This is a genomic window from Stenotrophomonas sp. STEN020, assembly GCF_056760195.1.
Window position 1 is genome coordinate 1 of sequence record NZ_JBRREI010000017.1, and the last position, 84,505, is coordinate 84,505.

The window sequence follows — 84,505 nt, forward strand, 5'->3', positions numbered from 1 at the left end:
TTTTCTTTTGTTTGTTCGTTTCTTTTTTTTTTTGGTTGTTTTTTTGGTTCCTTCTTGCGGCGTGGCGCCGCCCCCAAATACAGACGGCAAGAGCCCCCTCCCCAACCCTCCCCTTGCCTGCGGCAAAGGGAGGGGGCAATGCATCAGGCGCTCAGCGCTGCCAGCGACTCAGCCTGCAGGCGTTCGTAGATCGCGAACTCGTCGCTGACCGGCGCGCCCAGGGCCTGCTCGAAAGCATCGCGGTTGGCACGCGCGGCATAGGCCCGCTGCTCACCACCACCAAGATTGGACTGGAAAATACCCGCCGCGCTCACCGGCAGGAAATCCTCATAGATGATCGGATCAGCACTGGCCAGGCCGCGCTCGATCAACACTTCCGCCGGCAAGGCACGGGTTTCCGCATCAGCGGCAAGGCCCGCATCGGTCAGGCCGTAGCGGTAATAACCCAGGCCTTCGCGGCGCAGCGTTGCATGGTCATCAGGGAACGCGGCGAACGCGCTCTGCAGGCGCTGCATGTAGTCACCACCGGCACTGCCTTCGCCGCCGCGTGCCTGCGCAAGCAGGGCGTCATACAGGTCACGGCCCTTCGGCGTCAGCGCGAGGCCGCGCTGTTCGATTTCACCAAAGCGCGCGGTATGAGTACCGGCGTCGTTGTCCGCGCCGGAGGGGAAATGCACCAGTTCCTCCAGCGCCTTGAAGCTGGTCTGGCGCAACAGGATGGCGCAGTCGCGGCGCGGCGGGCCTTCGATCACAGCCTTTGCCGCCAGACCACGCGCATGCATCGCCGCCTGCGCGGCATCGATGTCCAGCGTGCGCGGGGTGAGGTGGTTGATATGCGGCCCACGGAAGCTGACCACGTCGGCGACCAGACGATGCGCGCCATGCAGGGCGTGATAGGTCTCCAGCGACACGGTGGCTTCGTTGTGCCAGCGGAAGGTCTCCAGCGACTCAACGACGAAGCGCCAGGCATCGTCTTCGCTCAAGCCACCATCGCGCTCGCACTGCTCGATCAGCTGCAGCGCGCCAGCGGTGAAGATGTTGCGGCGGGCCAGGATCTCGGCGGCCTGCTCGCGCAGTGCGGCGTCTTCGATCAGCTCCAGCCGCAGCAGCGAGGTGAACACGCGGAAGGGGTTGCGGTTCAAGGACTCGCCATCCACCGGCCGGAAGGCAGTGGAATGCACCGGCACGCCGGCCACCGACAGATCGTAATAACCCACCGGCTGCATGCCCATCACCGCGAACAGGCGGCCAAGCGTGGCCAGCTCCTGCGCGGTGCCGACGCGGATCGCGCCATGGCGCTCCACGTCCAGGCGCTCGCGCTCGCCGCTGCGCTGCATCTGCGCAGCCAGCTCCGGTTGCGCGGCCAGGACGTCGGCGTTGATCGCGCCAACCAGTTCCACCAACGTGCCGTACAACGGCACTTCGGTGCGGTACATATGCGACATCGCCTGCGAGAACAGGCTGCGGATGTGATCGGGCGAAACGAAACGGTCGGCGGTCATGACAAAGCGCTTTGACGCGAAATCGAAGGAACGCCATTTTCGCCCGGAATCGCCCCCTGCGCCTATCTGTACGGCAGCAAATACCGCCGCGGGTTACTCCGCAGCGCTTTTGCGCGCTGCCACCTCGCGCTGGGCGCGGTCGCCGAGCTGACGCTGCAGCAGCGGGTCCAGGGTTATCGGCCGGTCCCAGTGGTCGAAACTGGCGACGATGGCATGGCGCAGGGCGCGCCAGCGCAGGTTGTCCGGTGGCGGTTGCAGACCGGCCAGCACCTCTTTCCAGCTCGCCTCCGGCTGCTGTGCGCGGGCCTTCACCGCGGCGCGGCAGTTGCTGCCGTTGAGCTTGCCCCAGAAGCAGGCCAGATAGACATCGCCGGGCTTCCAGCCATGGTCCTGCAGCAAGGCCTGCACATAGCCCGGGCGGGCGCTGGCATAACGCGCCAGCTCGTCGACGAAGGCTTCCGGGTAACGCGCGGCATAGGCGTTGATATCGGCCAGCTGCTTGTCCACCCAGGCGTCACCGGTGGCCGGCGCGTAGGCCTCGGCCACCGCTGCCGTTGCCGGCTGTTGTGCCAGCAACGGCAGTGGCAACACGGCAGCTGCCAGCAGACCAAGTCGCAGCAGCAAGGCTGGCCGACGCAGGTGTTGCCGGGAGCTGGCCGCGCTCACCTCAGTTGCCTTGCGCCGCTGCGGCCTGCGCGGCGACAGCGCGCACCGCTTCCGGCCACTGGTGAGCGGTATCGGCGTGATGCAGGCGCGGTTCTTCCGCGGAGACACCATGCTCGGCCTCGTGTGCCCAGGTCATCGCGTACGGGGTGTGGATGCCCCAGCCGCCCAGACCCAGCACCGGCTCGATATCCGAGCGCAGCGAGTTGCCGATCATCACGAAACGCTCGGCTGGCATGTTGAACTCGGCCAATACCTTGGCGTAGGTCGACTGGTCCTTCTCAGAGATGATCTCGATGCGCGGGAACAGATCCAGCAGGCCGGAACGCTCGATCTTCTGCTCCTGGTGGAACATGCGCGTCTTGTATGTTACTGATTGTGCGATCATTTTATAGTACAGTTCCGTAATCGGGGCAAATCAAGGGCAATCTCGTGGCACGTCCTTCCAAGGCCGTTATGGCCGCCAGGGCCAAGTCCAAGGCGCTACTGGCCCAGGACTGGCAGTCATCCGTTCCCGGCGTGTTCTTTATAGCCGTTGGCGAGCCTCGATGGGCTGCGCGTATCCGGTGGCAGAAGGACAATGCCGTTTATCGCGACAAGACCCACGTCTGGAAGCTGTCCATCAGCCCCAAGACCGGGGGCTACACCGAGAAAGATCTGCTCCATTGGCAGAGGCAGGCGGAAGCCTGGGCCGAAGCCGAATGGCTTGCGTTGGACAAGTCCGGCAAGCAGTTCTCACGAAGCGCCCAGGCCAGCTCATGGACGCTGAAAGCCCTGCTGACGAAGTACCTGGAAGGCCTGGACGACGGCTCGATCAAGTATCGCTCATGCGCCTCGGATCGCTCTCGCGTGCGAGTCCTGCTGGGTATCGCCGAGAAAGGCGCCAACGCCCGCAACAAAGCGTTCGCTCCCGTGCTGGGCAAGACGATGGACGAACTGGTGCCCACTGACTTCTATACGGAGCACCCACGATCCCATCCCCGGTCCATCCTGCTCCACTACAAGGGCCGCAACGGACAGCCACCCAAGAACAACGCCTGCATCAAGCTCATCCAGACCATCCGCACGGTGATGGGCCATGCCATCCGTGAGTGGGGGCTGGACCTGGAACTGACCAAGGTGCCATTGCCGCCAATCACCAAGGATCCCGGTCGGGACGAGACCCTGACCGATGAAGAGTTCGGCTGGATCATGGACGAGATGAAAGAATGCGATCAGGCCACGCGGGACGTGGTGGTGATGAACCGCTACTCGGCCATGCGTCGTAGTGAGGCGGTCAAGCTGGACTGGGAGCGGGTGACTTCGGACAACACTGCAGCAAAGCTCACGAACACCAAGAGCCGCCGGGTCAACGGCAAAGACCTGCCGCGGGAGCGCACCGTTCCTTTCGTCCCTGCAGTGGTCGAGATGCTGGCGCGTCGCCGCGAAGCCAGCGATACCCAGACCGGCGCCGTGTTCCTGACTGCCGCTGGCGCCCGTATCTGGCCAGACGCCGTCACGAAGGCCTGGGAGCGCGCACGCAGGCGCGCCGCCCGAAAACACAACCGACCGGACCTGCTGAACAAGCGGCTGCACGATCTGCGGCACACCCGCATTACGGAGCTGGGCGAGGACATGCCCGTGGCCATGATCGCCAAGATGTCAGGGCACGATGACTTGGCCTCCTTCATGAGGTACTTCAACCCGAAATCGGATGCCATCCGGCGCAAGATGGCGGAAGCCGACCGCAGGCGCCTGGCTTCGGGCGGCACCGGAGGACCGTCGGCGGTAGAGACGGCAGTGGCGGTGTTGTCGGAGCTGTCGCCTGACGAAATGGCCCAGGTCATGGCTGTGTTGTTTTCCAAGAAAGTGGCCGCTTGACCTACTGCGTCCTTTCCACACTCTGATAGAGCGGCGGGCCCACCTCGCCCTCGCCGCAGGGTCTCTATGCGGCCCCACCCCCGGTTCGCCGGGGGTGTCTTGTTTGGGGTTGCCAGATCACGCGCCCCTCTTACCGTGAAGGAATGCCGACCTATTTCCGCGTTCCTTTCAACGACAAGAACCACGCCAAGGCATTAGGTGCCCGCTGGTGCCTGGATCACGAACTCTGGTATGCGCCGGATGGCTTGCCTACCGTCGATGCAGCGCTGGCCGAGCATTGGCCCCGGATCACGCCCCTGCCGCCTGTGGAAATCTTTCCGGGCGAGGATCGGGCATTCGGATCCGGCACCAAGTTGGCGGTAGACCTGATCCCCACCACTTGCTGGTATACCCATGTCCGCTCATGCGTTGAACCCAACGACTGGAAGCGGATCAGCCTGGGCGTAAAGCTGCGGGCGGGCCGCAAGTGCGAGCTGTGCGGGACGACGGCCAACCGGGAACAGGACATCCACCTGGAGGCTCACGAGCGGTTCGATTACGTGGACGGCATCCAGGTCTTGAAGCGGCTGGTCTGTGCCTGCAGCCGCTGCCACCACGCCATCCATTACGGTCGAGCCGAATCCTTGAACGAAGAACAGGCTGCCCGCGAACACCTGCGCCTTACAAACGGCTGGGACGACGTGACCCTGGACCAGCACCTGCGGGAGGCCAACACGCTGTGGAAACAGCGCTCAGGCCAGCAGTGGGCGCTGGACCTATCGATCATCGAGAACGCCGGCATTGCGGTTCGACTGCCTGACTCCGACAAGCGGGCCGAAAGGGCCGTCCACTTCAACAAGGTGCGGTCGCCCGGCTCCACGCTGGACGAGTTCCTAGCCGCACTGGGATTTCCGGAATGAGCCAGTGGGTGCGACGAACCCACTTCCAGAAGCGCACCCGCCACCTCTACGCGCTGGTCTTCGACCAGGAGCGGGCCGTGTACATCGGCCAGACCATCAACCCCAAGCAACGCGCAAGCCAACATCGGACCGCAGCCGGCGGTTGGCTGAGACCCCACCGAATGGTGGTATTGGAAGCGATCGAAGGCACCTATGCAGATGCCGAAGAGCGCGAGTACGTGTGGCGGTGGGTCGCCCACATCAAGGGCTGGAGGGTCTATATCCAGCCGCCCAACGTGATGGTGGATTTGGGTCGGCGCATGGGGCTGCTACGCCGCCTGGAAGCGTGGCGGACGCTCATTACCAAGGGTTGGAAGGTCCAGCGAACGGCGACCTCTACGGGGATGACTGCCCTACACTAGCCTCAACTCATCATATCTCGCAGCCCAATGGAAGCCAGGCTCATTCATGTTCTTAGGCTAATCCGATCTGGAACTAGCAAGTTCGAGCCCAAGGATGGCACGCCGGAGGAGATCAAGAGGTTCCAGCCCATCGCCAACGCTTTGGTGCATGCCAAGGACATGGGCTACATCCGCGATGCCATTTCAATCGTTGATGCTTGCAGCGGGCAAAGATACTTCACTGCCGTCATTACGACTGGCGGTCTGACATACCATGGCGAGGAAGCCTTGGCTGAGGAGATTGGCCCTGGAACGCTGATTGAGCAGCTTGTCGATGAGATTGCTGCAAGCGACAACAAGTCAGCCTTGCGCAACAGCTGGGACCGAGCCATTGGGCGGAGCAAGAGTGATCCCATGGGGTCGATCACGGCCGCCAACAGCTTTCTTGAGTCCGTGATGAAGTGGATCGTCGAGCAAAACGGTGAGCCCGTTCCCGAGAACCGAAAGAAGCTGTTCGAGCTCACAGTGAAGCTGGTAGGTGATGGCCTTCCAAGTGGCCAGGACTCTGCCATTCTGGCGCACTTCGATACGATCATGCGGGAGATCGGTTCTCTCCGAAGCAAGATCGGAGATGCACACGGATCTACCTCAACCGCCCGCCCTCCAACTCCGAGCCAAGCCCTGCTGAGCGTGAACATTGCCGGCTCGCTGGCCCTGTATCTGCTGGACTCATTCGAAGAGCAGAACCGCTAGTCACCATACGCTCCAGGCTACCGCTGCATCCCCTGCTGGCGACGCAACACCTGGTCGTAGTCCTGCTCCATTGTGGGCGGGCGGACGGTGGCCCGCTCCTGCCACAGCCCTTCCTGCGTGGCATTCTGCTTCAAGTGATCGACGCCCAGCTTGTTGCGGATCTGGTCCAGCTCAATCTCTGAGCCGTACATGCGGAAGCGCCCACCCTTGAGTCGGGTGAAAGCCACTAGGGCCGACTGGTTGTCCATCATCTTGGGGTTGGCGAACAGAAACACATCATCGACGCCCTGCCCCTGGGCGTCGTGGACGGTGCGGCAGTAGCCTGCCGCCAGATGGCTGTACTCAGCCGTATCGACCGCCACGGCGAAACTGGGCTGGCCGCTTCGGACCACCCTCAGGTTCAGTGCCAGAGACCCCTTCTCTGTTCGGCTAAGCCCCTCCACCGTGGCCAAGTCGCCGTTGTTCACGCCTAAGGCGCTGTCGTTCTTGGTGAAGCGCACGCGCTCGCCTAGGGCCACGCTCATGTCGAACTCGCGATCACCATGCCGCCCGAGGAACGTATGGTCTTCCCCGGCCAGCTCGTTGCGTGCGCGTAGCTCTTGGCGCACCCGGAGCGTCAACGCCTGAATGTCGGCGTGGTCGGAGGCCATCAGAAGCTTGTTGTCGAAAGCGTAGTGGCTGTTCAACCAGTCGGACACGCAAGCGTCCATGGCTTGGTCGCGGGTGTCGAACCCATCGATGCAGCCGCGGTCCTCCAGCTTCTCGTAGATCGTCCTGCTCTTCTCGAACACCTCGCCCCTGGATTTGGGCCCACGGTTGTCCAGGATGACCCGGCCGCGTTCGTCTCGGTCGTAGAGCAGGAATGCGATATCGCGGTCTTCGGCGTTCTTCTGGCGCCTGATCTCGGTCAACTCGGCCTGCCCCAGCTTCTCGGAGACCAAGGCCATGCCCGACCCGGCGCCAATGGGCTGGAGCTGCTTGGTATCGCCTTGAAGCAGGAGCTTTCCGCCTGCAGCGTCTACATAGCGCATGAGTTCGCGCACTTCCCAAGTCGGCACCATGCCGGCCTCATCGAGCACCACCACTGATTTGCTGGTGAGCGCTGGCATGCTGGCGGACAGCGGCTTGCCGCCTTCCAGCCGGGACAACAGCTGCTTGATGTTGACGCTTTCCATCCCGGACTCTTCTTGCAGCTTGCTGGCGGCCTTGTTGGACACGCACACGCCGATCAACTGCTGGCCGTTGGCCTCGAACGCCCGCTTGTAAACATCGGAAATCGTGGTCTTGCCGCTGCCTGCCACACCCGCCAGTACCGCATGCCCGCCGGAGTCCGAACACAGGTGATACAGCCCGCTGGTTTGCTCCTGGGACAGCGTGAAGCCCTTCTCCTGCTGGTAGTCGGCAATCGCCTGGTCCAGTACGGTCTTGGACACCTGCACGGTCTGGTCGTTCTTTCGCTCTTCGGCTCGCCACACCACTTCTTGCTCCCAGTCCACGACTTCGGACCATGCGAAGCGCGTCTCGGTGTAGCGCCGCGACAGGATTTCGCCCTGGTCCATGGCGTGCTGCCGCTCGGGCGCGATCTTGACCATGGTGTCTCGCAGCCGCTGCACGTCCTCCTGAATGGCTTGGGGACTGTCGCCTGCTCGCGCTCGGAAGACTTCCCACTGAATGTCCGCGTCGGTGACCACTGCTTTGCTCTCGTGGAGCTTGGCCATGATCTGCTCATCGGTGCGGCGGGGCGCCTGCACGTCGGGCCGCCCCAGGTAGTGCTGGATCTCAACCTCCACGCCTTGGCCCTTGATCGACTCCTGCCACTGGGCAAAGAGCTGTTCGGGCTCGGGTTCGTCCTTTGTCTTGCGGGTCTGGCGCCAGGCCTGGTCGTGGGACATGCCGGCGGCCATGGCCTCGTAGATCTGGCGCTGCCGTTCGGAGAACATCAGCTCGGTGTCGCGGCTCACACCAGCCACGCGCCACGACCGAATGCCGGTGTCCTGCCCTTCCTTGTTCAACTGGGCGTCTTGCTCAATGCCGAAGCCCAAGCGGCGCATGTTCTCGGCCAGATGGGACTGGTAGACAGCGTCGGCGGCCTTCTGGTGGCGGTACAGCTCGCTGCTCTCGAACGTAGCCCACTTCCCATCCTCGCCTTGGGCCACGCCGAACAGAATATTGTGGGTGTGGAGATGGAACCCGTTCTCTCGCTCGGTGGTGTGGTCGCATGACACCCAGATGGGCCCGTTCACACCGATGTAGTTCTTGCTGCCCTTTCCGCGGCGCGTTTCGATTGCGCCTGTCAGCACCTCCATGGCCTTGTCGTTCGCGTCGCGGTGCGCTGCCAAGATCGCACCGCGCATCTCTGGATCGGAGATGGCGAACATCATGGACACGGACTTTGGGGGACTGAGCTTGCAGTCGTACCCCACCTGGTGGCCACCCTCCCACTTCGTGATGGGCTGGCCGTTCTTGTCCAGGCGAGGCTGGCCGTTGCGGTCGAGCTTGACCTTCTGCTCAGGCAGCACGCCCGCGTTCTGGCACAGGGCAGTCTTCTGGCCGTCAGGGGAGTAGCCGGCGGCCAGCTCCATCATCTGTTCCTTGGTCACGGGCTTGTCGATCAGGTCGAAGTAGGCCGCTCCGTGGCCACCCCAGCGCAGAGTGTCCTTCTCCATACCTTTCTGGCCGACGTAGTAGCTGGTCAGCCGCTTGGTCTGCCACGCATAGTCAAGCATGGCGTCGCCGTACTTATTGTGGCCTTGCGAGTTCAGGTCTTTGACGTTGAGCATGGCTTTCAGTGTCTCGGGAATGCGCGGTTTGGCAACTACATCCGCCGGACTAACGCTCCAGACTGGCCGCTCGTTCGCGCCACGACAGACCCGCTCAACTGGGTGAGCCGGGCCCGGGTGTGGGAAACAAGGATGTCCAGCACCTCCGATAGGTCCTCGAAGTACCCCATGTGGTTGTCCAGGCCCAGGCTGTCTTCTGCGATCTGGCGTCGGACGGCATCCACGGGCCGATATCCTTCACGGTGGGCAAGCTCGGGATTGGCTCCGGCGGCGAGCATTGCCCGCACCACCCGATGGTGCCCGGTGACAGCGGCTAGAAACATCGGCGTTCTGCCCTGTTTATCTTGAATGTCCACAGCGCATCTCGCTTTCAACAGACAAGCTACCTTCTCGTCCACGGGCTTGTGCCAGAACGATGAGCCGCTGAACATCGCCTCATGGAGCGCTGTCCGCCCTGACTTGTTCCGGGCATTGATGTCTGCGCCGTACTCGATCAGGACACGTAGAACCTGCACAGACTGCGACGCACTCACCTCCGGGCCGATGGCGTAGTGGATAGGTCTCCGCCCTTCGATGTCGCTTCCATTGACCGCGACACCCGCATGGCACAACAGCCGCACAACGCCTTCATGACCACGTTCACACGCCAAGTGAAGCGCGTTACGGCCTTGGATATCCGCAATGGTCACGTCAGTTCTTTTATCAGCCAGCAGGGCATGCAGATGGTCGAGGTCTGACGCTTTCTGCAACACCGCTAGCAGAAGCGGAGTCCGATCGAGGAGATCCGCGGCTCGAAAGCACGCATTAGGATCTGCCCCGTCACGCAGGTGCTGACGGAACTGCGGATACGGCAATAGATGGCCGGTGGGAGTGAACAGCGACATGGAAGGCCTCGGGGAAGAAGGACCCTTCCATGGAAGCAGTCAGGCTGATTTCGGCAACCCCTGATCTTGCGAACTCAATGGTGAAACAGGTTCTCGATCTCTTCGCCCGAGTACGTCTTGCCCATGGGCTTGTCCGCCCACGTGCTCATCATCTTGTCTTCGGGGCGCTCGGGTTCCAGGCCCGCCGGCCGCTGCGTCCACCGAGCGGGCACTTGGCCAGGCCGTCGGTCTGGCAGCTTCTGTCCGGGGAAGTCCAGCATCAGCACATCGCCCCCCTGCTGGACCAGGGCGCGGATGATGAAACCCGGATCGTTTCGCTTGGCGGGGGAGAAGCGCCACCACCAGCGCTCGGTCTTGCGGAAGCCCAGTTGGTCGGTGAACTGCGAGGGGTACACCACGGGCTTGCCATCATTGGACAGGCGGGCCCCGGGGCCGTGATCCATGCGGGCCACGTTGTTGCTCCCCATCAGGCGTGATAGCTCGTCGCGCGTTTCACCCATCTGGATCTGGCAGATCACATGGGTGCCCACCATGCCTTGTAGCGCCTTGGTCAGGTGTTCACCGTACAGCGATGGCGCGCGCAGCTGCGCCAGGTCCTGGGTGGCCAGCACGCACACGCAGCCCTTGGAGCGCCCCTTGTCCACCAGTGGCTGGAAGTTGATCTTGCCAATGGACGCCAACTCATCGAGGAAGAAGCCCAGGAAGCGCCCCTCTTCGTTGTCCGGCAGCTGGGGCGAAATGATGGCAGGCACGGCCACGTTGACCATCGCTGCGATGTAGGCCGAGACCAACCCAGCGTCGGGGCCGCTTTGCAGGATGACCTTCTTCGGGCCGTCGTACCCATCCATGGCCCAGTCGGTGATTGAGAACAACCGCCGGCCCTTCAACCACGTGGCATTCCATGCGGCTTCTTCCTTCTCTCCTGGCCATGGAGTCTCGGGCGTCAGGTCCTTGCCCACCTCATAGTCCGGCCAGGCCCGCGCCAGATCGTCGATGACGCGGGTATAGCCCTGCAGGGTGGCCAGCACGTTGAAACTCGTCTGGGAAGTGGGGTCGGAAATCAGCCCATGGGCCTTGCGGTAGTTCCTGTCCAGAACTGGGGCCATGTCCTTGGCTTTCATGGACACACGCTGCGCCAGATCCGTCCAGGTCCACCTCTGGGGCTTTTCGTTTTGCAACGACAGCACCACGCCCAGCAGAATTTGTCGTGCGGCCTGCGTCCAGAACTTGCCGCTCCCGCTGTCTTCCGGGATCAGGCTGTCGGCGAACGCGGCGGCCTGCGTGGCAGTGCGGACATCGCGGGCCACCCACCACACCCGACTGCGGCGGTCGAATGGCGAGCAAATCGACGCGGGCAACCGGCTCGTCAGGTCGCCTTTGACATCGTAGATCAGGCACTTCGCCTCGTTGTGCCGGAAGACCTGCCGCAGCAGCGCCAGCAGGATTTGCGTCTTGCCGCTGCCGACTGAGCCGTACATCAGGATGTGGCGCGACAGCTGCTTCTTTGACAGCCACAGGTCGGGATGCAGATACATGCCGAACGTGTCGGCTTGGCGTTTGGCTTCGGAGGGTGAGCGTCGGCGCGCCTCGCGGACGGCCTCTTTCCCTTCCAGGAGCTTGGGGCCAGAGACTACCCACTGGTTGGCGCGCGGAATAAGCCCCGTCCACGCCAACCCACTACCCGCTGCCAGTCCTACGGCGGTGGCCACGGCCAGCGTAGACCAGTCGGACAGCCACTGCGGGTTGTCGATCTGGGAGTAGAAGGCAGGATCCAGCGTCAATGCGCGGACGGTATCGCGCATGCCCATCCCCCACCCCGCAACGGGGAAGAAACCTACCGCGCCACCCAGCAGGCCATAAGCCAAGCCCAGGTCCCAGCGTCGAACTGGAACCGATGGGTCGATGTGCTTGCCGGGTGGGCCGAAGGCGTCGTAGATGGGGGGCTTCATGCCCAACAAGATGGCGAGGACAGTCGCCCTGTCCAGCGCCAGATCGCGAACGGCTACGGCTTATCGCCGTCCCTAATCAGCTACCGCCTACTACCGGCGCGTTCGCTCCAGGGTTGCCATACACTGGATCCGCGCGGCAGTACCAAGAGCGTCATCACCGAATCGTACTCGTTTGCGCTGATCTTCATCTCGCGCAATGACAGATCCGCTGGCGCGTGCGGAAACCAGGTGCGAGCCGAAATCTCCACCCCGCCCCGCTCATGATCCACGCCCTCGTTTGCTGCTAGCGACGTGTCCGGAATAGGGACGGTCTGGCTTCGGGTTCGATAGAACGCGCCATTCTTGAGCGCTGGCGCACTTGAGTATGCCCACCGCATGAACCCATCGCGATGTACGACTAGGACCGCTTGGGTTTCTGTGTAGCGAAGCCAGCGCAATGCTGCAGCTGTCAGTGAAACGCCATAGCGGCTCGCGCATGAGCCGATTCCATCGAAGTCTGCCGAGCCCGACATCTGGTCACGAAAGTCGTTCAAAGGCATAAGCAGGGTCGATGCAAAGACATCTGCCTGTGCTTCGATCGTAGCTTCGTCACTTTCCAGGTTGACCACATCCTTCTCGGCGCAGGAGAAGGACTCTTGCTTATGCCGATGCAGGAGGTAGTGCCCGAGTTCGTGCGCCTGCGTGAAACGGATGCGACCTTCGGATCGGATCTTGTCGTTGTAGAGCAGCATCCACTCGCGACGATCTTCGCCCGGGATCAGCGCCCCCTCGAACCTCTTGATGTCCGCGGCACGCACTTCAGTGATGGGATCTTTGCCGCCGAACTGGTTGGCTGCATCTTTGGCCAGCGCAACAACATCGATCGGGAACCGCTGCGTGCCGTGATGGGCGGCGAACAAGTCCAGTACACGGGTGAACTTGTACGCCGCCTTGGACGCCGTTAGCGGATCGGTCATCAGGAACGCTTCCGGAACGATTCCACGATCATTCGAATGCGTTCCCGATCTTCCTTCTCGAGATCCTTGTAGTTGCGGAAGAAGGCCTCGTTCAGATGCTCTTCCTCTGGCACCTCTTCGTCGCTATCCAAGAAGTAGGAAACAGGGCGCCCCAGGACCTTCGCCAAGGCATCAAGCTTTTCAGCCGATGGTCGGGGCGATTCCTTGTTCTCCAGCTCCCATAGGTAGCTCTTGCTCATCCCCGCTGCCAGTGCCAAGGCATCCAAGGTCATTTGCTGCTCCTTCCGGAGCTGTCGGATTTTCTCGCCGAGACGGGTCGCCATGGAGCTGGTAATGATTCGGGAACGACGAAATACTACTACACCGAACTTTCCGTTTGACAAGTCCGAACCCCGCTGCCAGAATCACCTTGTTCGGTCTACCGGACAAAAAGACCCTGTGCGGCCAAAATGGATTAGCAATCAGCTTCAGCGAGTGCTAATCTTGTAGGAACGTGAAAAGGCCCGGCGCTGAGACCGAGCCCTAGAAGTTGTAGTTCAAGCTCTTTTACAACCTAGATCTAGTGGTCGATGTCGAAGATCGACCCTAAGACCCAAAACCACGCTTGCACGGTATTCAGCATCGTGTGGTCTTACGGGAGGAGCGACTGTCCGCCAAGACAGTCCGGAGAGTATAGCTATTGCTCTCGAAAACTGTCAACAAGACGCCCCCTCCTGTGAGTTCTCGGTTGGATACCTCCAACACGAGGGCTACGGCCATGTCGAATTCGACTCCGCCGATCTACCCCCATCGTCCAGGTTACAGGCTGATTTTCAGGCCTGTGATCACCCTGAGGAACGGCAAGAAGCTGCATGCCGCATCCAAGGGGCTGAAAGCCTGGCCGATCTGGGTACGCGAAGACACCAAGTAATCGCGTAGGTGGTTGGGCAGCAGGAATGCTGCCCAACCATTGGAAGGCGGAAATGGCTGAGCCCCATCACACCACTTACAAGGAGACACTCATGGCTACCAATCCACCGAAAGGTGACGGGCATCGCAACGGCGCTGTCCGCAACCGTTCCCAGACCCAGACGCCCTCGGGTCACTACGTCAAACGAAACGCCGACACCGGTCGTTTCATGGACGTGAAATCGGACAAGCAGCCCTTCAAGGGCGTTCGTAAGGAAAAGTAAGCCTGCGGCTTACGAGAGAGGGGGGCTTTCGCCCCCCTCTTCTTTTTTGGGCTACCACATCGCCAAGGGCCAGCGCCCGCCTGCCAAGCTGGCAAACAGGGGGGCCTCCTGGCTGAACCACACCAGGTCTGTTCGCACGGGGCAGAACCCATCAGCTTGGATGTCGAAAAGCGGGTTCAAGGCGTCGGACGCCTCCGGCTTCCATTCCGGCTCGGCGGGTAGCTTGGGTTGCCATGGCCAGCGGAAGCGGTGGCGGGCCTTGCTACCGGAGCAAGACGCGATGGCCTCCGCCAACCCGGCCTGGTCACCCTCGATCCACAACACCGCATTGTCCAGGCCACGCTCGTTCAACTGATCCATGACGGCGTACGAGACGGCAGGACACCCTTCGGAATGTCCTGCCCAGCCAGTTCGGACATAGCTGGCCGGGTGAAGCACCACCGCCCGCTCCCGGGCCGCGTCGTTGAAGCCGACCATCAGGCCGTCCAACCGACGACGGGTGCTGCCGTCCTTTGTGTTCCTGTAAGACTCAGATACGGCGTACAGCCCTACGCTGGTCATCAGTGAGCCGGGCGTGTTGGAGAAAACGGATGCCCTTCCTGAGCGGTCAGGATCAGAGCCGCGGCCGTGCGCCACTTCGGTGCGCAACACCACTTCGGACGTGCGCGGGTCGATAGCCCACAAGCGCTGGGCCGAACTGGGCAGGCGCATGTCGGCGACGATCAGAAGCGTAGGATCGCGCCCCAGCTTGCGGGAGCACTCCAATGCCTGCTGGGCATGCGCGTGCGTGGTGCGCGACATGCCTTCGATGTGCTTAGGCACCTTCGCCTGGGCGTAGCCGCCGACCATCAGCATGGCGATCAACGTGGCCCGGGCAATCATTGCTGGTACGTCCGTCGCTGGGTTTCAACTTGGGCGGGCGCCTCCTGACGCTGGCCGCGCTCCTGCTGCTGTGCCTCCTGGATCTGGGCGTGGTAAGCGTTCAAAGCCTCCACCCGGGGAGCGGCGTCTTCGCTCCTTCCTTTGCCCATGGCCTGGTGATCAGCCTCGGCCTGCTCGAACCGCTGCTTCACCTGTTCTGCGGGAAGTGCGGACATCTCCTTGTGCAAATGCGCGATACCGTCCTCGGGGGTGGCGAAGTTGGCCAGGGAAAGACGTGTGCGACGGGGAGCTTCCGCGGGGGCGGTCTGCCCTTGGGCCTCCGGTGAGGCCTGCGGCGTCGGCTGAGCCGGCGCTTCCTGCTGCGTGGACGGAGCTTGTTGCGCGGACTGCGCCTGGGCTTGGGCATCCTTCATCTTCTGCTGCTGGGCCGCCTGCCGCTGCTCAATTTCCAGTCCAGCCCGGGTCTGGAGGTAGTCCTCCTTGGCCACCACGTTGTTGCCGGCCTTGGCTGCCCAGGCCTCGTAGTCTCCGCCGTAGCGCTGCTCTGCGGCGTGGAAGAACTTCTGGGTGTTCTCGCCACGGCGCTGCTCCAACGACAGGTCGAACCACTTGTTGTTGGTCATCGCGTGCTGGCCGTAGGAGGGCTCACGGTCGATGCGCCACATGTCGGCCTGATTGGCCTCCCACATGCGCTGCTCTTTCTCGGTGGGTCGCACCAATGCGTCGTTCGGGTTGGACTTGTGGGCGTGGTAGGCCTCGCGATCGTTGCCGCGGAAGACTTCCAAACGCTTCCATTGCTGGTCGCTCTCAGGCGCCATTTCATCGAAGCGGCGCAGCTGGGTGTCGGGGTCAGCAGCAAACGCCAGGTTGTAAGCCCCTTCGTACTTCTTGTAGCGACGGCCCAGGGACAGATCGTTCTCGTGGTTGTTGGACATGGGGGTTCCTTATGCGGTTTCGGTTAGGGCGCTGGACTTGGCGGCTTGAATAGACTTCATGCGACGCCCGAACTCCTTGGTGCCGATGTATTCCATCTTGGCGAAGTCGATCCGGGGATGGCCGGCGCGGTTGATGTACAGAAGCGCGTTGCTCTCCTCCATCAGGTTGCCGGCCAAATCCGTCTTCTCGATGATCGGGCCTTCCTCATACTTGCCGCTGCTGTACACGGGGAAGTAGTTCTGCTCTTGCAGCTCTTCCACCGGGATACGTCGCGCCAGGCCCATGTAGTTCTTCAAGCCTTGGATCACGACCTGCAGCCTGGTCGAGCCACGGCGTGCCATGTCGCGGAAGCGCCAAGCCGACGGGTGGTTGCGGTCGGTGTAGGCGGACGCATAGATCATGTCCACTGTGCGGCTGGTATCCACGGTCTCCTGCACGCTGACCGTCAGCTTCCTCTTCATGGTCACGCCCGCATCCCGCTGGATGTAGTCGTAGGTCTTGGGTGAGGCCTCGAAGATGATCCGCGACCGGAAGTTGTACAAGAACGCGCCCTTGGCATCGTCGCTGGGCAGGATGGTGTCCAGGCTCTCGTAGTTCTGGGTGGCATAGACCATTTGCACACCCATTGAGCGGCCTACGGCGACCATCTTCACGTCGGCCGGCGACACCAGATCCTGGCACTCGTCCTTGATCACAACGACGTAGGACTGGCCCGTCTTCTCCGGCCACTCGTCGCCGTACCGCTCGTTGCGTTCGCGGGCCGCATCGAACACACGCTTCTCGATGAGCTTCTGGATGACCTTGGCAGTCTTGCCGTAGCGGTCTGACAGGTTCAGGCCCACCTTCTTGCCGTACAGGCACTGCAGAACGTCTTCGCCCTCTTCGGTGTGCGACCAGGCCTCGTCGCCGTGGTCCACACCCCCGATCATGCTGCCGCGCAGCTCGTCGTTTTGCATGAAGCCCTGTAAGTCTTTGTCGATGTTCATCAAGAAAGACTGGCGCTGCTCTTCGGTCTTGCCCTGGAACCAGGGCACGGTGAAGAAGTAGATCGCGTTGGACAGCACGCGGCTTTCGTCAGCCAAGTGGGGGTGGATGGACTCAGGCTCCAGCTCCACGCGCTGGTTGAACAGCGCATCGTCCTCGCCTTCCTTCTTGACCTGGAAGCCCAAGTAGTCGAACAGGGCCATGGCCTTGTCGCTGGGGCGCCAGATACCATCAGTGCCCTTCACGCCCGAGCCCAGCGTGTTGATGATCTTGCTGTATGCAGCAGGAGCCCAGCGGTAGGCGCGCCCTGCTTTGAGCTTAGCCATCAAGGTCCGGGCCAAGGTTGCCTCGGCCTTCAAGCGAGCGTTGACGACCGTGAGGTCGGACTTGCTTCGCTCCAACAGGATCTTCTGGGCGACCAACCGCTCAATGCGCAGACCGATCGCGTCAAGCTCCCGCTCGTCTGCCGCGCGGCGCACCTTCTCGTGCGCCACCAATGCTTCGAGGATGGCCGAACCGTAGCGGTGCGCCTGTCCTGCCACCTGTACCCAGATCGATCCTTCGTCCTCCATCGACGCGTTGTTTGCCTCGGCAAACGCCTGGGTGAGCGTGAGTGAAGTCAGGCCCTGGAAGGGCGCGAACTTGATGCCTGGCTCGATGATCAGGTCGTACCAGGGGCGGGTGTCGGCGACCAGAGCCCACTTGCCGTCCGCCACCAGTGCACCGATAGGCATTCCGAGCTGGGCCAGTTCCAGCATGAGTTTGCGGATGGCCTGGGTCTTGCCCTTACCAGTCTTGCCGAACAAGAACAGGTGGGTCTTCAAATCCTCCACGGTCATGCCCATGACCTGGCCGGGGTCCGGGGCCAGCGACAGGTTGTATCTCGCTTGGACGCCTAGCGCTGTACCCAGTGTCAGGAACGGGGACTTGTCGCGGAAGGCGCTTCGGATCTGCTGCATCCGGAACGAGGAAGTCTTGCCCAGCATGTTGGCCGAGCCGTGGACCGAACCAGCACCGCGCTTGGTCATCAGATCGAAGAACGCGGTCCGGGCGTTGTAATTTCCGGCGGTGTAGTACAGCGGGTAGGCACAGGCCACCACGAACCAGCTCAGCGGCTTGACCCAATTCAACGACGGGGGAAGCAGGCCCAGGGCGTAGTTCATCCCGAACAGCGTGCCCACCACCATCAATACATGGGCAACCTTGGAGAACATGGACGACACCGCTGGTGTCTTTCCGCTGGAAGCCAGAGCCTTGGCGAACGCCACAATGGCTCCGATAGTCACACCCCCGATGAGCATGGCCTTGCCGCTGACCTGGAAGGGAACATCCCCCGACAGGCCCGCAGCCATCAGCGGAACGCCACCGGACAAGGCCAGGACCTTGGCCAGGGTTCCCGCACCTTCTGCCTGGTACAAAGCGTAGGCGTGCAGGGCCAGCAGCGGTCCGGTGACTGCCAAGGCCATGCCCGGGCCCACCACGGGGAACTGGGACATGGCGTAGCCACCCGCAAACAGCACCGGGAACGCAGCCATAAGAAAGGACGTGGCCGTACTGTCGTTGCCTCGCACCAGGTCTTCGGGATGGATGTAGCCGTTGGTGGGTCGTCCATCGCGCGTCAAGTGCCAGTTCAGATCCATGGACACCAGATCGGGGGGCGCCTTGGGGAACCAGTTCTTGAATATCCAGCGCTCATCTTCCAGCAGGTTCGGCATGAAGAACTGGCCGGCCTTCTCCACGGCCCCGAGCTCGCGCAACTTCTCGTGGTGTTCCGGCTCGACATTGACCAGGGGCTCGCCCACGCGAATCGGGGCCAGGTTGATCAGGTCTTCGCCCTGTGTGATGTAGTCGAACCGCTCTTGGGCCCGGTCATAGACCCAGGAGTTGCGGCTGGTCTTACCGGCGATGGCCGACTGGCGGCGCAGGATCACATCACGGATCCCGTAGGCTAGTTTGTTGAACAGGTTCAGTGTGTCTTGGGGAATGGCAGGTGCTCGCATGGGGGAAGTCCTTATTTCAGGCGCGCTTCGAGCGCAGCGCCGTAAGTGGGGTAGCAGTGGTAGCGGAAGATCAGTTCATCGACCCAGGTGTGGGAGGCGCCGTCGGCAAGCATCTTGTTGAGCTGGACACCGGCCTTGGTGCAGTCGTCCAGCGACCAGGTCTTGGCCAGCTTCTCGATGTCGGCCCGCTTGTCAGCACACCCCTGCTGCAGGACCGTATAGCGGTCACGCTTCTGGTCGGTCTTGCGGTCCCGCAGATTCGACACCTCGTCAATGCACTTCTGGGCGGAGTAGCCGGCGCTGTCCGCAGCCCACTCCTTCATCAGCGTGTCTCGCTTGGCTGCGTATTCGCGGGCTTCCTCGGCTGCGGCTTCGGCCTTGTGCTTGGCCCACCTGGCTTCAACACCTGACGCCACTTTGTTGACGCCTGCCCCCAGCCCATACAGCACCAGGACCAGGCAGACCGAGTAGAGGAACGCCCGTACGGCAGCCCACTTCTCTTCTTCGTCCCGCAGCTGGGCTGCTTTCAGCTGGCCCACTTCCCATTTGTCCAACCGTTTCTCAGGCAGGCGATCTTCGTTGTGGTTGAACCAGGTACCCACGATCCGCTCGCGCACTTCGATGGGCGCTTGCTTGGGAAGGTCATCCACCTTGGGGCCACCGATGCACAGTCGTCCGTAGAAGGTCAGCAAGTAGGAGGCAAAGAAGTTGCCGGGCTTGCTGCGCCGCAAATGAGGAAATAGAAGTCGAAGGATCATGCGTTGGGGGAAGTTGGGGGAATGATTTCAAGCTAATGCGGAGGCCGATTTCGGCAACCCCTGAACTTGCGAGTTCATAGGCGCTTTTCTAAATCGTCCAACTTGTCCAATGCGTCGTCCTGCCACGTGGGCTTGGGCGCAGGCTGGACAGCGGGCTTCGTGCCCTGTGGCTTCTTCGCCACCGATTTCGGCACGGGTTTGGCCGGGGCGGCTGGTGTGGGCTCGGGGGCCGGTGCTGGCACTTCCTTGGTCTCTGCGATCGGCGCTACTGGCAAGACCGGGGCAGCCGGGGCTTCGACGGGTGCGGGCGCTTCCGGCTCCACCGCCAAAGGAACGACAGGTGCTTCATCGGCCACTGGTCCTGCGACCGGCGCAGGATCCGAGGTGGATACCGACTTCTTGTTACTAGAGCCGTACATCAGCCACGCCACGCTCACTGCCAACACGGCCGCGCCGCCTACCCAGTACCAACGTCGGATGGGAGCAGAACAAGAGACAGTCTCGGCTACGCCTTCAACGCGCGTCGAAGTCACCACTGGAGCTGCGGGCAACGGCACAAGCTCGGGCTCGGGCTGCAGTTCGGGTTCCGGCGCCACCTCGGGGGCAGCTTCGACCTCTACCTCCGGCTCCGGGGAAAGATCGACCGAAGCCATGACCTCTGCGTCGGTGAAGAGTTGGGACGCCTCCTCCGGTACAGCCGGCGCGTCTTCGTGCTCAACCGTGGACACCACTACCGGGTCGGACTCGGACTCAAGTACAGCCTCAGCCACCTCGTCAGCCTCGGGCTCTATGACAGGGGCCGGCCCTGGATATACCGACGGCTGGCGCGAAAGAAGGCCAGCGTTACGCAAGCCATCGGCCAGGTTCGGAACCGCCGGGCGTGCCGGCGGCTGGGGAGGAACCGGAAGGTCGTCCAGATCGGAGAACAGGTCATCCATGGAGGTTAGCGCTCCTCGCCCTCGCCACCCGCAAAGGTCGGGGCAGCGGCTACGTCGGCATAGAGAAGGTCAAGTTCCTCTGGCGTGTAGCCCTGGAACGGAGCTGGATCGGCCGGCAGTTTGACGGGCTGCTCCAAGAAGAACGCACGGATGTCTTCGGCAGTCAGATCCTCAAAGGGAGCGGGATGGGCGGTGAGTTGAATGGTGCTGCGCATGGGGAAGTCCTCGCGAAAGTGACCGGCCTCGCTGCCGAGTCCGGCCAGTGGTGGTTAGGTCAGGTCGGGCACTGGGGTGATGACCAACTGCGGCTTGCCCTGCCCGCACTTGTCGATGGCCTTGGCCGGCGGGAAGGTGTCGCGGGCCGACAGTTCGGTCAGCGGGATCTGACAGGCGTGCATGTCGCGACCTTCGGCGGCAATCGTCAGCGGCTCCTTGGAGCGCTTCGCCAGGGCCGAGATCTTGTCGAGCACGGCGACGGTCTGCGGATCGCGGGCGGACATGCTGGCCGGGTCGTAAGCGATGACCACACTGTCCAGGGCCTCGACCTTCTCGCCCGACTGAGCGGTGGCTTCCTTGGTGGCGACAGTGGCCGCCATGCCGGCGGCCTGCGCCTGGGCAGCCAGTTCGCGGACCTCATCCATCTGCTTCTTGTAAGAAGCTACCGAGCCGACGGCCGCGCCGACCGCACACGCGGCGACGGCCTTGTCCTTCTTGCCCGACAGCAGGGCGACGGCGCCACCGGCAAGGCAGCCCAGCCCACCCGCTTTGAACAGGCGCTTCTTGTCGGTCTTGGGCTTGTCGGGCGCGGCCGTTTCGGTTGGGGGTGAAGTTGCGTCCTGGGCCATGGCCGGAGCAACGGACGTTGCCAGCATGGCTACAACGGAGAGGGAGACAATCAGGTTCTTCATGTGGGCAGTTCCTTGGGGCGGGGGGGAGATGGGTCAGCCAAGCGGCGGGGGTGGACTGGATCGGTACGAGGGTTTGGCACCCATCGCTTGCATGGCTTCGGCCTGGCCGTGCTGCCGGCCGACCTCAACCGCGACTTTCACGGCGTTGATCTGCTGCGAGTTCAAGTCGTTGAGGAAGCGGTGGAACAGCCCGCGAACTTCATCTTGGCGTTCGGCGATGAGGGCGACTGCCTCGGCAACTTTGGCCGCCTCGCCTCGCAGGTCGGCGCGCAAGTCGGCGCGAAGTTCCGTGGCAAAGGCGCGCAGCGCTTCGCGTGGATCAGGTGTGTCCAGCGCTGTGTCGGCAGCGCGTTTCAGGAACGCGGGAAGCGATAGGGCGCGTTCATCGGCTGCGCTCTGGAAGCGTTCGGCCTCGTCGCCCTTTAACCACACGGAGATTGTTTTGCCTGCCACGTTCGTTCACTCACACAGTTGGATATCGACTCCATCCAAGCTATGAAGCAAATGCGGACTGGCAATACCCGACTAATGGAACTGCGAACGCAACAGCAAAGCTGTTTCGCGCTGTTTTGCGCCAGAAATCTAATGGAAGACCATTAGGCGCCGAAAGGCAGGCGGCTCAACGGATTGCATGGCCTCTCGGGGCCATTTCCGTTAGGGCCGTCAAATCCGATAGGAGCGTGTTGTCCATGCGCTGACCTCAGCTTTGCGCTCGCGTCGTCGCTCTTTCGACCGCCACGCAAACAGTCGTCAGCCGCCCGCTTCTCGCCAATAAGCTCGCGCCGTTGCTTTTCGCGATCAGTGCGCCTCACCCACTCCACGCTTGCAACCGACATGTCGTTGCTCGTGCTGCCCTTGCCAACATCGCAAGCCGCGCCACACTCAATGCAGCGCCACTCTTCCCCCAGCCAATGACGCCCGCCTGCCACACCCTGACGCTCGCCGACTTCCAGAACGCCATCGACTCACTCGATGTTCCGCACAGTGCCACCCTGCCCCTCTACGCTCGCCGCCGTGTCCTTGAAGCTGCAGGTGAACACTGCCCTCTGTGTCGCCAGCCCTACATCCACGACGTACCTCGCTCGTTCTCTGCGCCCGTCATTGCCACGTGCGTCCATCCTTTCCTGGGCGGGCCGCTGACTGCCGAGAACGCGTTCGCGTGCTGTCGCCGCTGCCAGCAGTCCCGCGCATCCTCCGACCTTCTGACCGTCCCTGAACTTCCTGAACGCCTGCGCGAGCAGCGCGCCCGCACCCTATTGCTGTCGCACAACCATCTCGTGCAACTGCCCTCGTCCGTGTCGCTGCCTACTTACCGGGAAGCACTGCAGGCCCGCCACGCGATGCCGCGCTCACGGGTCTACGCCGCCCAAGCCGACGATGGAATTTGCATGCTGGGGGTGTCCTGCCGCTACGGCGACAAGCAGTCCAAGGGGCTGGCGAACCTGCTCGCCCGGCTGGCAGGCAAGCCCCTGGCCCGCGAGAAGCGGCGGGCCGTCTACCTGCTGACCGACGACGATTTCCGACGCGTCGTGTGGCAACTCATCGACGCCAACGCCTGGGTCGTGGGAGTGGGCCGCCGCACCGAGCTACGCGACTTCCTGGACCACTGGTGGCTGACTTCGGCCAGCGTCAGTGAGCTGCGCCGGGGGAAGGCCGGCGGCGTGAGCGTGCCGCCGCCGGTGCTGGAAGCGCGCCCCGTCAAGCCCAGCACCGAGCGTATGCGGCGCATGGCCGCACGAAGGAAGGCCTCCCAGGAGCGTGCAGAGGCCGAGCGAGAGTACAAGGAAGCCAACGCCGACATGGAGGCCCTGCTGTCAGCTCGTCGCCGGCGGAAGGCCTTCCCGACTGACCCAGAGTTGGAAGCGGAAGTGCTGGCCAGGTATGGGCGGGCCAGCCGGCGGTTGAACGCAGCTCTGGGCTACTAGGCCGACTTGGCCAGCGCCGCGTCCGTGGCCACGACCAGCTGGCGGATGAAATGGATGTGGCGGCGCAGGTCATCCCGGGACACCGCATGCTTGGTCGGCGTGCCGTTGGCAGGCCGCCACGAACGATGGGCAATGTCCCCGCGCTTCTTGGCCAGCCGGTTCAACTCGTTGCGGGCAGCGGCCGGTTCCATCATGTTCCAGCGCCAGGACTCTGTGATGTCCACGCCCAGGTACTTCTGGAATAGCGGTCTGACACGGTCGGTCGATGGGGTGTGGAAGTACTTCAAGTCGTTGGCCAGGCTGTCCCGCATGAACTGCGGCAGGTGTCCGTCTCCGGTCCCGGCGATGGCATCCACGGCCTCAACCAGCCGGTCCTCGAAATAGGTTTCGAGTGCCGCCAGCGCCATGACCAAGCTGGCCCGCTTCAAGACTTCGTTCTCTGGCGGTGGCGGCTGGGAGTTCAGTTTGTCGAAGTGGTTGACCAGGTTGACCGCGTCCTGGATGGCGTGGTCGAAGGTCAGGCTGGCTCTCGATGGCATGACTGTTCAGGTTCCCCTATCGGCCCGATTGTGGCACCCAGCCAGTGGGTCGGACAAATCAGGCCGCAACCGCCAGCCGCGAGTCCTGGCGTCGTGCTTCTCGCAGGTAGCGCCCGGGCTGCATGTGCTGCTGGACGCTGGGAGGGAGCGCCGACCACCCCAAGGCTTCCAACAGGTTCTTGCCCCGGACTCGGACATACACCGCCTTGCCAGTGTTGCGGTCCACTGTGCGTCTAGGTGGGCGGCAGCCTTCGGCGTTCGCACATGCGCCCTCGGCCAGCAGCCAGCCCGCGATGTTGTTCAGCGCCACGGCAGCGTGCTTATCGCCCTTCATCACCTTCTCGCGGTAGAGCAGACAGGTAAGCATGAGCGGAGTGATGTCGTCCTCGCCTCGCACATCCACCAGGCCACAGGTCGCCATCCGGGCGACGGTGTCATAGGCCAGGTTTGAGGCCTTGGTGTGCCTCTTGAGGGTGCGCTGCCAATGGTCCTTCCGAATGGTGGCCAAGGCTTCTTCCAGTAGGGGAAGCGAGCCACGTTCGATGGCCTGCTGCAGGCGTGAAAAGTAAGTCGGGTTGAAGTTCATTTCGGTCTCCGGGGAATAAGGGCAGTGGCGAGGCGATAGGCTTCTTCCTTGAACTCGTCCACCCGCCTGACGTACCTGGGATGGTCCTTCCACTCTTCCAGGCAGTCGAACTCCTCGTAGATGGCAATGCCGGAGGTTCGCGAGACCGACCGCGTGGTGTTGACCTCTTGAATCCAGTTCGGGGAGATCGCCCGAATGAGGCGGTAGCGCAGCGTGGGCAGGGCGGTGTCGGCAACCGGGTTCACGATGACGGCATACGTGTGGCCGGAAACAGGATCGGTGTGGTGTTCAAGGATGCGCATGGGCAGCCTTACTGGAAGCGGTCGAGGATCCAGTCCCGCGGGGTCTCGAACAGCACAGAGGCAACGCCGATCCCGGCCAGGGCCCAGACCAATGCCTGGATGTTGAACGAGAAGAACGCAATGCCCGCGGCGAGTGTCGGGAACAGGACCCAGCAGACAACGGCGAAAACTAGGAGGGAGGTTTGCGTGGTATTCATGGGGAAGTCTCGATTGGGGGAGAAAGGGAAGTCTGTTGAGACGATATAGGGCAGGAATGGGTCAAGCGATTTGGAAGCCAAGATGCCCATGAGCCACCGTCAGCCGCCTGTCGTAGGGAAGACCCACGGCTCGGCAGAAGCAGGCCTGCCACAACTGCCCCAGATGGGTGTCGGATGCCTCCAGAAGGTGTACTCGAATGTTCATGTGGGCGTCTGGACAATCAGCGTCTCGTTGAACACCGTGGCGCGTGCAGAAGCGTGCTGCTGCCTTCTCAACAGCGTCTGCGTCTTCGTTTGAGAAAGGGCGGATAACTGAAATGGTCATGTGCGGTCTCCGATCAGGCGACGATGGCAGGCAGGATGGTGGCAGTCAGAACAGCCAGTCCGGTAAGGGCCATGGCGAACAAGCCATTGGTACGCAGGGCAATGAAGCTTTGTTCTTGGGAGTGCGTAATACGGTCAAAGATGCTCATGTCTGGGCTCCGGTGGTGATGGGTGGCTTTCTTTGCTTGAACCCGTTGTTTTGTGGGGTTTCATGCTTTGCGATTGCCTATATCCAGTATGTGGAGAATTCTGATTTCGGCAAGCTGTCAACCCCTAAGAACTGCGAAGCGCTACGAGCAACGCGAAAAGAAAAAGCCCCGTTCGGGGTTTCGTGCGGAGCGTTTGTGTCCGTGGGTCTTACAGCATTTACAACCCAAGTGCGGAGCAAGGGCCAAGGCCCTGGTTCCAGATCCTTGCTCTTGTCCTTGATATCGATGGATATCAGCCGATATCGCGTGCTATCACGCGCCAGCACTCCTGCCCTGATTCCAAACGGTCCAGCGCCTCTTCGATCAAGGCTTGCAGCGCTACGCTGCGATTGCCATTGACCACCCGTTCCAATCGATCATGAAGCGCCTTGGACGTACGCAGCAACATGGGCTTGGTATCCGGATCCGTGTCGGCCTCCACGTAGATCTTTGGCGGGCCTGGTTCTCGCTGGATGCGTACACCCTGGGCTTGAGTGGTGAACGAGACCTTGGCCAGGTCGTCGGCGTCGAGGTCATTCCAGCTCACGGGCTGCCTCCTCCACGGTGCGAATGGACCGGACTAGAATCACCACCAACTCCAGCTCCCGATGATCACGAATGGCCAGTGCCTGCTCTTCGGGAGTAGCAGTCCGCAGGTCGATTTCTTCCAGCTCGCCGTTCGGGCGGCAGATCAAGGCGCGAGTCATAGGATGGCTCCTTGCTGCGCGTTGTGCAGGACGCTGAACACCTGCTCCCAGGCGCGGTCGTACGCCACCGGCAGAGTGGCTTCCGCTCCAATCGGGTAGCAGACATGGATCTGTCCAGCCTCATGCGTGCAGGTGAACTGGATCTGGGCAGCGAGAAGTTGAGCGATGGTCTTCATCGCCAGCAGCGGGGAGTCGAACTTGAAGGTCTGGATCTGGTTCATATGGATGGGGTCTGTTGGGTGATTGCTGCATCCACTGCTGCCCGCAGTAGAGCGATCTCGTTCTGGGCCTTGGTCAGGTGGGGAATGCCCCGCGCGTCTACGACCGTCAGGCCTCGTCCATAGCAGGTCGGGAACACGTCCCGATCCTTCACCACGGGCCGGTCGAGAAAGTGGGCGGCTACCAGGTCGCGCTGTTGCTTGCGGTCCGATCGATATCGACAGGCCACGGGCACCACGGCCAGTCCACGCTCTTCCAGGTGGCGTAGCCCCCGGCGGTGGATCAGGAAAGATGGCGGATCCAACAGCGTCGGAACGACAGCAATGCGCGAGGGATAGGCCTCTTCCAGCCCTGGCGGGTGATCGTGGATGTACACGTCAAACCCGCTCACTCGGGCGTTGGTGGGTACGAATGACAGCTCCACCCCTGCACGCTGGGCAATCTTGCCGAACACCAGTGCAGACCCCTGTGGATCATGATCGACCAGGCACACTCGCTGTCCGTCGCGGGCGTAGGAAGCAGCCAGCTGCAGCGCCAGCATGGTCTTGCCCACTCCTCCCTTGGGAGACACGACGGACACGTGGACCATCAGTCCAGGCTCCGCATGGACTCCTGGATGTAGCTGGTCTGGTTGTCCACGCCGTGCTGGGCCAATGACCCCACGTCCACGGAAGCGGCCAGGCCGAACAGCAGGCCCAGGAAGGAGTACAGGTATAGGTTGGTGTTCGTTTTCTTGGTTCGCATGGGGAAGCTCCTTGATATCGGGTGATATCAGTGGATATCACTTGATATCCATGCAATCAGCTAAGCCGATTTCGGCAACCCCTGATGCTGCGAGCGGATACAGAGAAGCCGCCAGGTGGCGGCTTGTCGTTCAGGCGTAGGAGCTCACTTTCTGGCGTGCCACTGCTTCATGACTTCCGAACGCGTGATGATCCGGGCATTGCCTGGGCCAATAGGCTGGCCAGTGTTCAATGGCACCATGACCAGGTTGCCGCGAACGCGATCAAGCCAATGCGACTCCCACAGCGCCCACCACGTTGGCAGCGTGAACGCCCATCCTCGGTTCAGCCGTAAAGACCTATTCCGCTGCATGCGGTACAGGCCAGCGGGCGATGCCCGGTCCTCCATGATCCGGTTGCCTTGTATGCGGCCTAGCTCTTCCAACGTGCATCCATATCGCTGGCGTAGTTGCTCTTCTGTCAGCTGTAGCCGTTTCTTCCGGTTGCTTTCCGGTGGATGTTGCTGGGGCGATACGCCCCGTTCAATGAGCACTTGCCGGACTCTTTCCTTGGACAGGCCGACGCTCTCGGCAATCTCTCGAAGGGAGCGCCGCTGTCGTTTCCGCATATCGACAATCCGTCGAACAGTTCGCTCATCCATAGAAGTGCTTGCGCATGTGCGCGTCCAGCCTGGCAATCTGCTTGGGCATGTGGGCCTTGGCCAGGTCGTAAGCCGTTCCATCGACATACACGGCTTCGTCGAAGATGATGGAGCCGTTGTGCTTCTTCAAGAACGACTGCAGCTTGCGCGGCTTGCCGGAGGCAATCACTTCATGCAGCTTCTTGGTCTGTTCGCGGTCGTAGTCAGGAATGGAGAAGCGGGACATGGGCATGTTCTCGGGGAGGTTTCTACCAACCTAGGTTCATGGCCGATTTCGGCAACCCCTGGGCCTGCGAGTGAATACAGAAAAGCCGCCTTTCGGCGGCTCTGCTGTTCCTAGTTCAAGGGCACGACGCGTAGGCTTCGCCGTGCTCCAACCAATGCCACCACATCGCCCACCTGTACCGGCACATCGGCTTCTTGAACGATGGCCCAAGTCTTGCCGTTCGACTCCTGGACATAGATCTCCAAGCCACGGCGGTAGAACTTGCCCTGGATGGCGCGGCCGGTCGCCCCACCCAGCACGCTGCTGACGACACGTGCGGTACGGCGGTCGTTGATCTGGTCGGCAGCGGCATAGCCCAGCGCCGCACCCACCACGGTACCCGTGTGGGTCTTCTTGGCTTGGATACGAACCTCACGAACATGGAGGACACGCGCCACCCGGACTTGCTGGGCGGTCTGTGCTTCGTGGGCCTGGTAGGAACGAGCCGACTGCTCCCCCGCCGAAATGCTGGCGATGGGGGCGATGAGAAGCAGGGAAAGGAGGATGGCAGCGCGCATGGGAAGTCCTTCTAGTGAATATCCCAAGCTAATGGGCTTGTTCTTCCCGGCAAGCCCTGCTTCTGCGAGCCATTACAGGCCCCGGATCAATCTTCGCCGGGGTACATCAAGGTCAGCACGGGCTCGCCGTTGTCGCCACCAGACACCATCAGCCGTAAGCGAACCGTCTCGGGAACGATGCCTTCTCCTTCGACCGGCACCACCAGCACATCGAAGTCCGCCACCGACGCGCCGGCTTTGGCTGCGCCATTGGCTGCCAGTCGCGCCATCATCAGCACATCGTGGACGCGGCCTTCGGTGGACTGTCCATTGCCGGGCTTGTGGCCCACTGGCCAGTCCAGTGAGTGCCAGACGGCTTCCGTGCAAGCAAATGGGATCTTGAAGCCGTACTGCTTGGCGGTGGTGGTCAAATCCACCAGCACGCCGTCGGCCAGCGCCTGGGCGCGCGTGTAGATGGAGATGGGCTTGCCCCAGAACGCCTCCATCTGGTTTTGCGCCAGGGACGCTACTTTCTTGTCGTCTTTGCTCATAGTCGTTCAGTGCTTCGTGTTATTGCCGGCGTGCATTGCCGGATGGGTGAACCGCTGGAAGTAGCCATCGAGCCAGCAGCGGGCGGCGTGGTCGCCAGCGTCAAAGCCGATGCGGTCTGCCCAGAAGTTCACGGGCCAGTCCAAACCAAACGGCACCTGCCGGGCGTACTGCTGAGCCAGGAACCGCAGCTGCTTCATGTCTGCTGCGGTGGAGCCTGTGAAGGGCATGACGCTGCAGGCTGTGGGAGAAGTCCGGCGCACGTAGCCAGGCGAAATTGGGCCTTTCCGGTGCCTCATGGGGTCACCTGCGTGGCTTCCATACGCTTGAACCACGCCAGCCCCAGTTCCTCGATGGGGTCAGCCACCACCTGGAAGTCCAGTGCGGGTTCGACGCGGTGCATGCCGTCCACCACCATGCCATCGCCCCAGTAGCCATAGCTTTCGGGCGTCCACACAGCCCCGTCGCCGTCAGCTGCGCGCACCTGCTGGATCGCGTCGGCAATGTTGTCAGCCTCCACCTCGACGGTGGCGGTATGAGGCACGATCCGGTCCAGCCGGAGATTGAAGCGATACGTGGCCATCAGTGGCACTCCTTCGTCCAGTACCAGTAGCTCTCAACGAACCGCTCAACAGTTCGGGGCTCGACGGGGCCGCTCGCCAGCATCGTGCCGGCCACCGACTCGATCCGCAGTCGATTCCTCTTCTCGGTGATCACCACGCCCAACGTCTTGCCCTTTCGCACGATCCGGCCGTCATCGGCCAGGTGGGCGTCGTAGGCGCTCAGTGCTTCTTGCCAGTTCATTGTTGGTTCCCACACGGGGACACGCCCCCGCGATGTTCCCGAATGGGGACTGGCCGCCGGCAGGCGGCGCGCTGTCAATGGAGGAAGCACCGGCGGCTGGCGCGGCCCGCAGACGCAGTCGAGGACACGGGCCGCTGGAGCGACCATTGACAGGACAAGCGCCGGCGGAAGGCATTACCGCCGAAGAGCGTTGACCAGACTATTGGGCCAGCGACCAAGCCCGTAGGGCCGATCCTTGATCGGTTGAAAGACGATGGGCGCGATCCACAGGAGGCCCTAGGCCATTTCCATTCCTGGCACATGAATCAAGGAGGGAACCGACGCCTGTTCCAGTGCCGGGACTTCCACTGATCGAGGATCAACTTCCACTTCCGGTTCGTCCAGCAACGGCTCAAACCGAAAGCGTTCAAGCCCGACGAAGTCGCACACTTTCTCTGCCGCTGATGCAGCGGAGTACAGGAAGTTCGGATCTTCCTTCGCAATCTTGATCCAGTGATGGATGTACGCTGCGTGCTGACTCGGATCGTGCCCTATCCCCAACTCCACGCCCATGATGTGTGACGAAGTCTCTGCAACTACCTCTTCGCGTGCGTAGCTCTCCGAACCGAATGCACCTGACAGGTCACGATCCAATCGCGTGGGGTGGCCAGTTGCGTGGGCTAGTTCATGCAAAGCTGTACTGTAGAAGGCCTCTGGGCTGACGAACCGTTCTGGGAACGGCAATCCGATCTGATCTGAACGCGGCGAGTAGTGGGGCTGTGATGCCCCGTACACAACCGGAACGCCCGAGGCCTTCAGCAAGGCCTCGCACCGTTCGATCCGCTGCGCCGGAGTTGTCTCCGGGCGCGGCGGAGGCGGTGGAAGCCCCTCCACCTGGGAGGCATTGAAGACGTTGAAGAAGAACGTCTTGACCTTGTCGTTCTCGGGTCTGACAACAGATGCATTCCCGTGGTCATGAACCGGCGAAGACTTGGCCTCCTTCTCGTCGGGATAGATCGTGTAGCGCAGCTGGATCGACTTCGATCCCCTCTTCACGAACGCGCCAAGCGCCTGCGCTTGCTTGAAGGTCACCCAGCGATTGTCTTCCCAGCCATTGACCATGCTGGCGATCCACAGCATGACCCGGTTTCCGCCCCTGTACGCCTTACCCGTTGTCGGGTTGTACGGCAGGTTGTTCACGGTGCGGGGATCGCCCGGCTTCAAGAACGGCAGGAAGGGTTTTCCTTGCGCCATCAGATCAATCAGGAGTTGCGCCTGTTGCTGCGCCAGCTCCGCGTACTTCATTCGTCTTCGGAGCTTTCGTCTGTGATGACCAGATCGCCCCGCTCCAACGAGATCCGCACTTTCTCCACGGCCTGCTCGATATCCAGCAGATAGTCATCGGCCGTTCCTGGCTGGATCACCACCCCATCAGAAGTACGAACGACACGGTAGCGAAGCGCCGCGTCCAATGCGTCGCTCAGTGAGATTGCGTCTTCCATGGGAGAACTCCGAGTGAAGGAACTCCCACATTAGGCAGAGCCGTGCCATCCGGAAGCTGGCACTCCAAATAATGCGAAGAGCTGCGCAAACTACAATCGACGCTGCGGCTCGCACTGCCGCGAGCCGGATCGGACGACAGCTACGAGCTCTTCCCTACGGACCCTTGCCCGTTGGGCGCGATAGCGCTGCAAGATCGCAGCCAACTGCTCTGCGATTGCTTGCGTGGGCACAAGACTGGCGTAGTCGAATACGTCCAGTCCCGCGTCGTCGTGAACGGTATCGTCCGCCCCCAGCCCAAGCAGCTCCTCCACCAGGTCAACGGCGCCGTACTGGATGTTGAACAGCAATGGCGTCAGGCCGCTGACATCACGATGTTCCAGGTCGGCGCCAGACTCATACAGGAGTGTCGGCACGCCCGGAACGGTGGCAAAGAACAGAGGCGTGCGGCCATGGCCGCCATACCAGCGTGCATCAGGGTCGGCGCCAGCGGCCAGCAGCAGTTGGACCACGCCATGGGACACGTCTGGCTGGTGAAGGATCGTGGAGCCTTCCAGGTCTGAGCTGTCCGGGTCTACGCCCCTTACTCCCAGGACATGGGCCATGGCCCGCACATCGTCCCTGGCTCGCAGCAGCGCCGTGTAGTTGGGATGCGTGGGCCCTGTGCGTTCTTGAACGAGATCCAGAAGGGCGCGATGTGTCTTGGTCATCGAATCATTGTGAAAGGGTTGCCATTGCGGGCAACCCCGGAGGGCTGGGTTAGATCCAGCCACGCGCGGCCAACGAGGTGTAGCCTTCGGCGGAGACGACGAAGTGGTCCAGGAGACGAACGTCCACGAGGGCGAGTGCTTGCTTACAGCGAGTTGTGCATTCTCTGTCGGCGGCGCTGGGTTCCAGGGAGCCTGACGGGTGGTTGTGGGCCATGATGATGGCTGCGGCGTTCAGTTCCAGAGCGCGCTTGGCGATTTCCCGCGTGTGCACTTCCGAAGCGTCCAGGGTGCCAGCGAACATGTCTTCCACCACGATGACCTTATGTCGCGTGTTGAGGAAGGCGATCGAGAGCACTTCCCGGTCGTGGCTGGCCAGCCGATAGCGGAACATCGAGCCGGCGGTGGACGGATCGGAGAGTTGCATGCCATCGCCCCGGATACGGGAGCGCATGAGGGCTTCGGCTTGCTCGATGAGGCGGCTCTGTTCGGCCGTGAGCGGCTTGGGGACTCGCATTGCGGTTTCCTCTGGCGCGCCGGATTGGCGTGCGCAGGACCGCCGCCGGGGCCAGCAGGCCGGGCCGCACCGTAGGGCGAAACGCAGTGGAGCAGGCGCACGCCTTGCGGCCTGGACCGACCCGGCAAAGTGTCCGTAGCCCGACTGCGCGCAAAAGGAAATGCAGGTCAAGAAGACAGTGCCGAAGGACTGCCCCCCACGCGGCAAGCTGCCGAATGGGCCCTATCTCGACCCGACCGAAACCGGATTGCCGCCGGAAGCAGCCCATGCACGAGGACCCGGGAAGATCATGCGATCAGGACAGGTCGCAGGACTGCAAGCGTAGGTGCCGTGGCCACGCCTACCGTACTTTTCCAGCGTGCTGTACATCACCACCACCTCGTCGGCATAGGATGGCTGCCTCCACTGCCAACTCGACAGCCGGCTGGGGGACTCCTTGACCAACCTGCCCACCACGCAATTACGCACGTGAATCTGGCCTAGGCGGACACGGCCAACGAACTCGACGACAGGCTCCAATGCGTCTGGCGCATAGCACGACACCCGATAGGTCAGGTCCGACCGCAGGCCATGGGCATGCCAACGGCCCTTGGCGTTGGCCACATGACGCGTCGTGCGGCCCGTTTCGATGGCCTCCACGACCATGACCGCTCCGGCCACAGGCTGGCCCAAGCTATCGACAACCTGGCCCCGGAAGTCCGAAGACAGCTGCCCCGCAGAGGCCGCGAAGGGCGCAACCAAAAGAGCGAGGAAGAGGACGAGAATTTTCATTAGCGGCCCCCAATCCGCAGGCCCACGCCCACGACCGCCTTGTTGCCGCCACCGAAGGACGCACCCACTGCGATCGAGACGCGGTCGTTGAGACGACGCGACCAACCCACGGCCAGGGCGGTTTCGCCGCCCGAGAAGCCAATGCCGACGGTAACCCCACCCTCGCCGGGCGTGGCCGCCATCATCGACAAGGCGCCCATTTGCGCGCCTAGACCGTTGAGGCGACGATCAACCTCGCCAAATCGGCTGTTGATGTTCTCCCAACGGTCGTTCCACAAGGTTTCGTCGAAGTTCGAGCCACCCATTCCTTGCATGATCTCCCACAACTGGCCGCCGTTGATCGCGTCGGTCGAACCCTGGGAGATCGAACCATTGGCAACTTGCGTGACTTTGCGTCCGCCCATCGCCACTTCGTTCTCCTGCGTGGTGCGGGTGTTGGCACCGATTGCCACGGCGTTAGCGTGCGAGGCATTTGATCCATGGCCAAACGCAGACGCATTGACCGCCGACGCCTGGCTGGCCGATCCATAGGTGTTCGCGCCATCTGCGGACGCTCGCGCGTTGTTCCCCGTAGCGTTTGCCGCATAGCCAGAAGCATTCGCGGTTACGCCTGTCGCACTGGAATAGTCGCCGGAAGCGTTAGCGGCCACACCCGTCGCTGTTGCACTTTCGCCAGTGGCGTTCGCTTGGGAGCCTGTCGCCGTGGTGCTATGGCCGCTACTGTTGGCACGATATCCGGTAGAGGTGCTGTTGACGCCGCTTGCATCGGCTTCGGCACCAGTCGAAGTTGCGCCTGCTTCTGTTGCTTGTGCGTAGTTTCCTGTGGCTGTTGAGGCCTGACCTGATCCGTTGGCTTGCGCGCCTGTGGCGGTCGCTCCATCCCCGCTTGCATTGGCGAAACCACCACATGCAGTGGAAGAACTCCCAGTCGCAGACGCACCATCACAAGCATAGGCATCCAGATCGGGGGCGTAGGTTTGAGCGTTCACTGCGCCGGCCGTCAGACCAAGCGCCAAGAGAAGTGCAATCTTTTTCATGGGGAAGGGAATGTGGGGAGACCAACCCCAACCTAGAAACGATGCCGATTTCGGCAACCCCTCCCAAGCGAAGGGGCGGTCGTTCCGCCCCTCGTTCTCCCAGTTCTGCGAACCCATCCGTCAGAATGGAATGTCGTTGGATTGCTCCCTGCCCTTCTCTTTGCCCTTGGCCTGCGACCGTTCGCGCTTCGGACGTGGCTCACTGGCGGGCTTGACAGGCTGTTGCGCCATCTCCTTCCTGGGCACGCTCGCGTAGACCAGCGGCTCGATACCGACCTCCTTCAATGCCGCATAGGCGTCATCCAGGGCACGAACGACTTCCTGAGGGTGGGGCCGGTGCTCGATGAAGGGCTTCAACTCCCGGGCCAGCTCGGGTTCGACTTCCCGTGGCAGCCCTAGCCGAGCTTGCCCAGTCATGATCGCGTACTCGCGGCGCAGAGCCATTCGGGCGTTGTCCTGCACGTCCTCTTGGGCCGGGAACTTCTCGGCCATGACTTCTTTTAGGCGAGCGTTGTACTGCTCGATCGTGGGCGTCTTCTTGCGCGGCGCAATCAAGGCATCCAGCCCTGCTTGCCGCGTGGCTTGCTGCTCGGGCGTCAGACCTTTTTGCCTGGGCAGGTTCAAGCCCTTGATCTGGTCAGCGTTGAACACGGTAGCCGGCACCCGCTCGGACAGCTGGCCATCCTTGCGGATCCATTTGAGGATCTTCGTGCCGACTTCGCCCTTGCGGATATAGCCGCCGGCCGCGTTGGCCTGCTCGGTGGACAGCCAGTAGGGGCTCTGGAAGCCCTGTGCTTTGGCAGCCATGGCCAGCTGCAGGGCGTTGTCGGCTTCAAAGCAGTAGCCGGACACACCGCGAGGCTCGCCGCCGATCTGCGGCAGTGGCGTATCAGGGTCTTGCCATCGAAAGAGCGGAGGTGCCACGCCCTCCCGCAAGTTGTCGTAGAAATTCTTGGCTTGCAGCCTCTGGTATTCGTGTCGATCCATCTTTCACCTTCCACTTGATGTGTACGTCATACCCTCGCTCTAACGCGGATCTGGCGTACTTGCAGCACGTATCGATGGTCGAGTGGTGCTTGCCCGGCACGAACCATTCGTCAGCCAACTGCATACGGGTCGTGTGCTTCTCGCACACGATCTCGAAGCGGTCGGCCGCCATCAGGATTTCGTCGTCGGTAAAGTTCGGATCAGACATGGGACGGGTTCCTCTATGCCCCGTCCAGTCTGCGGCACGTTGGCGGGCACGCAAGTTGAGGAATGCGAACCGGTACGGCTTCACGCCAGTGAAGTGAGTACGGTGGCGACGCTATCGCGCCGTGGACGGCCGTCTACGGCGTCCGGTGATCTGGGAAGGGCAAGGGCCCTGGCGGCGCGGCCGCGCCGCGGCTACGCCTTGGGCTGCTGTGTGACTGCGCCATGTCCCAGGCCGAAGGCAGGCCGCCGGCCGGCGGCCAAGGTCCTGGCCCCAAGGCCAGTGGTCCGCGCCCATAGGGCGCGTTGGAATGAAGCAGACACATCCGCTCCGCAGGCCGGCGGGGCGAAGCCCCCGGCGCTGTCGCTGTTGCTCTTCGCTCTTGGCTTTTCCTCAGATCCGAAAGGATCCGTGCGCCTGGGGCGCACCCTCAACCTTTAGGTTCTAAAAGCCTAAAGCTCTAAATCCTAAAGCCTGTAGCGGATTTCAGCGGACGCTTGGCACCGATTTGTTTCGTTGAATCAGCGCGTTGCCGTGATTTAGCTAAAAATCTAGCGTCATCAATCACCGCCCCATTTGTCACTGATCACCGCCCCTCGGTGTCACTGATCACCGCCCCTGTTTTGGGAAAGTGTCACTGATCACCGCCCCATTCGTCACTGATCACCGCCCCTGGTGTCACTGATCACCGCCCCTCCTTTTGGAGACCGGTACGCAGCCTCGGCAAGCGAACTTGACGGCTGGTCGGGGAGCGTTAGTGTCGTTCATGGACACGCCCCAGCTTTCCCCCGCGAGCACTGAACTTCCCCAGACTCCTTCAAGCGAGAAGTCGAAGTTCCCCGAAACCTTCACCCAGGTACCCCTCTCGTTTCTCCGCAGCGAGCTGTTTAGCGTTGCCAAGTCCGGCATGCGACGGGACCGAAAGAACACCGAGACGACCAAGCGAATTGAGTTCGAGCGAGGCCCCTTGGGCATTGACATCGAATGTGCGGGACCACACCTCAACCAGGAGCACTTGCTGGCCTGGCAGGCGGTGATCTACCTGGGTCGCCTCCACAATGGACTGACTGGCGATACGTTCATCGTGCCTGCCAATGAAATCCTGAGATTGATGGGAAAGGACTATCGCGATCATGTTCAGCGCACGTCATTGCGACGTCTCCTTGAAGACCTACAAGGAACTCGCATTTTCTTGAAGTCGCATCGCAGCCGCTATGTAGGAAATCTGTTGGATGCTACTGGGCAAGACCATGAGACGAAGCTCATGGCCATCCGCCTGAACCCCGATCTCGCCCAGTTGTTGGACGACGAAACGCTGGACAACGACATCATGCGGATGGCAAGCCTTGGGCGGAACCTTCTTGCCATGTGGCTGCACAACTACTTCGCAAGCTGGTCCTCCTATCGGAACGTGACGGTCCAGGAGCTTCATCGGCTCTGCGGAACCAACTTGGATCTCAGGCGCTTTCGCTATCGCCTCAAGGAAGCTGGAGAAACTCTGAAAGCCTGCAAGGCCTGCGAGCGTTCCTACATCACCAACTTCCGCGTAGGCGCCGATGACGTGGTCTACGTCGAAAAGAAGCCTACCAAGGTCAAGCTCTTGAAGCCTGAGGACAAGGCCAAGTCGAATGCTGGCCACCACCACGCCCAGCACGACGCCGCACGGAAGGCAGCGGCGGCTCGTGCAGCGGTGAACCTGTAAGAGAAACGGCGCCGCAGGGCGCCGTTCCATTCCCGCTTACATCGCCCGACGCAAAGGCACTTCATCGACCTCCAACAGTCTCCGCTTCTTGTCCGCCTTCTTCGCCAGCTCGTGGCGCCTAATGCGAGCGTGCGTCAATGGCATCACTTCCTTGTGACGCTTGGCAAAGGTCCTGGCAGACCATCGACTTGGCCTTCTGTAATCGATATCAGCACCTTTGTCGATCAAGTACAGCGCATGCCTGTCGTCCTGATTACGGCAAGCGCAGATCAACGGAGTTCCATCCTCGCACTCGACATCGACGTTGGCACCGTAGCCCTCGATAAGGAACTGCTGCATCCTGCTGTCATAGCCACGATCAACTGCCACCTCCAACAACTCATCGCGCTCCCGCTGCGTCAGACATGGATGCCCTTTCGTCAGGATCGCCTCCAATAGGCTAAATCTGTCGGATGCGTCGTAGTAGGTGCGTCTAATTACATCAAGAATGATCTCGAAGGCCGGAACGCCCCCCCCATCGAGAAGATGGTTGAGAATCGTCAAACGGCCAGTCTTCACCCATTGCTCCATGGCCTCATTCGTCACCATGACGCCAGCGTCCAGCAACAGCCGTACAAACACGTGCGCTTTGGCGCACACGGCAGGCACCAGCAACTCATCAAGCCTGGCCCCCAGACCACGGTAGTGGTCAAAGAGGATCTTGGCATCCCCGGCGTCGAGCACCTGAAAGATCTTGCAGCCAATATCCTTCAGGTGTCTGGTCGCATCTGCTCTCGTCTCAGTGGTGTCCATTACCGCGTTCCTCATGCCTAGTTCCGCTGTTCATGCCGTTGCCTCAATTTATGAGCGACTCGACGGATCTGCGCCCTCGTGTTCAACCACAACCGACTATCACCATCGCAACTGGTTGCGGTGATACGGTCCACCTCCGCTCCCAATGCCACTCGAACGCACAGGTGGCCGTTGGCATGCCTTCTGATCGACTGAATTTCCATACCTGCATCTCGAACCATCGCAACAACACTTCGGGTCCACTTCCGACTACGCGACATGGCGCACCTCCGTCGGATCACCGAACTTCGCTTCCGAGATCGTGTCCTTACAGCTATCGCACCAAGGATCTTCATGGATCTCGAGCAGAATCCAACGCTCTTCCTCGGCGTCCCACTCAACTTGGCCATCGAACGAAATATCCGTGCTTCCGCAAGTCGGGCAGTAGTAGGTGTGCTTGGGATTGCACTTACGCAGCATGGCGCACCTCCTCCGTCCGCTGGTTGAACAGCTCCGTATTCACGACCTTCGGGTGATAAACCACCATCGGCGCTTTCGCTTGGTACTCCGTGATCGCATTGGCGTGCCAGACCGAGACGTGCGCGACATCAACCTGGTGGATCAGGCAGTTCCAAATAACCTGGACGGCTGTCGTCCGCGCCATGTTCACGTCCAGATCCACCGCATACACGCCTACCGACGGAAGCAACTCAGGCGCCTGTTTCCGCAGCTCATATAGAAGCGCCAAAAGAAGAGAACCCGTTCCCGAACCCGTCGGATCGGACACTTTCAGCAGTTCACCTGCGGCGGCTTTCTGCCGCAACTTCGGCAACTGACCACTCAAAGCCAACTGCACCGTGAGCAAAGCGAGATCCCGAGGCGTAAAGAACTGACCCATCGCCTCGCCACCCCGCCCCAGAAACTCGCTTGCCAGGTCGGTCAGTACGTCATGGAACGGCTCGTTGGCCTTCACCATTTCCAGGTACGCCGTCGTCATGGCAGAAATCGACTCGATTTCCTTCATGCGTTCGGGCGACTTGAAGTTGATGTAGTAGCTCTCGTCGATGGTGTGATACATCGACAAGGGGTGGCACCCCAGGATGTTGAACAGCCCCGCAATCATGGTGTTCAGTGCCTGGGCGGGCGAGCGGTCAAGCTTGGACACGCGAGCGTGATAGCGGATGGCGTCAGCCAGCGTCTTGCGGGGATTACACGGCATGGCGCACCCCAAATGCCAGGCACACGCATACGAGCCTTCCGCGCAGAAGGCTGCGCACGAAGTACCGCGTACCGATGGGAATGTGGACGATGGAAGACTTGTCGCCGACAGCAACACAGACTCGCCAATGGCGCCCTTCGGCTGCAACCCAACGCGTGGTCAGGCCTGCCTGCTGGACGAGCTGGCGAACAAGGGTTTCGGCTTCGCCGACGCTTGCGCCGGCAATGGGGGATTGAAGAGTACAAAGAGACATGAGCGCACCTAAGTCATAGACCCCCGGCAGGGGGACGTGCGACTTAGGCGGTCGCGTGGGCGGAGTTGCCCTGGGCTAATCGCCCTTGCTGGTGAACAGGCCAGCCAACCTTTAGCGCCTCATCATTAGCCGGCCTTGCGGTACCGGACGCGCCCTGCTTTACAACAGGGCCGCGGCGAAGGGTTCGTCGCACCGGGTGTGTGGCCCGGTGCCGAAAGGCTACGCCGGTTGGCGTCAGACTTTCAAGATGTGGCAAGTCCTCCGGATGGCGTTCGTGTTGCTTCTTTTTATAGGGTCCGGGAATTTTTTCGCGCACCGAAACCTGAGCGCCCTCAAGCACTTGCGCGCAAGGTAAACGAACCCTGAAAGGCCCTCTCCGGAAGACCCATTGGCATGCTGCCGGCCTCAAAAGAGGGCCAGTTGCGGCAGGGCCAAGCGGTCCTGCTCGGCCGAGAGCCACGCGATCTGGGCCCTCACCCGACCGATGTGGTTGCGCACCGCGTTCAAGGCCTGGAACAGGCCGTTCTCGGGGCCAGTCTGGCGATAAGCGATCCCAAGATCGTAGTTGGACAGGGCGTCCAGCCTGCGTTCCCGCAGGTCGTCGTAGCGACGGAAATAGCGCCGCAGCTCGTCCTGGTACTCGCCCAGCACTGCGGGGATCTGCTCGCGACGGGTGTTCTCGTTCTCGGACAGGTCTGGCCACAGCAGCGAGTTGAGGTGAGCCCATGGCTCGATGTCGTTGGCAGGGCCGTAGTAGCCCACGATCTGATCCAGCACGGCGCTATTGGCGTTAGCCCGAAGGTTTGAAACGTCTTGCTCGAAGGTCATGGTGCGTCTCCTGGGTGGGAGACCCAACAGGCTCGGGCGAGCCAGGGCGGGCGCACCGCAGGGGGAAGCGAAGCGGACCAGGCGCAAGCCTTGCGCCCGAACGCGACCGGGCCAGGGATAGAGTCAGAACCCAGAACGAACCAGGATCAGTAGGCGCGCCGATAGAACAGCGCCATGGCCAGTGCCACAAGCCAGCCAATGCCGGTCCAACCGAGGAAGACATTGAGCATTGAAATGCGGGTGCTATGTCCGGCCCCACGGTGTGCGCCAATCATCGACGGCAGGAGGTACATCCCGCCCGCCCAAGCGAGGAAAAGGCCCGCCCAGAAGTCGTTGTAGCCGGCCTTGGTGGTCAGGCCCAACAGGCCGCCCACCCAGACGAACCAGACGAGAAAGAAGTAGTAGCAGAGGAAGAAGATGTGCTTCATGGGGAAGTAGACGGTGGATGACATCACCAACATCCGTGATGGGTCATCCCCGTCAAGTCCCCAGGTGCGAACGATTACTGGGACCCGCTAAGATGGCGTCGCCACCCCAAGCCTTCGCAGCGATGACTGAACGCCACTTGGTAGATCGCCTTCCCCACTTGGCTGGTTGGGACGATATGGATGCCCAAGAACGGCTGGCAGCTGTTCTTGGAGCGGGACTGGATGACGTAATCGATATCGGCGGGTTCGACTTGGATGACCTCGCCGTGCTCGCCGTCAATGATGACTGGGCCGAAGGTGACGAAGCCACGGACGAAGAGGTGCAGTCCTATGCCAATGAATTTTTCATCACCAATCCTGACGATAAGGACAGCTTGTATTACCGGACCGAAGGACTCGAAGAAATCGAATCGACCTCGGTGAGGCAGGATCTATGCGAGTTCTTCCCTGAGCTGGAGTTGAGCTACGAGAGTTTCGACACGTGGCTTAGCGAGTCCATTGCCGAGTTGAAGCGGTCACTACTGAGCCAAGTTGCCGGCCGTGGGACAAGTACGACCGACCCCGGAAAAATGTAAGCCTTCCCTACTCTTCCGGACCGCCCTTCCCGAAGTAGGCGTGCGCCGCCTCGTAGGATGGCCGCACCAGTCGATCCATGGCCTCGGGATCCAGTGGTGACAGCGACATGGCTACGCCAAGCGCGAGTTGGGCGAACACCAAGACGTTGTCCACCGCGTGTATCAGCTCGTCCCACTCAATGGTGATGTCACCCCAAGCCTCGTGTTGGGTGTAGATCGCCAACACTTCCTTGCCACCGTGGACCAGGCCAGACAGGTCCTTGTAGTGGCTCTTGACCGTCCGCAGCAGCTTCTCTTCATCCCAGCCCAGGTGCAGGGCGGCTTCCTTCGCGACATCGGCCACGTAGATCTGGTTCTTGCCCCGATTGGGCATCTTTCCCTTGCGACGGAAGCGGGCGATCTCCCTATCACTGGCCGCCTTGGCAAAGAACGCCGCTCGCAATACGTACTCCATCTGGGCCCGCTGCATGATCAGCGCGGCCACCCAGGACTTCTCAGGCTGATTGATGAGCAAGGCGTAGATGGCCTCGGCTGTGTCCATCGAAGCGAGCACAAGGGGCAGGACGGTCGCCGTACGCTCAGAGCCGATATGGCCCATGTCAGACAGGGTGCTGCGCGTCTGGTGCAGGACCTTCAACGCATCGCTTGTGCGCTGGCGCAGGTTCTTGGAGTCGGCCATGGTTCCCCCTTTGAGGGGAGTGTGCCGCATTTATGAGACGCCTTCCGCCGCAAGCGAAGCGGCGGAAGGCGTCTGCGAGTGAACAATGCCAGACTCACTCTCCTCATCGACCGCGAAAGAACGCAGCGCCGACGAATGCCAAGGCCAACGCCCCGCAGGAGGCCGTCAGATTGTTGAAAAGGCTTTTCCGCCGTTCGGCGCGCAACCATTGCTCTTGCCGCTGACGGCGCAATTCCTCCTCAAAACCCGCCTGGCGCTTGTCGCGCTCAGTTTCGGTCTCAGCCTTGCCAGCCAACTCTGAGTAGACGCGTCCCGTTGCCTCGGCCTGTGCCTTTGCAACCCCTTCTTCCGCGGTGGCGAAATCGGACAAGGTGGCATAACCCTTGCCCAACCCGGGGTCGCCTAGGCGCGAGAACAAGGTGCCGAGAGGGTCGGTACCAGAGCGCTTATCTGCGCCACCTTGCTTGTTGTTATTCGATTTTGGCGGGCGTACGTAGTCGCCGCCATTCTTCAATGTCGTCATGAAAGTTCTCTCGTAGCCCCAACCAGGGGAACCGAGAGGTTCCATGCGACCTGGTCAGGTCAATGCAGGTTGTGGGTCAGTCGTGCCATCAATGCGTCGTGGCGACTTCGGAAACTGATCATTGCATTCACCAGTGCTTCTTTTCGGGTGGGGCTGTTATCGCGAACGGCGTGGCCCACCAACCCCGCCGACTTGAATGCCAAGTCTACACTTATGGACGTCGTCACAACAGTGTTGGTGAACTGCGGCCCCGTCCCAATCGTCGGGAGCGGTGAATCATCTGCCATGTAAAGCTTGAGTAGGATGTTCCCACCGTGCAGCAATCCGTTCAGCCCAGCCCATAACCCGTTGGGCATCCTATCTTCTCTTTCAACATACGCTGCGAGGTCTATTTCCAGGCCTTCCTCTCTAAGCTTTCCCTCTAAGGCTTGAGCGATGGCAGAAATGCTCATCGTATTTTTGAGATCCAGAAAATCGTCTAAATTTTCACCGTTGAAGGGATTACTCGATGGGACCCTTTGCCCATCCTTGTGCTTCCGACGCCGAAGTTTATCGTTGCGCAGGAACTCTGTGACTTGAGCTTCTTCGGCGTTGAAGTAGATCCATCCAGCACGTATGAAGGTCTCAATCTGGGGGCGGAGCAAGGCAGGGCCTACTGCACAGAACTCGACAGGATCATCTCTGAGGAGCTTCAGCATGGCGCGGCTGTAATCCAACGACGCATGCATGAGAACGCACATCAGGTATGGCTTGGTGTCGGCAAGCATGTATGGCGCACCCGCTATCCATCGCTTGTAGATATCCACTGTATGGAGAGCGTCATCCAGATACCGTTTGATGTCGCCGGGTGTTACGTTCCGGCTGGTCGGTTTCGACTTTGTTGTCATGCATACCCCCTGGTTGGGGACAAGTATGCATCAACAAGAAGATCGATCCGGCTTACACGTCAGACTCCATCTCCTGGCCTGGAAGCTGCTGCAGGGCGGGATGGTCTAGGATGGCTCGCGCGTACTTTGCCGTCACGGCTGAGCACTGCGTCGGTGGAAACCGCCCCGTCCTTCCTGGACGGCGAGCTTCACGGCCACACCTGACGAATGTCGGCGGTGGTTGTTCCGATCTGGCTACGCAGGCGGTATGGTCAGGATCCCCAAACACGGGGGATGTGGCCATCGGCTTGCCTCCGCGGTCCTTGTCAGAAAAGTCTTCAGGAATGCGTCAGCGTCGTGCGCTTCACCGCGCTTGCTGCTATGGCGGACGGAGACAATGTATCCCCGGCAAGAGCGGCGACCGCCAGGTCGCGGATGGGTCAAAGACCCGAGCAAACGCTTCTCATCGATAGGTTCATGAGACTGCGTGTGGTGTCGCAGGCACAGGGGTTGCCGAAATCGGCTTTGCTGCTTGCATGGGTGAACCTTCCCCGGTTCTCTATCAATGAAAGCCATTCTTGCTGCACTACTTCTGTGTTGCGTCCTGCCTGCGGGGGCCATGAAGGTCTCGCCCATGAGCCAGGCCCTTGAATCAAGCGCCGCCACGGGCTCCATCCGGATCCAGAACGACGCCAAGGGTCGTAAGCGCTACCAGATCGTCGTGGACCTCATGTCCGTCGGTCCGACGGGCGAGAAGGTCCTGACACCGTCCAACGACCTGACGTTCTTCCCCTCGTCTCTCATCGAGCTGGAGCCAGGCAAGGTCCAGACGTTGCGCTGGAAGCGGAGCAACCCTGGCTCTGCGCAAGAACAGGCCTATCAGATCCGGATTACCGAACTGCCCCTGGATAGCGCCGACGCTGTACCAGGCGGACAGGGCGTGAGCGTTCCCATCCCGCTGCGCATGATCAACACCTGGGTGTTCGCACCACCCGGGGCCCAGCCCAGCTTGAAGGTCCAGCGGGAAAACGGGTTTCTGGTGTTCCACAACGCCGGTACTGCCACAGCGCCGGTCTCCAAGGTTTCTTACGGAGGCCAGTCCGTTCCGGGTACGCACTTCGTGCTGCCGGGCGAGCGCTTGTCATTGAAGGTGGAAGCCTCGTCTGCTGGGCAAGTCAGCTTCCTTGGACGAGGTGGAGTGCCGCAAACGCTTTCCGTGGAGTAAACCATGAAGCGCTCCGCGTGGCTTCTTCTGGCGTTGCTGCTCGCCTTCCCCGCCTGGGCCGAAGAAACCATGGTGTTGGTGGTCGTGGACGGCAAGCCGGTGAGCGACGAGCCGCGGATGCTCGATCCTGCAGAGCTAGCGTTCACGCCTACCGAGTGGCAGACGTGGGGCGTGGTCGTCCCCAAGACTTTGCGTTCGCGCGATCAGGTGTTAGCGCAGGAGCTGGGCGTAGTCGTGGAGTACGACGCCCTGGCGGCCGAAGTCCGAATAGTCATCCCCGCCTCCCTGCGCCCCGGCAAGAAGCTGGGCTACGCGCCCCAACTTCCCGAAGCCGTGTCACCCGCCCCCAAGGGGGTGATGGTGGATTACGACGTGGCGGCTGTCGTCCATGGTGATACCCGCAGGCTGTCATTGGGCCATGTGGCGCGGTCGGGCGTGGCGGGTGGCGTGCTGACCACCACGGGTCAAGCGAACTGGGTGGATGGCCAGGGTGAGTACATCCGTGGCACCACGACGTGGCAGAGGGACAACTTGAAGAGCCGCACGTCGCTGCAGCTGGGAGACGTGGGGGTGGCCAGCAACGGCTTGAACAACCCAACTGTTCTGGGTGGCGTGCGCGTGGGCACCGATCGCCGGCTGACCCGCTACGGCGGAGGCTACGACATCCCATTGATTGGCGGCCTGGCTGATACCCGTTCCACGGCCGAAGTTCTGGTCAACGAACATCAGCGGGCAACGGGACAGGTTCCGCCCGGCCCCTATGAGCTCTCGCCCGGCATCGCCGTTCCGGGCCTCAACCACCTGGAAGTCATCCAGCGCGATGAGTTCGGCCGCGAGCAGTCCTTCTCGCGGTCTTTCTATACCCACCCTGACTTGCTACGTCAGGGCAACAAGGAATGGGACGTGGCCGCAGGCGCCGTGCGCACCAACCCAACAGAAGACCATTACGACGGCTGGGCCGTCCAGGGCTCTGTCCGATTGGGTGTGTCCGACCACTGGACGGTGGGCGCCACCACCCAGGCCGGCAAGGTCGGGGAGGAAGGCGGGCGCAACCTCACGCTGCAGAACACCGTATCGCTGGGTGAGGCGGGCTTGCTCCAGGCCGATGTGTCGGCCAGCCTGAGCGACGATGGCGCACGCGGCACCGCTTACCGTGTGGCCTATGAACGCCGCAGCCCCAACTGGTCGGTCTCGGCCTCGCACCTGCGCAAGTCGGACGCCTACTGGGAGATCTCCCAGCTGCAAGACAGCCCCTTCCGGATCCAGTCGCAGACCACAGCAGCCTTGGCCATCCACCCGAAGGGCACACCCTGGCGGGCTACATTGTCGTACTCCGATATCCGCTACAACGACGACCGGCGGCTACAGCAGATTGCGGCCATGGCGTCGTTGCGCCAACAGCGTGCCACGTGGCTGGTGGGAGGCATCCACGACCTCCAAACGGGCGATAACCAACTGTTCCTTGGCGTCCAGCTGCGCACCGGCCGTGGCAACGTCATGGCTACCGCCAGAGCCGCTCCGAACGTCGGCCCCAGTGTCGATGCCGTGTACAGCGGCCGGACTGAATTCGCCGGTCGGGATGTGCGCTATCAAGTGGGCGGCACGCTGGCCGACTCCTCCCAGGTCTATGGCCGGGTGGACACCAAGGTGGCGGGCGGTGACCTGACGCTGGAAGCTCGCCAACATCAAGGCCAGCCCCTGCTACTCCATGGCCGCTATGCAAACTCCGTGTGGGTGGGCGAGGGCGGTGTCCTCAATGGTCGTAGCTACAACCCCACTGGGTCGTTCGCGCTCGTGGAAGTGCCTGGTCAAGCCGGGATCGATGTTCGCGGCAGCAACCGGCCCACGACGACCAATCGCAAGGGTTATGCGCTCGTGCCGGGCCTAAACGGCTTGACGCCCTCTCCCGTGGTGATGGACGCCAACCAGCTGCCGATCGATCAAGAGATTGAGGACAGCCAGCGAACGGTCGTACCCCCACGCAAGGGCGGCGCGAAGGTGGTGTTCCCCCTGACCACACAGACGGCACGCCAGTGGGAAGTGCGGCTGGGCGAGACCTACGCGCCGGAAGGCGCGCGGGTGGTGTCCGACCAGGGCGAAGTCTTTCTACTGGGTGCGCGTGGCGTGCTGGTGTTGAAGCAGCCTGGCACGACAGCGACGTTGGAGCACGAAGGCACGAACTGCGAACTGGTACTGCCCAAGGAAGGAGGCATCGTCGTCTGCCAGCCTTGACGAGGCCTACTTCTTTGCTTGACTGAAACCAACCATCGGACTGAACAGCTCCGATGCCTCTCCCCCTCAACAGGACCTCCCCCGATGAAGAAGTTCTACCCGCTTATCCTTGCTCTTCTGGCTGCACTCGTCACGGCTCCGGCCTTCGCCAACTCTGCAACTGGGACTGTGACAGCCAACGTGCCATCCACGTGCGAAATCACGTCTGTGGACAACGTTCACGGAGAACTGTCCCAGCACAGCTCTCAGATCCAGGCCGGCGGCAACATTCAGGTCATCTGCAACAAGGATGCTGGATACAGCATCACGACTTCAACCGTGGACGCCAACGGCCGCTTCGAGATCGCGGCCATCTCAGGCACCAGTGGCGCAACCATGGAAGTCGAACTGCGCGAAGCCGTGACTGGCAACTCTTGGTCAAACACTGACATTGTTGGCGGCACCGGTACCGGCTATACCCAGTTCATCGGATTCCAGCTGGTCTACAACCCCAGTGGCGGCCCCGTCCCGGCCTATGGCTTCTACACGGGCCCGCTGACCTTCGATCTGACCTCGACGTTCTGAAGCGACCGCTCTCCCCTCCTCGCGTTGCCAGACTGTGCGAACGGGGAAGTCTCATAGTCTGGTGGACTCCCGGAGCAATCCGGGAGTCCTTTTGTTAGCGCGGATACAGCTGGACAGCTGCTTCGGCCAAGAGCTTTCCGCGCTCGCTAATCGCCTCTTCGTCCCATGCCATACGCCCCATCAGAGAGCCATTGAGACGCAGAACTGTGTGGTCAATGAACAACTTCTTTTTGGTCGCATAGTCCTTGTTCTGCGCTTGGCGGTTGACCGACAGGTTCAGCAAGGTGAGGTTGCCCAACGTCGGGATAGCCTTGCTACGGCGTTGAACATCTTGTTGGTGCGAAGACAGCGCGCCACCGGTCTGCTCTAACAATCTGGCTGCGTACGCTTCGCCCGACGTACCCTTGCTGCCATCCTTCAGAGGCCAATGCTCATACCAGGACTGCGGCATGACGTGGTCAATGTCCAGATTGGATAGATCCGGAATGATCGGTTCTTCGGTCTTCTTCGTCAGACGCAACCATCCTTCCAGCTCGGTCAGGATCATGCGACAACGCGGCGCGTCAAGAATGCTTGACGACAGCCCACCGTACAACGCTGCCGTTTGAAGTGCGTGCGAAAACACAGCGTCATCAGGCCACACGGAAGCAGGGACTGCGGACTGCCCCAACAGTGCGCGCATTGCCGCGTGGGTCTGGCTTCCCTGACTCCACTGGCGCAGGACTGACATGAAGAAGTTGTTGTAATTCTTCGGCGTGAGTCCACAGATCGCTCGCCGCACGATGTACGAGACGATGTCGTTGAAGATCAGCGTCTTCTCTGCATCGTCAATGTCGGCAGTGGACACCCTCAACGCCAATGGATGTGTGGTCGTGGTGTCGAAAGGCCGCAGACGATCGCCGAACCTGGCCACGGGCATGGCGCCCTTGCCGGTACTCAACTGCAGGTAGTGCTTGCCGTAGAGATCCAGCATGTCCAACTGCTGGGTAGCTGTCCGGCCTTGGCCGTAGTTCTTGAAATCAACGTACAGCCGCGACAGATCACCATCCTGGCCCGTTTCGGCCCGAATAGCTGAGAAGATAAGCCATTCCAGGCGCGGCTTGGTCATGCGTCCTCGCCGTTCCGGCTGCTTCCACATTCCGGCGTCTTCGAACTGTTGCCACTTCTTCTTGTAGAGGTCCTGCTGGCTTTCTGTCTTGCGGTCCACCGTCATGAACAGGTAATTGCGAATCAGGTCAGTGGCATGAAGCTCTTCACCACGCCCATTCAAGGTCTCGAAGATCACTTGGGCATCATCGCCCTTTTCCAGCTTGATCATGACGACCTTGAGGTCGGATAGAACGGACATGATCAACGCTTCAAACGCCGTCTCATTTCCCCCGTTCGCCCGCACACACTTCTCGGCTTGCTCTGCGAAGTACCAGATGGCGTCCAGTGCAGGCGGGTGAACGATAGAGTTGATCCGGAAAGAACCGTGCTTTGTGTAGTGGGCCGGATACTTGACCTTCAACTCCTCTCGGCTTTTGGCCGTCATTGCCTTGATGAAGTCCTCCTGGTCGGAGAAGGTCGGCCAGACCTTGAAGACCTCAACTTCGGCATCCTCCATGGTCGACGGGTTGGGATTGTCCATGACTGCGCCTAGAAACGAATCCACGCCGTCGATATTCATCTCTCGACTGGCCAACCGGATCCCGGCCAGGATGTACTGCAGGGTCGTCAGTCGTTGTTGCCCGTCGATGATGTGGTAAGTCTCCACACCACGAAGTCCGGATTTGTCCTGCGGCTCAACGACAATCGCGCCAAGGAAGTGAGGTGCCGGGACCCCGCCACCCAGGCGTTCCACCGCCTTATCCACGATGTCCGCCCAGAGCAGGGGCCATTGCTTGCGCACCGACCAGACATAGGGCCGTTGGTAGAACGGCACCTTGTACTGCTTACGGTCCTGAAAGACCTGCTCGATCGTCCACGTATCCGACTTCATTCCCCACTCCGATCTCCCCTGACGAGCCATTATGCCCAAGGGAAACGGGCTCACGCCATTCTGGTTTTGCGAGCCGGACGGCAGGTCCGAGGGTTGCCGAAATCGGCTTTTGATCCATGCTGGGATTACTTCCCCAGTCCTCACGCAGCTATGACCAAATCAGCGTTGATCGTCAAAAAGCTCCTCAACATCATTCCAAGGTTTCATCACGCATGGAAGCTCAGCAATGTCTTGGCTTCTACCACCGCCAAATCATTAGCTCCTGTGGGGATCGATGACATCCATCCGGTTGATCCACCTCTTCCATTGAATCCCGTCCTCGCTGCATATCGCGACAGCTTGGTAGATGAGGCCTTTGCTTACGCCGAGTCGCGCGTTGGACCACTTACCAACAGCTCCTACTTCGACGATGCTCCTTGGAACTACTGGGTGATTCAAGACCTGCCAGGTTTCGCTAAGCTAGAATCTCGCCAGACACTCACCGACATGCCCCGGAATATTGAGTGCTATCCCAGCCAGGAGCATGCCGACTTCCGTCGCCAACTGACGATTGCATATCTCGCAGGGCAAGAGATTTGCAGGCGGCTGCACGTCTTCTATTCAGGATCCGAGCGCTTCGCAGATCCGGCCTCATTCCGCAACAGGCCCCATCTTCCGAAAGAGCGCAAGGATCAGCTTGCCGCATGGAAAGCATTGGCCTCCGAGTGGATTGCCTCCGATCCCCTGCTCGTTTGCTCCATCGAACGTCAGAACCTATTCGAAACGGCGACCCTGAGAAGTGGCACTGAGGATGCAGCAAAGAGGGCGATGTGATGAGCCGCCTCAAAAAAACCACAGCAGCGACCACCCTGCGCTTTACGGCACGAGCAAGTGAAGCCCATACCCGGTACATGTCCAACGATGAAGTAAAGAAGCTGTCTCGCAAGGATCTAACCAAGATTGACCAGCAGATCGCTGAGCTGGAAGCCGAGGAGATAGGCTTGATGAAAGCCATGGACGAGACAATCTACCGCCGGCACGATTTAGAACGGAAGCGAGCGCCCATCCTTGAAGCACGCTCCGTCGACCTATCAAACCGCTACACCTACACCGACACTCGCCCTAGCATCGATGATCGCTGGCGCCAATGCCTCTGGGTGCCAACACCGAAACATGACAAGTTCATACAGAACAACATCGGCGTCCATTACTCTGCAAAACGGTTGGCGAAATCGTGGAGTATCCCGCCCTCTCTCATCCTTGAGTACTGCAGGCGTAACAGCATTGACTATGCCTGGCGGGTCGCCGAATGGGCCAAGGCCAAGAAAGAAACGCGCACCATGGGTGTACGCGCCTCGGAACGCCACTTGAAGACGGAAGCCCTGCGGATCGTCAATGGACAAGAACGGTCTTCGACAGCCCCCATCACCCGCGTTGTACGCCGGAGGAGCCCAGCGACAGAGCGAACCTTCAAGCCACACCTTCCACCCGCACCTCTTGATTGATCGTGCGCTGAAATCAGCCCAAGGGCGGTGAATCATCCGATTCGATCGTGTGGAAGCCCCATCCCTCGAGCGTCGAATCCACGATCGGATGCCTCTTCCAGGAAGTGGGTCCAACGCACGAATAGCGGCTCTAGCTCGACCATGGGTTTCCTTGGGCCGCCCACCAGGAAGTACGGCATAAGATCGCCAATGGCCTTCTCTCCGAATGCCCGCAGGGCATCATCATCCAACTGGCTCAGGTAAGGATTAGCGCGGTAGCTGGCCCGCCATCGCTGCTCGTTGGTCAATGGTCCAGTGCGCTGCTCGGATCTTCGCCTAATCGGCAGATCCGTCAGGAGTTTGGCGTCTGAGGTGAATACGGGGCTGTTGTTGAAGGCGCCCCATTGGGTGTTGAGAGAGGGCAAGAACTCGTCAGCCCATGAGAAGCGGTCAACCTTGTCGCTTTCAATGATGATGCATGGCTGCGCCTCGCCGACCACATGAGCCTCGGACAATAGCCAAACGGCATCCACCGCCCAAGTGTCGCCTTGCCGCTGCTGCATGAGGCGACTGATTTCCTTTCCCACGTTGATGGGATCCAGCGCTTCGATGTCGGGGTTCAGCAGGACCAAGATGCCCAGAGCATCGTCCAACCCCAGAAGCCGCTTGGTGTTGGCGATCTGCCCCTTGGCGTCCCGGAACGCAGCCTCCACAGACCGCATGACTTTCTGATGGAGACGGCGCAACTGCTCAGCCCCATCGGACAGGTGTGCTAGCACTTTGTGTGCGGCCACTTGGCCGAAGATCACCGGGTAGTCGTCACGCTTGCTCAACTCTTCAAACGTGCTATCGACTTTGACTTGGGGATCCCCTCGCAGAACTTTCAGCTCCACAATGACGGACCGAGACCGCCACAGGTAATCCGCGCGTTGACCTTCGCGGGTGTCCAGCAACAAATTGTCGATTGCCTCGGCACCTTCGACCGTCAGGGCGAACGTATGGAAGCGCGTCTCCATGTCGGAAGTGACCATCCCTGCTTCCTATCCCTGACCTACATTTCCCGTCGCCCGACAGCCTTCCCGGAAGCGGGAACAGCCCAAGAACGAACCATTCCTCCCGTTCCTCGACTGAATGACGCCTCGCCTACACGAAGGGCATTGGTCGCCCGCCTTGATGTTGGCGGGTAGCCTTTTGGCTGGTGTTCTGGGCGGGGCTGTTGGAGCCGTACCTTGGTCCACCTTGCGCTTGAACGTACACGCGGGAAAGCGGCTGCACCCGTGGAAGTCGCCATAAGGTCCTGACCTCAGTTGCAAGACTCCACGGCCGCACTCAGGACACGGTTCCAGGGCCTCGCCATCGATGGGCTCGATCTTGATGTGTTCCTTCTTGGCCAGCTCCACCAGGAACCGTGATGGCTGGCCCAGTGTCGTGTAGAGCCGAACCTGCTTGCGGGCGCGGGTCATGGCCACGTAAAACAGTCGGCGCTCCTCGGCAAACGGGAAAGGATCTGGCGCTGGCATGGCTAGCTGCAACGCGGGGTCGTCCTGGATCTGGCTGGGGAAGCCACGGGTGCCTTCCACGACGTTGAGGACAAAGACGTACTCGGCCTCCAGTCCCTTGGAGCCGTGGGCGGTTCGGAACTCGATCTTCAACGTGTCGCCGAACCTGCGTTGCCAGGACTCCAGCGCAGTTGGCTTGTCGTCGCGGTAGCGCCCCAGGAGCATGACGGTAATGTGTGGTCCCTTGGCCGGTGTCAGCTTTCCATCGACAGCCAACTGGTGCATGTGAGCCAGCTGCTTCTCGACGTAGCCGGCAATGCTGTTCTGGTCTGCGAAGCCATAGGCCAGCATGGGTGTCTTGGTCAGCGGATTGGTCGTTCTGACCTTCTTTTTGATCTGCGCCGGGTTGGACTGGACGAACTGGCTGGACACGTCGCACAGGTCTTGCGGGCACCGGAACGTAGTGCTGAGCGACAGGCGTGTGGCGTGATCGAAGGTCTTCTCGAACTCCGTCATCACCGTGATGTCCGAGCCTGCGAAGCGGTTGATGCCCTGCCAGTCGTCGCCCACCACGCACAGGTGCGCAGGCGGGTCGGATTGGTTCGACAAGGCTTTCAACAGCCGGATACGGGCCCGGGAACTGTCCTGGAACTCGTCTGCAAGAATGAGGGTGTACGGACTTTTGTAGGCCCCGGACTCCACGTGGCCTGCAGCCAGGATCAGCATGTCCTCAAAGTCGATGAAGTTTCCGCGCTGCAGGCGCTTCTCCCACTCGGCCGCGATCCGCTCGTAGATGGACAGGTACATGCGCAGACGTGCGCCGAACCCGTCCTTGGACTGGGCCTTGAGCGCGACCAGAAGATCCTGGTGGGTCAGGCCATTGTTCTTGACGTGCTGCTGGAACACCCGGAATGACCGGGCCAGGTCTTGCTCGTGGACGGGTGGCAGACCTGTGACTTCCTTGCTCGGGTCGAAGGTGGGCTGTACGCCCCGCTCAATCAGCGCTTGCTCCAAGGCCGGGATGGCCTCGCCAGTCAGCAGACCGTGCGAGGTGGTCTCGAACAGCGCCGTTCCCTTCTCAGCGTGGAGTGCGCGCTTCCACTTCACCCCGGCCAGGTAGTCCTGGAAGTGTTTGGGCGCTTGGCCCTTCTCGTTCAGGGCGAAGTGCTCGTGGTAGAGCTTGGCGTCGGGGTAGTAGAAGTCGGGGAAGTATTGCCGATGCTGGTGGTCGGCTGTCTCGTGTTCGTAGGGTCGTTCGTACTCGTAGTTCACGCCGTTGTAGAACAGCCAGTCGGCGATCGTTCGCTCTTCCTTGCTCTTGACCACCTCGCCTCGGGCCGTTCGGAAGCCTCGCACGCCGTTGGCATAAGCTTCGGGCTCGTCGGGCTGGTCCCACCTGCCCACGTCGCGGGCATACACCGTCCGGAACAGATCCCAGTCGCGCTTGAATGTCTTGTCCTGCTCGGACAGCATTTGGATGATCTCACCCACCTCCCGCACATCGGCGCCGGGATTGCTGGGGTCCACCCACGGGGCCAGCGACGGCTTCTTGCCGGTGGCCTTTCCGATCACATCAATACCGAAGGCGTGGAAGGTATTGGACCTGACCTTCTCGACCCCGGGCACGCCTTTCAACTGCTCGGCAATCCGCTGCCCCACCTCGTCGGCGGTGGCACGGTTGAACGCCAGCAACAGGATCTGCTCGGGCGTGGCAAGACCCTCGTGCAAGGCATAGCCGGTCTTGGCCACCATCGTAGACGTTTTGCCAGAGCCTGCGGCAGCCACGACCATGACTGCATCATCTATGCATACGCAGGCATGGATCTGCTCGTCGGTAAGCGGGTTTTTCTCCACAGTGGCGAAGAAGTCCTTGCGCACGATCTTTTGGAGCGCCAGGTGTTGGGCGTTCAACTTGTCGAACTTGTTCCGCAAGGTCTCTTCGGGAGAGGCGTCACCGACCGCCTGGCGCCAGGTCTTCACTTGATGCTTGGGCGCCGGGTGGGATGCCAGGAACCTGTTTGCCGTCCCTTTGGGGATCCAACGCCCCTGGCCTGTGAAGGCCAGCGCTTGCTCTATCCAGCGCTTGTACTTCTCATCGAAGGCCGCTTGCCAGGCCGCCGCATTGGCGCGCGCCTCGGCCTCAACCTTGGGATCAACGGGCTGTGGCTTGGGCTTCTTGTCGCCGAATATCGCCCCGATGAGCCATATCAGCCCAATGAATATCAAAAACTCCATCGCCCCCTACCCCTGTCCCGCGTCCCCGTCTCCTTGGGTCTATATTGCCACGGGGGCTGCAGGGAGGGGCTAGGAATGGTTGGGGGTAGCTTGGTGCCTAGCCCGCCAAGCCGCGCGCCCGCTGCCGCCGGCCCTTGACGTATTCGGCCGTAAGCAGCTTGTTCACCGGCAAGTCGAACACGACATTCAGCAAGGACGCCATGCTTCTATCGCTCAACTGGAAACTGTAGGGCAGCGCCCCATCGTGGTTGCCGCGGCATTCCTCAATGTACGCAAGAAAAGCCAACACTTGGTCGGACGTGGACGGCCGCTTGCTCAGCGTGGCCGCTTCGGTCAGCGGGTCGGTGGCTTCCAGTTCGGCGTGCTCGGCGTCATTGGCAATCGCCAGCATGATCTTGCTCAACTCCGGCCAGTATTTCAGGTCGAACTGCCCGGCCAAGTGTTCCAAAGGTTCACGCAGGAACATGCGATAGTGCCAGTTGTCTTCGTAAGCGGCATCGATCACGTCGCGGATGTGGTACAGCGTCCGGGAGGAGAACCCGGACGTGTTGTGCAGGCGGGTGCGTTCTTCCAACAGATCGGCCAGTTCCCTCGCGTGACCTTGGATCTTCTGATTGATCTCCACCAGCGCTTCTCGGTCGGCTCGGGCCTTGGCAATCTTCTCTGGGCTCCAGAACGCTTGGACCGACAGCAGCATGCCCATGAACTGCTTCACAGCATGAGCCCGGTGATGCAGCTTGTCGTAAACCTCCTGGTACGCCTCAGTCAGCTCTCCACTTCGATCCAGAAGGCGCCGGGCCACGACGTTTTCGCTGGGCAGGATCTCGTGTTCCAGGTTGTAGCGGATACCTTCCCGAAGGATAGTTTCGCAGACGTCGCGTGCGGTCTTGCTCATGCGGTGCAGCTCTCAGGTGGGTTGGCCAGCATGTTAGTGAGCTTCGCACCGCCTGTCGGTATCTGAGCAGGGATCACTTTTTGCGGTTTCGGATACCCGCCCCTCGCTAGATCGTTTCCTGGCCCTTGTACTGCTTGGCCAAGTCACTGGCACACAGTGGCGTACCGTTGGGGTGCGCATTGGCCACAGCAAACGCTGCCACCTTGGTGGCCTGCTCCAACGCCTGCTTGGTAATGCCGTCCTCGGACCAGCCCTCGGGCAATGCGGCTATCGCCGCCAGCGCCTCCTTGCCGGACAGGTACTGCATGCAGGTCAGCAATGACCATTGGGTACCGGTGGCTTCACGCAAGAGACGCCCGGCGTCTTCCTCGGTCATGCGGTCGGCCAGCACGGCCGACAGGGCCACAGTTGCCAGCTTGACCTTGACCAAGGGTGGGAGCTTCTTCTTCGGCGGATTGCGGTTGTGGTCCCTCACGGGTGGAGGTTCTCCGGCAAGCCCGAACTCAACAGTTCGCTACCCTCCAAGTAGTGTCGCAGAACCGATTCGGGCTGCTGACCATGAAATAGGGCCCGGAAGATCACACCCGACAGCAACATCATTTCCTCGCCAGCGAGTGAGAACATTAGCCCCTTGCCCCGATGAACGATCGGCTCAACGCCGTCGATCTTCGCTCGCCCAAGCTCTTTTCGTGTTGCGTAGCGCACATCCATCCCCGCCATTTCACACACTTCGATCAGCCGCGGAATGGAAACGGCGATGCAGACGTTCATGCGCCCAAAGACCAGATCCATCATGATTTCGTTGGCTAGGCCCATGGAGAACACCGGCGGCGCCAAGGGGACGTGCATGCAATCTGCCAATCTAATAATGTGGTAGTCCTGCTCCACATCCCCCTCAAGACTCAAAGCCATGAGGAACATCAGGTGCCCGCTGTTGGCCAACTCGCCTGCGTAGGTACCCATGAAGATGGGGCCTTGCACATCATAGGCCCAGCTCTGCTTTTCCCTGGCCGTCTCAGTGAGTTTGGCTAGAGCCTCGTCCCAGTTCTTGATAGGAAAGAAAGGCTCCGGGATCCGCACCACCTCTCCGGTGTCTGGATCCTTCGCTTGGCCGGTGGACATGACGTCCCGCAGGTGAGTCATGCGCGCCTTCTGGCGTAGCACACGCTCCATCTGCTTGACAGTCTTCGGGCCCTCGGTCTTTTCGACGATCTCGCGGAAGGTCTCGCATCCAGAGGCCTCGTAGAACATCGCAAGGTCCATGACGTGCTTGTTGTGTTGCCCTTCCTTGACCTCGATGTACGACGTGCGCCGATCCGCCGACACGCTCATGATGTCGCCCACTTGGACAAAGGAAGTCAGATCGGTGATGAGCGGCATGCAGCCAGGGTCCCGCTCTCGAAGCTCCCGGGCCACACGAAGAACAGACTCGAAATTCGACTGGGACAGGTCCGGCTGCCTCTGGGACTTGTAGATCCGGCGGGCATAGCACAACTGGCCACCCAGCATTCCCCACGCGATGGTGTCAGCGATCGCCCGAAACAACAGCTGTTCGGAGACATCCAGCGGCACCCCGGTGGAAATACGGGAGGCCATCTTCTCTTGGGCGGCAAACATCCCTTCGTGGGCTAGCTCGTGAAACTTGCGCCGAAAGTCCGCGTCAGTCTTGAGCCGGTCGGAGTCCAGTTCGCCCCACAGTTCCCGGCTACCAGCACACGCGAGTTCGACCAACTCCCTGGCCAATGGTTCCAAGTCAGGCCGCAGCGCCCTGAGCCTGAGCCGTTTCTCGATGCTCTCTGGGATCTTGGGTTCGCTCATGTCATTCCCTGACTGGTAGGTCGCGCCAGAATTCAGGCCCTGGCTCTTTGCCCCCGATGGGCCGAAAAAAAGCCAAGTCAGACGATATCTATATTCCGCTGCCCTCGCCTAACAATCAGGCATGTGGCTGGATCTGCAGCGACTTGCTCTACTATCTGAGCTTCTGACAGAAGCCCTGTATCCAAGACCCTGTGATCGCACATATCGCAGCGCCTGTGGCCATCAGGCTCTACCTGCAGCTGATTCAGCCGCACGTTGAGATGGCATGACAAAGCCTTAATCACCCGACCATCGCGCGTCATTAGCGTCTTGGTTTCTGGATTGAACTTCATGACCTGGCTTATCCAATCCACTCATCTGCATCTCTGGCAGAGTCAAAAAGGATCTCAAAATCCTCTCCGTTCCAGATAGCTGGTGCGCACGCCAAACGGGGGTGATATCCCTGATTGCCCCACACTGCAACAACATCCTCAATCAAGTCTTCTAGCCAAACGGTTTCGCCCGACACAAGATGAGGCGGGATCAGATAGGCAGCAAATGGATTGGGGAAGTTGTACGGGTAGTAGTCACGGAACTCCATGACCATGTTCTGGCCATAGCCACGTATATCGCCAAGAAGCTCGATCTTGCCGGTCAACGGGTTCTGGTCCACTCCCACCATGAAGTGCACATCAGGACTCGGCTCCACTGCTTTGATGAGCGGAAAAAACCCCTCATCGACTGCGGCGTTGATTGCGCGCTTCGTTCTTGCTGTCCGGATCACTGGACAGTTCTCATAACCAGACCGGGCTGCTGGCCCTTCGGTCAACTCGACGCCCCACCTTCGAGCTTTCATTCCCCCCCCTTTATTCGTCGCGCCTACTTCTGCGCTTTCAGTTGTGCCGATTTCGGATCGTAGATGTAGTCCGTGATAGAGCCATCCCGAATACGGCTTACAGCCTCGTCAATGGCCTGCAACGGTACCAGGAACCACTCGCGCGGCTTCACCGGCTTGCCGAACCGATCTTCAATAGTCAGTTCCAGCTGCGCGGGCGAGAAAATCTTGTGGAAGAGGTTTTCCAGCTTCGTGCGATTGATGTGGGCCAGCTTGTAGGTCGCCACGATGTCCACGTCCGCCAGCAGGTACGTGGCATCGTCCTTGGCCGCCGCAATGCGCTTTTCTACCTTCCCACCCGTCACACCGATCTTGTGGATCAGCTCACGGTGCTGAGCCACGAACGGATGGTCGGACCTGCTTTGCAGCACGTAGATGGTCCCGCTTTCAATATCGTCGGGCTCCAAGGTGTCGCCGAACAGCGGCCCGTTGTCCGTGTCGGTAATGCGCCGTCCCGTTTCGTCCTTGTATAGCGCTCGTTGCAGCGAGCGCTGCAACAGATTGCTCTCTGTCCCGTTGGAGTAGATGACGCGCATGCGGGCATCGGCTTCCCCGTTCGGGGCACGGATGGGCTCGCCAACCTCGGCGACATAAGCCATCTGCCCACCCAGGATGAAGAAGTTGCCTTGCAACACGCTGGCGTCACGCCCGAACCGCAACGTCTTCCGCCTTCCCTCCTTGAGGTCGCTCTCCACGCTCTCGAAGAGCGGCAGGAACTTCTCGAAGTCCTCGCAGCGCGTGCGGTTGGCAATCTCTTCTGCCGCCTTGCGTTCAGCAAAGGACGCCACATGGCGCAGCTGGGTGATGTCGTCCTCCCCAGCCGGCGTATCTACCCCCAGCTCGGCCAACAACGCATCCTCGTCCAGCTCGTCCGGGTTGACGGTTGCAGCCACCAGGCCATCCAGCAGCCCGGCCGTATCCATGGAAGCCAGCAAATCGCGCGCCTCGGGGAGACCGCGCAGGCGATCCAGGCGCACTGCGTACAGCCGCTCAAAGATGTCACGGTCTTCGCCGTGCTGGGGCGCGCGACCATGAGCCTCCACGAAACGCAGGATGTCTTCAAATCCGGCGATCAGCCGCTCCTGCTGCGCCGTATGCGTGCTGGCCTTGGTGGGAGCTGCTTCGACGCCCAAGGCTTCCAGCAGGTCATCGTCGTCCATGTCAGCCATTGGCCTGGGCCTCCTTTGCCTTCTCTTCAGCCCGGTACTTGGCAAAGGCCGCTACGCCTTCGGCCATTCGCTTTTCCCAGGCGTCTGGCGAATTGATGTCTGGCAGCCGCCCCTTCTCGATCTTGAACTCCAGCGCCCGCTTAGCCAGCTCGCGTGCCTCTTCCTTGGGGATGTTCACGCGCTTGGCCGAGATGCTGGCCTGGACTTGGCGCAGCACCTTCTCGTCCATGGCCTTGGCCAGCACCGAGTAGGCCGCCTCGAACGGATTGATCCGGTCGATCAGGTCGATGTCCAGGTCGCGGACATTGATGAACTTGCGCACGCCGTCGATCAGAGCGGTGTTGCCCTGCTGCTCGCTTGCAGTGCCTTCCTCTTCGGCCTTGGCCAGCGCCTGCTTGGCCTGCTGGGTGAGGTTGAGCGCGGCGATGGCATGCTGGCGAATGGCTTCCTGGTCTGCCTCGCTCAACTCCGGGTAGCGATCGCGCACGATCTTGCCCATCTGCACCTGCGTCAGCTCTTCGGGCAGGGTGTTGTCGTTGAACAACCCGTTCTCAATCGCCGTCTTGTCCTGGACAAATGCGGTGATGACCTCGTTCAAGTCCTCCTTGCAGATCCGCTTGGCTTCCTGGGTCTCGGGCATGGTCAGCCCGCCAATCTCCACGTGGACCTGACCCGTTGCGGCGTTCACGCCGACGTTGGAACCACCCTCGACATAGCCGCCTTCGTATTCGAAGCCTTCGAGCTTGCCCTGGTTCTTGGGCGTGAACTCGAACCGGGGCGCCAGCACCTGCTCCATCAGCAGGCTTGCGGCAATGGCTTTCAGCGTGTCGTTGACGGCTGCCACGACTTCGGCTTCGCCTGCGGCCGGCTCGGCAATCAGGTTGGTGAAGCGCGAGCGCTCCTTGCCGGGGGCATCACGGGTGGCCCGACCAATGATCTGGACGATTTCGGTCAGGCTGCTGCGGTAGCCGATCGTCAGGGCATGTTCGCACCAGATCCAGTCGAAACCTTCCTTGGCCATGCCCAACGCGATGATGATGTCTACGTGGTCGCGGTTGTTCTTCTGCGCTGGGTCTTTCAGCGAGTTCAGCACCTTGGCGCGCTTGGTCGCGTCGCTGTCGTCAACAAGGTCGGCCACCTTCAACACCGACCCGTCGGAACGCTCGACCAGATGGAACCCCGTCGCCGGATCGACACCCTTCCAGGTGCCCAGCGCCTCCATGACTTCCTCGACTTCCTTGTACTTGTCCTGCAGGCTCTCGCGCGAGTTGACGTTGGGGATGTGGACGATGGTTTTCAGCGCTGGATCGAGCACCTTGGTGATCGCATCCAGGTAGCGGCCCGTATAGAAGAAGTAGCCGATTTCCAGCGACTTCAAGTACGTGTAGCCGTTCAACTGCTCGTAGTAGGTGTACGTCACAGTCTCGAAACGGTTCTCGTCCTGCGGCGCCAACACGGCCACCGTGTCGCCCCGGAAGTAGGAGCCGGTCATGGCCACCAGGTGGACGGACCCGGCGGCAATCAGCTGGGTGAGCTGGCTACCCAGCACGTTGTCCGGGTTGCTGCTGACATGGTGGAACTCGTCCACCGCCACCAATCGGTCATTGAACGCGGCAATGCCGTATTCCTCCACGGCAAAGCGGAAGGTGGCATGCGTGCAGACCAGCACCTTGTCCTGGCTTTCCAGGAAGCGTCCCACGGCCCGCACCTTGCTCTTGTCTGCCTTGACCTCGTCGTCGCCTGGGGCGTTGCACAGGTTCCATTGCGGCTCGACCTTCCAGTCCGCCCAGAAGCCGAACTTGGTCAGCTCTTCGTCGGCGAAGCTGCCACCGATGGACTTCTCGGGCACCACGATGATGGCTTGCTTGAGCTTCTGGTTGTGCAGCTTGTCCAGCGCAATGAACATCAGGGCGCGCGACTTTCCTGACGCGGGCGGCGACTTGATCAGCAGGTACTGCTCGCCCCGCTTGGCGTAGGCGCGCTCCTGCATGGGGCGCATACCCAGGGCGTTGACCTTGCTCGACGCGCCCGTGCGGGCGGTGGCAATGGAGACTGACGGGACGGCCTTCGTTCCTTCCGATGTCATTTTGCCTTCCCCTTCTTCGGCTTGGCCTGGCCTGCCGTCATCTTGGTGTACAGGTCGAACAGCTTTTCCAGCCGTTCGGTGTCGTTCTTGAACTTCCGTCCGATGTAGATGCGTTCCAGCATCTCGTCGTTCTTCTCGTGCGCCCGGCGCAGGTCTTCCGGCATGTTCTCTGGGTCGTACAGGTCTGCGATGGTGGCCGGGAAATGGACTTCGCGCGCGATGAGAATGTCTTCGGCACAGCGCGTAAGGTCCGCCTTGTTTTGCTCAGTCAACTTAGGCACAGGAAAAGTGTTCCAGCCAATAGTGTTGGAATACAAAAAGCGCATCTCCAATCGCCCACAAACCGTGCCAACCCACACCCAGTGCAGGCGAGAGGCGATCAGAGCGAGGTTCCAGAGCGGCGCGTCGTAGAGAGCAAAGTTTCTGTTATTGCTAATAGTCTCCGCCGTCAAGTATCCAACAGGAAGAAAGGGCCTGCTTTCCGAGCTCACACTGGGAACGAGAATCTGATGCTCTTTTGCAACGCCAGCGATCTGCACAAAACGGTGCGGTTTCACCGCAAAGGAACGAGTTGACTCGGCGCTGGATTTTCTCCGATTCTCGGCGACCAGTTCCAACCGCTGCGCAATGAACGCACTTTGCTTTGCGGCCTCAATTTGATCGTCCTCAATCCATAAGCAATATCGCTGTCTGCCATTAATGAGCTCCTCAGAGCCGACTAGCCTCTTAATGAAAGGTCGCGCAATTTGGTCTTCCGACATAACCTTATTTGCCAAGTCGGCATCGAGGTGCAGGTTGCCGCCATCACGCGGCATATTGCCGAACAACATGATGGATTGCTCACTAATCGGGCGAGTAGCTTTCTGTACATACGCCAAGCTATCTGGTACCAGATAGGGGCCGATGACTGTGCACTCCTTGACCAGGTCATCCTGATACAGCCACTTGGGCGAGCTCGACTTCTTACCCAAGCCGACGACGACGACCGTCACACCAGCATTGTTGCTGGCAAGGTTCGCCCACTTGAACGATGTGTGCGCAAAGCGGATCTCGCACCCACGCGCGAAAGCGGCAGGCCAAACGTCGATTGCTTGCTGTCCTTGGCACACGCTGTTGGTTGCCACAAATGCGCAAACTGCCTTCGGTTCATAATCAGCGTAGTCCAAGAAGCGCGCAAACCAACCGGTCACGAAGTCCGTGGTTTTCGCTAGTTTCGGATGCTTCGCCCAAGCAGCCAGCATGTCTGCCTTTTGTTCGTCGGTCTGCCACTTACTGCCGCGATACGGTGGGTTTCCGCAGATGTACGTCTCCCCGCCCTCGTTTTCGAAATCGATTTCAGACTGATCCTGTGGCTTATTGAACAGATCGTCCGCAACCAATTTCACACCCGTACCCGTGGGTGGACAGATGGCCAACCAGTCCAATCGCAAGGCGTTCCCGCAGGTGATCCAGTTCTGGCTGTCTAGCGGCAGCACGTCTTTCAGTGCTTCCTTCTGGCCGCGGTACAGCACATCACACTGAAACTCGGCGATGATCAGCGCCAGGCGCGCAATTTCGGCAGGGAAGTCGCGTAGCTCGATCCCTCGAAAATTGTTGATCGGAATTTCCGAAGCCAAGTTGGCTTCACCACGGCGTCGGTTGATCTCGGCTTCGATCTCGCGCATCTGCTTGTACGCGATGACCAGGAAGTTGCCGCTGCCGCACGCCGGATCGAACACACGAATACGGGCCATGCGCTTACGAAGGTTCAGCAGCTTGATCTTGTTGTCGCCCGCCGCTTCCAGTTGTGCTCGCAGGTCGTCCAGGAACAGTGGGTTGAGCACCTTCAAGATGTTGGGCACGCTGGTGTAGTGCATGCCCAATGCGCCGCGCTCTTCGTCGTCGGCAACAGCCTGGATCATCGACCCGAAGATGTCCGGATTGATCTCCCTCCAATCCAGTTGCCCGGCCTGGTACAGGTAAGACCGGGCAGTACGGGTGAACTTGGGCACGTCGGTGCTGCCGGAGAACAGCCCACCATTGACGTAGGGGAACTCGATGGCCCAACGCGGGATACCCGCGGCCGCCCGGTCTTCCGTCTTGGTGTTCATGGCGCGGAAGATCGTGCTCAACACCTCGTGGACGTTGGCCCCGTCGCGCTCGCTCATCTGATCCACGGTGGCCGTGAACATCGTGGCGCCGGGGAAGATGTCCGTGTCCTCTGCAAAGAAACAGAAGATCAGGCGTGCCATGAAGTGGTTCATGTCCGGCCGACGCGCGGCCGTTGCCCAATCCGGGTTCTCGCGCAGCAGCTCGACGTACAACTTGTTCAGGCGACCGGTGGCCCGAACGTCGATGGGGTTGTCCTTGATCTCCCGGATCGTGGAGATACCCGCCAGCGGCAGAAAGAAGCCGAAGTGGTCGGGGAACTGGGGGAACTCGCAGGCGATCGCATCGCCCGTGGCCAGTTCCTCGGCTTCCAGCGTGGTGCCGTCGGTGGCCAGCACAAACTTCGCCTTGGCCTGGGTGGTCTTGGGGCTGGCCTTCAAGGCCGTCAGGGTCTGCCCCACCTGACCGGGCTCGGCCACGGCGATGTGGATATGGTTGCGCTGCAGCACACCACCCGGGACATCGGAAGCGTTGCTTTCGCCCTTGCGCAGGCGGGCGATGGTGGTTGTCTTGTTGCCGAACGCGGCCAGAAACTGGAACGGGAACTCCGCGCCGTCGAACGCTTGCGCGGCAAGGTCTGATAGTGCCTGTTCGATCTCAACAGCATTCATGCAAGTGTGATTTCCAGCTCGTAGAGCGACCCGGAAGGGTCAAAAAAGGGCAATTTTGATTGTCCCACGCCACCACCGTGAAACAGAAGCCCGCCGCGCATGAAACGTCCCACTTGGCCGGCTCAGGTAAACACTATGAGCCCAGCCCATGCCCATGCCCATGCCCATGCCCATGCCCATGCCCATGCGCAGTCTCTTCTCTCCGTGTCTCACTGGGTGATTCGCGGACTCCCCAGCATCCGCCGCTATGCTCGTCCAGATCCCTCTACCCCGCCGATCAGGCGCCCTCCCCTGGTGGCCGTGCGAGGCGGTCTATTGCCTCCCCAGCCCCATTGAGATCTAGGCATGTACGAACCAGCTGACCCGCTCCTGCTCGACCGCAACGCTTCTCCGGAGCAAGCTCGTGCTGTACTGGGCGAACCCCTCGCGTTCCTGGCCGACTTGGTGAACTACGGAACGCACCTCATCATCAAGGCGCTGGGTGATGGGGAAGACGATACGTCCCGACTGGTGGTGTGTGCCGGCCTTTTGAAGCACATCGTCGGAATGCTGGACGCCGCCGTCGTACTGCTGGAAAACGGGCACTCGACAACAGCCCTGACGCAGGTTCGCTCGGCATTCGAGGCTACGCTTTACCTCGAACTGATCCTGCAGGAGGACACCGAGCACAGGGCCCGGGTCTACCTGGTGGGCGAGTATCGAAGGAGGCTTGCGTTCCTCCAGCGGGCGCTTGATCCATCTACGGCGCCAGGCTCCTTCAATCACGACTACGCGCACATCGGGATGAGCACCCAGACGCTCAGTGAGGAAGCAAAGACCACGGGCGTTGAGCATATCGCCCATATTCAGTCCGTCTTGGCCCAGCCCGGACTTGCCAGCATCGATGCGGCCTACCAGAAGAAGCGTGGCAACAAGGCCTTCGATCCCCACTGGTATGAGCTACTAGGCCACAAAAGCATCCGCCAGCTCGCCAAGGCATTGAAGGAAGGGGCCGCATACGACCTGTGGTACGGGGTCGGGAGCCAGATTGTGCACGCCCAGTCGCCCACCCAGCATTGGTCTGTGCTGGGGGATGTCGCAGCACTGAAAGCCATCCGCCAGCTGGAAGACGCCCATTCCGTGAAGGATGGCGTGGCGCAAGTGGCCCTACATGCCTACAGGCTCGTCGTCCAAAAGTACCTCCCTGACGACTTCTCGGCCTTGCAACAGAAGTATCTGGCAGACTGGCAAAAGCCCTTCCGCAGCAGGGTCAAGGTTCAATACGAGTACCGGAGACAGTAAGGCCCTAGGCGGCTCACAGGTCTTTGAGGGGCCCGGTATCGACGTCGTTTACCAGAGCAGCAGCGACGGCCGCCAACTGCGCGCGGCGACGCTCCGCTCGTTCGCGGAGATAGGCCCCAACTTCGCTGTCGTACAAGTCCTGCGCCGCCTGATCCAGCATGTCGGCGGTTTCCACTTCGCCCAGGGCACGGGCCACCTGCGCCCAGAAGCGGTCGCGGTGGTAGTTCATGACAACCGCCTTGCGGCGGCGGGCACCGCCCACGATGACAGGGGGCGACGGGATCTGTGGCGTTTTGGGCGCGGGCTCCAAATGCTCGGCCAGGTCCGGAAGTGGCATCTTCCAGGTGCCATCGCGCTTCACGGCCCCCGGAAGCTCGCCATTGCGCATCCGCTCGCGCACCGTGTAGGGATGCTGCATGAGAACCTTGGCCGTCTCTTCGGCTGACAAATGCGTCCTGCCCGGCCATTGCCGGACCAGCAGATCGAGCATTCGTTCGGACATCAGACCCCCGACATCATCCTGTCCAGAGCCTCGCTGATCCGACCTGCGCCGTCCACTTCAACGACGCGACCACCCCCGTCGAAGTCGTGCAGAACCTCATGCTCCCAGGTGGCGTGATACGGCATATACACGCCCCATCCGCCCAACTCGATGACGGGGGCGATATCCGATTTCAGGGAGTTGCCCACCATGGCGAACTCATCGGGCTGGACCTCGAACTCTTTCAGCAGCCGGCGGTAGGTGGCCACGTCCTTCTCGGACACGATCTCGATGCGCTGGAACGCGGTCAGTCCGCACAGCGCCACCTTCCGCTCTTGGTGAAACAGATCCCCCTTGGTGATCAGGACAACGCGGAAACGCTGGGCGACCTGCTCGACGGCCTCGGCAATCCCAGGCAGCAACTCCACGGGATGAACCAGCAGGTCCTTGCCCATGTCCATGATCGTGCGGATGTCCTTGGCCTCGATCCGACCACCCGTCAGGTCGATGGCCGCTTCCACCATGGACAGGATCATGCCCTTCACGCCGTAGCCGTACTGGGCCAGGTTGCCGCGTTCGGTGGCCAGCAGCTGCGCGCGCAGCCCCGCGGAGTCCAGGTCGATGTAGCGGGCAATGATCGCCTCGAAATCGATCTGCGCCTGGTCGTAGAACTCCTGGCTGCGCCACAGGGTGTCGTCCCCGTCAAACCCCACGATCTGAATCATGCCGCCCCCGAAACGGTGGCAAAACCGGGGCAATTTTTGGCTACATCCGGCTCCATCGGACTACATGAACGCCCCTTCCCCCGTCGCACCCGCAAAGCGTAACTCATAAAATTCAATCGCTTACGTTTCTTGGCACGCCTCCTGCATGGGGGTGCCTTCCGCTCCTGGTGGAACAGATCGCCCTTGGTGATCAGCACCACCGGGTATTCGGCAGCGATGGCAGCCACGGCTTCGCGGACGCCATCGATGACATCGACCGGATGCTCGAGCGTGCGGCGGCCGATCTCGACGATCTGGCGCAGGTCGTGCGCTGAGATCTTCTCGTCGGTCAATTCGATGGCCGCTTCCAGCATCGACAGGGTCATGCCCTTGGCGCCGTAGCCGAACACGGCCAGGTTGCGGCGCTGCACCTTGAGCAGATGCTGGGCGGTGCCTGCATCGTGCAGGTCGATGTAGTTGCTGAGGATCAGGCCAAATTCGTGCTCGGCCTTCTGGTAATAGTCTTCGCTCTTCCAGAGCGTGTCATCGCCGTCGAAGCCGACCAGGCCGATGGCGGAGGGGGAAGTCTGCATGTTCATGCCGCACAGGATAGCAATCTGCCCTGAAGTGAATAGGGGATGGCGCCTGGAAGGCAGGGTTTGGCTGGCTGGATTGGCAGCTCAAGCAAAGTGCAAAGGCAAAAGCCCCCCTCCCCGGCCCTCCCCTTGCCTACGGCAAAGGGAGGGGGAAAAGCGGCACTGCGCGACATCCATCAACTTGCGCGGCCCGCCCCCTCCCTTTGCCGCAGGCAAGGGGAGGGTTGGGGAGGGGTGCTCTTAGTGCTCCCAACCTCGATTACTTCTTCTGCGCAGCCGCATAAACCCGGTACTCATCCGCCGTCAGCTTGCCATCCTTGTTGCCGTCGGCTTGATCAAACACCTGCGCCAGACCAGCATTGGCTTGCGACTCTGTCTTGCTAATGACGCCATCACCATCGGCATCCACATCTGCCCAGCTCTGGCCGCCACCGGCCGCAGCTGAAGCCTTGGCGGCGCTGCTGGATGCGCTGGCAGCAGCGTTCTGCGCCTGTTCTGCCGAATCCTGCGCCTGCGCAGCCTGTGCCTGCGCGGCGGCGGCCTGATCCTGTGCGTCCTGGGCCATGGCCGGCAGTGCAAGCGCGGAACCTACGATGGCAACCAGGGCGAACAACGGAGTGCGATTACGTACGGTCATCAGGTCTTCCTCGTGTGTTGGCTAAAGCGCGGAAATTCCGCACACCCCAACCCTGACAAGCCGCGCCTGAATCGCTTGCACCCCTGAAAACCGCAGCGAACATCCTGTTAACCACTTGCACGGGGTCAGCGGCTACCGCCCCTGTTAGCCGTGCATGAAGTGAAAGTAAGCCGATGATTAGAGCGTTCCAACCATCGTGCTTATCGAAGCAATGCTGACGCCTCAAGCATCATGCGTAGTGTCAGCAAGCGGTTGCCGCGAACTGAACAACAACCAACCCAGGCCGACGCCAACGGCTACACCGATCAACTCAAACAGCACGCGCGTGCCCAGCTGGTCCGGATCATGGATGGAAGCCAGCGCCAATTTGGCGTACAGCGGCGACTGCAGGTTGACCATGCCCAGCGAAAACAGCTTCCAGCCATCCACGCCAGCAGCAATGGCCGCCGCTATCAGCGCGGAGTAGGCGATGGCATGGCCGTGGCGCAGCCCAGCGCGCCGGCACACCTGCCACCACAATGCGAACACTACAAAGCCAATCGCCAAGGCGATCAAGCCAGCTTCCAGCGAGCCCAGCAGGCCGTAATGCAGAACCAGATTCATGGGCGCAGCGCGGTCCATTCAGGGAACCGCAGTCTAACCGCCCCTGCCCCGCTCAACGCACCGGGAAGTCGTACGCCGTGGTCGGCGTGGGCTCGGGCTTGAAGGTGTAATGCCACCATTCCATTGGATAGTTGGCAAAGCCCTGCGCCTGCATCGCATCCAGCAGCAGCTGCCGGTTCTGCTTCTGCGCCGCGCTGATATCGGCATTGGCGGTATGCGCCAGCACATCGAAACGATCGAAGCCGGTGCCCATGTCCAAGGCGGTGCAGGGCATGCTGCGACAATCCAGCACCCCCAGGTCCACCGTCGCCGCCCGGCTATGGCCAGAGGTTTCGGCGATATATCCGTCGAGCAGGCGGCTCTTGTCGATATTCGGGTAATAGCGCTGCTTGGCGATCTGATCCTTGCCATCGTGCACCCAGGCGACGAACGAGGTCACCGAGTGCACCGGTCGGTAGCAGTCAAACACCTGTAATCGATAACCCTGCGCGCGCAGGCCGCGCTGCACGCGTGCCAATGCCTGCGCCGCCGGCTGCAACAGATAGCAGCGCGGTGCTTCGTAACCCGGCACGACACGGCCGGTGAAGTTGTCGGTGCCGGCGTAGCGGATGTCCAGGGCGATGTCCGGGGCCAGCGTGGTGACATCGACGATGCCGGCCTGTTCGGGTGTCTTTGCCGCCGATACCTGCACCTGCTGGGCAAGCGCGGTGAACGGCAATAGTGCCAGCAACAACGGCAGCGATTTAGTGGCAATCGCCACGACGTTGAAATTCCAGATCGGGGTAGTCATAGCTGAAGTCGATATCCGGGTCGATGGCGCGCAGGTGCAGCAGCGGTTGTTGTGCGTCGCCGGAAAATTCCAGCCAGGCATCGGCATCTTCGCCCAATCCCTGCCAGGCCACATACCAGCGTTCACCAGTACGCATCACCTGCCCGCTCATGCGCGGCGACTTGAGCGAGGCGAACTGCAGCTTGCCATCACGCGGGCACAAGGACACCTCGCCGAACCAGGGGTCCTGCCAGATGCCAGCCTTGCCGCCGAACTCCGCCGGTGTGGCAGCACGCGCCTTCGGCAATGCAGGGCGCACATGACCGGCCGAGCGCCGCTTCGCAGCCGCCTCGTCGATCAAGCCTGCGTAGTGCAGCACGTCATTGTTCGCGGCCGGTGCGGTGTAGTGCTTGAGCATGGCCTGCATCAACGCCGTACGCGCGTCCTCGCCTTCACCGTTGATCAGGATCACCACGCCGGTCTTGCGATCGGGCAGCAAGGCCAGCGATGAATACATGCCGGACAAGGTGCCGGTATGCGCGACCTTCCACTGCCCATCCATGTCCGACAGACGCCATCCGTAGCCGTAGGCGTAGAAGTGCGTGTTGTCCCAGTCGCGCAGGCGTTGGCTGATCGGCATCGGCATATGCGCCGTCCACAGCGCACGCCGCTGGGTCGCGTCCAACCAACCCGGTGCCTGCGCCGGATCCAGCAGCACCTGCATCCAGCGCAGCATGTCGTTGAGGCTGCAGCGGATACCGCCGGCAGCCATCGACGGGAAGTCGGTGACCTGTGCAGGATCGCGTTCGGCGGCGATGTTGCGCTTGCCGTCACGATGATGCGGCTGGGCGATATTGCCGAGCTCCGCGGGTGACCATACGCCGACCTGGCAACGCTGCATGTCCAGCGGTTGGAAGATTTCCTCGCGCACCAGCTGCGAGTACGGCTTTCCACCCGCAGCTGCGGCGACTTCGCCGGCCACCACATACATGAGGTTGTCGTAGGCGTATTCGCTGCGGAAGCTGCCGGTCGGCTTCAGATGCGCCAAACCGGCAATGATGTCCTTGCGATCAAAGTTGTTCGGTTCGGGCCACAGCATCAGATCGCCCGCACCCAGCCCAAGGCCGCTGTTGTGGATCAGCAGATCGCGCACCTGCATGTTGCGCGTCACCCACGGGTCCTGCATGCGGAACTGCGGCAGATGCTTGGTGACGGGATCATCCCAGCGCAGCTTGCCGGCCTGTACCAACCGCGCCAGCACCGCCGCGGTCATCGCCTTGGTGTTGGAGGCGATCTTGAACAGGCTGTCGTCGTTGATTGCGGCGCCTTCGCCCACGGCCAATTCGCCGCGGGTGCCGCGATAGACGATCTTGCCATCTTCGATCACGCCGATTGCGATACCAGGCAGTAGGTAGTGCTGCACAGCTTGGCCGAGCAGTGCATCGAAACGCGCCAGTTCCGCCTTCTCAGCGCTCGCGGCCTGCAGCGACCCGCTCAACCCAAGCCCTGCCGCCAACAACCAGATCCTCAATCCCACGATCACTCCTCCCAAAAGCGAACGGCCCGCCGAAGCGGGCCGTTCTCAAAAGCTACATCAGAAGTTCCAGGTTACGACCAACTGCGCGTAACGCGGCGTCTGCCAACGCGTACCGGTGCCGTACAGGCCACGAGTAACACCCGGGCCCTTTTCGTAACGTGCGCGCTGATTGATGACTACCTGATCATTGAGCAGATTGAACACAGACAGGCGGACCTTCAGGTCAACGTCTTCCACTGGCAACGTCCAGGTGACATTTGCGCCGAGATTGTAGATCCACGGCATGCGCCCGCCAGAGCCGCGGCCTGCATACACGAACTCGCGCTGATCCCACGTTCCTTGGCAGTTCTTCACACAATGCCAGAACGAGCCACCACCTGAGCCTTCAGTCACGAAGCTGCCCGCACCGATGCTGTCGCCCGGCCATGCAACACCAAGCGCGGTAACCGGACCGCCGGAAAGCGCAGTGAAAGTGCTGCCGAACTCCCACATAGAGTTCAACTTGTAACTACCACGCAACTTGATCTGGTGCCGGTGGTCGTTGAACAACGGACCGTAGTCTTGGTTGTTGGCCGGGTGATCCCAGTGCTGGACCATGCCGGTGTCACCGTAGTTCGTATCCGAGTTGACCGGGCCCTCGTGATTGCCCTCGGACTTGGACCACAAATAAGACGCGTTGAACGCCCATTTGTCGTCCCATGCACGATCAATCTGGACTTCGATTGCCTTGTAGGTCCGCTTCGGCTTGGAGTAGCCCATGATCTTGTTGCTACCACCGGCCATATAGCCTTCCTTGGACGTGTCGATGGTCACCCACCCGTCCTGTGCGCAGCCCAAGTCCGTCGTACCCCAAAGGGTGAGCTTCTCGCCGGGGTTGGCAATCGGCCACAGCGTATCGTGGCGGACACCGCACAACGCATTGATGCGCATATCATCCATGGTATTGGCCATGCGCCGGTACGTTGCATTGACGCCCCACGACCATTCCTGGTTGATCATCTGCTGATAGCCAAGAATCGCCTCGTCCTGGTAAACCGCATCCAGATCGCGGCTCACGCTCTGCCGCAGGTCATTCACCGGCAAATTGTAGGAATCATCGATCGAGCCAATCTGTGCACCAAGCACTGGCTGCATGTAGCCCGTGCCGGTAATCGGGTTGGATGCCGGGCTCCAGCCATTCAATGCGTAGAAGGTGCGCTCATCGGTCAAACCACCAGCAAAGTTGTAGTTGATGATATTGGTAACCGGAAGATAGTAACGGCCGAGGTTACCGAACAGCTTCGATCCACCATCACCCTTCATGTCCCAGCTGAAACCGAAACGCGGTGAGACCAGATTATCCATCTTGATGAAGCTGGCACCTGTGGCTGTCTTGTTGTCAAAACCATCCACACGAACGCCAAGATTCAGCACGAAGTTTGGCGTTACGTTCCAAACATCTTCCAGGTAATAAGCATTTGCCGTGGTCTCGAACACGCCGCCGTCAACGCGACGGCGCCCCATCACGATCGCATTCACGCCAGCTGGAACGGTTGATCCGTTATCCAAGATGGCCCCTGGAGTGGCAGCCAGCACCGTATAGCGCATGCCGGTTGGGCCCGGGTAGTGGGTGGTGCGATCAGTGGTCATTTCTTCGCGGTCAAGCCCGAAGCGCAATAGGTGATCACCCAGCTGCCATTCAAAGTCCAGACGACCGACCTTGCGCTCGTCATGGTGATCGACCACGGAGGTCGAGCCGCTCGGATGGCAGCTGACGGCGGGCTTGCCCATAGCGTTGTAAACGCTGTTGTAGCTGGCGTCGATAAGCACCTGCGAACACTGCAGATCAGCCGATGATGCACTTAGCGCCTGGCTTCGGTTGATACCGTACATAGCCTTCGCGGTGAAGTTCTCGCCGAAGTGACCGGTATAGGTCAGCGACCCATTCTTGCCACCGCCTTCATCAACACCAGAGCCTATTGCGTCACCCACTGTGGAGGTGTCGAAATTGTATCTATTGGTGTCGGTATCGGTGCTCGCCTCGTCGGAAAACGCAAGCAGCTCCAGCCGGTGATCATCGTTGATGTTCCAGTCGATCTTGGCGCCCCAGAAACCGTTGTCGGCTTTGGCCCGGGACCACTCCGTACCCGCATTATTGGTGCTGCCATAGGCACCTTGCCGTTGCTCGTACATACCGAAGAAGAACAACTTGTCCTTCACCAGCGGGCCGGACGCCCATACATTCGCTTTCATGAAGCTGTCGGTATCGTGGCTGGCCTTGTAGACCGAAGATGCCGCTTTGCCGTCACCATCAACGCGATCGAACTGATGGTCATCTGCCTTGGAGCGCCACGCCGATGGCTCGAAAGTCAGCTCCATTCCGCTCTTGAATTCGTTGCTGCCTGAACGGGTCACCGCATTGATGACACCACCAGTGCTGCGCCCGAACTCCACCGAGTAACCGCCGGTCTTGACCTGGAACTCCTGGAAGAAAGCGAACGGCGCGCTGGAGAAGCTCTGCCTACGATAGAAATCTGTAACGTTCAGGCCGTTGATGAAGGCCGAATTCTCTGCAACCGAGGAACCACCAAAAGAGAGGCCGCCCAGAGATGAGTTGCCACCAATCACACCCGGTGCGAGCAGCGCCACCGAACCCATGCTCTGGTCCACTGGCAGGCGAGCAAGATCCTCACGCGAAACATTGGTTGCTGTTTCGGTGGAGCTTACGTCCACACGATTGACGACTCGGTTGCCTACGACCTGGACCGAATCCAGCGTCACCGCACCGCCCGCGCCACCACCGCCGAGGTTGACGGTTGTAGTGCCACCGAGCGAAACGTTTACTGCGAGCGGCTCTTTGTCGGTCTGGCCATCGCGCTTGACCTGCAGGCTGTAATCGCCCACCGGCAACTGGCTTAGACGGTAAGAACCGTCGCTGCCCACAGTGACGCTACGGGTCAAACCCGTTGCCTTGTTGACGATGGTGATCTGGTCACCCGAGCTGGCGCGACCGGCAATTGCACCGGTTGCACTCTGCGCCATCACGCTCGGCGCCATCACGCCGAGACAGGCACCCAATGCGACGGTCAGCGCCGCCCTTTTCAACATTTTCCTGTTCATCCCCTGCTCTCTCCTGCAGATGTAAATCGATAAGTAAGACAACGGTTACGACGCTCTATTACTTGGACTCCGGCGCCAGAACCTGCGACTGGAAGTCGTATTGCCACTGGTTGAAGTAAAGGTTCCCCCCTTCCCACTCAACCTCACCTCGTTGCAGATCAACGGTCTCCGAACGGAAGTGCTGCTTGGCAGGCACGAACGCGCGTGAGTAGTCATCGTTGAACGCGATGCGGTAGGCATCCAGCCCGCCGAAATAGAAATTGCGTTGTTCGGGCTGGTCGCTGTCCAGTGCACCCGTGCTTACATCCATCGGCACCCAGCCGTAGGGCGCAAGATAGAGCGCGCCCCAATCGTGCAGGTTGTTGTAGCCGACCTCGTTGTCCGAATACACCATGCCCGACTGCCAACGCGCCGGGATGCCATTCATGCGCAGCAGCGAGATCAGCAGCAAGGTCTGCTGGCCACAATCAGCATGACCTGCATGCAGCGCGTAGTCGGAAATATTGCTGATTGTCGAATACTCGCGGGCGCCGCCCCACGGAATCGCATCAACTGCGTCGAACAACTTCTTGGCGACGCGGTAGGGATTGGTTTCATTGCCCACCGCCATGCGCGAGAACTCCCGCATGGCCGGGGTGAACACCACATGCGGTGCGCGCTCGCCCAGATAGGGTTGCAGCTCTGGATCCCGTGGCGTTGGCAGCACTTTGTCGGGATCGATGATGAAACGACGCGCGGAGATGGTGAGCTCGTAGCTGACCGAAAACTCGGTCGGCGTGCCAGCCACGGCCTTGCGCTCAAGATAGGCGGTGCGCTGCAGCGTGTCTTCCGGCGCGATCTGCGCACCTTGCGGCAGGCTGGACAGCCATTGGATGTTTTCCTGCTGGCCGGGTATCGAACGCGGATAGGGCAGCCAGGCGCGTACGGTCTTTCCGGCCGGCACCGCATCGGCGTCGACCTTGATGGACTGGGTGATACGCACCCGACGCGGAGTAATGCTGGTCTGGCCGCTCTGCTGCGATGCCTCGATCACCTCGACATGGTGCGAGCCAAGCCGCTCATACGGGCCGGGACGGGAAACGCGCTTGTCCGGCGGTCGCCGGTTGGAGGCCTCGGTACTGAACAGGAATAGATTGTTCGGCGCGCGCTTGAACCAGCGGCGCTGACCATCGATGTCCAGGTGCTCGATCAGGCCGGCGTCATCCCAGGCCTTGAATTCTTCATCACGCAGATCCGGCACAGATTTGCGCACCGCAGCCTTGGCCTGCGCTTCGTCCAGGGTGAAGTCCAAGCGAATGCGGCGCATACGCTCCTGCTGGAACAGGTAGGCCGCACGGCTGTCGGCATCGGTGCCGGGCGCGGCCAAGACCTTGTCGATCTCGGCCTGCGCGCCGGCAAAATCGCCACGGTCCACACGCGCCGTCAACTCGGGCAGCGCCGTCGATGGTGCCTCGCCGGCATAGGCGATCCAGGCCACGCCCATGCACAAGGCAGAGGCGAGAACCGTGCGAGCGAACGGGACGCGGGCAAAGCGGGCAGAATCGGCGTTTGATGCCACGGCAACACTTCCACGTGCAGGGTGGTTAACGCTGTGTAACACGCACCCGATAGCCGGTCAATAATTTATTCTTGCTTTCGACAGCGAAAGGAATAAATATTCCTGAGCATCAACGAGGGGAGCTTCCCAATGCTTGCTTTGCCGCCGCTATCCCAGCGCCGACGCCTTGCCCCGCTTGCGCGGGCTTTGATCCTCGCCACGGCGCTGTGCGCCGGGCCGGCTTTTGCGCTGTCGCGGGTGCCTGCGGCAGCGGTTACGCCCTCTTACGCCGGCATCATCGGCCTGGAAGAAGGCCTGCTGACGCCGCAGCCGTGGATCGCCAAGCTGCCCAATGCGGACGCCGTGATCATGGATCGCGCCGCCATCGACGCGCAGAACGCACGCATGCGCCAGCTCGATGCCTCCATCATCGACCTGCACAAGCTGCCCGCGCTACTGCCACAAGTATTGGTCCGCGAGCAGATCGCCGGAATCTCCAAGACCCCGACCCGCACCCTGTACGACGTGCATGGCAAGCAGGTCACCCCAGCCCAACTGCAGGCAGTGACCGCCAACCTCGGCCTGGATACGATTCCGGCCACCCGCCCGATCCAATACGGCCTGGTCGTGCACCGCGCCGCGCTGCGCGCCTTCCCCACTGAGCTGCGCGTATTCAGCAGCCAGGGCGATACAGATATCGACCGCTTCCAGGAGTCGGCGCTGTTCCCCGGTGACGCGGTCGCGGTGCTGCATGAAAGCGCCGACGGCAAGTGGGTGTTCGTCGCCAGCGAGCGCTATGCGGCGTGGATGGAGAAGCGCTTCGTCGGCGTTGGCAGCGCCGAGCAGGTCTTCGGTTACGGCGCCAAGGGCCCGTACCGGGTGATCACCGCGGGCAAGGCCTTCACCGCACACACCCCGGAAGAGCCGCGCGTCTCCGACCTGCAGCTGGAGATGGGCGTGCGCGTCCCGGTGCTGGCCGACTGGCCGGTGATGGACCCGGTCAACGGCCAGCAGGCGCATGGCGGCCATGTGATCCAGCTGCCGGTGCGCAATGACGACGGCAGCCTGGCGCTGGTGCCAGCCCTGCTGCCACGTTCGCAGGAATCGGCCAGCGACTACCTGCCGCTGACCCAGGCCAACCTGATCACCCAGGCCTTCAAATTCCTCGGCGAACGCTATGGCTGGGGCCACTCCTACGACACCCGCGATTGCAGCGGCTTCGTCTCGGAGATCTACCGCAGCTTTGGCGTGCTACTGCCACGCAATACCAGCGCGCAGGCGATCAGCCCGGCCTTGAACCGCGTGCCTTTCACCGACAAGGACAGCAAGGCCAAGCGCAGTGATGCGATTGCCAAGCTGCAGGTCGGCGACCTGATCTACATCCCCGGCCACGTGATGATGATGCTAGGTGAAGCCAATGGCATGACCTGGGTGATCCACGATACGTCCGGTGGCAGCTGGTTCGATGCCAGCGGCAAGCGCGTGCATGCCAGCCTCAACGGCGTATCGGTGACCCCGCTGCAGCCGATGATGGCCAGCGACACCGCCAGCTACATCGACCGCATGACCAACATCCAGCGCATCCGCCTGCAAGACACCAAATGAAGATCACCGACATCGAACTTGGCATGCTCCGCGTGCCGCTGAAAACCCCGTTCAAGACCGCACTGCGCACCGTGGAAACGGTGGAAGACATCGTGGTGATGGTGCGCACCGACACCGGCAACACCGGTTACGGCGAGGCGCCGGCCACTGCGGTGATCACCGGCGACACGCACGGCTCGATCATCGAGGCCATCAACACCTTCATCAAGCCGCGCCTGATCGGCGAGGACATCAGCAACCTCAACCGCATCTGCGGGCTGATCCAGACCTCGCTGGAGCGCAATACCAGCGCCAAGGCGGCGGTGGAAATCGCCATCTACGATCTGTGGGCACAGCTGCACAAGGCTCCGCTGTACCAGATGCTAGGCGGCGGCGATCCGGTGATCACCACCGACATCACCATCAGCGTCGATTACATCGACAAGATGGTGGCTGATTCATTGTCGGCGGTGGAGCGCGGCTTCGAGTCGTTGAAGATCAAGGTAGGCAAGGACATTGGTCTGGACATCGAGCGGGTCAAGGCCATCCACGCCGCCGTCGAAGGCCGCGCCCTGCTGCGTCTTGATGCCAACCAGGGCTGGACCGCCAAACAAGCGGTGTATGCGATGAACGTGCTGGAAAACGCCGGCGTGGTGCTAGAGCTGCTGGAACAGCCGGTAAAGGCTGCAGATATCGCCGGCATGAAATACGTCACCGAGCGCGTCAACACACCGGTGATGGCTGACGAAAGCGTTTTCAGTCCGCACCAGGTGTTTGATCTGATCCAGCAGGGAGCAGCCGACATCATCAACATCAAGTTGATGAAGACCGGCGGCATTTCCAACGCGATCAAGATTGCCGACATTGCCTCGTTGTACGGCGTGCCATGCATGATCGGCTGCATGCTCGAATCCAGCATCAGCGTGGCAGCGGCAGTGCATCTTGGCGTGGCCAAGTCCGGCGCGATCAGCAAGGTGGACCTGGACGGGCCATCGCTGAGCCAGTTCAATCCGGTGGTGGGCGGCGTGATCTTCAACGAGTCGGAGATCAGCATTACCGATGCGCCGGGCCTGGGCATCATCGAGGTCCGCGGGCTGGAGATGATCAAGCCGTGATCACCCAAGCGGCGGCGACCGGTCTCTCCTCGGTTGCCGCCGCCGTGGTCGCGCATGCGCAAACAACAGCACCGGCAAAGTCCGGTGCTGTTTTGTTTTGGGATGAGTGCCTCCACCAACACATGAGCCTGGCTTCTGCTTCTGCTTCTGCTTCTGCTTCTGCTTCTGCTGTTGCCCCCTCCCTTGCGCGCAGCGCAGGGGAGGGTTGGGGAGGGGTAGCTTCAGCTCCGGCTTCTGCTTCTGCTACAGCAAACGCCAGAGCAAAGGCTTTCTCTCCCCTTCGGGGAGCGAGTTACTTTTCTTTGCTTGTGCAAAGAAAAGCTAACCAAAAGAAGTGCTTTTTCAACAGCCGAATGGCTGGTCAAGCACACCCTGCCTCCGCGCCCACGTCGCTATGCGACGCGGGTCCACTCCGCTGGCAGGATTTTTCGACAATACATCCCTGTATCGTCGAAAAACGACGCACATCCGTGTGCGTCGCCCCGTTCGGGGTCTTGTCTGCCAGCTCCGTCGCTGCGGAAGGGGACCCGGTGGAGCAAGAGCAACGGCAGGAGCCGGAGCAACTGCAACTGCAGAAGCTACCCCTCCCCAACCCTCCCCTGCACTACGTGCAAGGGAGGGGACTGGAGCAAAGACACGGGCACAGGCGAAAACCCAAAGCGCCCTCACCCCAACTCCTCTCCCGCTTCGCAGGAGAGGGGCTATGGAGCAACAGCCAAAAAATCAGCGCTGCTCCGCTTGCTCGCGCAATCCCTTAAAGTCTTCAGCAGATAAACATCCATACGCCCATGCCACCTCTGGTGAAAATCCGCTCCGAACGCGAACAGATGTCGGCCATCGAACGTCGCATCGCCGACTTCATCCTCGACAACGCACATCTGCTGCGCGATTACTCCTCGCAGCAGCTTGCCAATGCCTTGGATATCAGCCAATCCAGCGTGGTCAAGTTCAGCCAGAAACTCGGCTTCAAAGGCTATCCCGACTTGAAATACTCGGTAGGCGCCGCCGTCGCCGCCGCCGGCAATGGCGAGAGCACCAACTGGCCCCCGGAGAACCAACCCGGCGGCTACCTGCTGGTTGCCGAAACCCTGCGCCGCGCCAAAGCCGCTGCCGAAGAAGAAACCATGGCCGCCAATTCCCAGGCCGACGTGGAAGCAGTCATCGCACTGGTCGACAACGCACCCAAAGTCTTCATCTATGGCTTGGGCGACGATGGCCTGTACGCGCGTGAGTTCGCCATGCGGCTGTCGCTGCTGGGCATCCTCACCGTGCAGCAGGCCGATCCCATCCTGATGACTGCCAACCTCTCCGCCGCTCGCCCCGGTGACGTGCTGCTGGTGTTCTCCGAATTCGGCAAGCTGCCACAGCTATGGCAGTTGTCGCGTCAATTCCAGGAAGTCGGCGGCAAAGTGGTGTCTATCACCCGCCACACCGCCAATCCACTGCGCGCGCATGCAGATGCCTCGCTGGCCATCTGCGCACACGACCCGCAACCACCCATCGCGCAGCTGCTCTACCGTAGTTCGCTGCAATACCTGCTGGATTTCGTGTTCGTCCTGCTGTGCCAGACCAATCCTGATCGGCAACGGCAACTGGCATTGAACCAGGAACGCATCCAGCACCTGATCGACATCTGACCGCAGGAGCCGCCGCCATGCTCACTCTGTTCCAACGCAACTTCCGACACCTGCTGGGCTGCATGTTGATGGTCATTGCACCAGCCAGCTTCGCCTCGCCGCTCGCTACTCCAGTACACGGTGCCCGCCAGCTGATCGTCGTCACCACACCCAACTGGAACGCGACCAACGCCCACCTGCAGGCCTTTGAACGCACCGTCGGCGGCTGGAAGGCCCACGATGCAGGTTTCGACGTCAGCCTCGGTCGCAGCGGCAGCGCCTGGGGCATCGGCGTGCATCCGCAGCAGAAGGATGGCCCGCAGAAGCAGGAAGGTGATGGCCGCAGCCCGGCCGGTATCTTCAACATCGGCCCGGCGTTCGGCTATGCCGAGCACATCACCAGCGCCATGCCCTACCAGCCGATGCTGGCCAGCAGCTACTGCATGGATGTGCCCGCCTCGCCGCTGTACAACCAGATCGTCGATGCCGCCAAGGTCGGCGAAGCCGCGGTCAAGGGTTCCACCGAGGCCATGCGCCTGGACCTGCACAACAACGGCGACCGTCGTTACCGCGAAGGCTTCGTCATCGAGCACAACCCCGCTGCAGTACCCGGCCAGGGCAGCTGCATCTTCGCCCACCTGTGGCGCCAACCCGGCGAAGCGACCGCCGGCTGCACCGCAATGGAGCCGGAGCGCATGTCGGCCTTGCTGGAATGGCTGTCACCCGAGGCCAAGCCGCTGTTCGTGCTGCTGCCCGATGCCGAGTACCAGCGGCTGCAGCGCAGCTGGGGCTTGCCCGCACTTTCAGAAACTACTCGTTGAGCATTTGTCCGGTTCCGGGCATCTTCCCTTCTCTTTAGCCAAGCCCTCTCTTCATGACCGACAGCGCACCCGCAAAATCTTCCAAGGTCTCGGCACCGGTCAAGGTGCTGATCGCGCTGGTGCTGGCCGCCATCGTCGGGCTGGCGCTGACCGCCTATGACCAGACGCTCGCACTGAAGATCGCCGACCTGCTGCGACCGATCGGCCGGCTCTGGCTCAACGCACTGCAAATGACGGTGGTACCCCTGGTCACCGCACTGGTCATCGTTGGCGTCAATACCGCCAGCAATGCCGCCGCGTCCGGGCGTACCGCGCGCAACGCGATCATCGTGTTCCTGATCCTGCTGGTCGGCTCGGCCGCGTTCTCCGCGGTCATCACTCCGTTCCTGCTGGACCTGCTGCCGCGCGATGCCGACAACATCCAGGCCTTCCGCGATGCGTTGCGCTCACCGACCACCGCAGCCACGCCGCTCAGCGCCGCGCAATGGATCAGCTCGTTGATTCCCAGCAATGCACTGGCAGCGGCCGCTTCCAGTGCGATGCTGCCGCTGGTGGCCTTCGCCATGTTCTTCGGCTTTGCCTTGAGCCGGCAGGAGCCGGAGCGCCGCGATCGCATCCTGGACATCATCCGCATCATCGCCGACACCATGATCACCATCGTGCGCTGGGTGCTGTGGGCGGCGCCGGCGGGCGTGTTCGCACTGGTATTCGTGGTCTGCGCCGAAGTTGGAATGAGCATCATCGGCGTGCTAGGCTATTACATCGTGCTGATGTGCGTGATCTACATCCTGATCACCCTGCTGCTGTACCTGGTCGCCCGCTTCGCTGCCGGTGAACCGTTCGGCCGCTTTGCCCGAGCACTGGTGCCGGTGCAGGTGATCGCCGGTAGCACGCAGTCCTCGCTGGCATCGTTGCCGGCCATGATCGACAGCGCGCGCAACCGCCTCGGCTATCCAGCTGCACTGACCTCGCTGGTGCTGCCGATGGCGGTGTCGCTGTTCCGCATCACCAGCCCGGCGCAGTACATCGCCGTGGCCAGCTTCATCGCCTGGCTGTACGGCATCGACGTGCATGCCTCGCAATATGCAGTTGCGGTGCTGTTGGCAGCGGCGATCAGCATGGGCTCGACCGGCTTGCCCGGCCAGGCCAACTTCATGACCAACAACATGCCGATCACCCAGAGCCTGGGCCTGCCGGTGGAGCCGCTGGGCGTGTTGCTGGCGGTGGATACCATTCCCGATGTGTTCTGCACCATCGGCAATGCGACTGGCGGCGTCACTGCCACCGGCATCGTTGCCCGGCACACGGCGCAGCACCCAGAGCAGGATCAGACCAGCGACAGCTGATTGCCCGCAACCACTCCCGCCATTGGCGGGAGTGGTGTTCGATCACTCCTGCGGCGGCAGCGGTGGAGTGCCGTAAGCAGCATCGGCCGCCATCACGTCGCGGGTGTTCTTCTGCACAGCGACCGCACCGAACAGCGACAACGCGAACGACATGCCATAGAAACCCTTCTCGCTGAGCAGCAGGGTCGCATTCCACAGGCCGACCAGCAGCAGCAACAGCGCGCACAGCAGCGCGAACCAGCACAGGCTGTAATACAGATTGCTTACCGGGATGCCCTCCAAGCGGTCACGCACGCTCTTCTGCAGCGATACCGCCGAGAACAGGCCGAACAGCAGCAGGGTCAGGTAATAGCCCTTTTCGTTGAGCAGCATCTCGGCGTTGAACAGGCCGACCAGATACGCCACCGCCCCAAGCAACAATGCCGTCCATGCGGACGCGATGAACGCGGCAGAGGGGCGATAGATCTGTTGTTTCGTCATGAAAACTCCTTTTTTGGATGCAGGGGCCCAGTTCCACAGGCGCTCGGCCGCTACGGTAAGCGATTCCGTGCGCCAGTCCCATCCCCCGAACGGACAGCATCGGTCGCCATGGTGTACAACCCTGCACTGGTATCGCATCCCGCTTCCGGAGACCTCCATGCCCCGTACCCTCCTGCTCAGCATGAGCCTGGCCCTCGCCCCCGTACTGTTCACCAGCGCCTGTGCCGCCGATCCTGATCCGGCAGCCGAGGCTGCAGTGAAGTCCGCGCAATGGCCGTTCACGGCCACCGAAGCGGCCCGCTTCAACGAGCCCTGGGCAATGACCTTCCTGCCCGACGGCAGCCTGCTGGTCACCGAGAAGAGCGGCAAGCTGGTCCACTTCGACCCGGCCAGCGGCAAGCGCGGCACCATCAGCGGTGTCCCGACCGTGGCCTATGGTGGCCAGGGCGGCTTTGGTGACGTGGTTGTCCACCCGCAGTTCGCCAGCAATGGTCTGGTCTATTACAGCTATGCCGAAGAAGGCGAGAACGACACCCGTGGTGCTGCGGTCGCTCGTGCCAAACTGGTGCTGGATGCCGACGGCAATGGCCAGCTGACCGATGCGCAGGTGATCTGGCGACAGACGCCCAAGGTTACCGGCCGTGGCCATTATGGCCATCGCCTGGCGTTCGGTCCGGATGGCAAGTTGTGGATCAGTTCCAGCGAACGGCAGAAGTTCGACCCGGCGCAGGACATGAAGACCAATCTGGGCAAGATCATCCGCCTCAACGACGATGGCAGCGTGCCCGCTGACAACCCGTTTGTAGCGCAGGGATCGCCGGCCGATCAAGTGTGGTCGCTGGGTCACCGCAGCGTGCTCGGCCTCGCCTTCGACGGCAACGGCAAACTGTGGGAACACGAGATGGGTCCGAAGGGCGGCGACGAGCTGAACCTGATCCAGCGCGGCGGCAACTACGGCTACCCGATCGTCTCCAATGGCGATCATTACGACGGCCGCCCGATCCCCGATCACGACACCCGCCCGGAATTCATTGCCCCGGTGGTGACCTGGCGCCAAGTGATTTCGCCGGCCGGCTTCATCATCTACAACGGCAAGCAGTTCCCGCAATGGCAGGGCAGCGGCTTCATCGGTGGGCTCTCGTCCAAGTCGCTGGTGCGCGTTGCCTTTGATGGCGACAAGGCCCGCGAAGCCGAACGCTTCGACATGGGCCAACGTATCCGCGAAGTGGAGCAAGGCCCGGACGGCGCACTGTGGCTGCTGGAAGACGGCGCCAATGCAAAGCTGTTGAAGCTCACGCCGAAGGCAGGCTGACGCCTCCGCTTCCTGTAGTGCCGAGCCATGCTCGGCAGAGGCGTTACCGGGCAAACCTCACCTGTAGTGCCGAGCCATGCTCGGCAGAGGCATTACCGGTAAAGCTCCTTGCCGAGCATGGCTCGGCACTACAACTAGGATCGCAGGCGTATCGCCAAACCTACTGCCTGCACCAACCCATAGCTGATCAAGGCCGCCGCCAACGCCAAGGTCAACGGACTGGCGTTGCCGATACCCGCCCCCATGCCCTGGCTGAAAGCACCGCCATACCAGCGCCAAACCAATCGTCCGATCAACAACACCGCCAGGGCACCGCCGATCCACGGATTCGGCGTATAGCCTGGCTGCCCATCGCGCGAGCTGATCAACGTGTGCTTGAGTGCGAACACTCCCAGGCCAACACCGGCAGCCGCGCCTGCAGCAACACCCCACGCCACATGCGGGACATACACCGCCGCAAACACCAGCATCGCGCTAACCAACACCAAGATGCCGATACGGAAGCCATTGCGAACAGGCCGCCACGCCTGCCAACCAAAATGACGGCGGATGCGCCGGTAATACAACCAGCCGAAACCGGCCGTCATCAACCAAGGCATGTAGACAGGCAATGCAGCAGGCATGAAGCGTCCCCGTGTTGTAGGAGCGGCGTAAGCCGCGAAGCTGACAATAAACCAGACATCGTACTGCCGAGCCATGCTCGGCAGCGGCCTTACCGGTATAGCCCCACCTGTAGTGCCGAGCCATGCCCGGCAGCGGCTTTATCGGCAATGCTTCAAAAGCCAACCCCTCCCCAACCCTCCCCTACGCCTGCGGCGCAAGGGAGGGAGCGTAGTGGGGGGGGGGGGGGGGGGGGGGGGGGGGGGGGGGGGGGGCGCCGGCCGCCCGGGGGCGGGCCCCGCGGCGCCGGCCCCCAGAGCGGGAACGGCGCGGTGGGGGGGGTGGCCGGGC

The 84,505-nt window shown here is 61.3% G+C and carries 89 protein-coding genes and 2 pseudogenes; 20 read left to right on the forward strand and 71 right to left on the reverse strand.

Annotation, left to right across the window (positions count from 1 at the left end; all coding sequences use genetic code 11):
- Window positions 1-143: 143 nt before the first annotated feature.
- The 3 genes and pseudogenes from hglS to ACVOLZ_RS09280 all read right to left on the reverse strand — a co-directional run.
- On the reverse strand, window positions 144-1,502 hold the full coding sequence (gene hglS, locus ACVOLZ_RS09270) for a 2-oxoadipate dioxygenase/decarboxylase HglS (RefSeq protein ID WP_481515902.1): 1,359 nt from the start codon (window positions 1,500-1,502) through the stop codon (window positions 144-146).
- Between the two features lie 93 nt (window positions 1,503-1,595).
- Window positions 1,596-2,168 carry a hypothetical protein gene (locus ACVOLZ_RS09275; RefSeq protein WP_481515903.1) on the reverse strand — a complete coding sequence of 191 codons (573 nt, stop codon included), beginning with the start codon at window positions 2,166-2,168 and terminating at the stop codon, window positions 1,596-1,598.
- Between the two features lies 1 nt (window position 2,169).
- Window positions 2,170-2,529 (reverse strand): annotated as a pseudogene (locus tag ACVOLZ_RS09280) (HAD family hydrolase); the annotation flags it as partial.
- Between the two features lie 68 nt (window positions 2,530-2,597).
- Between ACVOLZ_RS09280 and ACVOLZ_RS09285 the strand changes: the two are divergent.
- The 4 genes from ACVOLZ_RS09285 (at window position 2,598) to ACVOLZ_RS09300 (ending at window position 6,057) form a co-directional block, all read left to right on the forward strand.
- Window positions 2,598-4,025 carry a tyrosine-type recombinase/integrase gene (locus ACVOLZ_RS09285; protein ID WP_481515904.1) on the forward strand — a complete coding sequence of 476 codons (1,428 nt, stop codon included), beginning with the start codon at window positions 2,598-2,600 and terminating at the stop codon, window positions 4,023-4,025.
- 143 nt (window positions 4,026-4,168) lie between these two features.
- Window positions 4,169-4,924, forward strand: a complete 756-nt coding sequence (locus ACVOLZ_RS09290) for a DUF5710 domain-containing protein (RefSeq protein ID WP_414608305.1) — start codon at window positions 4,169-4,171, stop codon at window positions 4,922-4,924.
- A complete protein-coding gene (locus ACVOLZ_RS09295; protein ID WP_414608304.1) occupies window positions 4,921-5,325 on the forward strand; it encodes a GIY-YIG nuclease family protein in 405 nt (134 codons plus the stop codon). Before ACVOLZ_RS09290 ends, ACVOLZ_RS09295 begins: the two co-directional genes overlap by 4 nt.
- A 27-nt stretch (window positions 5,326-5,352) precedes the next feature.
- A complete protein-coding gene (locus ACVOLZ_RS09300; RefSeq protein WP_481515905.1) occupies window positions 5,353-6,057 on the forward strand; it encodes an abortive infection family protein in 705 nt (234 codons plus the stop codon).
- Window positions 6,058-6,074: 17 nt separating this feature from the next.
- Here ACVOLZ_RS09300 and mobF read toward each other — a convergent pair whose 3' ends face one another.
- From mobF to ACVOLZ_RS09325, 5 genes are all read right to left on the reverse strand, one after another.
- Window positions 6,075-8,837 carry a MobF family relaxase gene (gene mobF / locus ACVOLZ_RS09305; protein WP_414608302.1) on the reverse strand — a complete coding sequence of 921 codons (2,763 nt, stop codon included), beginning with the start codon at window positions 8,835-8,837 and terminating at the stop codon, window positions 6,075-6,077.
- Window positions 8,838-8,872: 35 nt separating this feature from the next.
- On the reverse strand, window positions 8,873-9,721 hold the full coding sequence (locus ACVOLZ_RS09310; protein ID WP_481515906.1) for an ankyrin repeat domain-containing protein: 849 nt from the start codon (window positions 9,719-9,721) through the stop codon (window positions 8,873-8,875).
- Between the two features lie 74 nt (window positions 9,722-9,795).
- Window positions 9,796-11,670, reverse strand: a complete 1,875-nt coding sequence (locus ACVOLZ_RS09315) for a type IV secretion system DNA-binding domain-containing protein (protein ID WP_414608300.1) — start codon at window positions 11,668-11,670, stop codon at window positions 9,796-9,798.
- 80 nt (window positions 11,671-11,750) lie between these two features.
- The gene (locus tag ACVOLZ_RS09320) at window positions 11,751-12,626 is read right to left on the reverse strand and encodes an ImmA/IrrE family metallo-endopeptidase (RefSeq protein ID WP_414608299.1); all 876 of its coding nucleotides are present in this window, start codon (window positions 12,624-12,626) and stop codon (window positions 11,751-11,753) included.
- Complete coding sequence (locus ACVOLZ_RS09325) at window positions 12,626-12,949, reverse strand: helix-turn-helix domain-containing protein (protein ID WP_414608298.1); 324 nt, start codon at window positions 12,947-12,949, stop codon at window positions 12,626-12,628. Before ACVOLZ_RS09325 ends, ACVOLZ_RS09320 begins: the two co-directional genes overlap by 1 nt.
- Before the next feature lie 678 nt (window positions 12,950-13,627).
- Here ACVOLZ_RS09325 and ACVOLZ_RS09330 point away from each other — a divergent pair.
- Window positions 13,628-13,798 carry a hypothetical protein gene (locus tag ACVOLZ_RS09330; RefSeq protein WP_180890675.1) on the forward strand — a complete coding sequence of 57 codons (171 nt, stop codon included), beginning with the start codon at window positions 13,628-13,630 and terminating at the stop codon, window positions 13,796-13,798.
- Window positions 13,799-13,849: 51 nt separating this feature from the next.
- Here the strand turns inward: ACVOLZ_RS09330 and ACVOLZ_RS09335 are convergent, their stop codons facing one another.
- The 8 genes from ACVOLZ_RS09335 to ACVOLZ_RS09370 form a co-directional block, all read right to left on the reverse strand.
- Window positions 13,850-14,680, reverse strand: a complete 831-nt coding sequence (locus ACVOLZ_RS09335) for a murein L,D-transpeptidase catalytic domain-containing protein (protein ID WP_481515907.1) — start codon at window positions 14,678-14,680, stop codon at window positions 13,850-13,852.
- On the reverse strand, window positions 14,677-15,615 hold the full coding sequence (locus ACVOLZ_RS09340; RefSeq protein ID WP_414608286.1) for a hypothetical protein: 939 nt from the start codon (window positions 15,613-15,615) through the stop codon (window positions 14,677-14,679). The genes ACVOLZ_RS09335 and ACVOLZ_RS09340 overlap by 4 nt, the downstream gene beginning before the upstream one ends.
- Before the next feature lie 9 nt (window positions 15,616-15,624).
- A complete protein-coding gene (locus ACVOLZ_RS09345; RefSeq protein WP_414608285.1) occupies window positions 15,625-18,600 on the reverse strand; it encodes a TraM recognition domain-containing protein in 2,976 nt (991 codons plus the stop codon).
- Window positions 18,601-18,611: 11 nt separating this feature from the next.
- Window positions 18,612-19,331 (reverse strand): hypothetical protein, encoded by a 720-nt coding sequence (locus ACVOLZ_RS09350; RefSeq protein WP_481515908.1) that lies wholly within the window; start codon window positions 19,329-19,331, stop codon window positions 18,612-18,614.
- Between the two features lie 101 nt (window positions 19,332-19,432).
- Window positions 19,433-20,296: a hypothetical protein gene (locus ACVOLZ_RS09355; RefSeq protein ID WP_414608283.1), complete on the reverse strand. Its 864-nt coding sequence runs from the start codon at window positions 20,294-20,296 to the stop codon at window positions 19,433-19,435.
- Window positions 20,297-20,301: 5 nt separating this feature from the next.
- Complete coding sequence (locus ACVOLZ_RS09360) at window positions 20,302-20,511, reverse strand: hypothetical protein (RefSeq protein WP_414608282.1); 210 nt, start codon at window positions 20,509-20,511, stop codon at window positions 20,302-20,304.
- Between the two features lie 54 nt (window positions 20,512-20,565).
- Window positions 20,566-21,204 carry a hypothetical protein gene (locus ACVOLZ_RS09365; protein ID WP_481515909.1) on the reverse strand — a complete coding sequence of 213 codons (639 nt, stop codon included), beginning with the start codon at window positions 21,202-21,204 and terminating at the stop codon, window positions 20,566-20,568.
- Between the two features lie 33 nt (window positions 21,205-21,237).
- Entirely contained in the window at window positions 21,238-21,657 is a 420-nt protein-coding gene (locus tag ACVOLZ_RS09370; RefSeq protein ID WP_414608280.1) for a hypothetical protein, read from the reverse strand.
- 458 nt (window positions 21,658-22,115) lie between these two features.
- Here ACVOLZ_RS09370 and ACVOLZ_RS09375 point away from each other — a divergent pair, with 458 nt between their 5' ends.
- Entirely contained in the window at window positions 22,116-23,129 is a 1,014-nt protein-coding gene (locus tag ACVOLZ_RS09375) for a hypothetical protein (RefSeq protein WP_414608279.1), read from the forward strand.
- Here ACVOLZ_RS09375 and ACVOLZ_RS09380 read toward each other — a convergent pair.
- The 26 genes from ACVOLZ_RS09380 to ACVOLZ_RS09505 all read right to left on the reverse strand — a co-directional run bounded on the left by ACVOLZ_RS09380 (window position 23,126) and on the right by ACVOLZ_RS09505 (window position 35,395).
- A complete protein-coding gene (locus ACVOLZ_RS09380) occupies window positions 23,126-23,668 on the reverse strand; it encodes a HEPN domain-containing protein (protein ID WP_414608278.1) in 543 nt (180 codons plus the stop codon). The two genes, ACVOLZ_RS09375 and ACVOLZ_RS09380, sit on opposite strands and share 4 nt — an antisense overlap.
- Before the next feature lie 58 nt (window positions 23,669-23,726).
- The gene (locus ACVOLZ_RS09385; protein WP_481515910.1) at window positions 23,727-24,254 is read right to left on the reverse strand and encodes a hypothetical protein; all 528 of its coding nucleotides are present in this window, start codon (window positions 24,252-24,254) and stop codon (window positions 23,727-23,729) included.
- Window positions 24,251-24,556 (reverse strand): hypothetical protein, encoded by a 306-nt coding sequence (locus ACVOLZ_RS09390; protein WP_414608276.1) that lies wholly within the window; start codon window positions 24,554-24,556, stop codon window positions 24,251-24,253. The genes ACVOLZ_RS09385 and ACVOLZ_RS09390 overlap by 4 nt, the downstream gene beginning before the upstream one ends.
- 8 nt (window positions 24,557-24,564) lie before the next feature.
- A complete protein-coding gene (locus tag ACVOLZ_RS09395; RefSeq protein ID WP_414608275.1) occupies window positions 24,565-24,753 on the reverse strand; it encodes a hypothetical protein in 189 nt (62 codons plus the stop codon).
- Between the two features lie 61 nt (window positions 24,754-24,814).
- On the reverse strand, window positions 24,815-25,078 hold the full coding sequence (locus tag ACVOLZ_RS09400; RefSeq protein ID WP_481515911.1) for a hypothetical protein: 264 nt from the start codon (window positions 25,076-25,078) through the stop codon (window positions 24,815-24,817).
- 13 nt (window positions 25,079-25,091) lie between these two features.
- Window positions 25,092-25,226: a hypothetical protein gene (locus ACVOLZ_RS09405; protein WP_414608274.1), complete on the reverse strand. Its 135-nt coding sequence runs from the start codon at window positions 25,224-25,226 to the stop codon at window positions 25,092-25,094.
- 292 nt (window positions 25,227-25,518) lie between these two features.
- A complete protein-coding gene (locus ACVOLZ_RS09410; protein ID WP_414608273.1) occupies window positions 25,519-25,812 on the reverse strand; it encodes a hypothetical protein in 294 nt (97 codons plus the stop codon).
- Window positions 25,799-25,972 carry a hypothetical protein gene (locus ACVOLZ_RS09415; protein WP_414608272.1) on the reverse strand — a complete coding sequence of 58 codons (174 nt, stop codon included), beginning with the start codon at window positions 25,970-25,972 and terminating at the stop codon, window positions 25,799-25,801. The genes ACVOLZ_RS09410 and ACVOLZ_RS09415 overlap by 14 nt, the downstream gene beginning before the upstream one ends.
- Window positions 25,969-26,193 carry a hypothetical protein gene (locus tag ACVOLZ_RS09420; RefSeq protein WP_414608271.1) on the reverse strand — a complete coding sequence of 75 codons (225 nt, stop codon included), beginning with the start codon at window positions 26,191-26,193 and terminating at the stop codon, window positions 25,969-25,971. Before ACVOLZ_RS09420 ends, ACVOLZ_RS09415 begins: the two co-directional genes overlap by 4 nt.
- Window positions 26,190-26,771, reverse strand: a complete 582-nt coding sequence (locus ACVOLZ_RS09425) for a nucleotide-binding protein (RefSeq protein ID WP_481515912.1) — start codon at window positions 26,769-26,771, stop codon at window positions 26,190-26,192. The genes ACVOLZ_RS09420 and ACVOLZ_RS09425 overlap by 4 nt, the downstream gene beginning before the upstream one ends.
- 8 nt (window positions 26,772-26,779) lie before the next feature.
- Window positions 26,780-26,935 carry a hypothetical protein gene (locus ACVOLZ_RS09430; protein WP_414608269.1) on the reverse strand — a complete coding sequence of 52 codons (156 nt, stop codon included), beginning with the start codon at window positions 26,933-26,935 and terminating at the stop codon, window positions 26,780-26,782.
- Window positions 26,936-27,079: 144 nt separating this feature from the next.
- A complete protein-coding gene (locus tag ACVOLZ_RS09435) occupies window positions 27,080-27,574 on the reverse strand; it encodes a hypothetical protein (RefSeq protein ID WP_481515913.1) in 495 nt (164 codons plus the stop codon).
- Window positions 27,567-27,800 (reverse strand): hypothetical protein, encoded by a 234-nt coding sequence (locus tag ACVOLZ_RS09440; RefSeq protein ID WP_414608268.1) that lies wholly within the window; start codon window positions 27,798-27,800, stop codon window positions 27,567-27,569. The genes ACVOLZ_RS09435 and ACVOLZ_RS09440 overlap by 8 nt, the downstream gene beginning before the upstream one ends.
- Before the next feature lie 110 nt (window positions 27,801-27,910).
- Entirely contained in the window at window positions 27,911-28,237 is a 327-nt protein-coding gene (locus ACVOLZ_RS09445) for an outer membrane lipoprotein (RefSeq protein ID WP_481515914.1), read from the reverse strand.
- Window positions 28,238-28,443: 206 nt separating this feature from the next.
- Window positions 28,444-28,887 (reverse strand): DUF6573 family protein, encoded by a 444-nt coding sequence (locus tag ACVOLZ_RS09450; protein ID WP_414608266.1) that lies wholly within the window; start codon window positions 28,885-28,887, stop codon window positions 28,444-28,446.
- Between the two features lie 6 nt (window positions 28,888-28,893).
- Window positions 28,894-29,085 carry a hypothetical protein gene (locus tag ACVOLZ_RS09455; RefSeq protein ID WP_414608265.1) on the reverse strand — a complete coding sequence of 64 codons (192 nt, stop codon included), beginning with the start codon at window positions 29,083-29,085 and terminating at the stop codon, window positions 28,894-28,896.
- A 95-nt stretch (window positions 29,086-29,180) separates the two neighbouring features.
- Complete coding sequence (locus ACVOLZ_RS09460) at window positions 29,181-29,468, reverse strand: hypothetical protein (RefSeq protein WP_414608264.1); 288 nt, start codon at window positions 29,466-29,468, stop codon at window positions 29,181-29,183.
- Entirely contained in the window at window positions 29,468-29,689 is a 222-nt protein-coding gene (locus ACVOLZ_RS09465) for a hypothetical protein (protein WP_414608263.1), read from the reverse strand. Before ACVOLZ_RS09465 ends, ACVOLZ_RS09460 begins: the two co-directional genes overlap by 1 nt.
- A gap of 276 nt (window positions 29,690-29,965) precedes the next feature.
- Complete coding sequence (locus tag ACVOLZ_RS09470; protein ID WP_414608262.1) at window positions 29,966-30,973, reverse strand: ArdC family protein; 1,008 nt, start codon at window positions 30,971-30,973, stop codon at window positions 29,966-29,968.
- Entirely contained in the window at window positions 30,970-31,170 is a 201-nt protein-coding gene (locus ACVOLZ_RS09475) for a hypothetical protein (RefSeq protein WP_141480820.1), read from the reverse strand. Before ACVOLZ_RS09475 ends, ACVOLZ_RS09470 begins: the two co-directional genes overlap by 4 nt.
- Window positions 31,171-31,260: 90 nt before the next feature.
- The gene (locus tag ACVOLZ_RS09480; protein ID WP_481515915.1) at window positions 31,261-31,773 is read right to left on the reverse strand and encodes an ankyrin repeat domain-containing protein; all 513 of its coding nucleotides are present in this window, start codon (window positions 31,771-31,773) and stop codon (window positions 31,261-31,263) included.
- Between the two features lie 154 nt (window positions 31,774-31,927).
- On the reverse strand, window positions 31,928-32,392 hold the full coding sequence (locus tag ACVOLZ_RS09485) for a JAB domain-containing protein (protein WP_414608260.1): 465 nt from the start codon (window positions 32,390-32,392) through the stop codon (window positions 31,928-31,930).
- Between the two features lie 222 nt (window positions 32,393-32,614).
- Complete coding sequence (locus ACVOLZ_RS09490; protein WP_481515916.1) at window positions 32,615-33,163, reverse strand: carboxypeptidase-like regulatory domain-containing protein; 549 nt, start codon at window positions 33,161-33,163, stop codon at window positions 32,615-32,617.
- Window positions 33,163-34,200: a YadA-like family protein gene (locus ACVOLZ_RS09495; protein WP_481515917.1), complete on the reverse strand. Its 1,038-nt coding sequence runs from the start codon at window positions 34,198-34,200 to the stop codon at window positions 33,163-33,165. The genes ACVOLZ_RS09490 and ACVOLZ_RS09495 overlap by 1 nt, the downstream gene beginning before the upstream one ends.
- A 120-nt stretch (window positions 34,201-34,320) precedes the next feature.
- On the reverse strand, window positions 34,321-35,187 hold the full coding sequence (locus tag ACVOLZ_RS09500) for an ArdC-like ssDNA-binding domain-containing protein (protein ID WP_481515918.1): 867 nt from the start codon (window positions 35,185-35,187) through the stop codon (window positions 34,321-34,323).
- Complete coding sequence (locus tag ACVOLZ_RS09505; RefSeq protein WP_329757791.1) at window positions 35,090-35,395, reverse strand: hypothetical protein; 306 nt, start codon at window positions 35,393-35,395, stop codon at window positions 35,090-35,092. Before ACVOLZ_RS09505 ends, ACVOLZ_RS09500 begins: the two co-directional genes overlap by 98 nt.
- A gap of 763 nt (window positions 35,396-36,158) precedes the next feature.
- On the opposite strand from ACVOLZ_RS09505, the gene ACVOLZ_RS09510 reads away from it, so the two are divergent.
- Complete coding sequence (locus tag ACVOLZ_RS09510; RefSeq protein WP_481515919.1) at window positions 36,159-37,094, forward strand: hypothetical protein; 936 nt, start codon at window positions 36,159-36,161, stop codon at window positions 37,092-37,094.
- A 36-nt stretch (window positions 37,095-37,130) separates the two neighbouring features.
- Here ACVOLZ_RS09510 and ACVOLZ_RS09515 read toward each other — a convergent pair whose 3' ends face one another.
- The 5 genes from ACVOLZ_RS09515 to ACVOLZ_RS09535 form a co-directional block, all read right to left on the reverse strand.
- On the reverse strand, window positions 37,131-37,886 hold the full coding sequence (locus tag ACVOLZ_RS09515; RefSeq protein ID WP_481515920.1) for a hypothetical protein: 756 nt from the start codon (window positions 37,884-37,886) through the stop codon (window positions 37,131-37,133).
- A 249-nt stretch (window positions 37,887-38,135) separates the two neighbouring features.
- Entirely contained in the window at window positions 38,136-38,345 is a 210-nt protein-coding gene (locus ACVOLZ_RS09520; RefSeq protein ID WP_049433397.1) for a hypothetical protein, read from the reverse strand.
- Complete coding sequence (locus tag ACVOLZ_RS09525) at window positions 38,335-39,084, reverse strand: N-6 DNA methylase (RefSeq protein WP_180844802.1); 750 nt, start codon at window positions 39,082-39,084, stop codon at window positions 38,335-38,337. The genes ACVOLZ_RS09520 and ACVOLZ_RS09525 overlap by 11 nt, the downstream gene beginning before the upstream one ends.
- A gap of 658 nt (window positions 39,085-39,742) precedes the next feature.
- Window positions 39,743-40,165 carry a hypothetical protein gene (locus tag ACVOLZ_RS09530; protein ID WP_049433395.1) on the reverse strand — a complete coding sequence of 141 codons (423 nt, stop codon included), beginning with the start codon at window positions 40,163-40,165 and terminating at the stop codon, window positions 39,743-39,745.
- Between the two features lie 146 nt (window positions 40,166-40,311).
- Entirely contained in the window at window positions 40,312-40,617 is a 306-nt protein-coding gene (locus ACVOLZ_RS09535) for a superinfection immunity protein (protein WP_481515921.1), read from the reverse strand.
- 98 nt (window positions 40,618-40,715) lie between these two features.
- Between ACVOLZ_RS09535 and ACVOLZ_RS09540 the strand changes: the two genes are divergently transcribed.
- Window positions 40,716-41,168, forward strand: a complete 453-nt coding sequence (locus ACVOLZ_RS09540; protein WP_141480827.1) for a hypothetical protein — start codon at window positions 40,716-40,718, stop codon at window positions 41,166-41,168.
- A 7-nt stretch (window positions 41,169-41,175) separates the two neighbouring features.
- On the opposite strand, the gene ACVOLZ_RS09545 is transcribed toward ACVOLZ_RS09540, so the two are convergent.
- The 3 genes from ACVOLZ_RS09545 to ACVOLZ_RS09555 form a co-directional block, all read right to left on the reverse strand.
- Window positions 41,176-41,847: a hypothetical protein gene (locus tag ACVOLZ_RS09545; protein ID WP_141480828.1), complete on the reverse strand. Its 672-nt coding sequence runs from the start codon at window positions 41,845-41,847 to the stop codon at window positions 41,176-41,178.
- Between the two features lie 103 nt (window positions 41,848-41,950).
- Window positions 41,951-42,370 (reverse strand): hypothetical protein, encoded by a 420-nt coding sequence (locus ACVOLZ_RS09550; RefSeq protein WP_481515922.1) that lies wholly within the window; start codon window positions 42,368-42,370, stop codon window positions 41,951-41,953.
- 59 nt (window positions 42,371-42,429) lie between these two features.
- Window positions 42,430-43,257 carry a hypothetical protein gene (locus ACVOLZ_RS09555; protein ID WP_141480830.1) on the reverse strand — a complete coding sequence of 276 codons (828 nt, stop codon included), beginning with the start codon at window positions 43,255-43,257 and terminating at the stop codon, window positions 42,430-42,432.
- Window positions 43,258-43,801: 544 nt separating this feature from the next.
- On the opposite strand from ACVOLZ_RS09555, the gene ACVOLZ_RS09560 reads away from it, so the two are divergent.
- The 3 genes from ACVOLZ_RS09560 to ACVOLZ_RS09570 all read left to right on the forward strand — a co-directional run bounded on the left by ACVOLZ_RS09560 (window position 43,802) and on the right by ACVOLZ_RS09570 (window position 47,257).
- A complete protein-coding gene (locus ACVOLZ_RS09560) occupies window positions 43,802-44,461 on the forward strand; it encodes a fimbrial biogenesis chaperone (protein WP_481515923.1) in 660 nt (219 codons plus the stop codon).
- A gap of 3 nt (window positions 44,462-44,464) precedes the next feature.
- Window positions 44,465-46,693: a fimbria/pilus outer membrane usher protein gene (locus ACVOLZ_RS09565; protein ID WP_414608322.1), complete on the forward strand. Its 2,229-nt coding sequence runs from the start codon at window positions 44,465-44,467 to the stop codon at window positions 46,691-46,693.
- Window positions 46,694-46,777: 84 nt separating this feature from the next.
- On the forward strand, window positions 46,778-47,257 hold the full coding sequence (locus tag ACVOLZ_RS09570) for a Csu type fimbrial protein (protein WP_414608321.1): 480 nt from the start codon (window positions 46,778-46,780) through the stop codon (window positions 47,255-47,257).
- Window positions 47,258-47,351: 94 nt separating this feature from the next.
- Here ACVOLZ_RS09570 and ACVOLZ_RS09575 read toward each other — a convergent pair whose 3' ends face one another.
- Window positions 47,352-49,238 (reverse strand): DUF262 domain-containing protein, encoded by a 1,887-nt coding sequence (locus ACVOLZ_RS09575; RefSeq protein WP_414608320.1) that lies wholly within the window; start codon window positions 49,236-49,238, stop codon window positions 47,352-47,354.
- A 150-nt stretch (window positions 49,239-49,388) separates the two neighbouring features.
- On the opposite strand from ACVOLZ_RS09575, the gene ACVOLZ_RS09580 reads away from it, so the two are divergent.
- Together ACVOLZ_RS09580 and ACVOLZ_RS09585 are read left to right on the forward strand one after the other, a co-directional pair.
- Window positions 49,389-50,051 carry a hypothetical protein gene (locus tag ACVOLZ_RS09580; protein ID WP_414608319.1) on the forward strand — a complete coding sequence of 221 codons (663 nt, stop codon included), beginning with the start codon at window positions 49,389-49,391 and terminating at the stop codon, window positions 50,049-50,051.
- Window positions 50,051-50,722, forward strand: a complete 672-nt coding sequence (locus ACVOLZ_RS09585; RefSeq protein ID WP_481515924.1) for a hypothetical protein — start codon at window positions 50,051-50,053, stop codon at window positions 50,720-50,722. Before ACVOLZ_RS09580 ends, ACVOLZ_RS09585 begins: the two co-directional genes overlap by 1 nt.
- A 32-nt stretch (window positions 50,723-50,754) precedes the next feature.
- Here ACVOLZ_RS09585 and ACVOLZ_RS09590 read toward each other — a convergent pair whose 3' ends face one another.
- From ACVOLZ_RS09590 to ACVOLZ_RS09630, 9 genes are all read right to left on the reverse strand, one after another.
- Complete coding sequence (locus tag ACVOLZ_RS09590) at window positions 50,755-51,732, reverse strand: hypothetical protein (RefSeq protein WP_414608221.1); 978 nt, start codon at window positions 51,730-51,732, stop codon at window positions 50,755-50,757.
- A 9-nt stretch (window positions 51,733-51,741) separates the two neighbouring features.
- The gene (locus ACVOLZ_RS09595) at window positions 51,742-54,435 is read right to left on the reverse strand and encodes a UvrD-helicase domain-containing protein (RefSeq protein ID WP_481515925.1); all 2,694 of its coding nucleotides are present in this window, start codon (window positions 54,433-54,435) and stop codon (window positions 51,742-51,744) included.
- A 97-nt stretch (window positions 54,436-54,532) separates the two neighbouring features.
- A complete protein-coding gene (locus tag ACVOLZ_RS09600; RefSeq protein WP_414608219.1) occupies window positions 54,533-55,330 on the reverse strand; it encodes a hypothetical protein in 798 nt (265 codons plus the stop codon).
- Window positions 55,331-55,436: 106 nt separating this feature from the next.
- A complete protein-coding gene (locus ACVOLZ_RS09605) occupies window positions 55,437-55,805 on the reverse strand; it encodes a hypothetical protein (protein WP_414608218.1) in 369 nt (122 codons plus the stop codon).
- Window positions 55,802-57,148, reverse strand: coding sequence for a hypothetical protein (locus ACVOLZ_RS09610; protein ID WP_414608217.1), 1,347 nt, complete (start codon window positions 57,146-57,148; stop codon window positions 55,802-55,804). Before ACVOLZ_RS09610 ends, ACVOLZ_RS09605 begins: the two co-directional genes overlap by 4 nt.
- A gap of 340 nt (window positions 57,149-57,488) precedes the next feature.
- Window positions 57,489-57,911 (reverse strand): hypothetical protein, encoded by a 423-nt coding sequence (locus ACVOLZ_RS09615; protein ID WP_197573022.1) that lies wholly within the window; start codon window positions 57,909-57,911, stop codon window positions 57,489-57,491.
- A gap of 95 nt (window positions 57,912-58,006) precedes the next feature.
- The gene (locus ACVOLZ_RS09620; RefSeq protein WP_414608215.1) at window positions 58,007-59,191 is read right to left on the reverse strand and encodes a GIY-YIG nuclease family protein; all 1,185 of its coding nucleotides are present in this window, start codon (window positions 59,189-59,191) and stop codon (window positions 58,007-58,009) included.
- Window positions 59,184-61,277 (reverse strand): DEAD/DEAH box helicase, encoded by a 2,094-nt coding sequence (locus ACVOLZ_RS09625; RefSeq protein ID WP_414608214.1) that lies wholly within the window; start codon window positions 61,275-61,277, stop codon window positions 59,184-59,186. Before ACVOLZ_RS09625 ends, ACVOLZ_RS09620 begins: the two co-directional genes overlap by 8 nt.
- Entirely contained in the window at window positions 61,274-64,036 is a 2,763-nt protein-coding gene (locus tag ACVOLZ_RS09630; protein ID WP_414608213.1) for a class I SAM-dependent DNA methyltransferase, read from the reverse strand. Before ACVOLZ_RS09630 ends, ACVOLZ_RS09625 begins: the two co-directional genes overlap by 4 nt.
- 345 nt (window positions 64,037-64,381) lie before the next feature.
- Here ACVOLZ_RS09630 and ACVOLZ_RS09635 point away from each other — a divergent pair, with 345 nt between their 5' ends.
- Window positions 64,382-65,317, forward strand: a complete 936-nt coding sequence (locus ACVOLZ_RS09635; RefSeq protein WP_414608212.1) for a DUF5677 domain-containing protein — start codon at window positions 64,382-64,384, stop codon at window positions 65,315-65,317.
- A gap of 13 nt (window positions 65,318-65,330) precedes the next feature.
- On the opposite strand, the gene ACVOLZ_RS09640 is transcribed toward ACVOLZ_RS09635, so the two are convergent.
- The 9 genes and pseudogenes from ACVOLZ_RS09640 to ACVOLZ_RS09680 form a co-directional block, all read right to left on the reverse strand.
- Entirely contained in the window at window positions 65,331-65,807 is a 477-nt protein-coding gene (locus tag ACVOLZ_RS09640) for a helix-turn-helix domain-containing protein (RefSeq protein ID WP_414608211.1), read from the reverse strand.
- An 11-nt stretch (window positions 65,808-65,818) separates the two neighbouring features.
- Entirely contained in the window at window positions 65,819-66,523 is a 705-nt protein-coding gene (locus ACVOLZ_RS09645) for an HAD family hydrolase (RefSeq protein WP_414608210.1), read from the reverse strand.
- Window positions 66,524-66,678: 155 nt separating this feature from the next.
- A pseudogene (locus ACVOLZ_RS09650) lies at window positions 66,679-67,095 on the reverse strand (HAD family hydrolase); the annotation flags it as partial.
- Between the two features lie 262 nt (window positions 67,096-67,357).
- On the reverse strand, window positions 67,358-67,735 hold the full coding sequence (locus ACVOLZ_RS09655; RefSeq protein ID WP_481515926.1) for an EF-hand domain-containing protein: 378 nt from the start codon (window positions 67,733-67,735) through the stop codon (window positions 67,358-67,360).
- 222 nt (window positions 67,736-67,957) lie between these two features.
- Window positions 67,958-68,338: a hypothetical protein gene (locus tag ACVOLZ_RS09660; RefSeq protein ID WP_481509780.1), complete on the reverse strand. Its 381-nt coding sequence runs from the start codon at window positions 68,336-68,338 to the stop codon at window positions 67,958-67,960.
- A 52-nt stretch (window positions 68,339-68,390) separates the two neighbouring features.
- Window positions 68,391-69,128 carry a M15 family metallopeptidase gene (locus ACVOLZ_RS09665; protein ID WP_481515927.1) on the reverse strand — a complete coding sequence of 246 codons (738 nt, stop codon included), beginning with the start codon at window positions 69,126-69,128 and terminating at the stop codon, window positions 68,391-68,393.
- Window positions 69,082-70,644 (reverse strand): serine hydrolase domain-containing protein, encoded by a 1,563-nt coding sequence (locus tag ACVOLZ_RS09670; RefSeq protein ID WP_481515928.1) that lies wholly within the window; start codon window positions 70,642-70,644, stop codon window positions 69,082-69,084. The genes ACVOLZ_RS09665 and ACVOLZ_RS09670 overlap by 47 nt, the downstream gene beginning before the upstream one ends.
- A gap of 57 nt (window positions 70,645-70,701) precedes the next feature.
- Complete coding sequence (locus ACVOLZ_RS09675; protein WP_481515929.1) at window positions 70,702-73,743, reverse strand: TonB-dependent receptor; 3,042 nt, start codon at window positions 73,741-73,743, stop codon at window positions 70,702-70,704.
- 58 nt (window positions 73,744-73,801) lie between these two features.
- Window positions 73,802-75,226 (reverse strand): transglutaminase-like domain-containing protein, encoded by a 1,425-nt coding sequence (locus ACVOLZ_RS09680; RefSeq protein ID WP_481515936.1) that lies wholly within the window; start codon window positions 75,224-75,226, stop codon window positions 73,802-73,804.
- 204 nt (window positions 75,227-75,430) lie between these two features.
- Between ACVOLZ_RS09680 and ACVOLZ_RS09685 the strand changes: the two genes are divergently transcribed.
- From ACVOLZ_RS09685 to ACVOLZ_RS09705, 5 genes are all read left to right on the forward strand, one after another.
- Window positions 75,431-76,885 carry a C40 family peptidase gene (locus ACVOLZ_RS09685; RefSeq protein ID WP_481515930.1) on the forward strand — a complete coding sequence of 485 codons (1,455 nt, stop codon included), beginning with the start codon at window positions 75,431-75,433 and terminating at the stop codon, window positions 76,883-76,885.
- Complete coding sequence (locus ACVOLZ_RS09690) at window positions 76,882-77,979, forward strand: dipeptide epimerase (RefSeq protein ID WP_282270746.1); 1,098 nt, start codon at window positions 76,882-76,884, stop codon at window positions 77,977-77,979. Before ACVOLZ_RS09685 ends, ACVOLZ_RS09690 begins: the two co-directional genes overlap by 4 nt.
- Window positions 77,980-78,767: 788 nt before the next feature.
- The gene (locus tag ACVOLZ_RS09695) at window positions 78,768-79,616 is read left to right on the forward strand and encodes a MurR/RpiR family transcriptional regulator (protein ID WP_481515931.1); all 849 of its coding nucleotides are present in this window, start codon (window positions 78,768-78,770) and stop codon (window positions 79,614-79,616) included.
- A gap of 62 nt (window positions 79,617-79,678) precedes the next feature.
- Window positions 79,679-80,416 carry a L,D-transpeptidase family protein gene (locus tag ACVOLZ_RS09700; RefSeq protein ID WP_481515937.1) on the forward strand — a complete coding sequence of 246 codons (738 nt, stop codon included), beginning with the start codon at window positions 79,679-79,681 and terminating at the stop codon, window positions 80,414-80,416.
- Between the two features lie 53 nt (window positions 80,417-80,469).
- Window positions 80,470-81,762, forward strand: a complete 1,293-nt coding sequence (locus ACVOLZ_RS09705) for a dicarboxylate/amino acid:cation symporter (protein ID WP_481515932.1) — start codon at window positions 80,470-80,472, stop codon at window positions 81,760-81,762.
- Between the two features lie 42 nt (window positions 81,763-81,804).
- On the opposite strand, the gene yiaA is transcribed toward ACVOLZ_RS09705, so the two are convergent.
- The gene (yiaA, locus tag ACVOLZ_RS09710; RefSeq protein ID WP_481515933.1) at window positions 81,805-82,242 is read right to left on the reverse strand and encodes an inner membrane protein YiaA; all 438 of its coding nucleotides are present in this window, start codon (window positions 82,240-82,242) and stop codon (window positions 81,805-81,807) included.
- Between the two features lie 157 nt (window positions 82,243-82,399).
- Between yiaA and ACVOLZ_RS09715 the strand changes: the two genes are divergently transcribed.
- Window positions 82,400-83,554: a PQQ-dependent sugar dehydrogenase gene (locus tag ACVOLZ_RS09715; RefSeq protein WP_481515934.1), complete on the forward strand. Its 1,155-nt coding sequence runs from the start codon at window positions 82,400-82,402 to the stop codon at window positions 83,552-83,554.
- A 134-nt stretch (window positions 83,555-83,688) separates the two neighbouring features.
- Here the strand turns inward: ACVOLZ_RS09715 and ACVOLZ_RS09720 are convergent, their stop codons facing one another.
- Window positions 83,689-84,177, reverse strand: coding sequence for a CcdC protein domain-containing protein (locus ACVOLZ_RS09720; RefSeq protein ID WP_481515935.1), 489 nt, complete (start codon window positions 84,175-84,177; stop codon window positions 83,689-83,691).
- Window positions 84,178-84,505 lie beyond the last annotated feature (328 nt).

Bases quoted from the DNA above. Each gene is read 5' to 3' on its own strand.
- hglS (WP_481515902.1), bottom strand. From the start codon at position 1,502: ATGACCGCCGACCGTTTCGTTTCGCCCGATCACATCCGCAGCCTGTTC.
- ACVOLZ_RS09290 (WP_414608305.1), top strand. From the start codon at position 4,169: ATGCCGACCTATTTCCGCGTTCCTTTCAACGACAAGAACCACGCCAAG.
- ACVOLZ_RS09295 (WP_414608304.1), top strand. From the start codon at position 4,921: ATGAGCCAGTGGGTGCGACGAACCCACTTCCAGAAGCGCACCCGCCAC.
- ACVOLZ_RS09300 (WP_481515905.1), top strand. From the start codon at position 5,353: ATGGAAGCCAGGCTCATTCATGTTCTTAGGCTAATCCGATCTGGAACT.
- mobF (WP_414608302.1), bottom strand. From the start codon at position 8,837: ATGCTCAACGTCAAAGACCTGAACTCGCAAGGCCACAATAAGTACGGC.
- ACVOLZ_RS09310 (WP_481515906.1), bottom strand. From the start codon at position 9,721: ATGTCGCTGTTCACTCCCACCGGCCATCTATTGCCGTATCCGCAGTTC.
- ACVOLZ_RS09315 (WP_414608300.1), bottom strand. From the start codon at position 11,670: ATGAAGCCCCCCATCTACGACGCCTTCGGCCCACCCGGCAAGCACATC.
- ACVOLZ_RS09320 (WP_414608299.1), bottom strand. From the start codon at position 12,626: ATGACCGATCCGCTAACGGCGTCCAAGGCGGCGTACAAGTTCACCCGT.
- ACVOLZ_RS09325 (WP_414608298.1), bottom strand. From the start codon at position 12,949: ATGGCGACCCGTCTCGGCGAGAAAATCCGACAGCTCCGGAAGGAGCAG.
- ACVOLZ_RS09330 (WP_180890675.1), top strand. From the start codon at position 13,628: ATGGCTACCAATCCACCGAAAGGTGACGGGCATCGCAACGGCGCTGTC.
- ACVOLZ_RS09335 (WP_481515907.1), bottom strand. From the start codon at position 14,680: ATGATTGCCCGGGCCACGTTGATCGCCATGCTGATGGTCGGCGGCTAC.
- ACVOLZ_RS09340 (WP_414608286.1), bottom strand. From the start codon at position 15,615: ATGTCCAACAACCACGAGAACGATCTGTCCCTGGGCCGTCGCTACAAG.
- ACVOLZ_RS09345 (WP_414608285.1), bottom strand. From the start codon at position 18,600: ATGCGAGCACCTGCCATTCCCCAAGACACACTGAACCTGTTCAACAAA.
- ACVOLZ_RS09355 (WP_414608283.1), bottom strand. From the start codon at position 20,296: ATGGATGACCTGTTCTCCGATCTGGACGACCTTCCGGTTCCTCCCCAG.
- ACVOLZ_RS09360 (WP_414608282.1), bottom strand. From the start codon at position 20,511: ATGCGCAGCACCATTCAACTCACCGCCCATCCCGCTCCCTTTGAGGAT.
- ACVOLZ_RS09365 (WP_481515909.1), bottom strand. From the start codon at position 21,204: ATGAAGAACCTGATTGTCTCCCTCTCCGTTGTAGCCATGCTGGCAACG.
- ACVOLZ_RS09375 (WP_414608279.1), top strand. From the start codon at position 22,116: ATGACGCCCGCCTGCCACACCCTGACGCTCGCCGACTTCCAGAACGCC.
- ACVOLZ_RS09380 (WP_414608278.1), bottom strand. From the start codon at position 23,668: ATGCCATCGAGAGCCAGCCTGACCTTCGACCACGCCATCCAGGACGCG.
- ACVOLZ_RS09385 (WP_481515910.1), bottom strand. From the start codon at position 24,254: ATGAACTTCAACCCGACTTACTTTTCACGCCTGCAGCAGGCCATCGAA.
- ACVOLZ_RS09390 (WP_414608276.1), bottom strand. From the start codon at position 24,556: ATGCGCATCCTTGAACACCACACCGATCCTGTTTCCGGCCACACGTAT.
- ACVOLZ_RS09395 (WP_414608275.1), bottom strand. From the start codon at position 24,753: ATGAATACCACGCAAACCTCCCTCCTAGTTTTCGCCGTTGTCTGCTGG.
- ACVOLZ_RS09400 (WP_481515911.1), bottom strand. From the start codon at position 25,078: ATGACCATTTCAGTTATCCGCCCTTTCTCAAACGAAGACGCAGACGCT.
- ACVOLZ_RS09405 (WP_414608274.1), bottom strand. From the start codon at position 25,226: ATGAGCATCTTTGACCGTATTACGCACTCCCAAGAACAAAGCTTCATT.
- ACVOLZ_RS09415 (WP_414608272.1), bottom strand. From the start codon at position 25,972: ATGACTCGCGCCTTGATCTGCCGCCCGAACGGCGAGCTGGAAGAAATC.
- ACVOLZ_RS09420 (WP_414608271.1), bottom strand. From the start codon at position 26,193: ATGAACCAGATCCAGACCTTCAAGTTCGACTCCCCGCTGCTGGCGATG.
- ACVOLZ_RS09430 (WP_414608269.1), bottom strand. From the start codon at position 26,935: ATGCGAACCAAGAAAACGAACACCAACCTATACCTGTACTCCTTCCTG.
- ACVOLZ_RS09435 (WP_481515913.1), bottom strand. From the start codon at position 27,574: ATGGATGAGCGAACTGTTCGACGGATTGTCGATATGCGGAAACGACAG.
- ACVOLZ_RS09440 (WP_414608268.1), bottom strand. From the start codon at position 27,800: ATGTCCCGCTTCTCCATTCCTGACTACGACCGCGAACAGACCAAGAAG.
- ACVOLZ_RS09450 (WP_414608266.1), bottom strand. From the start codon at position 28,887: ATGAGCAAAGACGACAAGAAAGTAGCGTCCCTGGCGCAAAACCAGATG.
- ACVOLZ_RS09455 (WP_414608265.1), bottom strand. From the start codon at position 29,085: ATGAAGCAGCTGCGGTTCCTGGCTCAGCAGTACGCCCGGCAGGTGCCG.
- ACVOLZ_RS09460 (WP_414608264.1), bottom strand. From the start codon at position 29,468: ATGGCCACGTATCGCTTCAATCTCCGGCTGGACCGGATCGTGCCTCAT.
- ACVOLZ_RS09465 (WP_414608263.1), bottom strand. From the start codon at position 29,689: ATGAACTGGCAAGAAGCACTGAGCGCCTACGACGCCCACCTGGCCGAT.
- ACVOLZ_RS09470 (WP_414608262.1), bottom strand. From the start codon at position 30,973: ATGAAGTACGCGGAGCTGGCGCAGCAACAGGCGCAACTCCTGATTGAT.
- ACVOLZ_RS09475 (WP_141480820.1), bottom strand. From the start codon at position 31,170: ATGGAAGACGCAATCTCACTGAGCGACGCATTGGACGCGGCGCTTCGC.
- ACVOLZ_RS09480 (WP_481515915.1), bottom strand. From the start codon at position 31,773: ATGGCCCATGTCCTGGGAGTAAGGGGCGTAGACCCGGACAGCTCAGAC.
- ACVOLZ_RS09485 (WP_414608260.1), bottom strand. From the start codon at position 32,392: ATGCGAGTCCCCAAGCCGCTCACGGCCGAACAGAGCCGCCTCATCGAG.
- ACVOLZ_RS09490 (WP_481515916.1), bottom strand. From the start codon at position 33,163: ATGAAAATTCTCGTCCTCTTCCTCGCTCTTTTGGTTGCGCCCTTCGCG.
- ACVOLZ_RS09495 (WP_481515917.1), bottom strand. From the start codon at position 34,200: ATGAAAAAGATTGCACTTCTCTTGGCGCTTGGTCTGACGGCCGGCGCA.
- ACVOLZ_RS09500 (WP_481515918.1), bottom strand. From the start codon at position 35,187: ATGGATCGACACGAATACCAGAGGCTGCAAGCCAAGAATTTCTACGAC.
- ACVOLZ_RS09505 (WP_329757791.1), bottom strand. From the start codon at position 35,395: ATGTCTGATCCGAACTTTACCGACGACGAAATCCTGATGGCGGCCGAC.
- ACVOLZ_RS09510 (WP_481515919.1), top strand. From the start codon at position 36,159: ATGGACACGCCCCAGCTTTCCCCCGCGAGCACTGAACTTCCCCAGACT.
- ACVOLZ_RS09515 (WP_481515920.1), bottom strand. From the start codon at position 37,886: ATGGACACCACTGAGACGAGAGCAGATGCGACCAGACACCTGAAGGAT.
- ACVOLZ_RS09520 (WP_049433397.1), bottom strand. From the start codon at position 38,345: ATGCTGCGTAAGTGCAATCCCAAGCACACCTACTACTGCCCGACTTGC.
- ACVOLZ_RS09525 (WP_180844802.1), bottom strand. From the start codon at position 39,084: ATGCCGTGTAATCCCCGCAAGACGCTGGCTGACGCCATCCGCTATCAC.
- ACVOLZ_RS09530 (WP_049433395.1), bottom strand. From the start codon at position 40,165: ATGACCTTCGAGCAAGACGTTTCAAACCTTCGGGCTAACGCCAATAGC.
- ACVOLZ_RS09535 (WP_481515921.1), bottom strand. From the start codon at position 40,617: ATGTCATCCACCGTCTACTTCCCCATGAAGCACATCTTCTTCCTCTGC.
- ACVOLZ_RS09540 (WP_141480827.1), top strand. From the start codon at position 40,716: ATGACTGAACGCCACTTGGTAGATCGCCTTCCCCACTTGGCTGGTTGG.
- ACVOLZ_RS09545 (WP_141480828.1), bottom strand. From the start codon at position 41,847: ATGGCCGACTCCAAGAACCTGCGCCAGCGCACAAGCGATGCGTTGAAG.
- ACVOLZ_RS09550 (WP_481515922.1), bottom strand. From the start codon at position 42,370: ATGACGACATTGAAGAATGGCGGCGACTACGTACGCCCGCCAAAATCG.
- ACVOLZ_RS09555 (WP_141480830.1), bottom strand. From the start codon at position 43,257: ATGACAACAAAGTCGAAACCGACCAGCCGGAACGTAACACCCGGCGAC.
- ACVOLZ_RS09560 (WP_481515923.1), top strand. From the start codon at position 43,802: ATGAAAGCCATTCTTGCTGCACTACTTCTGTGTTGCGTCCTGCCTGCG.
- ACVOLZ_RS09565 (WP_414608322.1), top strand. From the start codon at position 44,465: ATGAAGCGCTCCGCGTGGCTTCTTCTGGCGTTGCTGCTCGCCTTCCCC.
- ACVOLZ_RS09570 (WP_414608321.1), top strand. From the start codon at position 46,778: ATGAAGAAGTTCTACCCGCTTATCCTTGCTCTTCTGGCTGCACTCGTC.
- ACVOLZ_RS09575 (WP_414608320.1), bottom strand. From the start codon at position 49,238: ATGAAGTCGGATACGTGGACGATCGAGCAGGTCTTTCAGGACCGTAAG.
- ACVOLZ_RS09580 (WP_414608319.1), top strand. From the start codon at position 49,389: ATGACCAAATCAGCGTTGATCGTCAAAAAGCTCCTCAACATCATTCCA.
- ACVOLZ_RS09585 (WP_481515924.1), top strand. From the start codon at position 50,051: ATGAGCCGCCTCAAAAAAACCACAGCAGCGACCACCCTGCGCTTTACG.
- ACVOLZ_RS09590 (WP_414608221.1), bottom strand. From the start codon at position 51,732: ATGGTCACTTCCGACATGGAGACGCGCTTCCATACGTTCGCCCTGACG.
- ACVOLZ_RS09595 (WP_481515925.1), bottom strand. From the start codon at position 54,435: ATGGAGTTTTTGATATTCATTGGGCTGATATGGCTCATCGGGGCGATA.
- ACVOLZ_RS09600 (WP_414608219.1), bottom strand. From the start codon at position 55,330: ATGAGCAAGACCGCACGCGACGTCTGCGAAACTATCCTTCGGGAAGGT.
- ACVOLZ_RS09610 (WP_414608217.1), bottom strand. From the start codon at position 57,148: ATGAGCGAACCCAAGATCCCAGAGAGCATCGAGAAACGGCTCAGGCTC.
- ACVOLZ_RS09620 (WP_414608215.1), bottom strand. From the start codon at position 59,191: ATGGCTGACATGGACGACGATGACCTGCTGGAAGCCTTGGGCGTCGAA.
- ACVOLZ_RS09625 (WP_414608214.1), bottom strand. From the start codon at position 61,277: ATGACATCGGAAGGAACGAAGGCCGTCCCGTCAGTCTCCATTGCCACC.
- ACVOLZ_RS09630 (WP_414608213.1), bottom strand. From the start codon at position 64,036: ATGAATGCTGTTGAGATCGAACAGGCACTATCAGACCTTGCCGCGCAA.
- ACVOLZ_RS09635 (WP_414608212.1), top strand. From the start codon at position 64,382: ATGTACGAACCAGCTGACCCGCTCCTGCTCGACCGCAACGCTTCTCCG.
- ACVOLZ_RS09640 (WP_414608211.1), bottom strand. From the start codon at position 65,807: ATGCTCGATCTGCTGGTCCGGCAATGGCCGGGCAGGACGCATTTGTCA.
- ACVOLZ_RS09645 (WP_414608210.1), bottom strand. From the start codon at position 66,523: ATGATTCAGATCGTGGGGTTTGACGGGGACGACACCCTGTGGCGCAGC.
- ACVOLZ_RS09655 (WP_481515926.1), bottom strand. From the start codon at position 67,735: ATGACCGTACGTAATCGCACTCCGTTGTTCGCCCTGGTTGCCATCGTA.
- ACVOLZ_RS09660 (WP_481509780.1), bottom strand. From the start codon at position 68,338: ATGAATCTGGTTCTGCATTACGGCCTGCTGGGCTCGCTGGAAGCTGGC.
- ACVOLZ_RS09665 (WP_481515927.1), bottom strand. From the start codon at position 69,128: ATGACTACCCCGATCTGGAATTTCAACGTCGTGGCGATTGCCACTAAA.
- ACVOLZ_RS09675 (WP_481515929.1), bottom strand. From the start codon at position 73,743: ATGAACAGGAAAATGTTGAAAAGGGCGGCGCTGACCGTCGCATTGGGT.
- ACVOLZ_RS09680 (WP_481515936.1), bottom strand. From the start codon at position 75,226: ATGGGCGTGGCCTGGATCGCCTATGCCGGCGAGGCACCATCGACGGCG.
- ACVOLZ_RS09685 (WP_481515930.1), top strand. From the start codon at position 75,431: ATGCTTGCTTTGCCGCCGCTATCCCAGCGCCGACGCCTTGCCCCGCTT.
- ACVOLZ_RS09690 (WP_282270746.1), top strand. From the start codon at position 76,882: ATGAAGATCACCGACATCGAACTTGGCATGCTCCGCGTGCCGCTGAAA.
- ACVOLZ_RS09695 (WP_481515931.1), top strand. From the start codon at position 78,768: ATGCCACCTCTGGTGAAAATCCGCTCCGAACGCGAACAGATGTCGGCC.
- ACVOLZ_RS09700 (WP_481515937.1), top strand. From the start codon at position 79,679: ATGTTGATGGTCATTGCACCAGCCAGCTTCGCCTCGCCGCTCGCTACT.
- ACVOLZ_RS09705 (WP_481515932.1), top strand. From the start codon at position 80,470: ATGACCGACAGCGCACCCGCAAAATCTTCCAAGGTCTCGGCACCGGTC.
- yiaA (WP_481515933.1), bottom strand. From the start codon at position 82,242: ATGACGAAACAACAGATCTATCGCCCCTCTGCCGCGTTCATCGCGTCC.
- ACVOLZ_RS09715 (WP_481515934.1), top strand. From the start codon at position 82,400: ATGCCCCGTACCCTCCTGCTCAGCATGAGCCTGGCCCTCGCCCCCGTA.
- ACVOLZ_RS09720 (WP_481515935.1), bottom strand. From the start codon at position 84,177: ATGCCTGCTGCATTGCCTGTCTACATGCCTTGGTTGATGACGGCCGGT.